Source organism: Gracilimonas tropica DSM 19535 (assembly GCF_000375425.1).
Classification (GTDB): Bacteria; Bacteroidota; Rhodothermia; order Balneolales; family Balneolaceae; genus Gracilimonas; species Gracilimonas tropica.
Genome location: NZ_AQXG01000003.1, coordinates 1 through 115343 on the forward strand (window position 1 = coordinate 1; position 115343 = coordinate 115343).

Genomic DNA, 115343 nt, shown 5'->3' on the forward strand with positions numbered 1-115343 from the left:
CAATTTTTATCCCGGAAACTGTCTCCGTCGGACAAAAGCACAAGGGTGCGCTGGGCATTTGAATTTTGATTATAGAGTAAAGCAAGATCATCTTTTGCTATACTAGTATTAAAGGATTCTATTCCTTCTAAGACCCTCCCAATATTAGAAAAACCATCATCCCATAAACCACGGGTTCCAAAATAATTATTATTTTCTTTATTAGGCCAAACGTATAAAAATATCCCATCAACATCGTCTTTTATCAATTCATCTCTTAACCGTGTGTACTCCACTTCTGAAAACCACGAGGAATAATCATTTTTAAAACCTTGTATTATAGGAATAATCTCTGGGATTGGTAATGAGTTTAATTCATATTCTCTTCTTATCTGCTGAATAATTATATGCCAGAATTGATGATTATGATTGTAAAAGTCAGGCATCAATACATCAACATTCGATCCAAAAATTGAGTATTTATTTGAACTTGAAATGCTATTGGTAGTACCGTTTTCATTATAAATGTCACCATCAAGTTTTCTTGTTGATGAATAATGATCATGTAAATCATTAGCATCGAATGCAATATATCTTTTTTGCTGATATTGGTTTGTATTTAGTTGACTTAATACAGCATTATTATTTCTGAAATTATTCTCCAAAGTTCTTATACGACTTCCCATTTGATTAATAACCTGAGTATCATGATTTCTTACAAGAGGCTCGTCATCTAAATACCAACCTCCCAATGGTCTATCATCTTTATTTCCTAATATTGAACGAATAAGATTTTCGTCACCATTGACGGCGGTGTGAACAATATCAAATTCTCTTTGAAGTATCTCATTTATAAAATTATCAAACAATGCCGTATTTAATGTTCGATTAGTACCTTTATCATTTCCAATTTGAGCTATTGAGGTTGCACTTGTATCAAATGGAGGATCAACAAATTGAGTATAAAGAGGTACCGAAATTGTTTGTAGAAATGCTAATCCATCATGTTGAGTTTCTTCATATATTTCTTCCATATAGTCACCAAACCATTCATTAAGATCAAAGTTTGGGTAAGTTCCTCTAATCCAAGTACGATATGGAATGACAATATTGGCAGCTTCATATTGGTTTGAGGTAACTCCTTCATGTGCATCCATTACTTGATTAATGATTCCTGAAATAGAGGAATTATTTCCATCCTGAAGCGCATATAATCCAACTCTAAATTTTTCTCCATCTTTTTGGTGTTGAATTGGTTGCGATAGAAGTAAAGAAGGATATATTAAACCGAAAATAAGTAAATATTTTTTTTTCATAAGAGGAGTAATATTTGAGGATTAAAAATGAACATAACATAATATTATACGAACAAGCATATTGTTAGCAGGAGACGAATAAAATCCGGAACCTTTCTTCAATACACATATTCGCTGCTTTTGAGATGTTATTCCTCATATCAGACGGATAACATTCTAAATAGAAGGGAAAGCGAACCAACCGTACCAATCATTTACTATACATTGTTCGCAACCCCGAAATATCATTACGATTAAGAATAAAACCTTTTCGCGCACAAAAATCCAAATTTTCAGTGAAATCTTGGATTTTTCTTCTTTTTGGATAGTGTTTTTTGGCTCTTTTTTCTTCTCCATTAAACTCCATATTACTCCATATTTCAGGAACACTTTTCCAAATGCTTCCAATGGGCTTTATATCCTTACGTAAGCTTCCAATGCCCTTTTTATCCCTGTGTTTTAAGCCATTTTACTCCATTTTTTTGCAGCTATTGTTCCCGTTTGAATGTCTCTTTAACCTGTAGATGCACGGTGGAGCAGTCCGGTAGCTCGCTGGGCTCATATCCGCCAATTGGCGGACGCAGGTTCAAATCCTGCCCGTGCCACTAACTTTTTACCGGTTTAAATGGATCATTCAGCAACAGCCCTTCTTAACGATATCGAAAACCCGCCTCTTAACGGTGAGCATCGGGTTATGAAAAAGGTGCAGGGAAGAGGTCGCCCGCCATTGGATGCCTATATGGAGCCTGAAGAAACGGAAGAGATCGCAGTAACGGCCCAACGCATTCAAGAGAATTACCCGTTTTTTGGAACCCTGCTGAAAGAAGAGAACGGCCTTTTCCGACGTAAAGAAGTGATCAGCCGTAAAAGCCCGCAAACTATTGAGCAAATTGAACAACGTTTTGGCGGGGGCAAATACCAGGTACGCTTAAAACTGGAAAGCGGTACCGAAGAACAGATTCATTTCTTTATTCCGGAAACCCGGCAGGAAGCGAGTCAACTCGTACAATCGCCGGAGGATCGGAATTTCATGGATAGTATTCGCAGGGAAGTACGGGAAGAAACACGGGAGGAGTTTCAGGAGATCATTGAAAGCATGGAACGCCGTCTGAAATCCAAAGACGGAGAATTGGATGATCTAACAGGCAAAGTTCGCCGGTTAACATTGGAAGCGGTTGAGGCCGAACGGAAATCTACGGCTACAGTCCGGGAGGAAACCGAACGGCTGCAAAACAAAATTGAAGACCTGAAAGAAGAGATCCAGGATCTGAAGTTTGAAAACTTTGAGCTGCAGCAGGAATTGAAATACGCCGATGTAGATACCGGCTTTGATTTTAAAGAGATCCTGAAAGACGCGGTCAAAAGCCCGGAACTCATGCAGATCATTGCTCCCTTTGCGGCCAAGTTTACACAGGCTGCCCAGGCAACCGGTGCAGCGCCTACGCTTTCAGCTCCCAGGGCCAATCCCCAATTCAACCAACATGAAGCGGGACTGAATGACACTTCCAGTGAACCGGAAAAGACCGCTGAAAACGAAGCTCAACCCGAAGCCCAGAACCAAACTGAACAAGAACGCATGCAATATTTGGTGAACCAATTTTCAAGTACCGTAATCCAAACCATTGCTTCGGCCATGGTGAACGATCAGCCCGGTCCCGACAAAGTGAAGCAAGTTATTAATGAAGGATTGCGAGGTCTTCAAAGTAATGGATTGCAGGCTCAACCCGGACTTTGGATCCAAATCTCCCGGTCCTTGATTGATGTAGCCTTGAATAATTCTGTTTCGGCCCAGAAAGCAGCCGAAACCATCATGCCGGTACTGGCTCAACTGGATGGTGCAGCCGACAAACTCAAATATTTCCCTGCCGATGCAGCCACCAACTTCCTGATCGATCATTTCAAGATCGAGGTCACTCCGGAGCAAAAACAGTTTCTAACCGAAGTGCTGAAAGCCTTCAAAAAGCAGATTAAATAGTCGGTGGATCTTCCTCAATTAACCATATCACGAATCCCCAACAGCCCGTATCCCTACGGCAAAGAAAAGGCGGGAGCTTCCTCTAACGGGGAACGCTCTCCCTTTTTTATTCGGACGAATTATCCCGGCCTTGACGGAGTAATCGACAAAATGCGGGAATTGGTTACCCAGGGGAAAGGAGATCCAACCGTACGCAAGAAAGCCGTCGAAATTACCGGGCGTATCAAAACCGATCCCCGAACCGGGCTACCCAACCGGCGGGATTTTACTGCAATTGCCGAGGCCGTTTATTCCTGGATGAAAAAGAATATTGCATACGTGCGAGATCCGGACGGAATAGAATGGCTGCAAACCGCCAAAAAGACACTGGAACTGAAATTCGGTGATTGTGATGATCAGTCGATCTTAGCGGGAGCATTACTTTCCTCTATTGGAGTACCGGTTCGGTTTAAAGTAGTTAAGGCCAATCCTCTTAGGCCGGAATCCTTCTCCCATGTGTATTTGCAGTTTCAGGATAAAGGGAAATGGAAAGGATTTGATCCAACGCTGCATAGTAAAGCAGGGGACGAATTGAGTGATTATCAGATTTTTGGCCAAAAAACAGTGGATTTATCCGGAGTACCTGTTCAGGATAACAAAAGCTTGATGTATGCCTTGGGGTTGAGTGTGGTTGTTGGGTTCAGCTGGATGGCATATCGCCATCGAAAAATAAACTCTTTAAAAAAATAGACTCATGGGAACGTACTTAGGAATCCAGTCGAACGAGAAAAACGAATTAGGTTGTTCAGAATGCGGCTTTAATGATGGACTTGGCGTAGATCCGGTTACCATCATAACTGCAGCAACCCCGATTGTGAAGCTCGGGCAAAAGCTCTTTGGCGGTAAGAAACAAAGCCAATCGTGTCAGCAACGCCAACAGGAGGTTGCTGATATATTCAGAACGGTTTTTTCTACTTCAGAACTGTATGAACTTTCAGCCAAACTGGACGAGATGGAAAGTTCGGATCATGGTTCAACTCCGGAAGGATTGGCCTATGAGTATATCGGTGGAAAGAACTGTAAGGTCGAGAATGACGGTAAACGCCGCTGGGTAGCGTATGTGAATCAGCGCATCCGGGAAAAGCAGCTTGAAATGCAATCGAACGGTTCTTCTCAGATCACCAATTCGATTCCTACCACACCAACGCAGAACCCCTCACAACCTCCCGTGGTCGCAAAGCCTGCTAAAGCCGGTTTTGCTGCCGGTCTGTCAAATCCCATGTGGATCGGTGGCGGCCTGGCCCTTGCATTGGCAGGAGGAACGGCCTGGTATTTCCTAAAGGACTGAACCGATGAAAACCGTCAACATGCATCTTTTGGATGATTCCGTTTGTGAGCAGATCCGGAAGGAGCAAGCAGAAAAGAATGAATCTCAGTCAAGCAAAAAGGACTACCTACCCTGGTTTTTGGCCGGTGGCCTTGCCTTGCTTTGGTTAGCTAAATAAGTATGACAAATACTCTGCCTACATACCAAGTTCAGACCTTAAGCGACGCTCCTAATCCAAGCCTGATTCAGAATGAAAACGGTTCGTTGCGAATCGTTAAAAGGTATCCGGCTAATGGAGTTCCTAAAAAGGGGATCCCCTTTGCCATTGATGTTGAGGTTACGATGGAGAAAACCTTTAACAATTCTGTCCTGGGAGTGGGTTGTACGGAAATGACGGTCATTGCCTATGATCCTCAGTACCGAACGATCTTAGGTTCAGCCAACATAGATCCATCGCTTTTCTCCTGCACAGGAACCGGAAAATTAATTTTCTCTGAAAAGTTTGTTCCGGACAAGAACCACCCGGTTATGTTTGATGTGGTATGGAATAACGATTTCCGAAAAGATATCTCCAGCCTAAACAAGACCTGGGATACAAACCCAATCATGCGGAGCGGGGTCTTAACATTGGATGTAGATGAAAAAGAGGGATTGGCCACCGGCCTGTATGCGAAGCCAACCGAGCCGTGGTACAATTTTGAGTACACCAAAACCAGTGCTCTGTTTGGTATAAATACGACTCTTAAAAGAGTAATTACTATCAGCGCCATAGGAGTGGGAGTTTATTTTGCTGCTCCATTCTTCCCAGTGATTAAAAACGGAATAAAAAACATTGCCGCGAAAAAATGAGCTTTAAAAATTCAAACATTCAGGACGCTTATATCATATCGGAAACCCTGCATGACGGTGAAAATGAAGTCATTGATTTCATTGCCCGTCAAGCTGAGAAGATCACAAAGAACCATCGTGGCAGTTGGGTGACCGAAGCTTTGGCCCTGGCAGATCTGGCCAAGGATAATGATGGGCTGCGGTCGGCCTATAACCAAAACAAAGAGGCTCTGGATCAATATTTCTCTCATGTAGATGTGGAGAAAACGGTAAGAATGGTCGGGCCTGATTTTAAAGAGCAGGTGAAACTTTCGCTAAGGGAACGAGCCAAGAATAATCTGCCCGGCTTTGCCATCGGATTTGTTACGGGAGCCTTCATCTTTGCACTCAAAAAAAGTAAGTAAATGATAAGCGCTGCAGATCTTGCTAAGAAAAAATTCACCGGGATTGATTTACCGGAGCCGTATTCAACGGTATTAGGTAAACTGCCTAAGAACTTTTCCCTGGCCATTTGGGGGCCGGCCGGTTCCGGAAAGAGTACCGTTGCCGTGGATCTGGCAAAAATTTTGGTAGAAAGCCTGGGTAAAGGAATCTACTGTTCCAGTGAGGAAGGGGCCGGACCAAGTATGCAGAATAAGATCAAGCGCCTCAAAGCCGATCACAAAGATTTGTTTGTGATGGATTTTGAAGGGATGGAAGATTTGAAGTCTGCCATCAAATACAGTGGAGCCAAATTCTGCATTTTCGACTCGGCAAGTATGAGCCATATCAAGGTTGCTGATATGGAGAACATTCATGATTTCTGTAAAGACAGCGAAGTTGCATTCCTGTATATCCTTCACGCAACAAAAGCCGGAGATTTTAAGGGTAATACCTATTTGATCCACATGCCCGATACCGTGCTGAAAGTTCAGGATGGAATAGCCAAAACCGAGAAAAACCGCTTTGCCGAAACTCCCCAGGAATTTGAAGTACGCTTTGAAGTAGATGAACGGGAAAATCCACTGAACCATGATTCAGATGAATCTTGGTATATTGAATATCTGGATTCTAAAAATAAATTCAGGCCAAGTATAAAAACATTCAGCGGCAAAGATAGTTATGAAAAAGCTGTAGAATGGGGTAAGAAAAACTTGCCGAACTTCAATATAGATATGGTTCGGCTTCACAGAGAAAATGGATATCGGCCTAATCCATTAGATTCTGAATTTTATGGCATTGATTTCATAGAGTCCGAATTCCAGGAAGATCTACGTGAAAATAAAGCCCCTTCCCCGGACGAACTTTACGAAACCATTACCGAGCAGATCTTGGAGCTCATGGAAAGCGGTAAAGAATTGCCGTGGCAAAAACCCTGGAACAGCAAACGCAATTTCCCGCATTCGTTGCCTACCAATTTTATTAGTAAAAAAGCCTACCGGGGCATAAACCGTCTGCTGTTGATGTTCACCCGCATTGTGAAAAACGATGAAGGTAAAAAGGTCCGTGTATTAGGCGGCTTTGATCATCCTTACTATTTAACAACGAAGCAAATTGATACCCTTGGAGGCCGGATCAAAGAAGGTGCCGTTGGTCAGTACGCTTTTTATTTCAATGTCCTGTATGCCTACGATCAGGAAGATCCCGAACTGGATTACAGCACAACCGACGAAAACAAGTTTATCAAATGGGCCGAACAAAACTGGAATCAAATTTCCATTGATGAAATTTCCGGTAGCACACCCAAAGAGTTTGCTGAAAAACACACGTACCCGCTGCTGAGGTATTACAATATTTTCAACGGTTCCGATATTGAAGGCATTGATTTTGGCGAGCTGCCAGCTCCAAAAGAGTTACCGGAATCAGAGCGTATAAAAACCGGTGAATTAATTGTAGAAAACTACCCGAACCCGCCGGAAATTGAATTCGGTGGAGATCAACCGGCGTACTATCCAAAGCAGGATAAAATCAAAATGACGGAGTTCAAGCAGTTCAAGGATGGACAAAAATATTATTCCGTCTTTTTCCATGAGCTTTCCCATTCAACCGGCCATTCCAGCCGCTTGGATCGTGGCAATGATACCCGCGTTCGTGATGGCAGTGATGAGGACAAAAAAGCGTACAAGTTTGAAGAGCTTGTAGCTGAAATGAGTGCAGCTTTCCTATGTGCGGAAGCGGGAATTCTATTCCATACCAGGGAAATGACCGCCGCCTATCTGAAAGGATATAAAAACGCCTTGGCCGAATACATGGAAGATGATGATCGATTCTTTTTCCGTGCTACCAGTCGCGCCCAGGCCGCAACCGATTATATTTTGGATCGGGATGAGAACGGTGTACCGGCTTACCGAAAGGATCTGAACATTGAAAAAGCTGAAACCGAGGCAGAAACCGAGTCTAAATCTGAAACAGATATTGAAGTCATTTCAGATAATAATGGAATTACGGTTCTTGCCAACAGTGAAGAAAACCGAGTACAGATACTATTTGACAGCAAACCAAGTGAAGAAATACGCGATCTGCTAAAAGCAAACAATTTCCGTTGGGCTCCTTCTAAGAAAGCTTGGCAAAGAAAGCTTACCGAGAATGCACGGATTGCAGCTGAGGCTATGTTGCCCGCTTTGCATAATCAGGATGGTAATTCAAAATCTGAGGGGCAAAGCCAGAAAGATAATTCTCTCACACAAGCCGAAAGAGAAGTTTATAACGAGCTGCTTCCATTCTATCAGAAAAAAGCCCTAAGTGATCAGGGTTTTAAGGCGTTGAAAAGTGCGCTGGAAAAAGTGTCCAAGCAATACCAGGAAGTTCCAGAATTGTACGCACAAGACGGCAAAGGAAAGGACGCAACCATTTATCTGCATGCCTTCAACGGGGCAAGTGATTGGTATATAACCGAACTGGATAAAGAAACTAAAGAAGCGTTCGGATTTACGGTATTGGATCAGGATTGGCCCAATGCCGAATTGGGCTACATGAGTTTGGACGAACTTTTCGGCCAGGAAGACTACAAACCCGGAAAAAGCCCGGAACTGGATCTGTATTGGGATACCAAAACGATCAATGAAGTAATTGGAGATCGCAAAGCCGGTGAAGCTGCAGATCAGTTAACAAAAGGCGGCTACCAAGTCGATATCTATTTCAAAACGGATAAGCCGGTTAAAGGGCAGTACGATATCATTGAGGCCAGGGATCTGATCCCAAGCCACAATAAAGACTGCAGCCAAAACAGCAAGCATCTGATCAGTAAAGCCCAACCGAGAGATCGTTCCGGTGCGGACTTGTGTAATCAGTCTAAGTTGATGGCTCAGAAGCTCAATCCGGATCTGATCACTGTTGGAAACAAAGCGTTTGACGGTGCCCCGGTAACCCTTTCCGATGGACAAGTGATCCAGGGCAACGGACGATCCATTGCATTGAAAATCGCCTATGATGAATTTGAAAAACAGGCCAATAAGTACCGAAACTATCTGCTGAAAAATGCTGAAAACTTTGGTTTATCCCGTGAGTATGTAGATAGATTTAGTCAGCCGGTGCTAATCCGAAAAGTCTTTGTATCAGAAGATGAAGCCATCAAGCTTGGAAACATTGTTGATACCAGCCAGGCAAAAATGAACCGCTTGGATCAAGCCAAAGCCTACATTCGTCAACTGGACGAGCAAAAGCGCCAAATCATAGGCCGTATCATCAATTCAAGTCGCGGTGAAACGTTAGGTGAGATCCTGGACGATAAAGGCTTAATGATTCTGGATCAACTCAAAGACCTGGACAGAACGGGCCTTGTAGAAAACAATGCGCTAACGGGTGATGGAAAAGACTTTCTGAAACAACTGTTCGCCGGATTGGTTTTTGACAGTGATAAGAATAAAGATGCCTTAAAGCATTTCGCGAAGCTGCTTCATAACACCAAAGCCGGGATTGAACGCTCTTACGGTTTTATCATTCCGTTTATTGGAACCGATCGGGATATTGCCCCGGTACTGCAAAAGTCCATTGAGATTGTTCAGGCTATTCAAAACAGTGATGCCATTGATACGATCCCGGATTTTCTGGCCCAGGGGGATGCCTTCACCGGAATTAACCGTGATCGTTTCAGCGAGAAGGAAGTACAGCTTGCGGAATTCTTACTTCCACAGAGTACCCAAATTGCAATCAAGCGAGCTTTTCAGGTGTACTACTTCAAAAGCATTGGCCGGAATGACTTGCTTAACCCGATTGAAAAAGTTTCTCCGGAGCAGGCGTTCAAAGATGCCTTTGTCGATCAAGTGCGAATTAACCCGCCATTTATCAGGATTACTGCAACCGGTTTAAGCAAAACCGACAAAGAAAAGCTTAAGGAACTGGGTGTCGGAATTCAGCAAAGTGGGCCGGGGTATTACCTGACCTTTGACAGCAAAATCAAAGACAAGGTGAACAAATACCTGGATAAGCAAGACCGGGTACGTACCAATCCGCCGGAAGAGTTGATCAAGCTTTACACTCCTGCTGATTTCAAGAAGGGTGATATCGTTCGAGACTATTATGACAACGAGAAGTACGAAATGACCAGCAAGCGGAAGGGCACGTACTACTTCAAAAATGTGAACACCGGGAAGCGGGAAAAATTCCGTAAATCGGACAAACGGTTCCTGCGCAACAGGGATGTTACACCCACGCTTTCTCTTTTCAGAGAAAATCCAGATCCGTTGGCCTTTATGGGAATCACGGAAAAAGTAACCATTTCTTCTGCAAATGGGATGAAGGAACTGGAAGGTAAATTCCCAACATTCCTGGCCGGCAACAAGCTTTATATCATGCCTAAGAGCCGCGTCAAAAAAGTGAAAAACATGGTGAATGACCGGAAAGCGGTTCAGGCTTTTGAAGAGTTCAATAACTATGCGGCCAGTGATGTCGATTACAAGATTGACTTTCCGGAGGATAAATCCGTTCCGGTTGGTACGGCCGCAAAAATTTGGTACGCCAGTGATAAAGTAATTCAGGAAGGCGACCGGAAAGGGAAGGTCAATCACTACGTACACGAATTTGATGCGGGGAAAAGGCCGGCTGTTGTGAAAGGGGATGTATTGATCATAGGGAATATTGAATGGGATGCAAGGGGGCTGTTGAACTGATGATGAACGTACGAACGAACCGGCCCGGCCCTACGGGCTATTACCCTAAACCCCAAAAAATTCGCTGATATGGCAACTGTTTATGCGAAAAATCCCGCTGAGTTGGTGATCCAAAATCCAGCGAAATCAAGTAAGAAGAAAAACTCAAAAACCACTAAAAAAATGGCGAAACAAAAACGTAAAAAGAACGGCCGGTTTACTTCCAAAAAGAGATCAAACCCGGCAGGAGACTTTGTTGATACAGGTAAAAACCTGTTCATGAAATTCGGTTTGGCTGCCTTAGCTGCTACCGGTGTTACCAAGATCATTTCGATTGGAGTGAGTAAAACACAGTTGCCCAAAGTGGCCAAAGACGCGGTCATTATTGCAGGCCCGGCAGTCGGTGGAATTATTACCAGCATGGTTGCCGGTAAAAACAATGCCATTGCCCAGGGTATTGCCGGCGGTATGGTATTGGCCAGTGTGAATACAGCTACGGATCGGTTTATGCCCAAGGAAGGGGATCTGTCCGATAGCGATATGATCGTAAAAGCCGATGGCTACGTCTATGATCAGAACGGAAACCCGATCGCACAGATCAATATGCCGGGAGCCGAAGAAACCAAAATGCTTCCTGAAAGCACTACGGCTTTTCAGGTAATTCCCGAACATGACAATATGTTGGGAGAGTTTGAAGGTTCGTTCGAGTCAGGCGAATCCTGGGCCGTTTAACCTTCTAAAAATTGCTTTGAAGGATTGGTTGTTGGGGAACAGCCAAAATATGGAATCAGGCCTGTTGGGGGCTAACTGAAACCATAAAGACTAATAGGAACTCCCATGTCTTTTAAAGCAAAAGTACAATTACCCCAGGGCGTTGAAGTACTACGCCGTTACGACCGTCGTGAAATTGACGGAAATACCCCGAAGTTGAGCCTTTTTACTCCTTCGCCTCAACCCAACGATCCCGATAACAACTACGTGAATAACCCGCTTCCGGGAGCCAAGAATCACGTTGTTTTGGGCCTGTCTTTGAACTGTACCATCCAGCATCTTGAAAGTGCGGCCAACATTGACCCCGTGAAGGTGGTGAACCTGCTCAAAGATGCGGTTGTGAAACTCGACACCAATGGTGGCCGGGAAGAGCGTATCCTTCACCCGATCAAGGATTACATGAACTTCTCCCAAAGTTCGATTGTAACCGCACAGTCGTATGACAGTGCCGCGCCCGCCACTGAAACCAAGATCATTGCTACGCTGCAGGCTACCGGCCCGCGTAACATTGATAACCTGTTCTATTTCGAGCCGAATGAAAGCTTCACGTTTGAAGTGCTCTTCAAGAACGGAGACTTCCCCGCTCAGGCAGACTGGACGCAGGGACGATTTGGCGTTGAAGCCGAACTGTACCTGGCGCAAATGAACGCAAAACAATTGGCGGAATACGACCGCCGGTTGCAAGCGGCTGCCGGGTAATCTCCCAGGCAAGTGAACTTAAAACCCGGCAGCCAAAAACTGCCGGGTATTTAAGCCCAATCTATCAACAGGTAAATCGAACGAAACGAATATGAATACCCAACTTGAAGAGCTTTTATCAAAAGCCAAATATTACACGCCTGCAAAAAAAGTAGAATTAGCTGCGGGGGAAACGAAAACCGTCCGGTTTCAGGGCCTTAATGCCAAACGCTATGGAGTGAACCGCCTGGCCATTGGTGGTACCGGTCTTGATTATGTGATGGCCACACTCGCATTTAACAATGGCAGAGATAAGAAAATTGATGAAACCAGTCTTTCTGCATTGAGAAAATTGTTCCTGGCCCGATCACTTCGAGGGGCTTTGATTGTGGAAAAGGCTACTGAACTTTTTGTAACGCTTACCAATACGGACAATACGGCGCACACGGTCAATGTTCAGCTGATCGGCTACGATGATGAACATTTGATGCATAAGATGGACTCTTACGAGGCCAATGGCATTGAATTTCCACAACCTGAATTTGTCTATATCACCAAAACCATTGCATCCGGTGTGGGACAGCAGCGGTTTTCTGTGAACCTGCCATCTCACAAATTGCGCCTGTACCGGATGGCGGTAAGTACAACCGGCACCGAAGATGAAATACAGCTAAGCATCCGGCAGGATCGAACTCGGATTAAACCGGAAGTCTTTCTCAGTCAGATCAATGACGAGTTCGAGGACAAGGACATTATTCTACCGGCTACGCTTCAGGCGCATACCCCGTTCGATCTGTTTGTAACCAACACTGGAGCGGGAGCCCATACGGTATCCTTTATTGCTGAATGTTACCGGGTATAAGGGGGCGCTATGGATGATGCAACGAGAATACTATGTGAAATTTCTGAAAAGCTGGACGGCTTACAAACCTTGGCTTCCAGGAGTATAGGAGGTGGAGAAGTAACGACACTCATTCTGCCGGTTACCATTGGCAATAATCAACCACAACGATTTTCCGATGCAAACCGGGGCAGGGTAGGGCTTGTGATCCAGAACCGATCCGGATCACAACTGTTCATTGCCTTAGCTGGTAACGAAGTGGAAGTAAGTGAGGATTATTACAGCTTCATTATTGAGCCGGACGATCATTTGATCCTGGACCAAAAATCCCTGCTTGAAACCTATAAAGGTGAAGTTTGGGGAGTTTGGGGCAACGGTGCCCCAGCAGATAGTCGGGCAATGGTCACCGAATTAAGTATAGAGGAGGCTGAATGAGCCGGTTCTATCCACCATCGGGAGGATCTAATTTACCTTTTGCCTTATACATTGTTTCAGGGATGGTAAAGGAAGGAACATTGATCGTGAGTTGGAGTACCGGCCAACCGGCCAGCCAACAAATGGACTATGGGGTTTCAGATAAATCCGTTCCTAATCAAACTCCGATTAAGATTGACGGGGAAGGAAATACCGTGTATTCCATTATGCACGAAATCGCCTTTCCGAATACTTTTATTGACACTATTCATTATTTCCGGGTTCGCAGTAAAAATCGGGCAGGTAAAGAATTGGTTTCTCCGATCTATGGAGTATATGTAACCAGTAATCTATCGCTTTCCGGTGCACGGGTTGGAGCTCAGCAAGTAGAAAGCGAAAAGATTACCCCGATTCTGTTCCAGGTTCCAGAAACCGGTGGGTTTACAACCAAAGGAAATACAGACTATCCCGAAATAGCTGTCGCTGACTCTGTAGCTGCCTTTAGTGGAGAAGAACTACTAACCGTAGAGGATACCCAAATTGCAAATGCGAAATCTACTGCCGGTGCGAATATCATATCGGCGGTCGTGATTAACTGATGATTTTTAACACACCAATTTAAAAGAGAACTATGAAAACGAATGTTTCCAATTCCCAACTCAAAGGCATGAAATCAACCAACATTCCCTTAAGAGTAGGTTCACACAAAGGAGGTCTTGATCTGTGGGTTCGTATGAAAATTGACGGTGAAACCGTTAGCGAATTCCCCGGCCATAGCTTTGTTTCTCAATTTGCTTATGATTTACATGCATTAATGCATGGTGGAGAGGCAGAACGACAAGTTGCGTTAATAGGGTATAATCTAAATAATAATTACAAAATAATTGATGCAGCCAGTAATGCTTCTCCAATAAGGATAGGGGTTCTCGTATTTTCACAAGCGCTAAACAATACTCAGAATGGTGACTTGGTTTGGGTATATGGTGTTCGGGGCAATACGGCTGCAAATGGATTACGTGTTGCCCAAAATGTTGGTGCGAATGGAGATTTTGATCTGTATGAATTAGACGGTGTTACTCCTGTGGTAGGTAACGGAGCATATAGTGGGGGTGGCGCTTTCAATGCGATAGGAAAAAGAAACTGGAGTTTCAATAGAGGGGGAAACCATTCAGCCCCAGTGAATCAAGCTGAATTTGGTTATTGGGAATTAGTTGTTGGTACAGACAATGATCCCGTGAGTATAAATGATTTTGGTTTACATAACAGGTGTGCTCCAGGTAATAATGAAGGAGAATTAACTCCATCAGGCAGGTCAATAACAGCCCAAACAACTGATAAACCAAGCAGTAAGTTTAGCATTCTAACTTCCTACACCAATAACTCCGGTGCTTCAATTGATGTAGCTGAAATTGGCTTAACAAGATGTGTTCGCAATGTGACTAATGAAGGCTACCAATCTTTGATTGCCAGAGATGTTCTTGATGTACCATTAAGTCTCCCGGTAGGTAAAACTCTTTCTGTAGAATACGAAGTGATAACAGAGTTACAGCCAGATACTCAAGACACAGATTTAGACGGCACCAATGGTGGTTTTACAGAGCGTTTCTTGAATAGAATGCGAATCATGGCTTCAAATTCACCTCAAGATGGTTACATGAACTTTCTGAATGTAGCTGGGCCTTCTGCAGAATTATCGAGTAATGAACGATCAAATCGTAAAGGTTGGGAATTAGGTATCAGGCTGGGAACAGATAATACATATGTGTCTACTACCAATACTGAATTAATCGCTCAAATCGACCATAGCAAAGACGGTTTATATTATTACGGCTCGAATGTTGAAGATGTAATTATTGATGAGGCTAATAACAAAGCCACTTTTGAAGTTAATCGAATATTTGAAAACAGAAGTGCTGCTCCTATTACAATAAAAGAAGTTGGCTTATTTGGGAATAATTCTGGTGAAGCGCAGTTCAACGGAGTTTATATGTATGCCCGAACCGCCTTGGCACCGGCTGATCAATTCACTATTCAACCCGGAGAATTCCGGATTGTTCGTTATACCCTGGAATTCATTGCTTAATGATTTCCCAGGTGAACATATCAGCGCAGCTGCGTAATGTAAATCGGCTTGGCCTTATGCCTGTTTTCAAGGGCGTAGCCAACAAGTATGGGCTTTCTTTGAGCCTGCTTTTGGCAATTGCTTCCCGCGAAACCGGTATGGGTACCGATACTTATGTGTTGGCCAACAACTGGACGGGGAGGGACGGCCATGGCAAAGGGATCATGCAAATTGATGATCGATACCATGCTATTGCCCAAATGATTCCTGCAGATGATCACCCTGCCAATATTGAATATGCAGCACGTTTTCTTTCCGATCTAAGAAAGGCATTGCCTTCAAAAAAAGCAGCGATTGCCGCTTATAATGCCGGGATAAACGGGGTTAAAAACGTCTTGGCGCAAGGACTTGATCCCGATGTTGCTACAACCGGAAATAACTATGCAGCCGATGTTTTGAGACGTCAAAAAATGATTCAAAAAGAAACCGGTTTTGAATTTCCTATCACGAAGGCCGGATTCATGCAAAGCATTCCAGCCCTTTTATTACTAAGCGGAGGGGGAGGTTTGTTGGTGGAACAATTAAAAACCCGAAAAAAACAGAAAAAAGGTACCTGACATGGGAGCTTTATTAGGACAACAAAATACAGGAACACAAGATCTTGGAAGTGTTTTTGAAGTACCGGACATGCAATTAACCCCGGAAATAAATGAACCGGATACAAACTTGGAGAGTGAAAACCCCCGAAACATTGGAAGGGCTAATTCAGATACTGTTCTCCAACGAAACAGAGAAATTGAACGCTTGAAAAATGAAGCACGAGAGAAAGCGAATCGCCGGATTAAAAAAACGTTCAAGCAGGGGCCAGCGGTTCAGGTTCCGGAACCAAAGATCATTAAAGAGCCGGTTAAGACAGATTCTGAAACCAATCAACAGGAAAGTTCAGCAGCATTAGTTATTCCGGGATCAGCCAATCAGGTCATTGGGATGCTCAAATCCATCCCAAAAAAGTACTACGCCATAGGGGGAGGCTTACTGCTTACAGGAATACTATTGAAGAGAGGAAGAAAATGAGGGTTTTGAAGCTTACAAATCCGATGATGAGTGGTGATGATGTAAGGCAGGTTCAAAACATTGTTGGGGCTAAAGTGGATGGTGTATTCGGTCCGGAAACCCGAACTAAAGTGATTGACTTTCAGGCTAAAATGGGCCTTACACGCGATGGCATTGTTGGCCCGAAAACCTGGAAAGCGATCACTGAGTATTCAGGGGAGGTGCCGGTAACAAACAAAAGTAAAGTCCCAACTTTAGCTGCTAACAGTTTTAACGACAGATTGCTAATTGCAGGAGGTTTGGCCCTGGTAGCCGGTATTGCCGCAACCGTTTGGAGGAGCCGGAAATGAAGGTAGCTAAGGATTTCGATATCAGGGAATTTGTACCGGAATCACTCTGGAAAGATAAAGGAAAAGCAGCAGCCTGGTACGTTAGCCCGACGGTTATTCATTTGGCTCAATTCTACAAAGATTTTTTCTCCAACTACTTTGAAGAGGAAGTAACGGTAACCATTAATAATTGGCTTTGGGGTGGTTCATTCCAGGAGCGAGGTTGGCGCTATCCGGATACCGAAACCGGTTCACCGTTAAGCTTTCACCGGGGCGGCCTTTGCACGGCCTTTGACTGCGAGATACACCGCAAAGAATCAGGCATTGAAATCAATCCGGCCAGAATTCATTCGATCATTTTAAAACATGAACGTGAGTTTATGGCCAAAGGATTAACCACACTGGAAAACAAGAAATATGCTCCAGGGTGGACGCATTCAGATCACCGGCCAACCGGCTTAGATCATATACTGGTAATAGGGGATGCCAGGAACTAATCTCACATACAATCATGAAAGCAGAAACTGTAAATATGTTACACCCCGATTTTTATAAAATGATCATGCAGTCTTTTTTAGAAAATCCGCTGCTTAAAGCGGTGATAGCTGCCGTCATTGCCTTGTTTACAGTTCCGATTGAATTTGTAGTGGCTCTCCCGATTTTTTGGATACTGGATTTTGTCAGCGGCCTGTATGCAGCCAAAAAGAAAGGAAGTTCATTCAGTGTCGATAAACTGAATAGCCAATACGTGAAAATTGGCATTCACATAGCTTTCTTGATTGGCATGGTAGTATTGGCCAACCTGTTCGCCGTTCAAAAATTCATTGTTTTTGGGTTTGGGTATATCATTTCCACTGAGTTTATATCTACGATCCGGAATCTGTTTGGCGACAAAAAATCCGTTCAAATCATCAGTCATTTCAAAGAACTGTTTGAAAAAACCATTGGTCTGGATCTTCCTGATCCGGATCCAAATGATTCAGAAAATGAGCATTGATCTAAAACATACCGCGGCTATTCTGCTTGTGATCATAGGACTGATCGCATTGAACGTATATCAATGGCAAAACCCGAGGGTGGTGGAAGTTCCGGGCGGTACGCAGCAAATAGATTCCACGGCCTGGGTACAGAGATCTGCTTATCTGGATAGGGGAAGTATTATTGATAGCCTTAAGAAACAAAACAAAGCCCTGGCCAATGAGATCCTGGAATATGGGGATGCCATAGCCAGTTACGCACGGTTAACCGGAAAGCTCCGACTGAAAGTAGATTCCCTGGAAACCCATAAAGAGGAGTGGCAGGATATTCCCAAAAATTCATTTATAAGTGAAAAAGATACACTAAGAGATGCGAATACAGCATTTCTAAGAAAAGCCCGGCTTGATCTGCTCGATATGAAAACCCTGGCTGATACCACGTTCATCTCTCAACGTCAATTTGGTGGCGGATTATTCCTGGTAACCGGAACCGTAGAATTTAAGCAGCGACAATTCCGGCAACGACTTTACTTAGAGCAGCTTCGGGATATCCGTTTGGATGTGGTGTCCACGGTTAGCCGGGATCAATCCCGAGTTCTAACCTTCGTTTCCAGTCCGGATTTTGAAAGCCTGGAATACAAAAGTTTTACTGAACTGAAACCCCAACGTAAACGATTGCCCTGGTTTTGGATTGGGTTAGCAACCGGTGTGGCCGGGGCAGCAGTTATCATCAATTAAGAGGCTACAATGTCAAAGAAAGCACTTAGAACAATCTACAAACCCAATGAAGGAACGGTCGCTGTTGATTATGTAGATGAAAGCAGCGGTGAGCAAGGATCTGAAACACTGAGTGTTACGGATTTTGAACAAGAGTATGGATTTAACCCTGCCAATGAAATGCTCAGGCAGTTTTCATTGCAGGAAGACCCTCAGCTTATAACGGAGCCGGATCAGCTTAGCAATAATATCAACTAAACTTAAAAGAGGAATAGTATGGATTGGCCAAGTTTTGGATGTAGTGAATGGTTGTTTTGTTACGAACTTGCCGGCGGTGTAGCTTGCCATCACTGGACAGGATGTCACCCGATCAATGAAGGTGATGAACCCATGCAACTCGAATCCACCTTTGATGCCGGAGGAAGTATCACTCCAGGAGACGAACCAAGCATTATAGGGGGAGTAAAAGGGTAATGGGAGGACTTTTTGGCGGATGGTCCAGGGTAATTTTTGGAGCATCCCGGCAAAATGAAGAGATGGCAGCCCGGCGAATTAAAATTTGCCGGGCCTGCCCATTTAATTCAAAGAATGGAAACTATTCCGGTTTCCGGAGAGACGAACACTGCACAAAATGCGGGTGCACCTTAGCAGCTAAAACAAAAAGCCCTTCAAGCAACTGCCCGGTGGGGAAGTGGTAAGGAACAATATTTGGGATTGTCTTTAAGTCCTGATTTTGTTAGGATAAGCGCCAACCAAATTGTTTATCTATGACCATTCAGGAATACGTTGATCAGCTAAATTTACGATACAAATCAGGCATTTCGCGGGAACATAGCTATCGGGGTGATTTACAGACTCTGCTTGGAGATGTTCTGCCGGATCTGCTTATCACCAATGAACCTTCCAGAACCGATGTTGGAGCCCCGGATTATATCCTCACCAAAGGCAAAATCCCAGTTGGATATATCGAAGCTAAAGACATAGGTGATCCGGATCTTGAGGGTAAGAAGAAAAACAAGGAGCAGTTTGAACGTTACAAGACTGGTCTTCCGAATCTGATCTTTACTGATTACCTCGATTTCCGTGTATATCGAGATGGAGAATTTCTGACTTCTGTCTCTATTGCTGAGATCAAGGATGGAAAAATCGTTGGAAAGTCTGAAAATTATGGTGAGTTCGAGAATATAATTAAGGATTTTGGAACACATGTTGGACAAACCATCCGCAGTGCCAATAAGCTGAGTAAGATGATGGCCGGTAAAGCTCGGATTTTAGCGGACGTGATTGAGAAAGCGTTAGATGCCGATGAGGAAAAGCAGAAGAAAAAAGTCAACGAATCGGCCAATAATACCCTGCGAGAACAACTGGCCGCTTTTCAAAATGTGCTGATTCATGATATTAAAGCGAAAGAGTTTGCGGACATCTATGCACAAACCATCGCCTATGGCATGTTTGCGGCCCGGCTGCATGATCCCACGCTCGACACGTTTGATCGCCATGAAGCCGCTTCGCTTATTCCTAAAACCAATCCATTCCTCAGAAAACTGTTCCAGTATATTGCGGGTTACGATTTGGATGACCGCATTGTGTGGGTGGTGGATGGACTCGCCGATATTTTCCGCGCCACCGATGTGAACGGACTCCTCAAAAACTTCGGGAAATCCACGCAGCAGCAAGATCCGATCATCCATTTTTACGAAACCTTTTTGGCGGAATACGATCCCAAGCTGCGCAAAAGCCGGGGCGTTTGGTACACCCCCGAGCCAGTGGTGAATTTTATTGTCCGTGCCGTAGATGATATCCTGAAAGATGAGTTTGGTTTGAAGGACGGCTTAGCAGATACTTCCAAAACCAAAGTGAAGGTAAAAGTGCCTACCCATGATAAGCGCCATAAAGGCGGAATGGTAGAAGAAGAACGCGAAGTTCATAAAGTACAGATTTTAGACCCCGCAGCAGGAACGGGAACTTTTTTGGCCGAAGTGATTAAGCAGATTCATTCCAAGTTTGAAGGACAGCAAGGCATCTGGGCTACCTATGTGGAAGAACACTTGATCCCCCGTCTGAATGGATTTGAGATCTTAATGGCCAGTTACGCAATGGCTCATCTCAAACTGGATTTATTACTTCGCGAAACCGGTGTAGAACCAAGCGGAAGCGAACGATTTCGGGTATATCTCACCAATTCTCTGGAGGAACACCATCCTGATACCGGAACCCTCTTTGCTGGTTGGCTTAGTGAAGAGGCTAATGAAGCCAATCACATTAAGCGTGATACTCCAGTGATGGTTGTATTGGGTAACCCGCCTTATTCAGTGAGTAGCTCTAATAAGTCCGAATGGATAATTAACCTGATTGATGATTATAAAAAAGAACTAAAAGAGAAAAGCTATAATTCTTTATCGGATGACTACATAAAATTTATTAGGTACGGTCAATATTTCATTGATAAAAATAAATATGGTGTGCTGGCCTTTATTACAAATAATAGTTTCTTAGACGGAAAAGTTTTTCGACGTATGAGAGAAAGCTTATTAGAAAGCTTTGATAAAATATATGTATTAAACCTGCATGGTAATTCTAAAAGAAGTATCGAATCAAGTAATCAAAAAGATGAGAATGTTTTCGATATAATGCAGGGAGTAAGCATTAATATTTTCATTAATTCTGGATCTAATAAAGATAAGCCTGGAAAGGTCTATTACTATGATTTAATAGGTAATAGAAAGAAGAAATATGACATTCTATCAAATAGTCAGTTAAACACTATAGAGTGGAGTTTGAGTGACTTAAGAGCCCCAAATTATTTTTTCACAAATAAAAACTATGACGGTCTAGAGGTATATCAGGCTGGTTTTACTTTAGAAGGTTTATTTTTGAATTATTCAAGTGGTTTAGTTACCGCCAGAGACTCACTCCTCATTTCTTTTAAAAAGGAAACCCTGAATCATGTGAAAAATGATTTTTTAATTCTCAGGGAAACAGAATTTAGAGCAAAGTATGATAATCTTAAGGATAGTCGCGACTGGAAATACGAAAACGCTAAATTTGTAATAGATTCTGGTAACTATACTATTGAGAAACTTTATTATAAGCCATTCGATTACCGTTATGTATTTTATTCAAAAGACTCAAAAGGGATCTTGTCCTACCCCAGACATGATACAATGAGTCATTTTATTGGAAATGAGAACATTGGTTTAGTTGTAAATAAACAACATGTAAACGCTGATTTTACTCATGTGACAGTAACTAAAAATATTAATGTTAAAGGAAGTCATTATTTGGGAAATAATGGTAATGACTATCTATGCCCATTATATCTTTACCCAGAAGAATCCACCCAACAAACCCTCGATGGCAAGCCCGAGCGCACGCCGAATTTAGATAAGAAGATCGTTCAGGAAATTTCGAAAAAGCTGGGACTCAAATTCACTCCGGAAAAAGAAGAAACCGAAGGTACCTTTGCCCCCATTGATCTGCTCGATTATATCTATGCCGTCCTTCACTCCCCAAGCTACCGGGAGAAGTACAAAGAGTTTCTAAAGATTGATTTTCCAATAGTGCCTTACCCAGACGATCCCGAACTCTTCTGGCAGCTGGTAGAATTGGGCGGCGAGCTGCGCCAAATACACCTGCTGGAGCATCCGGTGGTGGATGAGTTTATAACCACTTATCCTATTGCAGGCAGCAATGTCATTTCCAACCGACTAACGAAGACCGAGCCCGGGTTTATTCCGGAAGACGATGATGAAACAACCGGCAAAGTTTGGATTAACGAAGAACAGTATTTCGGCAACGTGCCAAAAAAAGCCTGGGAGTTCTACATCGGCGGCTACCAACCTGCCGAAAAATGGCTCAAAGACCGGCGGGACCGAGAATTATCTATAGATGAAATTCGCTACTACCAAAAAATAATTGCGGCCCTAATGGAGACTGACCGGTTGATGCAAGAGATTGATGTAGTTTTGGAAATATAAATAGAAAGATATGGATACAGGTAATTTAGGAGAATCTATTTTGGCAAAATGGTGCCATCAGGTAGATTTAATTCCAAATAGAGTTACTGTCGATAAAGATGGTTGGGATTTTTTAGTTGCATTACCCCTTACATATAATAATGATATTAAATCACTTGATAAAGATGACAGCCATGATCGTACTTTAATCCAAGTAAAAACGACTACCAAGGAGAGAGGGAATCGTAATATAAAGCTGTCAAACCTAAAGAAATTGGTCGATGCCCCAATTCCTGCTTTCTATTTATTAATTCAGGTAGATGAAGATGGAGAACCAGTAAAAGCGCATCTTTTTCATGTTTGGAAAGAAATAATCGCTAAAGTCCAAGAGAAAATTAGAATTATTCCAAAAGATAAATGGAATAGATTAAATAATTATAGGTTAGCACTCCCTTGGGAAATTGCTGAAGAATTAACCTCTCTTAATGGTTTAGCGTTAAAACGAATAATTCTGAATAACTTGACTAATACTAAAAAAAGCTATTCCGAAAAAAAATATTTGCTAAGAGAGAAAGTCGGTTACGAAGGAGAAACAGGTCAAATCCATTTCCAGGGTAAGTTACCTGATAAATATAATGATGATATTGAAGCTTTTATGGTTGATTTATACTTAGGTGAGGTTGATAAAGTTGAAGTGTATGACTGGGAGGTAACCGATAAAAGGTTCGGGCATGAAATTGTGGTTAATAAGCAAGAAGGAGGTCATTTCAGCCTTACAAATATTGAACCTGTGGGACCAGCTACAATAAAGTTTTTAACCGAGGATCATAGATCATCTGTTGAAATTAGTACCGAGTACTATATCCCAACAGGTATAGGTCAAATCGTTAAGAATGAAAAAAAATGGAAGGTTTTATATAAGGCACCATTTATTAAGTTTTCAATTTATCCGAAAGGAGGGAGGATTGATTTTCTTTTTGATGTCCCAGATTTCAGAATTGAAGCAAAGCTTTCTGAATTGGTTGACATAACAAATCTTATGCTGTTTTTTGATGAATTAAATAGTACAGAAAAAGTGATTTTTCATATATCCAACAATGGAGATCCTTTTATTGGTGGAAAAATTACATTTAAAAATTATAAAGAAAAGTTGCCTTTAGAGTACTTTAAGTCTATTAAATCAGCAAATACGATATTAAATTATTTAAATTTAAAAACAGATATAAGTATAAATCCTAATGAACTTAGATCTCAGGTTAACAGACTTAGTTTTTTAAATAATCTTCTATCACCAAATTTAACTAAAATACGATTTGAATTTTCTACTGATAATGAGTTGTCAAAATATTCTAAGACAATAATACTATATCCTCTTTCTCTTACAATTGGTGAATATTTGTTGCCCATTCAACTGCTGATTCAGGGCGTGCCCACGAAGACCGGTAAAATTGATGGTAATCAGCTTTTTTATAAGTTAGAAACTAATACTATTGGAATTGAGCAATATCGAATCTTATCAAAAATAAATGATGACCCTAAAATTGCACATGAAGATATGAGAGAAGCTTCAATGAAAAAGTATGATATAGACGGCGTGATGGTACTTTATAATGACGAAAAAATAAGGTGAAGTAATTTCTACCTTTAATAAGAGTCTTATATTTTTTTAGGACTATGATGGTGCATGCGCTTAACAGATTTAGATTGGTTTTTTCAACTTGTGCTAATTTATCTCTTAATTTGCTTGGTGTAAGATGAGTATACAATTCATCCGTCATACTAATAGATTTGTGGCCAAGCATATCTTTCACCTCCTTTAAGGTAAAACCATCTTCCAGCCATTTTGTGGCTCTTTTATGCCTGATTTCTTGGATGGTTTAGTCGAATGGTAGAATTATAAATATGGGTAAAATTCAATTTAATCGTCAGCCTCCAATCGTTTCATTTTTTCTATTAAAGGCTCGTAGGCAAGGTGAGTATAAACATTTGCTGTTACCTCAATAGAATTTCCCGCCATTTGAGCAGCTTCCGCAACAGAAAATCCATCTCGAATCCACTGAGTAATACGCGAATGCCTCATTCCATGCATGGTTTTAGTTTTATCAATATTTGCCTTGTCACAATATTCATTAAAAGCCTCTCGTGCAGCCTTGCCACGAACAGGCATTCCATCATAACGTCCGCCTTCATGTATAAATACATACTCATTCTGAGTGGGCCAGCCCCGGATCTGGAAGTAGTCTAATAGGAATGGTCGCAGCTTTTTAGAGATTGGGATATAACGCTCTTTTTCTCTTTTGGTCGGACCTAGGTAAAAAACAGAACAATCTTTCATAATGTTTAATCCTTTTAGTCCGGAGTAATCCAATTTTGGAGAGTATGCAGCTTCATGAAGCCTCATACCTGTATAAAAGTAAGTTGCTATCAACGGTTTAAACCAGTCCTGCCTATGATGTGTTCTATACCACTTTTCTTTAGAGATCTTTGCCTGATGTTCATCAAATGTCTTAAAAAGTTTATGAAACTCTTCTATCGTTAACATCTTTTTGTGATAGCTCACCTTTTTCTCAGGAAGATTAATTTTGTCCAGAGGGTTTCTGTCAATCCATCTTTTATCCATCATATAATTGAAAAAGCTTTTGAGTCCCCGAGCATTGGCATGAATAGAATCAGCAGATATCCCACCTCTGAAAAGAAAGTTTTCTACCTTTTCAGAACTTAATCTGCCAGGGTGAAGATTAGCTATATCCTGGTGACTGAAAAAGTGATCTATATTTCGGGTATAGAAGTCAATGCTGGCAGCCTTTAAATGTTGTTTGGTAGCTAAGAATTTTTCTTTCGCTTCCTGAAGGGTATAGGGGAAGTCTTCTTTATTATTTCCCAGGGCTTCATCAATGTCAAAATCCGGATGGAACGGGTTTATCGCATGTTGTTGCTTGAGTTTTTCAAGCTCTTCTAACTTCTTTTGGGCTATACTTTTGTAATTAGTGCCCAAACTGTATGTTTTTCGGATTCGTTTTCCATTTACCGTCTTTGAAAAGCGAATATAATACCTGCGGCCTCTTTTCTTAAGTGATGCCATTATTGTACCCCCATGTGTACCCCTTAAATCGGAATTGATTCATAAAAACACTCTTTTTTTGGTCCCTTACAGCAGTAAGTAAAAGTACAAAAGCCCGTTTTATTTTACAATAAAACGGGCTTAATATGGTGTACAACGTGTTTTTCATTAATCAGTACCAAAGGAGGGACTCGAACCCTCACTCCCGAAGGAACGCGATTTTGAGTCGCGCGCGTCTACCAATTCCGCCACTTTGGCTTATTTGAAACGGGCAACAAATATAAGGTTTTAATACCCACTTCTACAAAGTTGATTTTAGGTTTATTCGAAAACTTATTTATAGCCATTTGGATTGTGAGACTGCCAGCGCCAGGTGTCTTCGCACATTTCTTCGATGCCGCGTTTGGCAGTCCAACCGAGCTCATTTTCAGCCTTGGAAGGGTCGGCATAGCAGGCAGCAATATCTCCGGGGCGGCGTGGCGCAATTTTGTAAGGTACTTCTTTACCGGACGCTTTTTCGAAAGCCTTCACCATATCCAAAACACTGGAGCCTTTGCCGGTTCCTAAATTGTAAACCACCAGACCGGGATTGGATGCTAATTTCTCGAGCGCTTTAAGATGTCCAATGGCCAGATCTACGACATGGATATAATCGCGAACTCCGGTGCCATCGGGAGTGGGATAATCATCCCCAAAAACAGAAAGCTGCTTCAATTTTCCCACGGCAACCTGCGAAATGTATGGCATAAGGTTGTTGGGAATGTCGTTTGGATCTTCACCGATTAATCCACTTTTATGCGCTCCAACAGGATTAAAATATCTGAGTAAAGCAATATTCCATGAGTTATCTGCTACGTGAAGGTCTTTGAGAATGTATTCAATAAATAGCTTTGTTCTGCCGTAAGGATTGGTTGCAGAAAGCGGGAAATCTTCCGTAATGGGAACTTCATGTGGATCTCCATATACGGTTGCCGATGATGAAAAAACGATGTCTTTAACGCCGTGTTTTTTCATCAGCTCACAAAGAATAAGGGTACTTGTGATGTTATTCTCATAATATTTTAAGGGTTGTTCTACCGATTCCCCAACAGCTTTATACCCGGCAAAATGAATAACCGAATCAATTTTATGAGCCTCAAAAATTTGGTTGATGGCCTGTTTGTTGAGTAAATCTTCTTCATAAAAAACAGGAGGTTTTCCGGTAATTTTTTCAACCCTTCGTAGTGCTTCTTTGCTGCTGTTACTCAGGTTGTCGACCACAATCACGTTATGATTCTCGTTTAGCAGTTCTAACACCGTGTGGCTTCCAATGTAGCCGGCACCGCCAGTTACAAGTACATTCATATTAAATGGGGGGATTAAATTTCAGCTTCTAATTCTTTGATTACTGTAGAACAGATGTCCTGCATTTTATCTGCAGACTTTTTGAGATCTTCATCCGGTTTATCATCCCAGATCAGTGTTTTGGCATATTCATATTCCTCAACGATAAGGTCCAGGCCAAGCATTTGGGCAACGGGCTTTATCTTGTGACCGGCCTTCCGGAAATTGGTTTCGTCCCGGTTCAACAAAAATTTATAATAATGCTCCCTGAATTCAGAGAATGAGGTAATAGCGGCCTCTGAAAATTCTTTAATGAATTTCTCTTCGCCGTACAGCATCTCCTCGACGCCCGAAAAATCAATTAGTTTTTTGTTACTCAAACTTCACTTATTCGTTGGCTGGTTCTGTTATGTGATGGGGGGTAGGTTTCCCAAATTCATCAAGATGCACAAATACAATTTTATCTATACTGATAATGGTTTCCTTGGAAAACTTATTTCGTACTACACATTTTACCGTGATGGAGGTAGTGCCAAACTTTACCGTTTCCATGCCAATTTCAATAACTTCACCGAGTTTAGCAGAGTTCACAAAGTTGATTTCCGACATGTACTTGGTCACTATGTTGCCTTTTCCAAGCTGACAAAGCACGTAAATAGCAGCTTCTTCATCTACCCAGCTTAGCACCGAACCTCCAAAAAGGGTACCATGGGCATTCAGATCCTGGGGTTTGATAAGCTTTCTGCTAAAAAATCTCATATTTTACTTTAACCATTTGATTCCTGAAGAAGATAACAGATATCCCGCAAATGGAGTAGCATCTTTTTCTTGTAATTAGAAACTTCTATTAGATAAATTTCAGAACTAATATTATTGTAACAAAAAGGTTCACTTTCACTCTTTCTAAGTAAAAAAAGGAATATTCAGAGCTTAGATATATTATGAAAACAATTGCACTTACAAATCAAAAAGGCGGAGTTGGCAAAACTACAACCACTATTAACCTTGGGGCAGGGCTGGCAAAGCTTGGTAAAAAGGTATTATTGATCGACCTCGATCCTCAGGCTAATCTTACCTATTCGCTTCGCACGCACTCGCACAGATTGGAAAAAACGATCTATCACGCGCTCAGGGGTTCCGCCAAATTGGATGACATCATCATCTCGCACAATGGTTTTGACTTTATTCCTTCTTCGCTGGAATTATCCGGAGCTGAGCTTGAGTTAGCGAGCGAGCCTGCACGGGAGAGTCTGCTAAAGAATGTGATCAAAGATCTTGAAAAGCGGGATTATGATTATGTTTTGATCGATTGCCCACCAAACCTGGGACTTTTAACCTTAAATGCTTTTACGGCGGTGAAGGATATCTTTATTGTTTTGCAGTCAGAATATTTGGCTCTTCATGGACTTTCAAAGTTATTAGATCTGGTTAAAGTAGTACAGCAAAGGCTTAATAATCAGCTTAAAGTGGGAGGAATTATTTGTACGTTGTATGACAGCCGCAAAAACCTGAATAAGGAAGTTGTTGGGCACATTAAAGATTATTTTGGTCCTAAGGTTTTCAAAACAATAATTCGGGATAACGTTGCACTTGCTGAGGCACCCAGTCACCATAAAACAATTTTTGAGTATGATGGAAACAGTGCCGGAGCAGAAGATTACTTCGCGTTAGCCAAAGAAATAAAAAACGGCCACTAACATAATGGGTAAGAAAAAGAGTCTTGGACATAATCCGCTTGCATACAGCACGCGGAGCCATGCTTCTTTTGATTTCATTGCTCCTTCTAATGAGAAAGAGAAGGAAGAGAAAGAAGAGGGGCGGGTACACAAAGAAACGGCAAGTTATTATCTTGAAAGTCCGTTGGTCAATAAAATTAAAGCTATGGCGGACGAACAAGACACATCCTATTCTTCGATCGTGAATGACATCCTGAAACGTCATCTTCAGGAAACCTCCGGCTAAGGATATCACATCGTCTCAGCTTTTCTTATACTGTGCTCCAGCTAAAAGCACATTATGATTCAAATATTTCAATCTCATTCTCTACAGACTTTAGCCAATGCTTTTATCTCTCAGGATTTTGATACTGATGAGGAAAGTGTTTTCGAACCGATTTGGGTGATCGTTCAAAATAATGAGATCAAAGAGTGGCTGTCCTTACAATGGGCTCAGGAAAAAGGCATTTCCGGTAATCTTAAATTCATCTTCCCCTCTGAATTTTTGTGGATATTGTTCCGCTTGGTCAGAGATGATATTCCCAAAAACCTGCCATCCGATCTAAATGCCATGCAGTGGTGCTTGTATGATATTTTAAAAAATGAACCGCAGCTTTTGGATCATATGCCTTTTTCAAAAAAAGAGGAACAAACGGATTCTTATTTATTTCATCTGAGTTCACAAATTGCGGATATATTTGATCAGTACCAGGTTTATCGGCCCCAGATGATGAATAGCTGGATAGACCGTAAAATGGTCACCAAAAGTGCAGATGAAGGTTGGCAGTCGATACTTTGGCGTAAATTAAATGAATATTGGAGGGCTGATAATGATACCGGAACCATACCAACTCGCTCAGAAGCTTATGGACAACTTCTGAAATGGATAAAAGATGAAGATCAGAGCATATTGCAAAGCCTTCCCGATAGGGTGCATGTATTTGGATTGTCTCACGTAAGTGAACCCTTTCTGAATATTTTAGAAGCAATAGGCAGTAAAAAGGAAGTGACTTATTTCGCCCGTAAAATAGATACTGAGGAAGTAACGGGTGAGATGAATGAACTCATTGAGGATTGGAGCTCTGCTTTTAATGAGCAGCAAAAGCTTTTACTCTCACTTTGCGAGAAAGCAGGTACCGAGGTGAGTATAAATGAAATCAAGGAAGCCAAAACGGATTTGCCTCAGATCAGTATCAATTCGTGCCACAGTGCTCGCCGTGAAGTGGAGGTGCTGAAAGATTCTATTCTGCACTATTTGAAGGATCACCCGGAAGTGTCGCCTCACGAAATTCTTGTATTGGTTCCCGATCCTGAGGAGTATTTTTCTTTGATCAGATCGATATTTACTTCTACAGAGCCTGCTCTGCCAATTTCAAGGATCTATAACAATGATCGGGTGGAGGAGCACACCCTGGTTGAATTATTGGATCTCTTGAAGAGTTCATTTAAACCCGGCAAGGTCATCGAGCTGCTTAGTCTCAGGCCGGTTAGGAATACATTCTCTTTCTCGGATGATGAAGTAGATTTATTGGAAGAGTGGATCTCAAAAAACCATATCTATAGAGGAAAGGGAGATTCCTTTAACACCTTGCACAGCTGGAGGAAGGGCATAAATCAACTGATTGCAGGCTTAGCCATGAAGCCCGATCCTCTCTCCCTATACAACCGTTTGATTCCTTTTGAAGGAATTTATTCATCGGACGATATGCAGCTTTCTGCACGCTTTTCATTGTTCTTAAATGGACTTTTATCTGCTTCAGAAAAAGTTCAGGAATCCAAATCTCCACAGCAATGGATCAAGTTTTGCGAAGATCTTGTGAAGGTTTTTATTCAGGATGAATACGATCAGAACCACACGGCTTCCATTTTTCAAAAATTGAGCAGGCTAAAAGAACAGGTTGGCTACAGTATCGGAGTCAATGAGGTTTCTTACGAAATTATCAGCGGCTGGGTCAAAACTCAGTTCGAAAATGCCCAATCTGCTTCCGGCCGGTTTGGGCAGGGCATTACCATAAGCTCTTATGTGCCATACCGGTCGGTGCCTTTCCGGTGTATCGCCTTTTTGGGGATGAATGAAAGCGTTTTTCCAAGGAAGGCCGTACGTCCTGATTTCGATCTTATCTATGCCGATCCTCAACCCGGCGACCGAATTCAGAAAGATGACGATCGCTATCTGTTCCTGGAAACCTTATTTGCAGCAAAAGATCAGTTAGTGATAAGCTACCGGGGACAAGATCAAAAGAATGATTCTGAGCGACTGCCTTCATCTCTTGTTCAGGAATTAAGGGAAGCTTTGCCCGAATCAGCCATTCAGTTTTATAAACACAGTCTGCACGCTTTTAGTGAAATTTATTTTAAGGAGGATCTCCTGCCTGAATCATTCTCTAATGTAAATCTTCAGATAGCAAAAAATTTATATAAATCGGATCAAACCGCCAGGGAGTTTCTAAGTAAAACTTTTCTACAACCGGATCTGAAAGATATTGACAGAGTATCGGTTTATGACTTTATAAAGTTTTTTAGTGAACCTTCTAAATATATGGTGCAAAATTATTTACAGATATCAGATCGTTTATATTTGTCGGAAGTAGAAGATCGTGAACCTTTCGAGGTGGATGGCCTTAAATCATACAAATTAAGTGCCTTTTTGCTTCAGCATATGGATGAGGAAGTCTCCGGGGAGCAGATGCTTGATTACGCAAGATCTTCCGCATTGGTACCAGATAAATTAAAAGGTGAAAAGATATTTGAGGAGCATTATCAAATTGTCAAAGAATTGAAACAAGAGGTGGGCCGGCTAACAGAAGCAGATGAAGTGGAAGCGAATATCAGCTTGATGATTGACGACGTTGAGCTGTATGGAACATTACCGGGAGTGCATGGGAAATGCCTGGTTACATCGAGAATTGGAAAGCGAAAACCCGTTAATGAAATTGAATTATGGCTGAAGCATTTAATATTGGTTGAAGCCGGGCTGCCCATTTCGAAAAGTATATTTGTTTCCAGGGAAAAATCGGAGATCGAGATTTTTGAGATCCCAACTTCACCAAAAATGAAGGGTGTGTTGAAAACCTATATGCAATGGTTTTTAAGTGAAAAACCCATTATCGAAAAAGCGGCTTTCTTTCCCTCTACTTCAAAGAAATATGCAGAAACCTATCTGAAGGAAGGGGATGCTGAGGCGGCGGTTTTAAAAAGCAGAAGCGAATGGGAACCGGGATATAATCGATCTTTTGTTGAATCTTCTGATTATTACAATCAGTTGCTGTATAAAAGGTTAGATGTTTTAACTGAATCATATTTCAGAGAAAACGCATTGATGTTTTGGGAACCATTCATAGAAGTACTTGAGGAGGGAAGGAGTGAAAACTAAAACTCTGGACATATTTGAGGCTCCTCTGAAAGGCATAAGTTTGGTAGAAGCGAGTGCCGGAACAGGAAAGACCTACAACATCACTTCTTTGTATATCCGGGCTATTCTTGAGTTGGAATTAGAGCCTTCTCAAATATTGGTAATGACCTTTACTGAAGCGGCTACGGCCGAACTGAAATCCAGGATCAGATCCCGAATTAAAGAAGCTTTGGATGCCCTGGAGAATGGAGAAGCGAAAGAGGATGACTTTCTTACGGATTTGATCAAACAGGAATACACCGGTGCAAAACAAAAGCTTGATACTGCACTTAAGAATTTTGATGAGTCTGCCGTATTTACCATCCATGGTTTTTGTAACCGTGTTTTAAACGAATACAGCCTCATGTTTGATGTGCCGCCTCAGTTTGAACTGCTTCCCGATGCATCTGAATTGTTGCAGGACTGCGTGGATGACTTTTGGCGGGAATTTATGTATTCAACCGATGAGAATGAGTTGAATTGGTTCATTCTTGATTACTTAGGCGATACCGGTTTTGGGCCTGATGAACTTCGAAATATTATCGAAGAGACCTTTACGCACCCAAACTCCAGGATCGTCCCACAGATCTCAAAAAAGGATGACTTTGAAGCGCTGCTGGCAAAGCTGAAAGATCAATTTGAGCAATTAAAGCAGGCTTGGCAAAAAGAGGGAGATCAAATATCGGATATGTATCTGAATGGTAAACTAAGCGGGCAGGCTTTCAAAAAAGGGTCTAACAGCTGGAAAGAGGATTGGCAAAGTTTAATGGATCTTCTGTCTTCAGATCAACCAAAAATAGCGGTTACGGATCGGCTGGCACGTTTTGGATCTTATATGAAGGACAAAGGGAGTAAAAAGGCTTTCCAGGTACCTGATCTGAATTTCTTTAAGGAAATGGACGAGTACATAGCGCTAAGAGAGCAATTTTCGCTTATTAAACCCACCTTTATTTTAGATTCAACTAAGCAGATCAAAGAAGCTTTTGAGCAGAGAAAAAGAACTTCTAACGTTCTTACTTATAATGACCTGCTCGAAAGAACAGAGTTGGGTTTATCGAATGACCAATCCGGTATTTTGTCCAAGAAATTAAGCAGAAAATACCCACTGGCTTTGGTGGATGAATTTCAGGATACGGATCCGGTTCAATACCATATTTTAAAAAAAATATATCACGGTAGGGAGGAAACCGGCTTATTCATGATCGGTGATCCAAAACAAGCGATATATGGCTTCAGAGGCGCTGATATCTTTACCTACTTGTCGGCAAAGTCGGATACGCATCAGGGGCAATCATATCATCTTCTGCATAATTACAGATCCAACAGCCGGATGATAGAAGGGGTGAATGATCTGTTCTCACAAGCCGAAGATCCTTTTCTGCTTGACCGGGAAAAATTGTCATTTTTAGCAGCTTCTTATCCAGAGGAAAAAGAAGAAGAAACATACCTTACAAATTCAAATGGTGATGTGCCTAATCCTCTGCAATTCATAGCATTAAATGAAGAGTATTATTCCAATAAAGATGATCTTGGCTCAGATATTGTATCCGTAGTTTGTGATGAAATCACCGAGTTATTATCCGGCAATTATCAATTGGGTAAACAAAAGGTTCAGCAAAAAGACATTGCAATTTTAGTCCGGGAAGGAAAGGAAGGAGAAACCATCCAATCGGCATTGAGGGAACGGGGTATCAGTGCAGTATTGCGCTCAAGAAGTAGTGTTTTTAAGACTATGGAAGCTGAGGAACTGCTTAGGATCTTAAGTGCCGTTCAAAGAATGAGTTATGAGGGTGGTATTCGTGCCGCTTTGGCTACTTCGTTGATGGGGTATACAGCTTTAGATCTGTTGCATTTGGATGAGAATGAGCGAGAATGGTCAACATTGATGGCTGAATTTAATGAGATCAAAGAATCTTGGGAGCAATCGGGTATTGAGGTCGCTTTAGATGAGCTTTTGTATGGTTTTGAAATCGTTGAAAGAGTGGCAAATGCTTCTGCTGCCGAGCGACGTATTTCAAATTTGTATCACATCATTGAGCTTTTGTCGAAAGCAGCGCGAATGCAAAAACTGGATCCCAAGTCCCTGTTGAAATGGTTTTATGGAAAAGTTAACGAGGACACTCAAAAAGCAACTTCTGAAGATGAGGAGTTGAGGCTCGAAAGCGACAAGGATTTGATTCAGATATCAACCATGCATGCTTCAAAAGGTTTGGAATACCCGATCGTTATTTGTCCGTCTTTATGGAATTCAAGAGCCTCAACGGATAAAAATTCAGTGCTTAAATTTCATGATAATGATTCCATTCATATCGACATCAGTCGCAAGGTGGATCATCCTGAAAAGGAGCGTTATCGTTCGATCACGGAGCATCAAAACAGAGCGGAAGATGTCAGGCTGGCTTATGTTGCATTGACGCGTGCAAGTTCAGCTTGTTTTGTTTTGTTGCCGGATTATAAAAACCTTGCGGATTCACCAATAGCGTATATCCTAAACGGTCAGGATGGAAAGGGGAATTTTAAGGATTTTGAGACTATTTCAGGGCAATTGAAAGAAGCATCAAATATTGAAGTTCGGCAACCGGCAAAGGCTACAGGTGTGAAGATAGACGAAGGAAATGATCGTTCTGAAAGGTTACACGCCGCAAAATTTGATCGGACAGATGTTTTTCATTTCCCTAAAATGCTCAGTTATTCGTCATTAGCAGGACAAAAAGAGTCATCCGGGCTTGAAAGTGAATACGAGGAAATGGAGCTCTATAAGCCTGAGCCGGAAATCATAAATGAAGATATTTTTGGGTTTCCAAAAGGGGCTAATGCCGGAACGTGCCTTCACAAAATATTTGAAGACATAGAGTTCAATCAAACAGAGCAATTGCAAGAGGTTGTTTCCAATAACCTGGAGTATTTTGGTATTGCAGACCGTTGGGAGAAGGTGGTTACAAACTGGGTAAAAACTGTGCTGAATCATAATTTGAAAGGAGTAAAAGAGAGCTTATCCACGCTTAAGAGACAGGAAGTTCTGAAAGAAATGGAATTCTTCTTCCCGGTAAAAGATATAAATACGGCACATTTATGGGAACTGATAAGGCCGGATCAAAAGAAGTCAGATGTAGGGGATGAAAAAGTGTTTGGGTTTATGAAAGGGTTTATTGATCTGGTTTTTAAGAAAGGGGAAAAGTTTTTTATTCTGGATTATAAATCAAATTACCTCGGTCATTCTTTTGATGATTATCGGGAGGATAACTTAGATCAAGCCATGCAAGATGCCGGTTACGATCTGCAGTATCATATCTATACGCTTGCTTTACACCGTTATTTAAGATCTCGTCTGAAGGAATATAACTACCATTCAAATTTTGGAGGAGTACTATATCTGTATTTGCGTGGGGTAGATGCTGATCATCCAGGAAGTGGCGTATATTTTCACAAGCCTGAGCAAAAAGTTATCACTCGGCTGGATTCATATTTTGAGAGGGGTTCAGCATGAAAACAGCCTGGGCATTATTAACAAATTGGAGGAATGAAGGCTACATAACTGATCTTGAAAGGGAGTTTGTTCGGTTTCTAATGGAACTGGATGAAGAACTTGGTGATGAGGTTCTGTTAGCTGCGGCCGCATGTATTTATGCTCAACGAAATGGTAATTTGTGCTTAGACCTGAGTGGCTCTAACGAAAGAACCTTTTTATTTGATGAGCCGGAAACAGGGATAGAACTGACAGCTGAGCTAAGATCTGACTGGTTAAAAGCACTTAGCACATGCTCTTTGGTAAGTAACGGACATGAGCTACAGCCTTTGGTGCTGGAAGAGAGAAGATTGTACCTCCATCGCTTTTGGAAGTATGAAGAAGAATTTTGCCATTGGATACGAGAAAAAGCAAAAGTACATCATGCTCTTACTGATGAAGCGGAAAATCTTCTGAAGAAAATTTTACCTCCGGGAAAAGACCTTTTTGAAATAAACTGGCAAGAAGTGGCTTTAATACTGAGCTTCCTGAAAGATTTGGTGGTTATAACGGGAGGTCCCGGCACTGGAAAAACGCATACCGTGCTCTCAATCATTGCAGCCCATGCACAGCTTCATAAAGATGAAGTATTTCATATAGCACTGGCAGCACCCACCGGCAAAGCAGCACGCAGACTTATGGAGTCGATAGAGGAGGGCAGAAAGCGACTTCCCAAAAATTTATCAGCAAAGGTAACCATTCCTGAAACAGCTTTGACGGTACATAAGCTGCTTGGATCTGACTTTAGGGGAAGCTCATTTAAATACGATGAAAACAATCCTTTGCCATACGATCTTGTGATCATTGACGAAGCTTCCATGTTGGATATCAATCTTTGGGGAAGACTAACAAAAGCCATTGCTTCAGGAACAAAGTTGATTGTGTTAGGGGATAAAGATCAGTTAGCATCCGTTGAGGCCGGTTCAATTTTAGGCGACCTGTGCCAGGGACGAAATTCTTTTTCGAAAGAAACAGCGAAGGCTGTGGCTAAAGTAACCGGCGGATCTGTTGAAATAGAAGAGACTGCTCCATCCATTAATGACTGTATAGTATTTCTCACTAAAAGCTACAGATTCGAGGAAGGCAGTGGAATCCAAAAACTGGCTGAATCGATAAATAAAGGAGATTCCAAACAAGTTATTTCCCTTCTTGAAGAGAATAAATATCCGGATATAAAGTGGCTTCCCGGAACCCCGGAGAATATTTCGTACATAACTAAGGCATTTGGTGTACATCATTACCGAAAATATGCAGATGAAACACCCCAAAGAATGCAAACAACCGCTAATGAAAAGAAAATACTATGTGCTATTCGCAGATCATCCGTTGGAGTTGAGAGCATCAATAACCGGATTGAGTCTGAGATCAAAAGAGAAGCCGGGTTTTTACAAAATGAAGAATGGTATCATGGCAGGCCGATAATGGCTACAAAGAACGATCCGGCCACAAGAATTAAAAATGGAGAGATCGGGCTTTTTGATAGTAAAAATTCTACGATCCGCTTTGAGGGAGTACAAAATCCGGAAATTTCGCCTGCACGTATTCAGCATTATGAACCGGCATTTGCCATAACCGTGCATAAAAGCCAGGGTTCAGAGTTTGAGGATGTGGCCATTTTGCTTCCAAATGAAATGAATTCAATACTTTCTAAAGAAATTTTATATACATCTGTAACAAGAGCACGCCGAAATACTCTTGTGGTTGCAAATAAAGAGATTCTAAAAAAAACAGTAGAACATTCCGTTCACAGAAAAAGTGGCGTTAAACAAAAAATCTGGGGGTTTTGAAAAGAAGCTTTATTAACTTTTTCGTGTATATTGGAACATATTCAAATTAAAAAGCTACTATACGTTAAGCATAGTAGCTGAAAGATTTGTACCCCAAAAAGCCAACGTATCAGGGGGAGATGGTTGATAGCCAACTCCCCTTTTTCTTTTTCAAATATCCCATTAAATAAGATCATTTGTTTATAAATGTTCTTAATGCATGTTATAGCTTCCTAATAGTTATGCTTTCTGCACGAGCCTTCGCTTTTCTCTAGTGTGATCAATAAATGTTATAAATTTGGAACATACTGGCCTGCAGCACTTTATAAGTGAATGAACATTCATAAAATCAAAGAATCATGAAGATAATTAAACGAAATAATTTTTCAGTTTACCTGATTATTTGTTCATTTCTGATTGTAATGGGCTGTTCAACAAACAGTAATAAGGATACTGCTACGGTCAATGGCTCTTTAAGTGGAGAAACCTCTCAACAGAAAATTCAAACCAATAATGTTGAAGGAGCTGTGGTTACCGCAGCCCGCGTTACCTCTGAAGGTTCGTTCGAAACCATAGAAGGAACCAAAACCGAAACGGATGCTTCCGGTAACTTTACTTTAAATGTTGATGCAGAATCTTATCAACACATAGTGGTGGTTGCTGAGAAGGAGGGACAGCAATGGGCCGGTTTCTTAACTTCAAATGTTGAAAATGGGTCTTCTTATACGCTTAAGCCACTAAATGCGGAGTCAAGTGCAGAAACCGCTGTATTTACCGAGTTAGTGGCATCTGGGAGTGCTGATCTGGTAAGTAAAGCAGATATAGAGACCGCCATTGGCAGCGAAGCTGCCGCTGAAATTCGTTCCGGAAGTTCTGCAGCCTCAAGAATTGCATTTGGCTTGAAGACCGCTGCTCAGGCACGGGCTGAATATTATGCCGATGCACTGCAGAATGATGCTGAAACGGCTCTCAAATCTACTTTTGAAGCCATGGCCGAAGCTCAATTACGTTTTGAATCTGAGCTGGAGTCCGCTACTTCTGAAGAACAGCAAGAAGCTGCCTTAGAGATGTTTGCTGAGGCAGTAGTTGAAGCTCATACCAATGCCGGTTTAACGATCTCAGAAGCAGCTACATCTATAGAGATGTGGAGCCGAATAGCTGTTAAGGGCACATCTTCCGTTTCAGATGAAGTAAAAAACAATATCCGTAAAAACAGCTCCCTGATTGTTGCAGTTGCCATAGATAATGCTGTTCAGGCAGAAGCACAAGCAGCTGAAATGTCAGAAACTACCAAAGAAGCCATAGTGCAGGCCGGGGTGGATCTGAAAGCTGAACTTAGATCTTCTGCTGGAGTTGCTGCAGATGTAAAAGCCGCTTTTGAGTCGTACCATGATGAGGTTCAAGCTGCGATTGAAAATGACAGCAAATTTGAAGCTTCTGTAGTGGTAGCAGTAGATAGTGAGATCAATGCTTCAAGTGGATTTAAATCCGTATTCACTTCATCGTTGAGTGGAGTACTTAGTGCAAACATTGTAAATGAAGTGTATGCCACTTTTTATTCAAACATTGAGGGAGAAGTGCAAAGTGAAAGTTCAAAAGAGGAATCTGAAGTAGAACTTCTGGCTCGTATCATGTTCTTGATAAACCTCTGTAACTGATAATGTAAATTTCCTAAAAAGCAAAAAACCCCTTCACAATTAATGTGAAGGGGTTTTTTTAATGTTTAAAACCGGAATTAGTTTTGTGCCGGTTGCACTTCAAGTAATTCAACTTCAAAGATCAAGGTTTCATTAGGCCCAATAGGACTGCCTTGAGGAGCTCGTGTCCCGTAAGCCAGATCAGAAGGAATATAGAATTCGTATTTAGCGCCTTCCTTCATTAATTGAACACCTTCTGTCCAACCGGGAATAACCCTGTTTAAAGGAAATTGAGCGCCGTCATAAGGTTCTCTCTGTTGACTGTATAACCCATTCTCCTGAGCCACTTCTTTTATACTTGTGTCAAATATTGTTCCATCAATTAAACGTCCAGTGTAATGAACGCGTACTACGTCAGAGGCGGAAGGGGAAGCTCCGTCACCTTCTTCCAGTACTTTATATTGCAATCCGGATTCGGTTTCCTGAACTCCTTCCTTCGTCAGGTTTTCTTCAAGAAAAGCCTTTCCTTCTTCCATATTTTCCTGACTTCTTTTTTCCTGTAATTCCTGAAGATAGGAATTGGTAACAGCCATAACTTGTGATTGAGTTAAAGCTCCTTTGTCTGAGGACAACCCGGCTTGGATCCCGGCATTATAATCGTTCATGTTAATCTCAGTGATACCCTCCCGAGAAAGAAATGTACCGTTCTGAAACCCAAGGGCATAGCTTACACTGTCGAGCTTGGTATCTAAACTGGCTTTGGATGTTCCTACTTCACCTTGTTGATTACAAGCTGTGAACATGAATCCTGCAGCAAAAATTGCAAGAATCGTTAATCTATTCAATTTCATAATTTTAAGTTGATGATTGTATTTTATTAAATGAGTGTAATTTTCGGCTGTTAAAATAGGGTAAATCATGCCAAAGTGGAATAAATAATCAACTATCTGTGTATATTTAAGCATCATAAGAAATTTCATAACAGACGAATACATTGACATTTAACGACTTTGACTTAATTGACGAGCTTAAAGCAGGCTTGAGAGATATAAATTACACGCAGCCGACACCTATCCAGGAACAATCCATTCCAATAATTTTACAGAAGAAGGACCTGATTGGAGCTGCACAAACAGGAACGGGAAAAACGGGTGCGTTTGTAATACCCATATTGCAACAGATCTTAGAAAGTCCCTCCGAACATACTCAGGCTCTTATTTTATCTCCTACAAGGGAGTTGGCTCAACAAATAGACGAGCAAATTTTTGCTTTGGGATATCATACCGGTATTTCATCTGCAACCATAATTGGTGGGGAAGATTTTGCGCAGCAGGCTAAAGCTATCCGTTCGGGTGTTGATATTATTGTAGCCACTCCCGGACGCATCATAGATCAGACTAAAGTATTGGATATTGATTTTAGTCATGTAAAATTCTTGGTACTTGATGAAGCCGACAGAATGTTGGACATGGGTTTTCTTCCGGATGTTACCAAGATCATTGAAAGGTTGCCTAAAGAAAGGCAAACACTTTTATTTTCAGCAACAATGCCCCAGGAGATCAAAGAGCTGGCCAACCGGTTCATGAAAGATCCCGAAAAGGTGGAGATCGCGATTGAAAAGCCTTCCGGCAGTATCACTCAGAAAGCCTATTTCGTGGATCAAAAAGGTAAACTCAAGCTTGTGCAAGATATCCTGGATGATCTGGAATGGGAATCTTGTATTATTTTTTGTGCTACCAAGCGAGGTGTTGACGAACTGGAGCGTTTACTTCAAAAGAAAGGAATCAAAGCGGGAAGCATACACGGTGATCGGGATCAGGATGAGCGAAACAAAGCCTTGCATGCCTTTAAGAGTGGTCAGGTTCCCGTTATTGTAGCTACCGATGTGCTCGCACGTGGAATCGATATTGACAACATATCTCTGATCATCAATTACGATGTCCCGCGGGCTGTCGAAGATTATGTGCACCGTATTGGTCGTACGGGACGATACGATAAGACCGGGACAGCGATCACATTCGTGAATAAAAAAGATCGCCGACCATTTAGTGCCATTCAAGAAAAGGTAGGAGATCAGCTTGAGATCCTTAAAACCGAAAATAATAAAGCTGAAAAATCTGACCGAAGAAAAGCTCCGGATTCAACAAGCTCAAAGTCTTCGGATACTGCTAAACAAAAGAAGGATAAGCCAAAGCAAGACACTAAAAAAGATAGTTCTTCTCAGAAGTCTGGAAAGGACAAGAAGCTGACAAAGAAGGAGATCGCTGAAGCCAACAAAAAAGTTCAGAACCTGGACAGTGTGGAAGTGGTATTGAAAGGTGATCAACCTGTTTCTAAAAAACAAAGTTCGAAGCCTTCTAAAAAATCATCCCCTCAAAAGGAGAGTGAAAAACAGCAGAAGCCAAAAGAACCGGTAATACCGGCTGAACGTATTACCAAAGCTACCAAGAGAAATCAGAATGCTCCTAAACCGGCAAAAGGGTTATGGGGACTTATTAAGGCATTATTCTCATAATAAAACTTTTACATTCAGTTAAACCACAGCAAAGACAGAACCATTAGATTTTCAAGAAAATTACTGCCATGAAAAAACTGCTTCTACTGATAACTGTTACATTATTTGCATCCGCATGTCAAAACTCGGAGGAGGAAGCTAAGATCATTGAGTCTTTCAAGGTTGCCGACGATGCTCAGGAAACTCTTCAGCATTTACCGTTGGTGGATGACTCTGAGGTAAAGAACATTATTTTGTTGATTGGGGATGGTACAGGGCTCGCTCAAATAGCATCCGGACAGCTTGCCCTCGTAGGTCCAGATGGAATGCTTCATATTCAAACTATGCCGGTTACCGGTTTTGTTAACACCCATTCTTCTGATAACCTGATCACTGATTCAGCGGCCGGTGCCACTGCTTATTCCTGCGGTTTGAAAACATACAATGGAGCTATTGGGGTAAATCCTGATCAAACAGCTTGTAAAACTATTCTTGAATTGGCAGAAGAAATGGGATTAAGTACCGGATTGGTTTCAACATCCTCCATTACACATGCTACACCGGCCAGTTTTGCAGCTCATGTTCCTCAGCGCAGCATGGAAGAAGAAATAGCTTATGATTTTCTTGACTCAGGAGTTGAGGTATTTCTTGGCGGGGGATTGGAATACTTCGGTAAAGACTATCGTTCTGATTCACTTGACCTGTTGGCTGAATTTGAGAGTGCAGGATATCAGATTTTAAGGAATAAGGAAGATTTAACCGCCTCTGGGTCAGATAAATTATTAGGTCTATTTGCCGAAGATGGCATGGAAAGAGCAGAAGGAGAGCCTTCTTCGGCTGCTATGATATCCAAAGCTTTGGATATACTAAGTACGGATGAAGACGGCTTTTTCTTAATGGTTGAGGGAAGCCAAATTGATTGGGCCGGTCATGGTAATAACGTAGATTATTTGATTAACGAAGTTCGGGATTTTGATGAAGCCGTTAAGGTAGCTCTTGATTTTGCCCAAAAAGATGGTGAAACCCTTGTAGTGTTAACTGCCGATCACGAAACAGGAGGTATGACCATGCAGCGTCAAATAGCGGAAGGTGATTCTCTGGAGATCTACTGGACTACAGGATATCATACAGGAATTCCTGTGCCCCTGATGGCGTACGGTCCCCATGCTACCGAATTCATGGGGTGGAGAGATAATACCTATGTTGGCCAAAAACTATCAGAACTGCTTAGGGTGGGAGAACTGCCCCAGCTCATCGACTGAAATCCGGATAAGTAATTCTATTTTTATAAAAGGTGAGTCCTGTCCGGGATTCACCTTTTTTATTTAACCTGAGTTTGATATCAGATAATCATGGAATAAGTGAAGTGGTCATTTATCAGCAAATGTGCTCCTTTGCAGGTATGATCTAAAAATCTATTCTAATTTTGTGAAGCCTAATTCTTAGAAAAACTCACGGTAATCTAACTATGGCTTTTAGTTATAAATTCAGCTGCTAAAAGTTTAGTCCCGCGTTTCCAATTCCCTTTTTAGTTTCTTTTCGTTCAAATTGCAGATTAAATAAAGTTCCTTCCGATTGATTTTCATACCGTATTTGTCCCTGGAGTTGTTCACACAAAACATTGATTAAGTGAATACCTAAAGAGCCCGATTCTAAGATATTCTCTTTTCCAAAACCCTGGCCATTATCACTTATTTCAATATTTATAACACCGTCTGATTCGGTTAGATTGAATTTGATGATCCCTCTATCTTTTGGCCCAAAAGCATGTTTATACGCATTGGTAATTACTTCATTTACAATAAGTGAAGCAGGAATAGCTTGATTGATATTCAGTTTTATTGGATCACAGTTGATATTCAGTTCCACGTAATCGCCATGCTGCAAGGTACCTGATATGTTCTTAGCCAGGTTTTTCAGGGTATCAGAGAACTCGATCTGTGAAAAGCTGTTGGATTGATACAGCAACTCATGAACGGTAGCCATGGTTTTAATACGAACAACACTATCGTAAAGCTTATTTTGAAGTTCCTTATTATCTGACTCAAAAGCTTGCAGCTGCATCATTCCCGAAACTACAGCCAGGTTATTCTTTACGCGATGATGAATTTCGGCTAATAAAGTTTCTTTTTCGGCAAGAGAAGCTTTGATTTCCTTTTCGGTTTTTTTCTGCTCTGTGATATCCCTGCCAATGGCAACCCAATGGGTATATTCTCCATCGCTGTTTTGAACCGGCACCATAGAAGTATTGATCCAGAACTTCTCACCATTCTTTTTATAATTGATGAATTCAACTTCTACATCTTTACGATTATCCATTGCCGTACGGAGTTTTGCTCTAACCTGGGGATCGGTTTCAGGTCCGTTCAGGAAATGGAGTGTTTCTCCGATCACTTCTTCAGCGGTATATCCGGTAAGTTCTGTAAATGCATGGTTGGTAAATATAATTTCTCTTCCATGTTTTCCTTTTTCTGCATTTAAGATAATTACAGACTCAGAAGTATTTGTAACTACCGATTCGAGTAATTTTAATTGCTCCTGCTCCTCCCGTTCTTTTGTAACATCCTGCATAGCACCGATCATGCGATGGGGGTTACCTTGATCATCTTTGATGACAAAAGCCCGGTCAAGAATGTATTTATAGGTACCGTCTGCTGCCATGAATCGGTATTCCATTTGAAAACGCTCAGTTCCATTATTGAGCACTTTTTCCAGAGCGTTGTTAACGATATGTAAATCTTCAGGGTGAATTTTGTCTTTCCACCAACTTCCCGCATTTTTTACTTCTTGTTTATTGTATCCAAACATATTGTAAATATTGCTGTTATATAACATTATGTTAGATTCAATATCTAAATCCCAAATGGTGTCGCTGGTAGCTTTATTTACAATATCATAGCGTTCAAGGCTTTCCTGAAGTTCTTTCTCGCGCCTTATTTTTTCCGTCACATCCCGTTCAATGGCTATGAAATGAGTGCAGTTTCCCTTGTCATCAAAAATGGGATCGATACTCATATTCAACCAATAGGGTTTTCCTTTTTTATCATAATTAAGGATGGTGGTTTCTATGGATCTTTGCTGATTAAGTGCCTCAGAAATTTCTTGTACAGTTTCGGTATTAGTGTCAGCTCCTTGTAAAAAATCGCCGGGTTTTCTGCCTTTTACCTCATCCAATTGATAACCCGTAAGTTGTTCAAAGCCTTTATTTACCCAGGTAATTAACTTTTTATTATCACTGATAATTACCGCATCAGTGGTTTTAGCAGCTACCAAAGAAAGTTCTTTAAGCTTTTCTTCTCTTTCAATTTGCTTAGTTACATTTCTGGAATTTGCAACATAGCCTTCTACGGCAGGGTCTTCCAAAAGGTTGGTAAAGATAGTTTCAACCCAATGGTAAATTCCTTTATGATCACGTAGGCGATAGGCAGACACGCTTATACGCTTCTCATTGGGTAGTTGGTGAATTTTTTGTTTTACACGCTCAAAATCTTCAGGATGTACAAAATCTAGTGCCTTTTTTCCGAGGTATGAATCATAACTTCCCCCTACAGAAGGACTTATATATTTGAACTGCAGGTCTTCATCTAAAATACTGATCAGGTCGGAACCCTCCTGCACTAATGCTTTGAAGCGTTTTTCGCTAAGAGCCAATTGCTGTTCGGCCTGTTCCTTATCTTCACTGTCAAATAAAATTCTGAGTATATGTGCCGCTCTTTCTACCGTGTTATGTTCATATTTGGTAGGCTCGGAAGGCTTATCGTAATAGACGGAAAATGAAGCCCGAACTTCTCCTTTACTATCAAATATGGGCTGAGACCATGAAGCTTCAAAACCATATTTTTCTGCTAAATGAAGATAATCTTTCCAATAAGAGCTTTTATACACGTTCGGTATAATGATCTGTTTTTTATGGTAAACAGCCGCGCCACAAGAGCCCGCTTTTTCATCAACTTCAACACCGTCAACTTCTTCCGCAAAAGAAGGAGGGAAGCTGGGACTGCACAAGTTTCTGATCTTATTTTTTTCAACTAAACAAACGGAAGTTTTTATTCCTGAATGCAATTTCTCGATTCCGGATAAAAATTCTCTGGTTATCTCAGCAATATCATTTTTGTTAAGCGCATTTTTCTCGAGTACATCCCGTTCCAGTTTTTGGACTTCATTATAATATCGCTGTTCGGTTATGTCGGTAGAAGAAAATAATATTCCGTTGATATGCGGATCGTTCAGTAAATTTGTTCCGGCTGTTTTAAGCCAGTTATATTTTCCATTCTTATCCCGAAACCTGAAAGGGCGGATGTCAACATCCCGGCCTTCTTTCATGGCTAAAAAATCTTGAAGCCCCTGTTTTTTATCATCCGGGTGTACAAAGTCGAAAGCATTTTTTCCGATCATTTCTTCGGCTTTCCACCCCAGGATATTCTTTAGGTTGGGACTGACGAATTTGAAATTTCCCTTTTCATCAAGAATTTCAATGAGGTCGCCGCCTTCTTCCACCATGCTTTTAAACTTGTATTCGCTCACTTTAAGCTCTTCGGTTGTTTGGCGAAGTTTTATGGCACTTGATATATTTGAAGCCAGCGTTTGCAGGTATTGTATTTCTTCTTCATCCCATATTCTTTCTTTTTGACAGTCATCAAACCCTATAAATCCCTGAAAATGCCCATCTACAAAGATCGGGATATGCAGAATAGAGATAATATCTTGTCCTTCGAGAATAGACTTAAGCCTGTGATCAGAAATATCCTTTACTAACGCCTGGTATACTTTGTTTTTCTGAAGCTTGGGAAAGTGATCATTGTAGTCATTTATTTTTATGTCCTGAAGTTCGGGGTTATCTAATTGGGGTTCTACATCCTCTCTTGACCATTCAATGCGCTGGCTTATCAGTAATTCATTTGTGTTGGGATGTGTATGTGTTTCAAAGTAATATACGCGATCCACTTCAACCGCTTTTCCCACCGCATCAAACGTTTCCGCCAATGCTTCTATCCAATCCTCATTCTTTATGAGTGTACCTGTCACTTTAGCATTGGCTGCAAGTAAACTACTTTTTTGAGAGACATTTTTTTCTGCTTTTAATTTTTCAGTGACATCCTCTGCCATTGCCATACGCAAGCGTTTGTCATCTATTACTACTTCGCTTGTGCTTAGTTCTACATCAAAAACTTCCCCATTCTTTCTTTGGTGCTTAACAGTGGTATGATGGAACTTGGATTCTTTTTTTTCAATTTTCGTTATTTCATTCTCAAAATTAACGTGTTCCTCTATCGGTCTAATGTCTTTTAGATGCAGTCCAATAAATTCATCTTTGGAATATCCATAATTATTTACCGCTGCGACATTCACATCTTGAATAGTTCGGTTTTCTACATCAATTAGAAACATGGGCTGAGGGGAGAGATCGAAGATATCACGGTATTTTTTTTCTGATTTTTGAAGAGATTGTCTCACCCGATTACGTTCAATTCCATATGCAATCACTTTGCCCAGCATAAAAGGGGTGATCTCATCTTTTAGGACATAATCGGCCACTCCCATGCCCAAAGTTTTTAGGGCAAACTCCTGATTCTCATATCCGGTGAATACAATAACCGGAATATTACCCGAGAGGTCTACTATTTTTTCAACCAAAGATTCCCCGCTAACATCAGGCAAAGAAAGATCCAGTAAAATGGCATCGAACGTTGAGGTTGTTAGTTCTGCTTCTGCCTCAGAGTATGATTTAGCATGCTTTATGCCTATGGTTTCCACTATTTCTGCCAAATACTCCTGCAGGAGTACAAAATCTCCGGGATTATCTTCAACAACCAACAGATTTAAATTACGATCTAATACCGTCATAGAGGTTCTATTATCTGGTTTTTGGGGGTAGCTGAACTATGGATATCCAAAAATTTTCAATAGTGCTTATCACTTCAATAAAACGATTGATATCTACGGGCTTGGTGATATAACAGTTGGAATGGTTTTGATAGGATTTAAAGATATCGACATCATCAGAGGAGGTAGTTAGCATAATAACCGGGATGTGCTTCAGTTCGTCATGATTTTTGATATGCCTAAGCACCTTATGACCATTTATTTTTGGGAGGTTGATATCCAATAAAACCAGGTCCGGTTCAAGGGCTTTTTCATACCCTTCGTTTTTTTCAAGATATTGAATGGCTTCCCAACCATCGCGAACGACGGAAATAGAATTCTTGATTTTGCCTTCATCAAGGGCTTCTTTTGTTAAGACAATATCCCCTTCATTGTCTTCTACTAACAGAATGTGTATTTCTTTAGGTATCATCGTCCTTAATAATTAATATTCTGACTCACTTATGCTGATTTTTCTATAGTAAAATAAAATATACTTCCATGGTCGTTCTGGGATTCAACCCAGATTTTTCCACCATGTCTTTCTATGATCTTTTTTGAGATGGCAAGACCAATTCCAGTTCCAGGATAGTTTTCATTGGAGTGTAATCGACTGAATACGTTAAAAACTTCTTTACGCTTTTGTTCAGGGATTCCCATCCCATTGTCTTTCACTGAAAACAACCATCCGGATTTTTTTCTGACACAGGAAATGTGTATTTCCGGAGGTATGCCGGGTTTATGAAATTTAATGGCATTACTGATCAAATTTTGAAAAGCCCTTATTATTTCAAGTCTAAAAACAGAAACTTCCGGAAGTTTGGAATCTATATGTATTACCGCCTCATGTTGTGCAATTAATGCACTTAAATTTTTTTGAACTTCATTTAAAATGGTGCCAAAATCAACCTTTTCTTTTTGTGATTCGGACCGTCCAACCCGGGAATATTCTAACAAATCATCAATCAGAAGCTGCATACGCTTTGCCCCATCAACGGCATAGTGAATATAGGTGTCAGCTTTATTATCCAGACGTCCTTTATATTTTTTCTCAAGGAGGCCCAGAAAGTTCTTAACCATTCTTAACGGTTCTTTCAGGTCATGAGAAGCGATGTAACTAAATTGTTGTAACTCTTTATTTCGTTCTTCTAACTGTTCATTATACTCTGCAATTTTCCTTTGTGAACGAAAGAAGTATACAAACAGCGACAAAATTAAAAGAATAGCAATTAGGCCCACGGCAATGGTTATTTCCAAGTCCTTAAATAACATCCGAGCAAGTTCTGCCTTATTCTTATTATTCTTTTTGATCGTCAAGCCTGCCATTTCAGTACTTTTTTGACTGTATAAGTCCATTAAGTGCTTTCCAAGTCCGGCTTGAATGAGCTCTTTTGCAGCTGTTTCTCCCTGTTCATCATTAGTTCGGATCAACTTATTTAGGTAGTGTATCCTGGCTTGTCCTAGTGAATCCAATTCCCGGTAAAGATCTTTTCGGATTTCAAGAGCAGCGGTTAGTTTTCCTAATTGAGTTAAATTACTATGGAATGAGAATTGTGCATCCTCATAATTATCAAGGAATAAGGAGTCTTGGGTCATAATGTATCCCCGCTCAGCAGATTCAGCTTGCAGTAATTCCATATTTGCTTCAAAAATGGTCTTTAGTATGGATTCATTGCGTAGGATCTTATCTTGCAGATAACCAATTTCAGCCCGGATAAAGTAGGAATAGCTAAAACAAGCCAATAAAATAAACAGAGTAATGGCTAAAAGACCATAAGCACGTTGTTTATAAGTTCCTATTTTTCTAATCATTCTCATATTTTTGAATCGTAAAGTAAAAGGTGCTGCCTCTTCCTTCTTCAGATTCCAGCCATATTTCACCTCCATGGCGCTCAATAATTTTTTTAGTGATGGCCAATCCGATCCCGGTACCTGAATACTGGTCGTTTGTGTGCAGGCGCTGAAAGATCTGGAAAATGGTACTTTGAAATTCTTCTCTGATGCCTATTCCATTATCTTTGACGGTAAACTTCCAGTGAGTATCTGTTTCAGAACAGGAAATTTCTATAACAGGGGCATTTCCTGATGGCTGATATTTGAGAGCATTGTTGATCAGGTTTTGGAAGACTTGTTTTATGGGGCCCGGGTTGGCATATATCACGGGTAATGGATCGGCCTTGATTTGTGCATTCATTTCTTCAATATGACTACGCTCCAATACTTTGACATCTTCAATAACAGAATCCAGGTCAACTTCTCCGCGTTTACTTTTCTCTTGATTCAGGCGAGAGTAATTCAACAGATCCAAAATGATCTGGCGCATACGCTGAGCTCCATCTACTGCAAAGTCGATGTATTGATTAGCCTTTTCATCCAGTTGATCAGCGTATTTTTTATCGAGCTGGGTAAGGAAACTGGTAACCATTCGGAGCGGCTCCTGCAGATCATGGGAAGCTACATAGGCAAATTGTTCGAGTTCAGTGTTGGTCGCTGCCAACTCATCAGCTCTTATTTCTAATTCACGGTTTAGTTTTTCAAGCTGTTCACGGGCTTTTTTTCGTTCTGAAATATCCTTAAAGAAAACCGAAATGCCCCCGGCGGAAGGATAAGCGTTTACATCGAACCATTTGTCAATATTCTCATAGTAATCTTCAAATGAAACCTGCTTACGTTGGTGCATCACTCTGTGATAATTCGTGTAGGAGGGGAGGTCTACAGCATCTTCAAAAATATCCCAGAGATTTTGATTCAGTATTTTGTGTTTTGGAGTTTGCAAAAGTATTTCTGCAGCCCGGTTCCAATAGGTCACGTTCCAGTTTTTGTCTAAAGTGAAAAAACCGTCCCCAATACTTTCCAGAATATTTTCTTTTTCCTTGTAGGCTTTCTCAAGAGCTAATTCAGATTGTTTTTGGTCTGTTATATCCTGAACGGTTCCTTGAAAACTTATAGGATTCGCTTGCTCATCTAACATTAAATTACCCAATTCATGTACCCATTTTATTTGTCCGTCCGGTAGAATAATTCGGTGTTCAATATTTAAACTTTGCTCTCCTGCCAGTGCCTTTTGTTGCTGTTCATCAAATTTCTTGAGGTCTTCAGGATGAATTGTTTTTCTAAATTCCTCAAAATTATAAGGTTCATAATTTTTGTTACCCCAAATTTGGAAGACCTCTTCCGACCAAAACAGCTGATCTGATTCAAGATCCAACTCCCAGTAGCCCAGTTTGGCTATACTTTGGGCATTTTTAAGTTTTTTATTTGTTTGCTGTATCAACTCTTCTTGCTGCTTTCGCCGAATTTCAGCACCCAAAAAGCTTTGCAAGGATTCATAAGGATATATTTTATTCCGGATCAGCTTCTGGGTTTCACTGCTTCCTAATACTAATACTCCAACTACTTCCTCATTACTGTATAATGGGAGGGCAGAGGCTGACTTCAAACCTGATCTTTGAGCTGCCTTAGATCTTACGAAATCATTTTTGGCTGAAATATTTTTCCATGTTTGGATGGAGTTTTTTTTCCAGGATGTTCCCGGTAAGCCCTCGCCATAGCCAAATTTTCTTTGTCTTTTACTTTCCTCATAAAATGTTTTTCCCTGTTTATCCCTTGCAAAGGTGGATATAAGGGTAAGATGAGATTTTGAAGTGTCTACTAACCAAATTTCAGCAAGGTTGAATTTTTGAAACTCCGCGAGATATTCCAGCACGTTACTTAGAATGAAAGGCAACCGGTCTTCATTTTTAAAAAATTGAGCAACCTGATGCTGCAGCTTGGTTTGGATCTCGGTTTTCTTTTCTTCAGTTATATCTCTGACTGCACCAATCATCCTGATGGCTTTTCCATCCATATCCCGAATGATGTAACCGTTATCCACTACATAAGCATAGTCACCATTAGCTTTCCTAAATCTGTATTCAAATTGCCATTGATTGAAAGACTCGTCTTCCAGGGAAAATTCAAGATCCTTTCGTATCTCTTCTACATCATCCGGGTGAACCTGGGCCAACCAGTCATCAACGGAAAATTGATCCATATCTTTATTGTGGCCAAACAGAGATTCAAAACCATCCCCCCAATGATGATGATCATTAGCAATATCCCAGTCATAAATGGCATCTTTGGTGGCTTTACTGGCATAATCGTAGCGTTCTAAACTTTGCTGTAACTCCTGTTCGTAGTTCTTGCGGGCGGTAATATCGGTTAATGAACCCACTATTCCGGTAACTTTCTTCCCTTCGGTAAGCGGAGCTTCATGAACCTCAACCCAAATGATCCTGCCGTCGCCTGTTTTTAATTGTAATTCGTAAGGTGGCTGTATCTCACCTGTTTCGATGGCTTTTAACGTTAATGCTTCTCCTTTTTCATTCAATGGATGATCGGTAATAAATTCTGTCCATTTACGCATGGCTTCTTCCGGGGGATATCCCAAAAAGTCTTTGGATTGCGGGCTTACATAAGTTAGTACTCCTTCTGTATCATGTTGGTAGAACATATTGGTGCTGTGCTCAACAACATTCCGGTATTTTTGTTCAGCTCGTTGCTTTTCAAGTTGTGCTATTTTTGTTTCTGTAATGTTATGAGCAAAACATGCCACTCCTTCAATATTATTATTCTCAACGATCGGATTGAATGAAATTTCAAACCAAGTTGGGTTATCCTCCTTTGAGCCTTCCTCTTTATTCTCAATCCGAAACGATTCTCCTGTTAAAGCCCGGTTATAAAGTGCTTCCCATTTTTTTTGGTTTTCTTTATCACCTGAGAGGGCATTAAGTATGGACAAACCACGCGTAACATCTTCGCCGAACTGAATTTTAATAGATTTTTTAAATGCCTTGTTACCTGTAATAAGGTTTAGTTTACTATCCACACTCCAGATGAGGTCGTTCGTGTTGTTTATCAGGGCTTCTTTGTTGATTCGCTCAAGTTCACGGGCTTTTTGTGCAGCTTTGAGTTCAGTAGCATCTCTGGCTATACTGAAAGTGAGGTCATCCTTTTTGTTGTACCGAGCAGACCAAAAAAGAGTAACCTTATGGCCATCTTTGTGGTAGTATCGGTTCTCAAAATCAGTTACTTCATGTTCTTCAAGAATGTATTCTGAGACCTCTAAGGTTTCTTCAAGATCATCTTCAGCGATGAAATCGGAAAGAGGTCGTCCGACCATCTCTTGAGGTTTGTATCCCAGTATTTTTTCAGAGGCTGCACTAACTGATACAAACTTGAAATCCCGAACAGTACATATCATATCCAAAGACTGATCCATAATATTTTGGATATGCTTTTGATGCTGTTCAATTTCCTTTCTTTGATGAATCTGTTCAATTTTAAGAGAAAGTTGATCGGCTATAGCATGTAACAGATCTTTTTCTTCGTTTAGGAAAGGTGTTTCATCAAAAAGGTCTTCATTACCCGTGAACACAATATGTATTTCAAGATCATGTCCTTGAAGTCTCTTTTTTCGGTGCAATTTCCATTTGGATTCAGAGTAACCGGGAGTTCTTAGATTTAAATCCCTCCATTGGATCTTTACCTGGGTGTATTCCGGAAATTGCCAACCTTGTGGAATTAAAAGAATGGCTTTTTCAAGCAATTCTTTTACACTCAGCTCTTGTTCTTCAAGTTTAGATATTTCATAGAGGCATCGTTGCTCTTTGACGCGTTCGGCAAGTTGATTGAGTGTTTTATCACGAATTATTTCAGCATTTCTTCTCTCGGTAATTTCACGAAAGTTATCAACAATGCCGCCAATAGCAGGATCATGTAGCATATTGGTAATGGTTCCTTCAAACCAATGCCATTTCCCATCAACATCCTTAATGCGGGCAGGGGGGACTCTTAAAGGTTCACCGGGTTTATCAAGGCATCTTGCCAATTCTGACTTGATCATGGGCACATCGTCAGGATGAGCTTTTTCCAAAAAATTCAGGTCAACTACTTCCTCGGGATCATATCCAAGAATTTTCTTTACAGAAGGAGAGGCATAGGTGGGTTGTCCGTTTTCGTCGAGAATAAAAAGTATATCATTTCCATTTTCAACTAAAGCACGGAAATGAGCTTCATTTTGTTCTAATTCAAGTTTGGCTTTTTGCTCTGCAGTTCGTTCAAGTAAAGAAATAAATGAACCGACCAATTCATTATTGTTGTCGTAAGCCGGTTTATATTTAATTTCAAAAATGCGGGTATTTCCTTCTTTTGTTCTAAAGGGTAGCAGATCTTTTATGGTTTCACCTTTAAATACCCTTTTGTAGACCTGTTTCACGATCTCTCGTCGCTCGGGCTGTGCGAAATCGAGGATGGAGTGTCCTTTTATTACTTTCTTTCCAAAGATTTCTTCGTAATTATCGGCAAAGCTTTTGTTGAAATTCTTGATGATCAGATTTTTATCAATCAGAATAAAACTGTCTTCACTGTTATCGAGCATCATTTTATTGATGCGTTGACTCAGTACTTGTTCTGTGATTTGGGTTGCTGAATTCAAGATGAAAGCGACTTTCCCATCTTCGTCAAAAATGGGTGTATTAATAACCTTCCAAAACACTTCTTTATACTCTCCGCCATCAAGTACAATATCGTAACGGATATTTTTTAATTCGTCTTCTTTTTTTGTTTTTATCACTTTCCGAAATGAGGATATAAGCTTATCCGGTCCGGTTGGTTTGCTTTCATTAGGGTTTTCGGGAAAAGCATCAAACAAAGAGTTACCTATGAGTTCATTTTCTGTCCGCATGGTCATTTTGCAGTACGCGTCATTGACCATTACAAAAGTAAACTCAGGATCATTGGCCTGTATAACTGATGTAGGAGTGGGAGAAAGTTTAAATATGTTGCTGATTTTTAGCTTTTTCATCTGTATCACCGATATGCCAACTAAGCACTTATGATTTCGCCTAATTACGGATGGGAAATCAAATTTTCAAATATTAAAATAAATTAATGCTAATATGTCGAATATAAAAAGAGCCGCTAAAAAATTAGCAGCTCTTATACTTAGGTGATATGTACTGATCGGGTTTTAGAAATAATAGGAAACCGAGACTCTTGCCAAGGTACTCAGGTTGTCAGCTACATCCCCGAAAGAAGCATTGAGGTTGGCATCTCCACTAATGCTGAACGAAGGACCGAAAAAATATTCAGCTCCGTAGCCAATCCCCACATTTACTCCAAAGTTTGAGTTATTTGAATTGCTGAAAGAAGTATTCTGGAAGCCTAACTGACCGGTTGCGTAAGTTGAAAGGTCTTCATTGCCACCAAAGTAATATCTGGGGCTCAATCCAAAGCTCACGTTTGTGGTCGAATTTTCAGTAGCACTCAACCCAAAATAAGGAGCAATGGATAGGGATTCGTTAAACTGATAGGGAACTTCGATCGCATTTTGCCCAAATAAACTAGCTCGCAAACCAAAACTTCCTGTTTCCGGAGTTGTTGTTTGTGCTTGTACTGATAGAGTGATCAGTGCAAATAGTGACGTAAATCCAATGATTTTCGAGAAATTCATAATTAAGTCGTATTTATTAAGGTTTACTTTATGTTATAAAACTCTGCAACCTGATTATAGTTCCGATAATCAAGCCCTTTGGCTTTTACTATGATAGATGGGGGAATAGCTACTACTCTTAACTGATCACGATTAAAAAGATCGGCATTTGCCGCATTATTTCCACCGACTTCTCCTTCTAAAACTAAGCTGAAATTGTCTACATCAAAATAATAACGAAGGTTGACCAAGTCATTTTCGAAAGGAACGGAGAAGGGAAGGGCTTGCCAGGCGGTAGTTCCTTCGAACCGGATATAGCCTAATACCAAACCAAAGTCTACCATTTCCTCGTCCAGGTTGTCCCATCCATATTCAGCAACAGAAATAAAGTCATCCTCCGGTTCAAAATCATTACTTCGGATAGTAATTGTGCTGGTATATACGGTGTCGCCGGTGCCTTCCACATCGTTATCATAAATAGTGCAGGAAGTAAGCGAAAATAAACTGATGAGAATGATCAAAGATCTTAGGGTTTTCATATTAGCTCCGTGTGATGAATTATGGGTTAGCAGATAATATTGAAGGAGCTGATACGAGAGTATCGCATAAAAGGATTAGGCAAAAGATGCGATTTTTCGAAAAATAAAAAAGCCGAACTCAATTAGAGATCAGCTTTAAAAATTGAAAAGGTGAGTTGGGCTTAGAACCAATGAGTATAAGCATACATACCCAAAGCAATAAGCGCAAAGTTCAGAATGCTCAATGGAAGTAGTCGTCCCCATCCAAGCTTCATAACTTGATTGTACTTAAATCGTGGGATTGTCCAGCGTACCCAGATGAACACGAAGCACCAGAAGATTACTTTACCCATAAACACGGATACATCCAGAATGCCTTTTACCAAAGGACTCAATTCAGGCAGCCAGTATCCGGCAAATGGAAGGTGGTAGCTTCCAAAGAAGAAGGTAGTAATGAGCACACTTCCGATGAATACGTGCATGTATTCAGCCAGGAAGAACATTCCGAATTTCATTCCGGAATACTCTGTATGAAATCCACCAACCAATTCCTGTTCCGCCTCAACAAGGTCGAAAGGAGTTCTGTTGGCTTCTGCAAAGGCCGCAATAATAAAGATCACAGCTCCGATTGGATTGATAAATACATTCCATAAATATTCCTGTGAAGCTGCTATTTCAACAAGACTTAATGAGCCAGCCACTAAAACTACAGAAGCTACGGCCATTCCCATGGGAAGTTCATAGCTGATCATCTGTGCAGCAGCTCGGAGTCCTCCAAGAAGGGAATATTTACTGTTTGAAGACCAGCCGGCAAGGGTTACACCATAAACACCTAACGATGCAATTGCAAGAATGTAGAGCACGCCTCCGTTGATGTCCGTTACATATAAACCGTCTCCAAAAGGAATCAAGGCAACGGTCATGAGCGCGGTAATTACCGGGATCATGGGAGCTATAGTGTGCAATGTTTTGAAACCTTGGGTAGGAGTTACGTCCTCCTTAAGCAAAAGTTTTACCACATCGGCTACGGGCTGTAAAAGTCCAGCAGGACCTACCCGGTTTGGGCCTACGCGATTTTGAATCAACCCTGCAATTCGTCGCTCCGCATAAACTAACAAGGCTGCAGAGTTAAGATAGGTGAAAGCTCCTAACGCAAGAACGGCTACCCAGGTAGGAATAAAAAGTCCGAATAAATCAATTCCAGCTGTTTCCATTTATGCAGTAGCCTCTTGTTTGTTTGAAGGGTTAAGATTGATGCCCATTTCGTTATCCATACGCTCGTAACTTACGTTTTCAAATGCAGGGTTTGAACCGGCAATTTCTTCCATAATCTCGCGGCCTCTACCGAATGAAACATCGAGTCCCATACGATTAGCCAATTGATTCATGATTTCCCAGGCAGGAGCACAGTCTACTTTGTTTTCCTCAGTAACCCAATTATCAAAGTTGGTTCCAAAACGGTCTAAGCGCCCCTGATTCATTTCCAGGTCAAGACTTCGATTTGTGTATTTGGTTTCTTTAGCCGGGAAAGAGCGCTGAATTCGTCCTTCAACGTTAACATAACTTGCAGCATGTTCTGCGATACAAGTAACCGGGATTACAAGATCAGCTGTTTTTGCAGTGTCGCATTCATTGGTAGAAAGGAGAATGCTAAATTTCCCTTTCAAGTCATCTTTTGAAAGTACACCGCGATCGATCAGTTCATCTGAAAGCATGATGACGATTTTGGTATTTTTAACTTCAGAAGCCAAATCATTGCTTTCTTCATAACCCAAAAGCTTCACTCCGGAAGTATTTGGAGCCTGATCGTCTGTGATCAGGAATCCATCGCCGGTACCTTCTTCGATATGAGGTGCAAATTTGAAGTTATTGACGCCCCACAGGTTGAATACTTTCATTAAGGCGTAATTTTCTTCAACCGAAGCATGCGGGCTTCCTACCACTAAAACATCTTCCGGTCCATGAGACTCAAGAGTTTCTGCAAATGTTTCAATCGCATTATTCCAGGATGTTTTGGATTGATTGTCACCATCCAGCTTAATTGCAGGGCGGGAGAGTCTATTTTCATTAAACCGTTGATAAGCATCACGACCGGCATCAGGCATCCAGTGATCATTGACTTCTCCATTGAATCTCGGAGTAATTCGCATAACCAAATTATCTCGGGTCCAAAGATCGATATTTGTACCTTTCCCATTGGTAATATCGATGCTTGGGGTTTGATTCATCTCCCACACGCGGGCTTTGAATCGGAAATCGGTAGAAGTAAGGGCGCCAACAGGACAAATATCGACCGTATTCATTGAGTATGGATCATCAAACTCACGTCCGGGAGCAGCCATTGGATAATTTTTATCCCCACGGGCAACAATCGTCAATTGGTGGGATTCACTGATCTCATCAGTAAAGCGGACACATCGCGTACAATTTATACATCTTTCTGCATCAAGAGTAACTCTTGGGCCAAGCTGAATTCGTTTAGGCTTATGTTGCTTCTTAACTTCAAAACGACTGCCCTCCGGACCATATTTATAGGTCTGTATTTGAAGCGGACATTCACCGGCCTGATCACAAATGGGACAATCCAAGGGGTGATTGATGAGGATAAGCTCCATTGTATCTTTTTGAGCCCGTGCTACTTCTTCACTTGTTTCCTGAGTATGAACCACCATTCCATCCTGCATTTGTGTGGTACAGGAAGTTTGCATTTTAGGGAACCAGCGAATTTCACGTTCTCCGTTTTCATCCAGTTCATACTCTCCGGTTTCTCTGTTCTTGACCGGCGTTCCAACCTTTACATAACACTGACGGCAATTCGCCGGAGCGCTCATAGAAGGGTGGTAGCAAAAGAAAGGAACTTCTTTTCCATTGTCTAAAATGAACTGAAGCAGGCCTCTATCTTCGCCTTCTTCAAATTCGTATCGTTTTCCGTCTATAAATATTTCTGGCATATCGGATTGTTGATTTATGAATGATGATTGATGATTTGTTAGATATCATCAACCAGCGCTCACTTAAATTTTTAGATGATCAAATCATCAATAATAAATCGTCGATAATCAATTTAATCACGCAACGGCGTGAACTGATTTTTTACAGCGTGCTTCAAATTCGTCTCTGAAACGGTTAATGGTATGTCGAACCGGCCACGCAGCTGCATCCGCTAAGGCACAGATGGTTCGGCCTTCCATTTGTGTGGTAAGGTCGAGCAGCAGATCAAGATCTCTTATCTCTCCTTCACCGTTTTTGATCTTCAATAAAATCTTTTCAAGCCAACCGGTACCTTCACGGCACGGTGTACATTGACCGCAAGATTCATGATGATAAAAATGCGAGATTCTCCATAGCACATCTACCATGTCAGTGTCTTCATCCATGACCATCATTCCTGCAGTTCCCATCATGGAGCCTGCTTCACGAAGCGAATCAGCATCCATGGAAACTCCATCTAACTGGTCTGCCCTTAATACCGGAGTAGAAGAGCCGCCGGGGATAAGTGCTTTCAATTTTTTTCCACCGCGAACACCCTGTGCTACTTCATTGATCAAATCCATAACAGGCACACCAGAAGGAAGTTCATAAACTCCGGGGCGATTTACATGGCCTGAAATTCCATAAAGAACCGGACCAGGATGGTTTTCTGCACCAATATTTTTAAACCAATTTGCACCATTATTGATCACTCCGGGAACATTGGCAAGTGTCTCAATATTGTTGATGGTGGTAGGGCGTCCCCAAAGTCCTTTTTGAGCAGGAAATGGAGGCTTAACACGTGGATAGCCACGTTTACCTTCCAGGGACTCAAGCATTGAGGTCTCTTCTCCACAGATATAAGCACCTGCTCCTCCGGTAACTTCAAATTCTACACTGAAATCGGTTCCGAATAAATTCTTACCGATGAATCCTTTGTCGCGGGCATCCTGAAGGGCTTTTTCCATCATTTTGATCCAGGAATAATATTCCCCACGGATATATACATAGATAGTGGTGATCTGCATGGCATAGGCCGCAATCAAAGCACCTTCAATAAAAAGGTGGGGGTTATACTCAAAAATTTTGCGATCTTTGAATGTCCCGGGCTCAGACTCATCGCCATTGCAAGCAAGATAACGAGGCCCGCCATCTGGTTTGGGCATAAAAGACCACTTCAGGCCGGCATTGAAACCGGCTCCACCACGACCTCTGATGTTGGCTTCCTTAACCTCGTTAACAACTTTTTCAGGGGTCCAGCCATTTTCTTTTACAACTTTTTCAAGGGCTTTGTATCCGCCATTCTTGATGTAATTGTCAATTTTATCAAGATTGGGAATGTCTGGGATAAGTACCGGTTCAAAAGATTTCCAATCAGAAGCCATAATTACTTGTTGTTGATATTTTCGAGGAGGGGCATTCCTACTGATTCAAATTCAGGCATTTTACCATCTTTCAGGCTATCAATTACTTTGTCAAGTTTCTCTTCCGTGAGGTTATTGACGTACACATCGTTGGTGATCTGCATCATCGGTGCATAACCACAAGCTCCGAGACACTCTACTGACTGAATACTGAACAAACCGTCTTCGGTTGTTTCTCCAGCCTTGATACCCAATTTATCTTCCAGATAATGAAGCATCTTATATCCGCCGCAAAGCTGGCAACTGGTTGTGGTGCAAACATCAAGCACGTATTTGCCTTTACGCTCTTTATAGTATTGCGTATAGAATGTTGCCACACCGTGAACATGTGATTCCGGTAATCCTAAGGTCTCAGCAACCAACCGTTGAACGGGCGGCTCAACATGACCAAACCTGCGTTGAGCTACCCAAAGTGTAGGTAGGGTAGCCGGCATTACTTCCGGAAATTTAGCCTTTATGGCTTCAATTTCGTCTAAGTCTTCTTTTGTGAATTCGTAGGTTTCTTCCATTTATTTATCTGCTTCTCCCATTACTGGATCAACTCCTCCAATTATAACTACCGTGTCGGCTACCATTTCACCATCCAAAATATTTTCCAATACCTGAAGATTACGGAAGGATGGAGCATTTACTTTTAATCTCCATGGATGTCCGGTACCGTCACTTTGTATGAAATATCCTAATTCGCCTTTGGGTGATTCCACAGCATGATAAACTTCCTTTCCTGCCGGTGGACAAATTCCGGTGTCGGTCATCATGAAATCGTGGATCATGCCTTCCATTGAATAATATACTTCATCTTTGGAAGGGTAGGCGTGCTTTGCATTATTTGCCCGAATTGGGCCTTTAGGCATCTTATCAAAACACTGGTTAATGATCTTTAAACTTTCAGCCATTTCTTCCATACGCACGAAATAACGGGCCAGATTATCGCCCTCCATGCGGGTTGGTACTTCGAAATCTACTTTATCATATTGCAAATATGGCTTAATAATTCGCTGGTCAACCTGATAGCCTGAAGCTCTGAGAACAGGCCCGGTTGCACCAATATCTAATGCATTTTCAGTTTTAAGAATACCAACGTTGGCATTACGATCGATGAAAATCCGGTTGCGGTCGAGCAAGCCATGCCAGTCTTTTAGTTCTTGCTCAAATTTAGTTACAAACTCTTTGATCCTGCCTACCGCACGGTCAGTGAAATCGTTAGCAACCCCGCCAATTCTTGAATGTGAAACTGTAAATCGGTGGCCGGCTACTTCATCAAAAATATCGTAGATCTTTTCACGCTCGCGAAAAGTCCATATAAAGAATGAGATAGCTCCCGCATCCATAACCATGGTTCCAAGCCACAGAAGGTGAGATGAAATCCGAGCGAGCTCCATACAGATCATTCGGATGTACTGAGCTCGTTCCGGCACTTCTACTTCGGCGAGTTTCTCTACAGCCATACATAAAGCAACATTATTACTGTAGGGAGAAAGGTAATCCATGCGGTCGGTGTAGGGCATGAATTCCTGGTAGGTTTTATTTTCTGCTATTTTTTCTACACCACGGTGCAGATATCCAATATCTAATTTCGTTTTTTCGATAAGCTCACCCCGCAACTGAAGCACGAGACGAAGAACCCCGTGGGTGGCAGGGTGCTGTGGACCCATATTCAGGATCATTTTAGCATTCAGCGGATCTTCAGCATCGATTTCTTCAATAGTTGTATGCTTATCCTCGAGGCTTTTATATATACCCCGCTGATGCTTTTCGAAAAACTGTGGTTTTACTTTACTGTTAATTTCGTTCATAATGCCTTACTCCGTATCTGGGGTTGTGTTAGGCAGTTCAATGGATCCCGGAATCCCCAGCAGAGGGAATTCTTTTCTTAAGGGATAATATTCATAATCTTCCGGCATGTAGATTCTTCGAAGATCCGGATGGCCTTCAAACCGTACACCATACATATCATAGACTTCCCGCTCCATCCATCCGGCAGCCTTCCAGACAGAAGTTACAGAGTCAACGGCGGGGTCTTCTTCCTCAACACGGATCTTAACAAAGATTCGGTCTTGGGTGCGGAGATTCATAATGTTGTAAATCACTTCGAAGCGTTCATCTGAGGTATATCGATCCGTTCCGATGATATCACACAAAAAGATGAAGTGATGTTTACTCTTAAGGTAATTAAGGATTTCTTTGATGTTCTCAGCCTCGACCCGGATGTAGGTATGATCGCAGGAATTATAAACCTCGATCAAGTCTTCTGAAAAATCAGAAGAGAGTCCGTTAACAACACCTTGTACCGTTTCAGTTAGTTCTAAACTCATATCTTAGGTATCCAGTAAAACAGAATGCTCGGTTTTAATTTTATCTTGGATCTTCATGAGGGCATGAAGCAGGGCATCGGGCCGTGGCGGGCACCCGGAAATATAGGCATCAACCGGCAAGTAATTATCTACTCCTTGTACCACTCCATAGCAACGATGCATACCACCGGTAGAAGCACAAGCTCCCATGGCGATACACCACTTTGGGTCAGGCATTTGATCCCAGATCCTTCGTATGGCATGTGACATTTTATAGGTAGACCAACCGGCCACGATCATAACGTCACTTTGACGAGGAGAGAACCGCATTACCTCAGATCCAAACCGTGAGGCATCGTAACGGGGGCCGGCGAAGGCCATCATTTCGATAGCGCAACAGGCTAAACCCATCGGCATAGGCCAGGCTGCATTAGCCCGGGCCCAGTTAGTCAGAGCATCAATTTTTGTTGTGAAAAAACCTTCACCAAGTGCTGATTCAATTCCCATGGTAAATAATTATGCTTTAAAGTGATTTAAGTCCCAATCCAAAGTGCCTTTCTTCAAGGTATAGAAGAGACCTACAAATAATACTACGATAAATACCATCATGGCCATGAACGTTCCAAAACCAAGTTCTAAGTAACGTACTGCCCATGGATAGATGAAGACAACTTCCAGATCAAACACGATAAACTCCATAGCAACAAGATAAAAGCTAATGGAATAACGATCGCGTGCTTCACCAACCGGATCCATGCCACTTTCATAGGGCTTTAGTTTGGTTTGGTTCGGGCGAAAAGGACCGAGAATTTTGGAAAGGGATAACAACACAAAAGCCAAAACAACGGCCACAATGGCAAGAATTAAAATCGGAAAATAATTTTCGAGCATATTCTGTAATGTTCTCGGTTAATAGGCTGAAAAGTTAGCCTCAATGTTATGCAATGTCAACGAAAGTGGGCGAGAATATAGGCTTTATTTGAATTTTTATGGAAGAAAAAACCAAGAAATTTCAATAAACTTTTTTGAACCGTTAAAAGTTGGATTTATAAAGAGCTTGGTTTAACACTTAACTAAAAATCATTACCTTTTAAACAAACATATATAAGTTCATGGCAGGTGAAGATTTGAGTAAGATCAGAATGGAAATTTTGGGACTTTCAACAAGTCCCAGCAGTGGTGGGGCATACGCACTAATATTAACCGAAGCTGAAGGGAACCAACGATTGCCAATTATCATTGGTTCTTTTGAAGCGCAAGCTATCGCACTTGAGCTTGAAAACATAAAACCACCGAGGCCAATGACGCACGACTTGCTTAAGAATTTTGTTCTGAGTTTCGATACTGAAGTGAAGCAAGTGTATATCAATGATTTGTCAGAAGGTACTTTTTATGCGCAGATCATTTATGAACGTGAGAACCAATTGATCGAGTTAGATGCACGGCCAAGCGATGCTATTGCACTTGCAGTCCGATTCAAAGCTCCTATTTTTGTGAATGAAAAAGTTCTTCAAGAAGCAGGTATTAGCACAGAGCCTGAACACCAAACGCTGGAACAAGCCCTGAAGTCGGAAGAGGGGGCCGCTGGACAAAAAGAACTTAGTCAACTCGAAAAATTAGAAGAAGAGCTTAAAACAGCGATAGAAACTGAAAACTATGAGAAGGCGGCAAAAATCAGAGACCGCATTTCAAAAATGAAAGGATAAATTTTGGATATATCTGGTTGTTCATTTACTGAACTTTCTTACTCAAACCTGTTCAACACATACATAAATAATTTTAAAAAGCTTGATAATTTCTATCAATATGACCCTCTTGATGAGCATCAGGTTAAAGATAGAGCAAAGGGATTAAGATCATCGGCTTACCTTAAAGATCTTATTCCGGCACTAAAGGCTTATCACGAGGAACTTGGGATATTATCCGATCAATCAGAAGCCTTGAACAAATTGGGGGAAGATGGATCCTTGGTCGTAGTGACCGGGCAGCAATTAGGGATGTATGGCGGGCCGATTTATACGGTTTACAAAACTATGACCGCTGTGCTTTTAGCGCGAAAATATGAAAAGATATTGGGCCGCCCTGTAGTACCTGTTTTTTGGCTTGCTGACGAAGATCATGATTTCGAGGAAATAGCCTGGACCGGAATATTCGGGCGCAACGATTTTCATAAGCTCAGATATGAAGGAGAAAGTCATAACCTGCCTGTTTCACAGGAAATCATTTCTGAATACATAAGTACGTTTAGATCGAGTGTAAAGGAAGAACTTTTTGATACAGATTTTTCCGGGAAATTGTGGGAACAGCTGGATGAACATTATCAAAAAGGTAAAACGCACGTGCAGGCATTTGCCGGATTGATGAACGATTGGTTTGCTAAAGAGGGGGTACTGATCGCAGGAAGTAATTTCCCACAGATAAAAGCTTTGTTGAAAACTGATTTTCACCATTCCATTGCTGAATCAAAAGCTGTTTTTGATGCTATAGAATCAAAGAGTTCAGAAATAGAAAATGTGTTTCACCGTCAGGTAATGAATGGAGATTCCAATTTATTTTATCTGTCTGAAGAAGAGGGCAGAACCAAGATCCATAAAACGGAGTATGGATGGAAAGCAGGCGAAACCCAGTGGAAAGAGGAAGAACTGCTTGCCGAAATAAATGAATATCCATCTAAATTTTCTCCAAATGTATTCCTTCGTCCCATCATTCAGGATAAGCTGCTGCCAACATTGGGATATGTAGCAGGACCCGGAGAAATTGCTTATTACGGGCAAATGAAAAACTTGTATTCAGAGTTTAGCCTTGAAATGCCTCCGATCTTCCCGCGGTTCACAGCTACTTTGGTTGAATCCGGTATATCTCGCATTGTGGAAAAGCTCCCCTTTAAATTTTGTGAATATGACAAGCGTATTGAAGATTTAGAGTCTCAATATGTTGAACAAGCAGAGACCATAGATATCGAAGCTGTATTCTCTGAATGGAAGGAAAAGTTAGATGAGGTGGCTCAACAGCCGCAACAAATCATTAACGATATAGACCCGACATTGGAAGGCACCGTTGGAAAAACAGTTGCCGGTTTTTCAAATGACCTGGATCGTTTAAAAGGGAAAGTATACCGGTCGGTTAAACAGCAAGAAGAAACTCAGCTAAAACGTATTGAAAAGATCAAGATCAATCTTTTTCCTGATGGCGGGCTTCAGGAGCGTTCGGTTTCGCCAATTTATTTTATGAACAAATACGGGCTTGATATCTGGAGTAATTTATTAGCCGAAATTCAGGATAAGGGGTTAGATTTGACCCGTCATCATTTCATCGAATTATGAGTTCGCTCAAAGAACAAAAGCAAGAGTTAAGGGACGAGGTACTCACCAAAAGAGGAAAAATGCCGCAGAAAGAGTGGCTGTCAAAATCTTTACGGATCACAGAGGCTCTCACGGATTCCAAATTCTATGATTCCTCGAAAGTAGTGCATACTTACATTTCTATGAATCAGCGCAAAGAGGTAAGTACCGATGAACTGATCGAAGAGTTGTTTGAGAGTGATAAGAAAGTGGTTGTCCCCATCACAAATTTCTCGGATCATTCACTTACACATATAGAACTTCATTCTTTTGGGGAATTGATCACCAATAAATGGGGTGTGCGGGAGCCTGGCAAAAAACAGGATATCGTTGCTGTGGAGGCTTTGGATTTGATCGTGATTCCCATGGCGGCAGCAGACCGGAAGGGAAACAGGTTGGGATATGGGAAAGGTTTTTACGATCGGTTTCTTGAGCAAAGCAAAGCATTAAAAGCTGGGTTGGTATTTTCAGATTTTGTTTATGACGAAATACCTGTTGAAGATTTTGATGTAAAATTAGATGTAATAATTACTGAAGATGAACTCATTTTCCTGTAACATTCAAAAAAGAACTGCGTAGGGCATTGCGGAGGAAATTATGGCAGAACGAACTAAATCATCGGCACAAACGAAATCACAAACCGGCACGGCTACGCTGGAATTCAATGAATTTGAACTGAATTCTACCATGCAGGAGTTTCTTCAGGAAGAAGAGAAAGAAACGGGTAAAAGCATATGGAACATAGCAACTGTATCTGGAATGGTAATGATCTTCATGGCACTCTCATTTCTGGTACAATGGGTTGGATTGGATATAGGTGAATTTGGTAATTTTGTAAATGGAGCCATAGGTGGATTACCTATTATTGGGGGTGCTCTCATTACATTGATTGGTTTTGGATATCTTGTTGGTGATCGTAAAAAAGAACGAAAAGCTAAAAAGGCACGCAAGAAAAAAGAAGCATCTCAATCCGGCTACTCCGACATTCCGGGATCAGAAGAATTTTCTGCCACCTCCGGAAAATTAAACAACGCACTGGACTCTAAGTCAGGATCTGGGTCATCCGGTTATAAGACCTCCTCATCTATTGATTCATACGGTTATCGCACTTCCAAAAAATTAATGAAATCTCGAACAGACAAGAAGATATCCGGAGTTTGCGGCGGCTTAGCCAATTACTTCGGAATAAGCTCTACCGTTGTACGGTTCATATTTGTAGCGGCTTTCTTTATGGGATGGGGCGCCAGCCTTTTGATCTATCTTGGTCTTTCGATGGCTATGCCCAAAGAGCCTATCGAAATGATGGATGATTTCAGCTACTGAGATTGGTAATAAAAATCAGTCAATTCAATCTGTTAATTAATTAATTTCAATTAAATTTGTTTAGATTAGTCGCTTAAATACATTCATCGGCTTTAACTAATCAAATATGAAATTTCATTGGAGTTAAAAGACAGCTTAATTTTAATTGTTGATGACACTGAGGCAAATCTGCATTTACTCTCTCGTGTTTTAGGCAAAGAAGGTTTTCGACATATTGAGGCAAGAGACGGACAAGAAGCTCTCGATATGGCCAAAGAGTATAAACCCGACCTTATATTGTTGGATATCATGATGCCTGATATTGACGGCTATGGTGTTATTCAACAGATCAAAAACTCACCCGAACTAAGTGATATTCCCGTCATTTTTCTGAGCTCACTCACCGAAACTGACGATAAAGTTCAGGCATTTAAAGCCGGCGGCGTAGATTATATCACCAAACCCTTTCAAAAAGAAGAAGCCTTAGCGAGAATTAAGACGCATTTACAGATTCGGTTTCTTCAACAGCAGCTCAATGAACGTATAAAAATCTTAAGGGAAAGAGAAGTTGAACTCAGCCGCTTGAACCAAAAGAAAGATGAACTGGTTAGGACGGTGAGCCATGATATCAAAAATCCACTTACCGGTATCATTGGATTAGTGAAGTTAATGAAAGACTCTGATCAGGTGTCCGAAGATGAAAAGAAACAAATGCTTTCTGTCATTGAAGAAAGTGGAACCAATTTATTGAACCTGGTGCGGGAGGTTCTTGATCGTGAATCGCGTAAGGTACGATCCGAAGAACTGAACTATGAGGAAGTGGCTGTCTTTGAGATCATCGAACGTGTGATCTCTATGAACAAAGCTAAGTCTCTCGTGAAAAATATTGGCCTTGATTTCACCATTCAGCCCAAAAACATAATAGCTGAGGTTGATCAAAATAAAGTGGAAATAGCGGTGAATAACCTGGTTTCAAATGCTCTCAAGTTTACTCCATCGGGTGGAAAAGTTGCAGTACACGTTAGCTTAAAAGAGCAGGATGTTTTCATCGAAGTCAGGGACACAGGAATCGGAATACCTGAGAAAATGCTGCCGGATATTTTTACCAATAAAGATTATTCAACGACAGGCACAAGCGGAGAATTGGGAACCGGTCTTGGATTAGATATTGTCCTGCTTTATGTTGAGTTACACGGCGGAAAAATTTCAGTTCAATCGCAGCTTGATGAGGGAACTACTTTCGTTCTGCGTCTGCCTCAAAAAAGAAAAGATCACTAATTTAGAAAATGAAGTATAAAATTTTAGTTATCGACGATGATGAACCTATTCATCTGATGATCAAGAATCTTGTGAAAGATGAATTTACTGTAATATCTGCACAGGATGTTCAACAAGCCATTGATATTCTTTCTGAGCAAAATGTAAATCTGATACTTTCGGATATACATATGCCTGGTATATCAGGGCTTGAATTTTTGGAATCTATACGACTTGATGAGGAAAAGAAAAAGATCCCTGTACTCATCATGACTAACTTACCAACCGTAGAGAAGGAGCAGAAAGCTCTTGACCTTGGAGCGGCTGATTTTATTAAAAAAGAGCTTCTTAATAACGACAAAGAGAAAGTCCGGGAGATCATCCGGATGAAGCTTGTGACCGATGTTAGGGTTGAGAACCTGGACGAAAGTCAGTCAAAGAAAAAAGATCAGCTTGTCATGCAGTTAATGGAAACGGCTATTTCGGGCACATTCCATGATACTATTGAAACGCTATGCAATGGCGTAAGAGAATTGGTTAATCCTCAGTTTGCCGGTTTTTGGATGATTCAGGATGGTAAAACGAATTTACTGCATTCTACTTCAAAGCGTGATATTGATACTTCAGTATTCCAAAATTTAACAGCTGAAGATAGCTTTGATCATCTACAGGAACATAAAGAGTCGTACCTGAGCAACCATGTGTTTAACAAGGAGTTGGGGTTTTTTGTTGATTATTCTAAAGAACACGGTCTCGCAGCAGAAATAGGTGTCCCGCTCTTTGCTATCAGTGAGAGAGAGCTTTTGATGAACAACATGGAGGTCCCGGAAAACGCACCTATGTTTGGTTTGCTCATCATAAAAAGATCGGTATTGTTTTCATCAGAAGAATTTGAGCTGATCTCCAGGTTGATCAAACAATCCGGTTCAATTTTGTATCGTCTTTTTAAAAAATCGAACGCCTGATCTATTTTATATGCATGTGATGCTCATCATAGAAGGAACGTATCCGTGGTATAGAGGAGGTGTCAGTGAATGGGTTTATCAATATTTGAGTCATCTTTCGGATACTACATTCACTCTTATCCAGATTGCTACTGATGAATTTCAAGGACTGGATCCTAATGAAGCACTGTATCCTGTTACTCCCAATATTCAAGAATTTTTAAGGATTTCTCCACCTGAATTTTCGGAGGCTTCTTTTAACGGATTGGATAGCTGGTATGAAGAATTCATCCAAACGATGAGTATAGATTCAGCCTCTTATGATTTGATTCATGTGGCTAATACCGGTTTTGCCGGCTGGCTTGGTGCAAAGTTATCCGAAGTGTTAGAGATTCCAATGTTGCTTACAGAGCATGCCATTTATTGGAAGGAAGTTCAAATGGGAGCATCGGCTTTGGAATGTGGATATAAGATTCCCACAAATGAGATCAAAAAGCAAGAAACTGTAGGCTGGTTCAAAGAGCTTGCCAGATTTACTTATCAGCATGCCGATCAAGTTATTTCGGTATCGAAAGTGAATATTTCAGAGCAACTAAAACTTGGGGCTAAAAATGTAGCGTATATCCCCAACGGCATTCCTGTTTCTTTCTTGGTGAGTGAGAAGTCAAGGAGGAAAGTTCCCCATATTGGGTGGGTAGGACGTTGTGCTGAAATGAAAAACCCACTTTCTTTTTTTGATTATGTAAGTGCTTTTCGGGAATTAGACATCGATCCGATTTTTACCATGTTGCTTAGTGATGCCAATGAGAAGGATCTTAAGCATCGGGTGATAGAAACTGCAAAAGCATTTCCTGAAGTTACTTTAGTCTGGAATAAGTCTGCTCGCTCTTATTTCCCCGAGTTTGATTTTCTACTGATCACAAGCCACAATGAATCTCAGCCTTTGGTAATGCTTGAGGCTTTAGCTTCAAAAGCGTTGCCGGCAGGATACCAGGTAGGGGATTTTGATCAAAAGTTTGGCCTTAGTTTTTCTGAAAAAACAACCATCTCGTATCACGTCGATGAGATAACAAGGCTTTGGAACTCAACAAATGAATTCAAAAAAGCGATAGAGTCTAAATTTAATTTGGTCCGAGATAATCATACCTGGTCCAAGCTCTTTGATGAATATCAGGAACTGATGTCTTCTTTGGCAGCACATAAAAACACTGTTCGAAATTGAGCACCGATAAACCCCTCATATTATTCGAAACCGAAGGATCTTATCCTTACAGCGGAGGAGGTGTTTCTACCTGGGCGCATATATTATGTACGGAACTGAAGGAGAAGGTGGATTTTCACGTATTAGCCATCACCGGAAACCCTTATGTTGAAAGCCGTTACCGCTTGCCGGAAAACATCAAAAAAATCATTCATGTCCCTTTATGGGGCGTGGACGAACCTTCGGATTATTATGATAACGACCGTCCGTTTTCCCTTCAAATTCAAAGGAAATCTAAAGCAACAAAGCAGATAACCCAGACTTTATTCAAGCCAATTTTTGAAGATTTTATCGATTGTTTATTAAATCCGTATTCCGATGTTCAGCGAATAAGTGATGTGCTTTACGGCCTTTGGAAATACTTTCAGCATTTTGATTACAAACAAACGCTGCGCCAACCACTGTTATGGGTTGAGTTTAAAAGTGCAATCCTGAACTACTTTGAGGATGCCGATCTTCATGAAAGCGAAGAACCCAGAGTATTTGATCTCACTTTTGGAATGAGATGGCTGTATCATTTTTTGATGCCCATTGCTGTTGATGTCTCAGAGGATATTGATGTATGCCATGCAACGCTTGCCGGTTTTCCTGCACTCAGTTCCATCGCCGCTAAATACGAGTATGGAACTCCCGGAATAGTAACCGATCATGGGGTTTATATGCGAGAGCGCTTAATTAATGTGGGACAGGCAGATATGCCATTCTTTTCAAAGCGACTATTGGTGGATCTGTCAACCCTGGTTAGTCGCTCGGTATATTTTACTGCAGACCAAATATCTCCGGTTACAACAGCTAATAAAGCATGGGAAAAAAGATTTGAAGCTAACGAGGAGAACATCAAACCCATCTATAATGGGGTAAATACGGATGTGTTCAAGCCGACTCCCAAGCCTCGTCAAACACGTGATACCCCAACCGTTATTGCAGTGGCTCAGGTATTTCCGCTTAAGGATATTGAAACAATGATAAGGTCTGCTGACCTAGTTAGAAAAGAGATCCCCGGTGTAAAATTCAAGATTTATGGAAGCCTTGAAGTTGACAAACCATATGTGCAAAAATGCCGGAAGCTGGTTGAAGAATTGAATCTTGAGGATACTTTTGAATTCGGTGGATTTCATGATCAACCCAGCATGATATTCAATGAAGGCGATATATCTATTCTAACGTCCATTTCAGAGGGATTTCCTTATACGGTCATTGAATCCATGAGCTGCGGCCGGCCTGTTGTAGCTACCGATGTGGGAGGAATTCGGGATGCACTTGAAGGTTGCGGAATATTGTGCAAGCCTCGTTCACCTCAGGATATAGCAAATGGAGTGATCAAGCTGTTGAAAGATGATGACCTGCGTCTGGAATACGGAAGGAAAGCAAGAGAAAGAGTGCTTCTGACGTTTAAGACAGAGATTTCTGTGGATGCTTATTATGAATCCTATCTTGATCTGTGTAGCAAAAAAAGAACTCCATTGCGTGAAAAGGTACAGGTAGAGTCTGTTAAAAACCTGTTGGAACATCTTGAAAGTATGGAGCCTGCCTATGTTTGAGGATCCAAATATTCAAACTGATTCCATCTCATACGCAGAGGCGGTGAAAGAAATTACGGATCAGGTTCATGAGATGGTTGGCAATCCCCTTAGCAAATGGGCGGTGGCTGCAACCATAGAATCTTTAGGTATCAGGGACGTAGATGCCCGATCTGATTTCGGGTATGATACTGTATTTGATCTTGCCGATGAGGTTTTTAATCGCATTAAGGATCGAATCAACCAAAAACCTGCCGAAAAGCTGCGAGAGGAGGAAGACTTTGAGTTTGGAGGATTCTTTCGGTCATTAAAACTCTTTTTGAAATACTACTCGCAAGGCATGGTGTTCTCGTTGCCCATGTTGTCACAGATCATAGCCATCATCATTTTTGAGTATGCACTTTGGGCCTGGTTTGACTTCAACGAAGCGCAAGCAACCGTTGTAGCCTTGGGCACTATTATTTCGTTCATTGTTACCGGTGGCTTTATCCAAACTTTGGGCAGACTGGTTTCCAGGTATAAGGGAGAAGGGAACTATTATCTTGCCTCAAAAGCTACCTCGTCTGTAATGAAGCTCGCGGTTCCGGTAGTCTTGCTTGCTGCATTGGCGATCTTTACGCTGAACCTGATTCTGCCTTTCTACCCACAGCAGCTAATGATACTTTCCATGGTTTACATGGTTCTCATTTCATTCTTATTACTTTCAGCGGCCATACTATTTGCCACTGAACAACGAACCATGATATTGGTGGGTATTTTGACAGGTACCGCCGTTGTTATTTTTGGGATGGATTTTGCCGAATTTGGAATCTATGTATCTCAATGGCTTGGAATTATTACCGGAACAGTCATTATGACACTTTATGCAGTTGTTTATTACCGGATAAAGATCCATGCTTTGCGGCAGGAATTGTTCAAACAATCGCTGCCGGAAGCAGAGGTGAATTACTACAACACCTATCGCTATTTCATCTATGGATTCTGCTACTTCACTTTTTTATTTATGGACCGATTGCTGGCCTGGTCAGCGGGGCCACCGCCTCCGGAATATATTATTTGGTTCAATACGCCATATGAGCTGGGAATGGACTGGGCGCTTTTAACCCTTGTAATCACAATTGCGATGCTTGAATACAGTATCCATTCTTTTTCGTTGAATTTGATACCGGTCCAAAAATCAGCCTTCATTTCAAAGATTAAATCCTTTAATTCTTTTTTTAGAAGATTTTATGTGAAACAGGTTTTATTACTTTTGTTTATTAGCGGGGTATCAATTTTAGTGACATATTTTGGAGTTCTGAGCCTAAGGGCATTTGAAGATCAAGTCCCGGAAATTTCAGATTTTTTTGCTAATCCCATGACCTTTAAAGTGTTTTGGATGGCGAGTATTGGCTATGTCTTTTTAGTTTATGGTTTATTGAACAGCTTATTCTTTTTTACTCTCAATCGCCCTGAACTGGTGATATATGCTATGGCCGGGGCTTTATTCGTAAATTTTATAACCGGGTTTTTATGCAGCCGAATATTCGGACTGGAATATGCGGTGATCGGACTAATAGCCGGATCAGCTGTCTTTGCAATTACGACAGGTATCTTGGCAAAAAGATTTTTTAAACATTTGGATTACTTTTATTACTCTGCATTTTAGGGGTTCATTATGATCAAAGACGTAAAAAGCTATATAAATACAGTCGGAAACCGGCTAAGCAAAGCCTTTTCGATGGAGGCCTTTGGTACCGAAGAACAGCTTGAATTTTGGGAACTTTCAGCCGAACATTTTTCAAGAAAAGAGGTGCCCGCTTTTAGTGAAATAGTGAACTGGATGGATCACTTGTATAAAGCTCCGGTGCACTTTGTATACAAATTAAAGGATGAAAAGCTGATCTTGGATCGCAGGCACGTGATCACAAAGAACATCCTGCAAAAGAAGGAGAACGATAGGGAACCGCATGAAGAAAATCCTCAAGAAAAAGAATATGTAAAGAATTTTGAGCATCAGCTTCAAAACCTGGAAAAGAAAATGGGCATGGATGATGTGTTTCTGGAACAAGGCATCACTTCTCATGCTATCGGCCAATGTGAGCACATTCCATTATTCAATAAAGATGGGGAGTTCTGGGGAATTTATTGTGCCGGTCCTTATACCAAAAGCCCCGATCAGATCACCCCTAAATTATCAATTGTAGGGAGAATACTGTCCACATGGCTCATACAGCTCGAGGAACTCGAAAGTAATCCCCAAAAAGATTACAGGGAAAAGGTAAAACCTGTCATCTCAGATCTTGGCAGCGGACGATTGAATACGCCCGGATTGGCTCAAGTTATGCTTCGGTACATGGTGCATTACCAAAAAGTAACATTTGGGGCAGTTGTTGAGCTTACCGATAAAGCTCATTCTGTTATTGCATCCTTTGGGGTGGATGAGGAAATAACAAAAGTGTTTAACCAAACCGGTGCAGAGCTTTTCATCAAAACTTCGGAAAATGAGGTGATATTATCCGAAAAAGGGAGGTCTCTATCTGAACGTTTTCCTAATAAATTTGAAATGGTTCCTTTTGAAGAAAATGGTCATCGGGGAGTCCTGCTTTTAGAAAAACCTGCTGACGGCCAAACAAATAAAACCATTGAGTTGAAAAGTTGGGCACGGGTTTTTAGTCGTTTATTGAAATATCAGCAGCAAAACCAATCTTTTTCGGACGACTTGTTGAACTCCTATTACCAAATGATCCGTTTACTTGAAAAGCGAAGGGAAAAAACCCGGTTTCATACTCCGCGGATGATCTCTTTTGTTCAGAGGTTTGGAATGTTCTTTGGGCTTGAAGATGATGAGATGGAGATCATTAAACAAACAGCTAAACTGCATGATATCGGATATGTTGGAGCTCTTAGTGTTGATCCCGGAAAAACGATCGGAACTGAGATTGATCATCCAATTATTGGGGCCGACTTGATCGAACACCTTTCGGTTCATGATGATGTGATAGAAGGCATCAGAACTCATCATGAGTGGGTGAATGGAAGCGGATCCCCCATGGGATTGAGCTCTGAAGAGATTCCATGGACCGGAAAGATCGTAGGCATGTTTGAGTATGTGGTTGATTTCATAGAATCAAATGAAGGGGATGAATCTAAAACGGGAGAAGAATGGATTAAACAACTATCAAATGGCCTTATGAAACGAGCAGATGTAGAATTTGATATGGTGCTTATTCCAACTGCCATACAGCTTATTCAATCGTTAGGATGGGAAGCTTGCATTGCTTTAGGAACACAAGAGAATCAATGAGGTATTTTTTTTTACTTCTTTTTGTCATGAATCTGATCTTCGGTTGTTCTCAAATTAAGCCCGAAAAGCCTGAGCTGACCTCACTAACTCCCTTTGGTGTTTGTTACTCTAAGCTTTCTCCCAAAGAAGTTTCCCCCTATAAAATGGTTATTGTTGAACCGGATTTCTATAACAGCCAAGAGATCAAATCCTTAAAAGAAACAGGCACCCGGATCTTTGGATATGTTACTTTAGGGGAAGTTGATCCAAACCGCTGGTATTTCAACAAAATGGAAGAGCTCGGTTTTCGGGGTGAGAATAAAATTTGGCAAAGTTCTTATCTGGATTTAAAAAACCCGGCTGTACGTTCTTTATTACTCGATCAGGTTATACCGGCCGTTGTTGATAAAGGTATGGATGGGCTGTTTTTGGATACCATTGATGCCGTTTCTCCAGAAACTGAAAGGGCAGATCTGCAGCCATACATGGCAGAGCTGATCCGTTCGCTTCGCCTTAAATATCCTAACCTATTCATCATTCAGAATGCAGGATTGTTTCTTTTGGACAGAACGGGCCCTTATATCGATGCTTTCCTTACGGAATCACTGGCCTCGGATTATGATTTTGAGAACCGTGAGTATTTAATTCGTACGGATAGTGTTTTCAACCAAAGACTGGGGTATTTGAATGAATACATCCGGAATACGGAAATTCCTTTTTTGATTCTGGACTATGCCGGGAATCCTATCCAAGTGCAACAAATACGATCGAGGTTAGATACCCTTGGGCGGCCTTATTTTATAAGTAACATCGCTCTCTCAAAGCTCCCTGAAAAGGTGGATTCTGTAGCCAATAGGTTAACACACGGGAGATGATGAATTACGAGTTACAAGCCATATTTTCTCTGTTAAGGCTCCTGATTGGATTTTTGTTTGTATTTGGGGTGATCACACCGCTTTTCTTCAGGTTTATCAGTAAAAAAAGAGGCATTGACCGGTTGGTCTTCTCTTGGATTAGTCTTGGAGGCCTGTTAGTGGTGGGAAGTTTTTTGCTGGTTTCCCTGAACATATATGATTTCATCAGTATCCTTTTTTTCCTGTTAATGCTGCCTCTGTTGGTGAAATTCTTCAAAAGAACCTGGGAGGGGGAAAATATACCTGATATTTTCACTGCCGCTGAGCATGCATTGGTAGCCGGTCATATCCGGCTGATCGAGCAACTTAAAGAGCTTGGGCTTTCTGATATCCGTGATAAAATTAAAAGTAGTTTTACGTTTAGTGTATCCAATCCATATTCCATTGCTGCTATCCTGATTGCTTTAGCAGGGGCCGGTTTACGGATCATTCCTGCAATTCAAAATTCTGCTCCCTTTAGCCGTATCTGGTATTTTGAATTGGATGCAGTGAAGAATCTGAGTTTGCAACAATATTTTCAGGGATTTCCGGCCCCAAAGGGAATGCATTCACTTATTAATTTCTTCAGCACCATTACGCAAGTAAGTCCTGAGATGATCCTGCACTTAGCCGGCGGACTGATCAGTTTCTTTTTGGCGGTCATTATTTATTGGATGATTCGGGATATCACTGGCCAAAAATATCCTGCTGCAGCGCTGTTTGGCACAATGCTTTACGCTGTGTTTCCTTCACTATTTTTACCGATTTCCATGGAGCTGGAATCCGGCTCGTCTTCCCTTGCCGTTGCCCTTAGTTTTGCACTTCCAACTATGCTTATGTTCTTGAGGAATATCAGATCAGGTGGAAGCACACCTTGGTTCTTTATCTTTATGGGGATCATTACAACGGGTTTGACAGATATTTTCGTTTTACTGATGGTTCTTGTTCCCTTTCTAATAATCGGTTTCATATCAATACCCGGCAGAAACTTCTGGAAAAATTTTGGGCGTATTATGGCTTACCTGATGGGAACCGTAATGCTGACTCTCAGCCCGTTCATCCTGTATTGCTGGATAAATAGTATATCGGCTAAAACCTTTTTTCAGGATCAACTATTCAATACCCAGGTTTTTAGTTTTACACCAAACCTGATTATCCCGCTGCAAGACCTAAGTATATATTATTTGATTTGGGGGATTGTACTTTTATTAGTGTTTGCTTTACGGCACATCATTCAAAAACAAAAAAGAGTGAGTGATCTGATCGTCTTTATTTCATTCTTTACCGTGCTCTCGTATGTGTACACGCCTTATTTTGGGTATCAATACATTTGGGTTGATCCGGATCAGTTAAATATGGTGTATGGGATATTTATCAGTATAGTGGCTGGAATCAGTTTATACTCATTATTTTTGTTTCTTGAGTGGCTTCATTCCTCATTCAAAAAAATTGTTCCTTACCTCTCGCCGGTGATAATGGTTGCAGCCGCTGCCGGCCTTTTGATATTTCAAGGAGGATTTGATCGTAACAGAATGTTCCCTCAAACACTGCCCAACGGTTTTTTTGAAGCCTATTATGAAATCATCAATGAAAGAGTGCCCTATACGTATGCAACGGTAGGACCTGAATTGGATAGAGAACTTTCCTTAAACCGCCACTATTTTATGAATTATCAATATTTTCTAAATAATTATGGAGCTATTGATTCCTTGTATCAGCAATATTTAACTGTACCGGCAGAACAGCGAACAGAAGTACAGGAAGTTCCACCGGCCAGCATTTTTATATTTGTGGAGAAACCGCCTTATGGATCAATCCAACAAGGTATTTTATACGATGCTCAAAGTACGATGAGAGATATTGAACAATGGCTCGAATCATTCAGAGAACTGGAAGGGAGAAAACTTCAAGTATACCACGAGACCGATCAGGCTATTGTCTACGAGATTGTGAATCGGGAGGAAGAGTCTACTATAGACGGAGTATTAAAAAATATATATCCGGAGGATCAGGGACGTGCTGCACGCCTGCTTAAAAAATAGAGATTTTACATTCAGCTCTGGCTTATTGATCACTTTGCTTTTGTTGATCATAACGATGAGTTTTTTATCGTGTAAAAACAGGGATGAGAGTCAATCCAAAATGCTTGAACTTCAATCAGAACCTATGGTTTTGATCCTGAAAAATCAGAATGAGGAATTAAGTAAAGGAACTTCTGACCAGGTAACAAAAGCGCTGGATTACGCCAAGATACCTTTTCTTACAACTGATCTTGGGATCATTTCAAGAACGTTCAATATTCCGTCGAGTATCAGGACATTGGTTATTACAACTCCAAGTGTTGAGAATTTTGATGAGCAAGAGGTGCAAAACATATTAAAGTTTGTGGCAAAGGGAGGCTCATTGGTATTTACCAATCCGGTTTTGGATCAAAAGTATAGCTTTTTACAAGGACTGAAACCGAATGCCGATTTTGTATTAGACTCGGTTAATTCAGGTTTTCATCTTTATGAAGAAGCGTTTCCCGGTATGAAAGGACAAACGTTTGAGCAGCCCGGCCTACAAACACATTATGGTTTGATTGCCGGAGACTTTTCAAATGAAACAATGGTGCTGGCCGGAACCGCGACTAATACCGGCCAACCGTTCATAGTTTCCAATAAAATAGGGCTTGGGGAAGTTTTGACGATTAACAGTTTTATTATGAATGGTAAAGTCTATAGGGGAATCCTTTTTTCAACTATTCTACGAACGCTTCCTGGCATTCCGTATCAGGTTGCCAATGTGAGTACAATTTTTTTGGATGATTTCCCGGCTCCTCTCTACAACGAAAAATTACCTCCAATTGATAAGGAATATGACGTTACCCATGCTGAATTTGTAAGTAAGATTTGGTGGCCTGATATGAAAGCTTTAGCAGACTCTTTTGGGATAGACTATTCTGCCATGGTAGCTTTTAATTATAATGCCAATGTAGTGCCTCCTTTTGATTTTCAGGAGTGGCGGCAGGGTTCTATAGTCTTCAATCAAAACATTATTCAGGGGAGTATCTTTTTGGCAAAAGATATCAGGGATACCCGTCACGAATTGGCCTTTCACGGTTATAATCATTTTTCGCTGTGGGATAATGACTGGGATAATATCAATTTTATGATCTCAGCTCTTCAGGCAGCAAGGAAACGCTGGCAGGTAGATGATCTCGGAACATTACCGACCAACTACGTTCCCCCAACAAATGAGATCGACTCATTGGGACTTGAAGCCATTATTCGTGGAATGCCAAGCATCAATTATATGAGTTCTCTCTATTTCGGAGAAATAGAAGATGGAGGAGGTCGGGAGTTTGACCCTGATCCGTATGTGCCGGCTCATATTTTTAATTACCCAAGGATCAGCAGTGGGTTTACGATGAGTACAAATACCTTATTCAACCAACAGGGTTTACAGCTTTTGACAGGTATCTGGACACATTTTGTTCACCCGGATGATGTATTTCAGGTTATTCAGCGCTCCGAGGACGAGTACTCAAGCCGAAATCCATTGGGGCTGGGATGGAAATCGAGTGAAGAACACAGTTATGGACTATATGATCTTTTAAGCAGAAGGATCAAATACACACTTCGCTACTACCCCCTAAATGATTTTCTTTCTGCAACAGAAGGTGCAAAATATACTGAGGATTGGAGGAGGAGCCTTTCCGGGTACACCCTTGAAGGAAACTCAATGAAAGTAAGGGCAACATTTAGGGACAATTATGAACCCAAAGTAGCTGACAGTACCCGTAGTTGGTTTATGTATGTTCCTGAAGATCGTGTGACGAAAGTTGAACAAGCCCTTGCCTCCGATAGCGTTTTGGCTGTCAGTACTGGATTTTGGGATGGGTTTTTGTTTCAATTCAAAACAGATAAAACATCTTTTACACTTCCTAATCCAGATATTTCACTCAGTTATGATCCTCAGTTTATAGCCTCTTTAACAAAACAGGTACAAACTGAATATCAGCAATTCAGACAGGCCGCAACAGTGCTTGAGGAATCAGAAGAAAAATGGAGGGATACCCGGCTGGAAGATGCACTAAGGGCACTCAGAAAAAATCCTGATAACAGAAATATTCAAGAGCAGGTCATAAATTTAAGCATTGAGTTTGGCCAGGTTCAGCAAGCCATCAGTATTCTGGAAGACAGGCTGCTCGATTCTCAAGTATGGATAGAAGAAGATATTACACGCTTGCTTACATACTATGGTTGGGAAGGGCTTCAGGGCCGGGCAGAGAACTTTTTGGAACAGCTTTGGAGTACCTATCAGAATAAAAAAGTAATTGATCTCAAAAATACGGCCGTTGAAAAACTTGGTTTATATGGCGAAAAATTCGAGCAAAGATGGCGGCAAAGAGAGCTGCGCTTGTCTCCGGATGACTATCAACTTAAGCTTAATTATACCAAATCGATAGAATCTCAGGAGAACTGGCCAGAAATGAAACGAAATCTTCTTGAATTGCTTGAGATAAAACCCGATACCGACTCCCTGTATGCCTTCACTCTCCAACGGTCGATCTATTACGAGTCTCAGGATAGCACTCTGGCACTTATCGAAGAATTTCCTCCTTCAGCATACAGTCAGTTAACTCCCTTTGCCTCTAACTTGGCTTTGATGTACGGGTTTACTGCCAATGATTACGAAAAAGCTCTTTTTTGGGCAAATAACGCTCCGGATTTTGACGAAAGAATAAAACTCTATTGGCTATCCCAACTTGATCTTGACCAACTGTACAAAGCGAAAGCTTTGGAGTTATTGGAAAGGAATCCGGATGACTCTGAGCTTAGATCTTTTGTGGGGACCAATCTCTTTTATGAGGGATTCACTAAAGAATCTTATCAAGTTCTATATCCACTTTTCGAAAGGGAGCAAGAACAAGGTTTTACTGCCGACACACTTTTACGCAATGAAATAGGATATATGGGATATGAAAAGAAAAAAGATTTCTATGAGCGATATCCTCTTTTCTTTGATGATGATCAAAGGGAAGGTCTTCAGCGGCAATACAGGCTAAATGAGGGAATCAGGGGACAGGTGTTTGGCGAATACCGGGACGATAACTTTAACAATACTTTTGCGCGGGGTGGGATTTCTGCTCAATTTGGAAATCGAACAAAAAACACTCATTTACTTAAAACAGAATACCTCATTTTTGCAGATGACAATCCTCAAACAAATGAAATTCTACAATATCAGGGATTGGGTTATGAATTTGCATCCCGTTCGAATAACCAACAAATAGAATTCCGGGTTGCCCCAACTGTATTATTTGGAGAAAGTGACTTCATCCCGCAAGCATTGATATCACTGGGAGTCAGTAAAGATTCAGCATACACTTCTTTGCAATTAACTGGTGGTTCAGAACTGACATCCACTTCACTACAGAATGATTACTATCAAGCACAACTTCAGTTTTACCGGCAGGATTTTTGGTTCAGAGGAGCACTGATGACTTCATTATCCGGCAGCGGAAAATATTATACCAACGATGTTTTCAGCTATGGAGGTCAGACACGTTTATATCTCGACCTTATGGAGGCAAAATGGAGACTACGCCCTGTTGTAGAAATAGGCTATGCTGATGCCACCGTTAGTTACATCAGCGGAATACCTTATTATACGCCAGATAATTATTTTTCGCAGGGATTGGGTGTTGACCTTCAGTTTAGAAACCCCGATAGTTTTGAATATCGCACTCAGCTAACCGGCGAGATTATGGGAAAACATGAAAGCAGGGAAGGATTTTTTGCATCAGGCCGTATTCAGCTTGAACATAAATTTCAGAATTTTTGGGAAATTAGTATTGGTTCAGAATTCTCTACAAGCAGTATTTACCGATCAAACCGCATTTTCTTTACCATTTCGCACTACTTTCCAAGATCAATCAACAAGTTAAAACGGTAACTTTAATTCAGTTTGAACGTAGCCTTTTTCATGAAAGCATTTCGAAAACATATAGAGTGGATGGTTTTTCTAACAGGTTTAGTTCTGCTTGCTTTTATGAATCCGGAAAGCTCCGGCACTTCATTTTGTGTATTTGATCTTCTCGGATTCGATTTTTGTCCCGGTGAAGGCTTGGGACATTCGATCGCTTACAGTTTCAGAGGGAATTTTGATGCTGCTATTCAAGCTCATATTGCCGGTCCCGCTGCAATCCTTATACTGTCAGGTCGAATTCTTTCTATTTGGCGTACCCTTTATTACTCATCAACCTTAACAAAAGAAACAGAGAACAATGGCTAACGTAATTGATCACCTCCCTGAAATTGAAGGCGATGAAATGATTTATATCAATAAACTTCTTGAAGGATTAAATGAAGAAGAAGCAGGGAAATTTACCAACGTTTACAGAGCAAGGCGAAAAGACCCTCAGCTGATATTGATCACTTGTCTTTTGGGATTTTTGGGATTTGCCGGAATCCACCGACTTATAATTAATCAGCTTGGGATGGGTATTCTCTATTTATTTACCGGTGGTTTATGTGTAATTGGAACCGTGGTAGATCTTGTCAATTATAAAGATCTTGCTTTTCAGTATAACCGTCAGGTTGCTAAAGAAGTACTTTCATACATTAAATAACGATTACTTTGTAAGCGTCATTTTTTGTGATTCAAGGAAAAAGGATCGGTTTCCTGAGGTGATCTTCACACGGTAAATATAAATACCAGATGGGAGGTCGTTCATGTTTACCTGTACTTGTGTTTTGGGATTATTGGTTACTCCCGAAAATTCTCTGATTAACACGCCCGTTGCGTTATATACATTCAGATTGTAAGCAGATGTAACAGGCGATGTAAAAGATATAATGGTTTGAGGGTTGAATGGGTTTGGGTAATTGTCAATCATTTCAAATCCTTCGGGTACTTCTGAAATCATTTCATTGGATACTGCGACCTCGTTGGCTCCTTCTGCAATCCAGTTTCTAATTAGGTCAATCTCATCGTTGGATAAAAAAGGTCCGCCTTGAGGCATTCTTGATCCTATTTCAGGGGAAGGCTCTATTTTATCTACCAAAGGACTTTGGTTTGGGTTCCCGGGAACTACGATTTCTGTTCCATATTGATCACCAACGCTGTTCATGACGGCATCATAATTAGCCAAATTCACTCCGCTTGTGGAACCATGACACGAAACACAACTTGCGTCAAATATTGGCTGGATGTCTTTTTCGTAGTCTACCTGGGCAAATGTGTCAGCTCCAAAAAAGGAAAAATACAGAAGAACGGTAAGAGGGGTAAGTGTTTTCATAATATGGGAGTTTAGTTAGAGTCCAAAAAATCGGTTGATGTTGAATCCGAATCGTAAATCAAGATCCAGAAAATCCCGGTCTGTTCGTGCCATTAAATGCTGTTCAGTAAACCATCTTCCAGACATGAAAAACAGCTGAAATACGTGACCTCCGGTGTCAATCTCATAAGAAATGGCAGCGTGGTTTTTAGTGCCGGTATTTCTGTTTCCAAAAACGGGAAGAAACTCAAAAGCTAATGCATTGCGCTCATTCAATTTATACCTTCCAGCTATTCCTATTCCAAAGAGAGTATGGTAAAGTTTTTGGTCTTGTTGTTCTTTTACCACCGTGTTGTGATGAGAAACCACCGGTGCTAATTGAAGACTAATCCGGTCAGTAAATTTTTTTGCGATCATTATAGTACCGAAGTAGTTAAGCCGTTCAGTGAAGCTATAGCTGAATCTTCTTTCACGTTGGGTTGAGATCCCAATATCTCCTTTAAAAGTTATTTGAATAGGAATTTTATTCGATTTTAATTGCTGCAGTAATACATATTTAGCTCGAATGTCAACCACATTTTCCAGGCTTGTACGGCCAATGCCGATGTCCAATCGGTCTGTGATGCCATAGTCTATCCCAAGCCGAACCGCTGCTCCTGCATCGAGTCCAAAGAATTGATCAATTCCTCCTGAAAGTAACCCAAAATTATGCATGACCATTGTGTTCATATTTCCCTTGGGCAGAGCATTAGCAGTGCTTAACCCTGCAATACTGCCTGCGAGAAATATATCTTCAACAGGACCATCTTTAGCTGCTTTTCTACGCTCCATTTGTCCGAATACCGTGGCTGAGGTCAAGATGAATATCAGTATTAAGGAAGTGAGATTTTTCATCATTAATTGTCTTCTAAAGGTTTTAGCATTGCATTGATCTCAATCTTTTGCTCCTGATCAACTTTTACAAATAAAAGGCTTGGAGGTACGATATCGTAGTCTTTTAGTAAAAGAACCCAGGAAGCTTCCAATAATAAACCGTCATCGGTCATGGTTAACGTACCTTTATACGTAGTGTCTTTGGATACACCATGAATTTTAAATGCACCTTGAACAGTTACATCCTGTGGGGTTTGTAAATTCGGGTCAAAAGGGGAGATCATCTTCCCATAAAACTCAGCGAAAGGAAATTGATCGGTTTCAAGCGTTTCTCTCATGTCGCGATCTCTTTTAGCAATACCCGTATCTAAAGTGGTGAGATCAAGGTAGAAGTCAACAATCTTGGTATCCAGGTCAATTTTACCCGTCAAATAGTTTGAGGTGCCCGAGAAAGTGTGCAAAGGTACTTCAGAATGAAAAATAGCAGTTCCACTTTCTGTGTAGTAAGCCTGGGAGTAAGCATTTACTGAAGCTGCAAGGCTAAACAATATTATAGATAAGATCCGCATTTAATTATCCTCCGCTCCGCCTTCTATCCATGCCTTTATTTTACCAACCTCATCATTGGTCAAATATGGACCACCAAGCGGCATCCTGCTGCCAAATCTTGGGTTCGGTTCAATTTTATCTACCAATGGGCTGATCTCAGGGTTTCCGGGTGTGACGATATTTTCTCCATAAGATGAACCGACACTATTTATTACAGAATTGTAGGAAGATAGATTTACCCCATTGACAGCACTTCCAACATGACATCCGCTGCCTCCGCAGCTTTCATTGAAGATCGGTTGTATGTCTGCTGAGTAACTTATTTCTGAAGGATTGTAATCTGAAGTTTCAGAAATATCTTCTACATTATTGATACAACCTTGTAAAGCAAGAATAATAATTGGAATAAATATGTGAGGCTGATATTTCATAGTTTAGCTTCGGTTAAAAAATACTTTAGTTGTACTAATACATTACTTCAATGTTAAATGAAAATGTTTCACATATGCAAACTTTAATTTTTATCTATGAATTCTTCTGAAAGAGAAAAATCAATTCACTTGTTAAATACATACATCAAAAATGAAAGTTTACTCAATCACAGCCATATGGTAGCAACCGCTATGGAGGAATATGCTCGTCATCTTCAAAAGACTAATACGGAAATTGAAGAGTGGTGGATTGCCGGTTTGTTACATGACCTGGATTGGGAAATGTTTCCAGAAGAACATCCAAATAAAGCGGTGAATGAAATACTGCCTGAGCAAGGCTATCCGGAGAAGATATTGGAAGCGATAAAAGCTCATGCTCCGGAGAGGACTGGAAAACATCCTGAAACTGAAATAGAGCGATATCTTTTTGCTTGTGACGAGCTCTCGGGTTTTATGAATGCGGTGTCGTTAATGCGTCCAAACGGGTTTGAGGACATGAAGGTGAAATCGGTTACTAAAAAGCTAAAGGATGCTAAATTTGCCGCCAATGTTCCAAGAGAAGACATTAAGAAAGGCGCAGAATTGATAGGAAAAGAATTGAATGAACACATCCGGTTTATGATCGATGTGTTCCGTAGATAGGGTGAAATTTCTATTTTTAATATAATTGAATTACATTCTTGGAAGTGGTACATAATAAATAATAAAATAGAGAACTTATGAGAGCAATAATTAGCACTTCCGTACTTGTACTAAGCCTATCGCTTAGCGTTGCAGCACAGCATCAGAATTCGCGTATTTCTCTGAATGTAAACTTATACGAAGGAGTAGATCAGTCCTTTTACTCTAAAAGCACTTTTGGAACAAAAAATCCTGTTTATGGGGCTTTTCCGGTAACTTCCATGCTTCGTCATAACCGAGTTGACGGACTTTTTCTCGGATATCAGGAGGATAAAATGGGATGGAGTCGTTCCGATTTTTTAGGAATTGAAAGCATTGATATTCATGGCATGGCCGGCTATTCAGTGGCTCAGCAGAATTTTCAATACTCAATCGGAGCAGAAAAGAGTATAGGAAACCGCCATAAATGGTTGCTTATAGGCGGGCAAATGCACAGTACTACCACAACAGAAGATTATTGGAGAACGGGATTATATGAAAACAGCATTAGTTCCTTTGCGGCGGGATTTGATTACCATGATTACTACAAAGCAGATGGTTATGGTTTTTATGCACTCATTCGGCCTTTTCAGATGTTGGAGATAGGTACTTCTTTTAATTCTGATCAATACAGTTCTTTAGAACTGAATACCGATTTTGCGTTGATCTCCAGATATTCAACAGTAAGACTAAATCCTGCTATCGATCCTAACTTTGATCAAATTGATCAGCAGAGTGTGACTGTTGGTGCAACAATAAATCCATTCATGCTAACCAAATCGTTTATAAGCACTACGATATCTGCCAAAGCTGAATTGGCAGGTATTGGGGGATTTGAGAACGATTTCTCATATAACAAGTGGCAACTGGAATCTAAATCCTCATTACGTTTGGATAATAGTACCGTTGTTAAGTGGAGGTTTATGGCAGGTGTTATCACAGGTCAAGCTCCTATGTTTAAAGAATTTGCACTGGGCGGTATAGGCAGTATGCGGGCTTTTGGATACAAGTCCATGCAAGGAAACCAAATGCTCATGAGTAACTTTGAAATGCAGTTCGGCAAAAGTTCTCATTACCAAAATGGCTGGCCTGATCTGAAATCTACCTACCTCACGCTGTTCCTTGATTCCGGAACATCTTCATTTAACCATGCATTGACCTCTTCCGGTAACCCCATCTCAGATTTTGATATCTCGTTTTCTGAGTTTTCCCATAATGTCGGAGTAGGATTAGGCCTTGGAGCCGTTCGATTTGAGGTAGCACAACCTATTTATGGATCGGGAGGGATGACCACTTTTTGGATTAGATTAAATCCGAGCTTTTAAAACTATTCATCAAAAAGAAACCCGGACCGATCAGGATCCGGGTTTTTTTCTTTAGGGCATTTGGTGCTTTGCAGCATCCAAAGCTCTTTGTTGCTCTTCAATGGACGATTACGGCCTTCATTACGTATTGTTACATTGAACTTCAAAAAAACAGGGCAATAGCATTATTCTATTTTTAAACGTATTTGTATCTTCAAGTATGAATCTACAGCAAAAAATTGCCCTTACTAAATCGGAGCTGGTTTCTACGATCTTGGTTTTTGTAGTGATCCTGTTCCTTGTAATGAGTTCCCGGCTGTCGAGGCTGACCTCTGACTCTTCCTTGATATTTCAAGAGCAAACTGAAATGGTTTTGACGGATCAAACCGATCTGGAAGAATTGATTTTATTGCTCAACAATGGTGGTATAGATGTTGATAAAGAGGAGTTCCGTTGGGCCGCGAAAATTTTAGGTTGGCGAACTTTTTTAAGAGGCCGATATGTATTTGAAGGGGACTATTCTTACAATGGAATGCTGTCAAAAATGGCAAGGGGAATTCAGGATCCTGCCAGCATTGTTATTTTGCCTGGTTCAACCCCTGAACGAGTCGCTGAGACGGTATCTGATAAGCTACATTTCGATACCGAAGATTTCCTTTCCATGTTGCAAGATAGTGTCTTTAGGGCTGAGCAAGGTTTGAAGGAAGGGCAGCTTTTTGCCAGAATGTTGCCTGAGACCTATCTGGCGTATTGGACTAATTCTCCAAAAGATTTTATCACAAAGGTGCTCAGAGAGTTTGACCGGGCTATCCCTGAATCCTTTCATTCTCGTGCAGAATCAATGGGGTATTCAATGGATGAGATACTTACGCTTGCTTCAATTGTAGAATGGGAGGCGAAGCTTGAAGAAGAAAAAGCTATGATCAGTGGCTTGTATTGGAATCGTTTAAATCGAGGAATGCGTCTTCAGGCCGATCCTACCATTAATTTTGCTTTAGGAGAACGACGACGATTACTTTTTGAGGATTATCAGATTGACCATCCTTACAACACTTATTTAAAGAGGGGATTGCCTCCGGGACCTATCACTAATCCAAGCTATTCTACGATCGAGGCCACTTTGTTTCCGGAGGATCATAATTATCTGTATATGGTAGCCAATCCCGAAGGGGGCCACACCTTCACCAGAACATTCCAGGAGCATCAGGCGGAAAGTGAAAAATGGCGTATCTGGTTGAGGGAACAATACCGAATAAAACGACAAAGGGAAGCTCAGGAAGCCGAGCAAGCAGCCAGTTGAAATACTTTACGCGCTTATTCAACCCTTTTTAGCTTTTTTAGCTGTTTTACCTTCACATTTTGGTTGATGTGAGTACCATCAAAATTAACATTCATGATCAACCCTTTGTAGTCCTTCAATTGTTTGAAACCTTCCTTTAAGTATGCGGGATTTTGAATCTTTTTAAGTGTTTCTAATACTACATTAGCTGCATCGTATCCTATATAGGCAAAACGATTTGGAGTAACATCAAACCGTAAGCGAAAAGCACTTTCAAAATCAGAAATGGATGTGTTACCGGTGTTTCTTTCAAAAGTTTTTGTAAAGTAGATATTGCTTTCCGGTAATCTTCTGGAATTCAGATCCTCAGTTTCCCACTCTTCCGATCCTAATACCGTCATATTACTCTCCATAGCTTCGAGACTGGTAAGTAAATTGTTGATCAAGGTTTCGGCAATATTTCCGGTAAAGGGGGCATAGACTGCATCAATATTGTAATTGAAAACAGTATCTACTTCCGGATCAAAGTATTGTACGTATTCCGTGATGTCGTATCCCTGCGAGGCTAATTCTTCAACATAGTACCGAACCACTTGTGCGTCCAGTTTTCGGGCTTCATCCAAAAAGGCATGAGCTGAAGGTTCTCCAAGAGAACCTTTTTCTGCGATCACAGCCAAGGTATCAAAGCCCAGATTTTGGATAGCATAACGAGCTATTTTTCGACCCTGAACGGCGAAAGTGGGGTTAAGCTGGAAGGTGTAATTCAGATCCAGATTAATTTGGTCAGAATTAGCCAAGGGAGTGAGCATGGGTATTTCATACCTTTCAGCCAAAGTGGACATTTCCTGAGCCATTTCCGAGAAAAGGGGGCCAATAACAACATCTGCACCATGATTCCAAACCAAGTCGTTCATGATTTCGGCGGCCTTAGAGGGATCCATTTTTGTATCCCGGTAAGAGATGAAAGCTTTGTAATCGGTATTTTCACTGTTGAAGTTTTCGACTGCAAGCTGAATACCAAAATACAGATGCTGTGATATTTCATATTGTGGAGCATCCACCTCAAAGGAAGGGAGGGCTACTCCAATATTATAAGCAATTCCCTTGGGAGCTTTAGCATAACGACCGGGCATGTAGCGTTGAGCGTAGGCTACTGAATCTTTCAGCAATGTACTAAGTGAACGGTAAGCGGAAGTATCGACATCTACGACCGAATTTTTATATTTATTGAACAGTACATTCGCTGAAGCCCAATCTATTTTCCCCATAGCTGCTTCTATAAGGTCGAATCGTACCTCATTATATTTAGTGGCATTGAAAGCATTGTGACGCTGTTCAAGTGTCAGGTAATCAATCAAGGAATTATAGAAGCTATAGGCTTCTCTTGAAACGGTGGCGGAAGGAGAAGACTCATTTAACTGATATAACGCATCAAGGGCTGCTGAAAAGTTCTTTAATTGAAAATCAGCTAAAGCGGCAGTGTAGTTTGCTTCATCCAGGATCAGTTTGTCGGATGATTCCCTAATCCTACTAAGATATTGTTTAGCCTTCAGGAAGTTATTGAGTGCATAATGGCTTTTCCCTGCAAATAAAATGGCTTCTGGATCATCTATTTCTTCGAAGACCCGAAGCGCCCTCTCGTAATTACCTTCCTCATAAAACCTGATTCCGGTCTCCAGCGACTGGCCGAATACGAGTGTTAAATTTGCGGTGCAAAGTACAATTGAAAGTACGATTAGTTTTTTCATGAATTTGTTTGGATAAAACCTTGAAAATAATGCAGGGGTGAAACTAAAAAGTTCTGCAATGGAATGCTTCCTCATTACTGAATTATATCAAAAAAGGGATCAGAGGTTTCCTAATATTTCTGATCCCTTTAGAATTAAGGTGCAGGGTATACATAGTTTGATTCAAAGCTAAGCGGAATACCGATCCACCAATATAGTAGAAGGAATATGGTCCAAACTACCATGAAAATGACAGAATATGGAAGCATCATAGAGATCAAGGTTCCAATGCCGGTTTTCTTAACATATCGCTGACAGAACACTACTACAAGCGGGAAATAAGGCAACAAGGGAGTAATGATGTTTGATACCGAATCGCCTACACGGTAAGCAGCCTGTGTGAGGTCAGGGGAGATACCAAGCTGCATGAGCATGGGAACAAAAATTGGGGCGATCAACGCCCATTTAGCTGAGGCAGAGCCTACCAATAGGTTTACAATGGCGCTTAAAATAATAATTCCTACAATAGTGATTTCTCCCGGCATGGCTAAAGACTGAAGAAAATTAGCCCCTTTGAGAGCTACCAATAAACCAATATTTGAATTCCCAAAGGCATCAATGAACAGAGCGCAGAAAAAGGCCATAACAATATAGTATCCCATACTCTCCATAGATTTTTTCATGTTGTCGATCATATCCTTTGAGCTTTCATATTTTCCTGAGGCCCAACCGTAAACAACTCCGGGAATGAGGAGTAGAATAAAAATAAGGGGAACTATGGCTCGCATAAGCGGGGCCTGAAAAGAGAACAAAGAACTCACATCCGGGTTATTCCAATTTGGATCCCGAAGTGCAGAGTTTTCCGGCCATGCCCATAGAAAAAGTCCGATAAGCCCGAGAACCATCGCTCCAAAACCCAACCAGAACGCACGGCTCTCTTTGCCTGATACTTTTTCCATTTGCGGCATTTCATCTTCATCGCCATCTACTTCAACATTAGAAAGCCGGGGTTCAACGATCTTGTCCGTAATATACCAGCCAACGAGTGTTATGATAACGCTCGAAGCAGCAGTGAAGTAATAATTGTTAAGTGGGTTGAGAGCGATATCAGGGTCTAAAATTCTGGCGGCTTCCAGGGTAAAGCTCATGATAAGCGGATCTATGGCAGCCGGGACAAAGTTGGCAGAAAAGCCCCCGCTTACTCCTGCAAAAGCAGCAGCGATACCCGCAAGGGGATGTCTGCCCGCTGCATAAAAAATTACACCTCCCAAGGGAATCACCAATACATAGCCGGCATCGGCGGCAGTATGGGAGACGATCGCTATAAGTATAAGCATAGGGGTTAAAAATGCTTTTGGGGTGAAATTAAGCAGTTTCTTAAGCCCTGCATCTATCCAACCGGAGTGCTCGGCAACTCCTACTCCAAGCATAGCTACCAATACAATACCCAGGGGAGCAAAAAGAACAAAGGTGTTGATCATATTTGCTAAAAAGGAAGCCATTTGAGCTCCGGTAAGGAGGTTATTTACGGATAATTCCTCACCGGTTAATGGGTGGACTTCCCCAAAATCAATTGGAGAAAGTATGGCAGACAAGATCCAAACCAAGACTAACAGTAGGAAGAATAACATTGCAGGATCAGGTAATTTATTTCCTGATTTCTCAATGAAATTCAAAAAGGTGTCAAAGAACGAATTTTTCTTTTTTTCAGGTTTTTTGGGGGTCTTTTCTTCTTTTTTCACTATGATTACATTTGTTCCCGTTTATTTTATAAGCCAAGAAAATAACATATTCGGACATCTATGCAATAGATAAATGCGCCTTGCTTAATAATTAAGGGATCACTTAATTGCAATCGGTTATTACACAACGGGCAACAACATGTTCAAGAAATTTTTCAGAAAAATAGCTCACAATCATCATCAAACTCTTCAAAGTCGACTTGAGGAATTTGATGATCCTATTGCAAAGCGTATAGATTGGTCACCTCTAAAAGGCGGAGGCACAAATTTCAAAACTCATACTTTGGTAAAAGATATCTACCGTATGAGTTACAAAGCGAGTAAAGGAGCCCTTCTTTTTGGAGCTGTGTTTGCAGTATTTGGAGCAGGAATTCCCGGCTGGATCTTATATGAGAACTTTATTCAGGGTTATAGTATTTCTCATACTGAAAATCTTATTATAGGTGGCTTTGGTGTCTTATTTTTAGGTGTGGGAATATTCATGCTGAAGCGATTTACAAATCCGGTTACTTTTGATAAACATATTGGCTTTTTTGGGAAGGGAAAGAAGGAACCTGAATTGTACGGGCGTGATAATCCAAAAGAGGCTTTGCGAATTTCCGATATTCATGCACTGCAGTTAGTTACGGAAAGGGTAAAAGGGGATAAAAGCTCTTATTTCAGCTACGAGATCAATATTGTAACTAAGGATGGCAAGAGAATGAATGTTATTGACCACGGGGATCATCAATCCATTTATGAAGATATCCAAACGCTTTCAACATTTTTGGATGTTCCTATATGGCACCTTAATGCAAAAACTAACCGTGCCTGATCATTCCCACTCGATAGTGGCCGGAGGCTTTGAGCTGACATCATAAACCACTCTGTTGATCCCTTTGATCTCATTAATTATGCGGTTGGAGACATGAGCTAAAAATTCATAGGGAAGGTGAGCCCAGTCAGCCGTCATTCCATCCACACTGGTTACAGCACGTAGGGCTACCGTAAATTCATAGGTTCGCTCATCGCCCATTACACCTACACTTTGAACGGGCAGCAGAACTGCAAGAGCCTGCCAAACTTCATCGTAGAGATTCTGCTTTTCAAGTTCTTCAATGAAGATGTGGTCAGCTTCGCGAAGCAAGTCAAGTCGTTCCTTGCTCAGATCTCCCAATACCCTTATACCTAGCCCCGGGCCAGGAAAAGGATGTCTGCCAATGAAATGTTCAGGAATTCCCAATTCTTTACCTACTTCGCGGACTTCATCCTTAAATAATTCCCGTACCGGCTCAATAAGATCCAGCTTCATTTTTTCAGGAAGTCCTCCCACATTGTGATGAGACTTAATAGTTGCAGACGGACCTTTGAAAGAAACGCTCTCGATCACATCTGGATAAAGGGTACCTTGAGCCAGATATTTAAAGTCAGAGTCGTGATCAATTTCTTTCTCAAATACATCAATGAACGTATTGCCGATGATCTTCCGTTTTTCTTCGGGATCAGAGATACCATGCAAGCGTTCAAGGAACAGATCTGATGCATCTACACCTCGAACAGGAAGGTGGAGGTCGCGGGTATAAAGATGCATTACATTTTCAAACTCATTTCTGCGGAGTAGTCCGTTATCCACGAACATACACTGCAATTGATCTCCCAGAGCTTTATGTAGCAATGTGGCCACTACGGTTGAATCAACACCTCCTGAAAGAGCGCAAAGCACTTTATCGGTACCGACTTTTTCACGGATAGCTCGCACTTGCTCATCAATAAATGATTTAGAGGTCCAGTCTCCCTTTAAACCGCATATATCGTAAGCAAAGTTTTGAAGCAGTTGTTTTCCGTGGTCGGTATGGGCTACTTCAGGATGAAACTGGACGCCATATATATGATTTTCTTTGTGGCGAACGGCAGCCACTTTAGCGTTCGCTGTGTGGCCTATGATCTCATACGATTCCGGTAATTCATGGATATGATCTCCATGACTCATCCAAACCACACTTTTATTCGGAATGTCTTTCAGCAGATCTTCGCTGTTATCGATCAATAAGTTAGCGCGACCGTATTCTCTTTTTTCAGCTTTCTCCACGCTTCCGGGAATTTCCGTGTGCGCAAGCAGTTGTAGTCCGTAGCAGACACCCAAAACCGGAACATCCCAGTCAAAAATCTCTTTCTGAAGATGCGGAGCTTCGTCGTCATTTACACTCATTGGGCCGCCTGATAAAATGACGCCACCGGGAGTGGGTTGCGACACTTCAGTGAGATCTACATTAAACGGGTGGATCTCACAATAAATATGAAGTTCCCGAAGGCGGCGGGCGATGAGCTGAGTAAATTGAGATCCGTAATCGAGGATGAGGATCCATTCCGAATGTCGGCTGTGCATTTGTATGAGATATGTAATTGTTAAAGGGTAAATACAAATTAAAAAACCTGTCAGGGTTTAAATGAGATGCACCGAAGAATCCGATACATTCTAAAACCTGACAGGTTTGATCAAGCCTGAAAGTGATCAGGCGATAACGTCTTCGTATTCTTCAGCTGAAAGCAAGTCATCTAACTGAGACTCATCGGAGATTTTGAATTTAACCATCCAACCGTCTCCGTAAGGATCGTCGTTAACCAGCTCTGGCTCGTCTTCGAGCTGATCATTGATCTCAAGGATCTCACCGTCAACAGGAGCATAAAGGTCAGAAACGGTTTTTACAGCCTCAACGGTTCCGAAAGTGTCATCCTGATCAACCTCAGTTCCTTCCGGTTCCAGTTCTACAAAAACAATATCACCAAGTTCACCTTGCGCAAAGTCGGTGATACCAACAGTTACCGTTCCGTCGCCATTGTCTTTCACCCATTCGTGTTCACGGGTATATTTTAGATCTGCTGGGATACTCATTAATCTTTCTCCGGTTTAAATTTAAATTCTCTTTCCAAATATTTGGTATCAAAAGTACCTTTGATGAAGTTCTCGTCATCCATAAGCTGGATGTGATAGGGTATAGTGGTTTTAATACCTTCTACCACAAACTCACCCAGTGCACGTTTCATCTTTTTGATGGCATCCAATCTTGTCGGGGCACTAACAATGAGCTTAGCGATCATAGAATCATAGTGTGGAGGAATACGGTAGCCGGAGTAAGCATGGGTGTCTAATCTTACGCCATGGCCTCCGGGTGGGTGAAACACGGTAATCTCTCCGGCAGATGGCCGAAAGTTATACTCCGGGTCTTCGGCGTTGATACGACATTCGATAGCGTGATTATTGAATTCCAACTCAAAGGGTTCAATTTCTTGCCCGGCTGCTACTTTGATCTGTTGCTCAATAAGATCAATTCCGGTTACTTCTTCTGTCACCGGATGTTCTACCTGAATTCGGGTATTCATCTCCATGAAGTAGAAGTTATGGTCATCATCTACAAGAAACTCTACGGTTCCGGCACCTTCATAGTCGACTGCCTTGGCAGCATTTGTTGCTGCTGTTCCCATTCTTTCCCGTAGTTCTTCAGTCATAAGGGGAGAAGGGGATTCTTCCAATACTTTCTGATGACGACGCTGCAACGAACAATCCCGTTCACCCAAATGGATATGGTTTCCATGCTGATCAGACAGGACCTGTATCTCAACGTGGTGGGGATTGGTTACGAACCGTTCAATGTATACGGCAGGATTATTAAAAGCAGTCTCTGCTTCCTGGCGACACATTTTATAGTTCTTTTCAAGATCTTCGGCTTCCATAACAAGACGCATTCCACGGCCGCCACCACCGGCAGATGCTTTAATAATTACAGGAAAACCGATCTCGTCACATACTTTTTTTGCGTCCTCGTAAGATTCAACGACTCCGTCACTTCCGGGTACAACCGGAACATTATTTGCAATCATAGTAGCTTTAGCTACAGCTTTATCGCCCATTTTGCTAATAGCTTCCGGTGAAGGGCCAATGAACTTGAGGTCATGTTCCCGGCAGATTCGAGAAAACTCAGCATTCTCAGAAAGGAAACCATAGCCGGGGTGGATAGCCTCCGCATTTGTGATCTCTGCCGCTGCCAGAATACTTGGGATTTTTAAATAACTGTCTTTACCTGCCGGCGGACCAATACAAACAGCTTCATCCGCAAACTTAACGTGCAAGCTGTCAGCATCAGCGGTTGAGTAAACAGCCACTGTTTTGATGCCCATTTCCTGGCACGTGCGGATAATTCGCAGTGCAATTTCTCCTCGGTTGGCAATCAGAATTTTATTAAACATGAAGCCGTTTTAATCTTTTTTGATGATGAATAGCGGTTGGTCAAATTCTACGGGAGTTCCATCACTTACTAATATTTTCTGAATGGTTCCTCCGAATTCAGCTTCAATCTCATTCATGATCTTCATGGCTTCAACAATACAAAGAGTATCTCCTTTTGAAACGGTGTCGCCAACTTTTACAAAAGCATCAGAATCAGGGGATGGAGCTTCATAAAAAGTACCAACAATAGGAGATTTTAAAACATCTCCCTCGGGTTGATCATCGCCACCGGATTGTTCACCTTCGGAGGCATTTTGATGTTGAGGCTGTGCAGAAGAGGCGGGTTGAGCCGGAGCCTGTGGGGCTGCAGCAGCGGGTTGAGTATATGCAACCTGTTGCACCTCACCTTGCTTTTTAACCTTAATTTTGAAGTCACCTTCTTCCAGTGATACTTCGTTTACATCGCTTTCCGCGATCATCTCTAAAATGTTTTTGATCAGTTTTAAATCCATGGTAAGTGTTATTTTGCTCGTTCTATATATTCTCCGGTTCGGGTATCAACACGAATCTTTTCTCCTTCGTTGATAAAAAGTGGCACATTCACTGTTGCCCCGGATTCAAGAGTTGCCGGTTTACTGCCACCCTGGGCAGTATCTCCACGAACTCCCGGATCGGTTTTTTCAACAACAACATCAATGTGATCTTTTGGCTCTACATAAAGTACACTCTCTTCATCAGCGTTGATGACAACGGTGCAATTCTGTCCGTCCACAAAGTAACCTTTTCGTTCAACTTGAGAGGCATTGACGGGCACTTGCTCATAAGTATCGGTATGCATGAGATAGTAGATCTCTCCGTCGTTATAAAGATATTGGTATTCGCGTGTTTCAACCCGAACTGCTTCGGCATTTTCACCTGATCGCCAGGTTTTATCTATATTTTTGCCGTTAACAATTCCTTTTAATTTGGTGCGGACAAAAGCAGGTCCCTTGCCCGGTTTTACGTGTTGAAATTCGGTTATGGAGTAAAGTTCTCCGTCCATATCAAGAACCATACCGTTCCTGAAATCCGATGTAGATACTTTAGACATTTAGTTTTGTTTCCTCAGATTAAATTCGCCCAAAAATACCACCTGCCGGTTTGGATAACAAACCGGTTTAGATGAAATTCGTGATCAGGTTATAAAGGATGGCTGCAGGACAAATATACTTGATGAAAACAGGCCAAACTTTTACAAAAAGTGTTTGTTTGATGCCGGCAAAACCATATTCCATCTCATTGATAGCATTCTCCGTTTTCCAGAAATATCCCACAAAAAGACAGATCAGAAATCCACCTAAAGGCAATCCGATACTGCTGAATAAGTAATCAAACCATCCAATCATTACAGGGAAGAAGGCAACGAGTGCAGAGATCACGAAGATACCGCCGCCAACCGACCAAGCGGCTTTTTTACGTTTAACTCCAAATTCGTCGATCACATATGAAACTGGAACTTCAAGAAGGGAAATCGTTGATGTAAGTGCTGCAATACTTAACAAGAGGAAGAAGGTTACACCGAGCAGCATTCCTACGCCACCGCCAATGGTATGGAACAGGGCGGGGAGGATCTGAAAAACCAGATCTGTGCTCGAAGCAAGTGAACCACCCGCAGAAATATTTATTCCCTGGCTTTGAGCCAAATACATAGCTGGAACAATCAATAAACCGGCAAGAAATGCAATTCCTACGTCAGCTAAAGTAACAAAAGCAGCAGCTTGAGGGATATTCTCTTTTTTATTGAGGTAGGAACCATAGGTAATCAAAGCACCCATTCCCAGTGAAAGGGAAAAGAAGGCCTGACCCATTGCAGAAAAAATAAGTCCGGCATTGATCTTACTGAAATCAGGTAACAGATACGCGCGTACTCCCTCTGAACTTCCCGGTTGCATTAGCACATAAACGATCATGATCACGATGATTCCGATCAATAAAGGCATCATAGCTTTAGTTGCCCGTTCAATTCCGTCACTTACACCACCTGTTATAATCTTAATGGTACCGAACATAAAAACAGCCGCGATAATCGCATTCTTGAGCCCATTGCCGGTATCGGTTAGCCAATCTGCTGCTGCCGACCAGCCAAAAAAGTAGAAGATCTCTTCGAAAGCAAAACCAAATGCCCATCCAGCGATCACCGTGTAAAAGGAGAGGATCATAACACCGCAAACAACGCCCCATAATCCTACTAAAGGGAAAAATTTATTATCGCTGATAGCTCGGAAAGCACCCACCGGGTTTTTTCCGGAACGTCGGCCTATAGTTATCTCTGCTGCCATTACCGGAAATCCGATAGCAAATGTACATAAGAGGTAAATGAGAAGATATGCCGCACCGCCTTCAGTGGCTACTTTTGTAGGGAATGCCCAGATGTTACCAAGACCTACAGCAGAACCTGCCGCTGCAAGGATAAATCCAAGTTTTGAGTTCCATGAACCGCGATCAGTTGTAGTTACAGCCAAGTGTTTTCCTCCTTAGGATATGATTTAATTAGAGACTTAAAATATTTTAAGCATTGCTCACACGCAACTTTCTTAAAACTACCCCTGAGCTTGGGGCAACCGTATATTTATTTTGTACGCTTTTGATGGTATCAGAGCCTGCCATTTTATGGTCTACTACAAGTTCCCAATACTTACCGGGAAGAGTTATTTCATGGCCCTTCTCCGTATTGGCGTTCAATGATACAAAGTAATCGTACATATCTCCCGAACTTTTTCCATCAATTGAAAAAGTAATATGCAGGGGGTCATCATAGACTTTAAAATTAATCTCTTCAGGCTCTGCTTTTCTAATAGCAGGAGATTGTAACCTTAAGTCTATCAAACCTTTATAGTATTCAAATAAATTATTATTAAGTTGTATTTCGTTGAAATTCAGCCAATTAGTTTCATCATCTTTATTGTAACTATCATGATCGATCCGGCCTTTTTTTGGATCAATATTGAGCGGATCACTTATGATTTTTGAGCGTGCCCATTCCTGTCCGGCGTGCACCATTATCATGCCCTGAGATATGAACAGACATAATGCAGCAAACATCGAAATTTGCAGCTCTTTCTTATTTAATGATGTAGCCTGAAAGGGGTCTTCAAAAACCTTGTCCGCTTTTTCAGGCTGGAGGACAATTCTTATGTAATCTCCAAGCGTGTACCCGTCGTGGCTTTCGAGATAATTTACCGAGTGCCCGGAATGATTGAATAAACCTTGTTCGCCGGATTTCAATGTACCACGAATAAGATTCTCAATTCCATATCTGGTTTTATTGGAGTCCCAAACCCCGAAAATAAGTCCTTTATTTTCTTTAGGATGATACCCTTTGAAGGTATTTCGGATACGGTCGTTCCAGGCTGCCCACCCGTGATCGGAATATCTGTCAGGCACATAATGTTGCCCCCAGGGCTCAGCGATCAGGATCACGTTGGGATTTATATCTTGTACTTCTTGCTTGATAAGATCTACCGTTTCCCAATCTATCAAACCTGCAAGATCAAACCGAAACCCATCGATATGGAATTCTTCCATCCAATACTTTACGGATTCGATAATTAGGCTGCGTGCATACTCGGCTTGTGTATTAATATCATTACCCGTCCAACTGTCATTTAGGAAATTACCCTTGTTATCTAACCTGAAATAGTGATCCTTAGCTGTGTATTTAAGTGGATTTAGATCATAATGGGAAGCATGATTATATACCACATCCATGATTACAGCAATTCCTTGTTTATGCAACTCATTCACCAGTTGCTTAAGCTCCAACTCCGCATTTTGGGTTGAACCGATGACCGCATTGGCCTCCAGTGAAGCCTCAGAGCTATATAAGGTCTCCGGAGCAAAATGAAAGGAGGTCATATATCCCCAATAGTTACGCGCATATGGATTCCAGGTATTCTTGACACCTTCAGGAGTTGCTTTTTCGAAGGGAGGTTCGAAATAGGCAAATTTCTGCAATGGTAGAAATTCAACTGCATTAATTCCTAATCGTTTTAAATGGGAGATACCTCCAACCTCTGCTTCTCTGAAATCATTATAAATACCATGAACATAGGTTTTGGCAGACGGGTGAGCCACCATATCTTTTATATGAGTCTCGTAGATAACAAGATCCCGGGTGTCCATGGGAGGACTGAAGTCCTCATCTTCCCATTTGAAGCCTGATTTGTTTGCGATCTTTGTTTTTGCAAATTGCAGATAATGGTTTTTCGTAGTCACTTGCTTGCTTAGGGGATCAGCAATAGGATAGGAGGTATTTTTAAAATAAGGATCATCCTCGGGACCGTCGATCAGATAAGCATACCATTTTCCTTCAAAAGAGCTTTGTATAAGAGTCTCCCAAACTCCTTTGGAATTCTTCTCTAAGGGGAATTCAAGTCCGTCTTCATCTTCATAGCGTTCATAGATGACCACTGTAACTGATTCCGCTTTTGGAGAAAATAGCCTGAAAACCGTTTCAGAATTAGAAAAAGTGCAACCCATCGGATAGGAATCCAATCCTTTGATGGTACAAGTATCAATATCTTTGGAAGGTGTGCTCAAATAATTTGACCTAACTTAAATTACTATCGTACTGAATATCAGATTGAAAAAATGAACGTTTCGATCTTAAATAAAAGATCCCAAGTCCATTTATGTGATAGGACTTCCGGGTTCAGCGTCTGTCTCAACAAATTTCAATTCTCCATTCGGGGTTTCAGCCATTAGGATCATGCCCTGACTTTCAACGCCCATTAGTTTTTTAGGAGCAAGATTGGCAACCACACTCACTTTTTGTCCGGGAAGATCTTCAGGTTTGAAATGCTTGGAAATTCCAGAAACAATGGTGCGTTTTTCCAGCCCGATATCAACGGTGAGTTTAAGGAGTTTATCGGCTTTTTCGATCTTTTCTGCTTTAAGGATTTCACCGGCACGCAGATCCAGCTTCATGAAATCTCCAAAGTCAATGTTATCCTTCAGTTCTGGAACATCAGGGGCAGGATCTGCAGCTGCTGCTTTATCATGTAGTTTTTGAATTTGTTCTTCGATAGTTTCGTCCTCAATTTTTTCAAATAAGATATCACCCTGCGATACAGTTTGGCCAACTTCCAGCATATTTGGGGTGATGTCATCCCAACTGAAATCATCGGAAAGACCAAGCTGCGCCCTCAATTCTTTCATTTTTGCCGGAAGAATCGGATCAAACAAACAAGATAACGCAGCACTGATCTGTAAGCTTACATGCAATGTGTTCCCTGCTTTTATTGGTTCGGTCTTGCGTGTTTTCCAGGGCTCGGTTTCGGTGAAATACCGGTTCCCGATGCGAGCCAGATTCATCGTTTCAGCGATGGCTTCCTTAAACCGGAAATTCTCGTACGCTTGGGTGATCTTATCTTTCTGATCTTCTATGGCCTGAAGAGCTTCTTGGTCCACATCCGAAGGCTCGATCAGTTCGGGAACTTTGCCATCCGCATAATTTACGGTAAAGGACAACGAGCGGTTCGTGAAATTCCCCAGCACATCCGCTAATTCGGTGTTGATGTGCATCTGGAAATCTTTCCAGGAAAAATCAGAATCTTTGGATTCGGGAAGCGTGGTTCCCAATGCGTATCGAAGCAGATCCGGCTCAAAATCTTCTAAATATTCATATAGCCAAACCGCCCAGCCTCGGGAAGTGGATAATTTCTTACCCTCTAGATTCAAAAACTCATTGGCAGGTACGTTTTTAGGAAGTACATAATCACCGTGTTCCATCAGTACCACCGGAAACATGATACAGTGAAAAACGATGTTGTCTTTGCCGATAAAGTGATACAGTTCGGTGTCTTCATTTTGCCAATAATCTTTCCACAACTCCGGATTTCCTTGTTCCTGTGCCCATTCTTTAGTGGCCGAAACATAACCGATAGGCGCATCAAACCAAACGTAAAGTACTTTTCCTTTGGCTTCTTCAAGTGGAACAGGAACGCCCCAGCTTAAATCACGAGTGGCGGCCCGATCTGCAAGTCCGTCGTTAAGCCAGCTTTTGACCTGACCCATGACATTGGGTTTCCAGTTTTCCCGGGTTTCCAGCCATTTCTCGAGCTTGGGCTGAACATCGCCAAGCGGCATGTACCAATGTTCGGTTTTCTTTAGCTCGGGCCTCTCTCCGGAAAGTGCACTCACAGGGTTGATCAATTCAGTTGGAGAGAGGGAGGTTCCGCATTTCTCACACTGATCGCCATAGGCTTCTTCATACCCACAATTCGGACAGGTTCCTTTTACATATCGGTCAGGTAAAAACATTTCTGACTTTGGATCATACAACTGCTCTTCGGTCTTCTTTTTGAAGAAGCCTTTTTCATAAAGAGTAGTGAAGAATTCCTGGGAAGTCTGATGATGCACTTTGGAACTGGTGCGACCGTAATAATCAAAGGAGATTCCAAAATCCTCAAATACCTTTTTATTCATTCCGTGGTAGCGATCCACAATATCCTGAGGGGTAACGCCTTCTTTTTCTGCTGCAATGGTTATGGGAACTCCATGTTCATCCGAGCCGCAGATAAACGCGACATCGGCATCGGTTCTTCTTTTATAGCGAACATAAAAATCGGGAGTGAGATAAGCTCCGGCAAGGTGGCCAAGGTGAATGGGTCCGTTGGCATAAGGCAGGGCCGAAGTAACAAGAATTCGTTTTTTATCGGGCATTGAGTGCGTTTGATGATCTTTTTTCTATTTCAAGCCGAAGATAAGAAATGGTGGCTTTAATGTTTAAGGTGCAGGAAGAATAATTTTTAACCACCAAGGGAATGGTCTTCTCGTTGCGGCGCTCTGCTCCGCAATGCTTCTCCTATAGGTTCCGCAGCAGAGCAACGGAACCAGGAATAAAAATGACTTCCAGTAATAATTTATCTAAACCTCATTTCTCCGTAACTTTGCCCCATGCTAATAACATTTGAAGGAATAGACGGTAGTGGGAAGTCCACACAGATTTCCCTGTTAAAAGAAGAACTTAACAAAAAGGGGCACAGGGTAGAGGTATTTCGTGAACCGGGAGGGACGGATGTGTCGGAAATGATTCGCGGCATGTTGCTCAATCCAGAGATCGACATTGACCCAATTACGGAGCTATTGCTGTTTTCTTCAGCAAGATCACAACTCGTAGCAGAAAAAGTACTTCCTTTACTTAAAGAAAATGTAGTAGTAATTCTCGATCGTTTTTATGATTCTACGACGGCTTATCAGGGCTATGGTAGAAGAAGTATTCCCATCGATCAAATAGACCAGATCAACGCAACAGCTACGCACGGACTCAAGCCTGATATTACATTTTATTTACGACTCACTCCCGAAACGGCTGCTGAAAGAACCAAGAATTTTGAGAAAGATCGTATGGAACAGTCCGGTGATTCATTCTTTAAACGCGTATATGATGGTTTTGAGAGTCTGTCCAAGTCTGAACCCCGCTTCAAAACGATTGATGCTGAACAGGATATTGAAGCTATTCACGCACAGATTTTGAAAGCAACACTTTCAAAGCTAAAATGAATCTTTCCGGGAAGATTTGAGTGTTCACAGGATTACAATTTATAGATAAGATTCTAAAAAACTTTATGAAATCCGATTTTTATAGGGGAAGAACATTGAGGCTTAATCATATTATCCGTAAATTTGGAACAATCTGGATGAGTCCTGCCTATTTCCATGACAACCAGTTCATCAAAAGAATACAATTCTAACGATCATAACTACCAAGTAATTAATTATGGCGCACGAAAGAATCGAAATTGATTTACCTCTTGCCAAAGTTTACGAACTTCTAAGTAATCCGGTTGAATTCCCTAAGTTCTTGGAGCGCATCGACAGAGTAGAACGCATTAATTCTCAAACGTTCGAATATCACACTGAAATCGGTGGCGAAGAGTACAAATGGACAACTAACATCATTGATAATCTGAGAAACACTCGTTTTGCCTGGATTACCATCAATGGTAACTTAAACCAAACCGGCACGATCCGTTTTACTCCATTAGATAATGGCGAACGCACACGTGTTGAGTTTTCTTTGGATTACCGAACATTCTTTGGCGATCCTGAAGACGAATTAGCTTCTTTCATTGAAGATTCTCCTGCTCAGCTTGCTAAAGACCTTGCCAAATTCAAGGAATTAGCTGAAGGCGGAACCTTCAAAGAAATGTCATTAGAACCAAAAGATAATGACAAGGAAGAAACTGAAGAAGAAGTGACCGCATAAGGTATTTCAACTATATTTTATACATTACTTGATGCGCATCCTCACCGATGCGCATTTTTTTTGTCAAGATATTCCACCTATGGACTTTAGTAAATTTCTACAATCTGCATCGAGCCAAAAGCCACATTATTTATTGATTGGCAGCCCCATAAGCCACAGCGTTTCTCCGCTGATGCACAACACAGCACTTCAGCATCATGGACTTAAAGCTGAATATCATGCCGTGGCGGTTCGTCAAAGCGAGATGTCAACTTTGATCGCGCACTTTAATCGCCTTGAATTTTTGGGAGCAAACATAACGATTCCATATAAGGAGACATTATTTGATGCAATGGACACACTTGGTATGGAAGCTGCTCAAATTGAAGCCATCAATACGATCGTAAAAAGGGATGGCAAGATCATTGGCGAAAACACAGATGAATATGGTTTTCGGGTTCCTATTGAAGAATATGAAGATGAACTGGCCGGAGAACGAGCCATTATTTTTGGAACAGGTGGTGCTACCAAAGCCATTTGTTATGCACTTCGCGAAATGGGGATTGAAGAAATTGTGATGGTTTCACGTCGGCCCGGACAGTATGATGTAGTTTCGGATATCATCATGTGTAATTACGAAAACTGGAGCGCATACGGTGAAGAGGCGGCTATCATTATAAATGCTACGCCACTTGGCATGACGCCAAACACGGAGGCCTCTCCGGTGGATGATGATTTGGTAGAAATTCTGAGCGGTAAAATCTGCTACGATGCAGTTTACAATCCCAGGGAAACAAAATTTCTGAAACAGGCAAAATCTGTGGATGGCATTCCCGTTGGAGGATTGGATATGTTAATTCACCAGGGAGCCAAATCCTTCAAGCTTTGGACGGGACAAGAATTTCCTTTAGGACTCATAAAAATGAAACTCGATGATGTCTTCCCAAATTGATTTTATAAGGCCTAAATTGCTTAATGACGAGCATGTTTCAAGCTGGTTCAGTCTGCGGAATCGGGAATCGGTTCACCCCGAAAGAACTATTCCTGGCTTAAACTTGGGGTTGAATACAGAGGAGGAAGAAGACGTAATTCTCAACAATCGGGAGCAGTTATTGGCTAAAATTGGCTTGGATGCTCATCAGATTGCATACGCTGTTCAGGTTCACAAAACACATGTTGAAGAAGTAAATCATGGCGGCACTTATCCCAATACGGATGCTTTTGTGACCACCAAGCCAAACCTCGCTTTGGCCATTCAGGTTGCCGATTGTGCAGCTTTATTATTTGCAGATCCGGTTAATCATGTGATTGGCGCTGCTCATGCGGGATGGCGAGGTGCAGCCGGAAATATCGTCCCAAAAACCATCAATAAAATGAAGGAGTTGGGAGCGGAAGTTGAACAAATTAAGGTATTTGTAAGTCCGTGTATCTCCCTGAAAAATTTTGAAGTGGGGGAGGAAGTCGCTGAGCAATTTCCGGATGAATTCGTGGACCGAACGAATTACGAAAAGTCGCACGTTGACCTGAAGGAATTTTTACGATGGCAGTTGCTGGAGGAGGGAATGATGGAATCTAAAATTGAATTGGATACACAGTGTACCATCTCAGATTCGCAATTTTATTCCTACCGCAGACAAAAGGAAAAAAGCGGACGTATGATGGCCATCATAAAACTAAACCAAGCTTCTGATTCTTGAGAGTAAGTTACAGTCCCGGCTACGTAGCAGATATCCCCGATAGTCACGTCTTCCCAATGAAGAAGTTCAGCGGATTACACGCATATCTAACTCAAAATGGTATCGTGAGTGAGTCAGAAGTCGTAGAACCTTCCATGGTGGATATTTCCAATCTAATCACAGCGCACACGAGCCGTTATGCGAATGCGGTATGGACGGGAGCGCTCGACCGAAAGGAAATACGAAGAATGGGGTTGCCGTGGAGCAAATCGTTGGCTATACGCTCAAGATTGGCGGTACAAGGAACGATAAATGCAGCATTGATGGCACTGCAGGAGGGTTTGGCCGGGAATTTAGCTGGAGGTACACACCACTCTATGCCGGATCACGGTGAAGGGTTTTGCGTGTATAATGACGTGGCTGTGGCTATCAAAGTTTTGAAGCAGTCGATGTGGGTGAACAAGGTTTTAGTGATCGATTGCGATGTACATCAGGGAAACGGAACAGCTTATATTTTTCGGAATGACCCGGATGTGTTCACATTTTCCATTCACGGGGAAAAGAATTATCCATTCAAGAAACCTCCTTCGGATTTGGATATTGGACTTCCTGATAAAACCGGCGATTCAGAATATCATCAAACTCTTATTGATGCCTTAGATCATATATTTGACCAATTTACTCCTGATCTGGTGTTCTATTTGGGAGGAATAGATCCGTTGGAAACCGATCATTTTGGAAGGCTTGCCTTAACCCTAAAAGGACTTCGGGAAAGAGATCGAATTGTAATCGAAACCGTTACCAGGCGTGATCTTCCTTTGACTTTATTATTGTCAGGCGGATATGCTCCCAGCGTGGAAGAAACAGTAATTGCCCACGCCCAGATGTATGAAGTGGCAAAAGAGATGGGTTTCTGAACTTCAATGCTTATTTTGAACTGAATTTAAAGCAACATAGATTTTGAAAAAACAAAGACTGGCTATTCTTGGATCAACAGGATCCATTGGTACGCAATCACTTGAGATCATCAGGCAACATCCTGATAAGTTTGATGTCGTTTATTTGACGGGAAACTCAAACTGGAAATTACTCGCCGAGCAAATTCAGGAATTCACCCCTCAAAAAGCTCTCATTGCAACCGAAGATCATCTCGATGATTTAAAAGCCGTGGCGGGTAATACTGAAATTGTAACCGGAGCAGATTATTTACCTGAACTCGCCTCATCCGATGATGTTGACACTGTTCTAAATGCGCTGGTTGGTTTTGCGGGATTTGACTCAACACTAGCAGCCATCAAAGCCGGGAAAAAAGTAGCCCTGGCAAATAAAGAGTCGCTGGTTGTTGGGGGTGAGATCATCACAGAAGCCCTTAAAAAATCATCAGCGGAACTTATTCCCGTTGATTCTGAGCACAGTGCAATGTTACAATGTTTAGTTGGTGAAAATTATGATGAGATAGAGAAGATCATCATTACCGCCAGTGGTGGGCCGTTTCGGGAGTTCACAAAACAGCAAATGCAGAATGTAACGGTGCAGCAAGCTTTGAAGCATCCCAACTGGAGCATGGGCGCCAAGATTACCGTTGATTCTTCTACGATGATGAACAAAGGGCTGGAAATCATCGAAGCACATTGGCTGTTTGATATACCGGTCGAGAAAATTGAGCCTGTGATTCATCCGCAAAGCATTATTCATTCGATGATCACGTTTATTGACGGTTCAAGCAAAGCACAGTTGGGACTTCCTGATATGAAAGTTCCGATTATTTATGCTCTTAGTCATCCCGAGCGTTTTCCCCTGGAAACGCCCCGCATGAACTGGCAGAAAGCACAAAAATTGACCTTTGAGCCGGTAGATTATGAGAAATTTCCCTGCGTAAAACTGGCAATGGAAAGCATAGAGGCAGGGGGATATGCTTCAGTAGTTTTAAACGCTGCAAACGAAGTAGCCGTAGAGCGATTTTTGAAGGAAGAAATTGGTTATATTCAAATCCCTGAAATCGTAGAAAAAAGTTTGGCTAACATTCAATGGAATGATAGTTTGGACCCCGAGACTTTAAAAGAAATAGACAAAGAGACGCGCACGTTCGCACAATCATTAAAATAATATATGGACTGGTTTTTAAGCTTATTGAATACTCTGCTCATTTTTGGCGGAGCACTTATGATTCTCGTTTTTGTACACGAGCTCGGCCACTTTTTAGCGGCCAAGTTCTTCGGAATGCGAGTAGAGCGATTTTCGATCGGATTTCCACCTCGGATATGGGGTTTTCAGAAAGGAGATACTGATTATTGCATCGGAGCAACGCCTCTTGGTGGCTATGTGAAAATATCCGGGATGATCGATGAAAGCATGGATACCGAGCATCTCGATAAGGAGCCGGAAGAGTGGGAATACCGAAGTAAACCTGTTTGGCAGCGAATTATCACCATCACGGCAGGAGTCATTTTCAATATGATCCTCGCGTTTGTGATCTATTTTGGGATGACCTATACGAATGGCAAATCAGTGTTACCGATTCAAGAAACGGCTGGCATATATGTGCCAGAAACGTCTATCCTTCATGAGATTGGTTTTGAAACCGGTGATAAGATTGTTGGGGTGAATGGACAACAAGTAACCTACTTTAACGAATTGGTTTCCGCTTCCGAACTCACCGCTGATAACCTGAGTTATACCGTTATTCGAAATGGACAGGAAATGAATGTTCCTGTAGCCTCAAATTATTTGGATAGTCTTCAAACTCGTGGCTTTTTAGATGTGGCATACATGTATCCAAGTAAAATATCTTCCGTACCCGCGGGTCGACCTGCAGCTGAAGCAGGCCTTCAGGCAGGTGATCAGATCGTCTCTGCAAACGGCGATTCCGTTTTATACTGGATACAGTTAGTAGAGATCATCCAAAATGCAGATAGTGCCATCAATTTTGGGGTAATGCGGGGAGATTCGCTTTTCTATGCATCCATTACGCCAGATCCCGAAACAAAAACCATTGGAATTGCATCTCCAAGCCTCCAGACTTTGGGAATTGAAACCATTGATTACGGCTTTTTTGAATCCATTGGGGAAGGATATAATCAAACGATCGAACAGACGGTAGGTATTCTTCAGGGTTTTGCCCGTATGATCACCGGCGATATTTCTGTAACTCAAAATTTAGGTGGCCCGATCGCCATTGCAAGTATCACTCGCGAGGCCACCGATCAGGCTGGCTGGATCGGTTTCTGGAATATTACGGCACTGCTAAGTATTACCCTGGCTATCATCAATATTCTACCAATCCCTGCTTTAGATGGCGGACACCTTGTCTTTCTGCTATATGAAGGAATAACACGGCGTGAACCTTCAGAAAAGGTTCGAATGGTCGCCCAACAGATCGGTTTCTTCCTTATGATCGGCCTCTTTATTTTTGTAATGTTTAACGACGCATTTAGATATTTCGGATTATAACATGATTTCTCGAGAAGGCTTTGCCACCATATTTGTTGTTGGTTTAGTTTCCATCCTAATCTCTGTTTTTGCGGGATATTTTTTACCGGAATGGGTGGCCATTATAATTTATATCATCTTTGGCGGATTGACACTTCTTACCATTTTCTTTTTTCGTGATCCAGACCGGGAATCTCCGGAAGGACAAAACCTCATCATTTCTCCAGCGGATGGAAAAGTCGTATTTGTGAAAGAAGTGGAAGAAGATGTTTACCTAAAGGACAAAGCAACCCAAATCAGTATTTTTCTTTCTCCATTGAATGTACATGTCAACCGAAACCCGGTTTCCGGTTTGCTGGAATATGTGAAATATCATCCCGGAGAGTATTTAATGGCCTGGACAGAACACGCCTCAGAACTCAATGAAAGAGCCGATTTCGGAGTCCTCCATCCATCCAAAACCAAGATTTTCTTTCGTCAGATCACCGGATTTTTAGCTCGTAGAATTGTCTATAATATATCAGAAGGCGATCAGCTAAAAGCAGGTGAACGTTTTGGAATCATGAAATTTGGATCACGAATGGATGTGGTTGTTCCAGGAAATGTAGAAGTAAAAGTAAAGCCGGGAGATACCACACGAGCGGGTGAATCAATTCTCGGGGTTATTAAATCATGAAATATCCGATCCAAAAAAAATATCATTCCTTTAAAGAACGCCGAAAACGCCGTAAGAATAACAAGCCGCCCGTAAATAAGAAAATTGCTGTTCCCAGTTTTTTTACGCTGATGAATCTTTTTAGCGGTTTCCTGGCCATTATTTCAGTTTCTCAGGGCGACTTTGTCCGCGCAGCCTGGTTGATCGCATTAGCCGGTTTGTTTGATGTTTTTGACGGCTTGATGGCCCGCCTTGCCAATGCCACCAGCGATTTTGGTATTGAGCTTGATTCCATCAGCGATATGGTTTCATTCGGGGTTGCTCCGGGATTCCTGATCTATTCCTGGTCACTTTATGAGCTTGGTTTTGTAGGTATCATCGTCAGTGCTTTACCACCGTTGTGTGGAGCTGTTCGGCTTGCACGATTTAACGTGAATGCCAGATTACAACCAACCAAAGATCATTTTATCGGATTACCCATTCCGGCTCAAGCCATCATTTTAGGGGCCTTTTTTCTGACCTTCCGGAATTCCTTAGAATTCTTTTCTTTTCTAGAAAATGGAGTGAATTCTGCTTTGATTCCCATCATTGTAATCATCTCATTCCTGATGGTCAGCACCTTACCATTCGATAAAATTCCCCGTTTTGACCGGGATACTATCCGAAAGAAAAAAGGCAAATTCATATTATTCCTGATATACCTGATACTGATTCTCATGTTCAGAGAATATGGCCTCATGCTGGTTTTCACCATCTTTGTGTTGAAGGGAATTACAGTGGGTGCCATCCAGTTTTATACCGACGATTACGGCCCGGAAGGGGTAGACGAGTTCCAGGATTACAGCTGATTCAGGATAACATCCCGGATTTTCAATGCTGCCTTACCATTTCCAAAAATTGATGTAGCAGATGGATTGAATTGCTCCTTATGCTCAAGATGCCACATAGTTCGTTTGATAATTTTTGAGGAATCGGTTCCCACTAATTCTCCCAAGCCCGACTTTATCAGTTCTTGTCTTTCAGTTTCATTCCGTAAAACCAATACCGACTTTCCAAGAGCGGAGGCTTCTTCCTGGATACCGCCTGAATCCGTTAAGATCAAATTTGCCCGATCTAAAATGTGTAGAAAGGAAAGATAATCGAAAGGCGTGGTTTGAATGAAGCGATCATTAGATATACCTGTACTATCGATAGCTTTTTGCACAGCTGGATTCGGATGAGCGGGAAAAATCACCTTCAGATCTTTGTGGGCATCTAAAATTTTTAATACGGCCGTAAATATTTGTTCGAGCGGCTTTCCATGATTTTCTCTTCGATGAGCCGTTAGCACAACCAAAGGGTCTTCTTTCCCAATTTGTTGTAAAATCTCAGGTTGCGAATTTCCATATTGATCAGAATCTTGAATGTAATGAAGTGCATCTATTACCGTATTTCCGGTTACGGTGATAATTGATTCTGAAATTCCTTCCCGCAATAGATTTTTCTTATTCAACTCCGTTGGTGCAAAATGATGTGCGGCCAAATGTGTGATTTGCGTACGGTTCATCTCTTCCGGAAATGGGTAGTAAGGATCGTGGCTGCGAAGTCCTGCTTCTACATGGAGCACCGGGATTTTTTGATAAAAAGCAGCCAAAGCAGTGAGGTAAGAAGTGGAAGTATCTCCCTGAACCATCACGAAATCCGGCTTACTTTTCTGTAATTCATCCCGAAGTTTAGGAAGTAAGTTCTGGGTGAGGTCAAAAAGATCCTGTCCCGGCTGCATGATGCCAAGGTTTACATCCGGATCAAATCCAAACAGTTTAAACATTGGTTCTGTAAGCTCCTTGTGCTGTCCCGAGTGAAGCAAAGTTAGGGTGCAGTTTTCTTTCAGTGCTTTAATAACCGGTGCCAATTTGATGACTTCCGGCCGTGTTCCGAATGCAATGAGAACGTGCTTCATCTTACTTTAATAATCGTTGGTACTGCGTTGCGGTTTTTTGGGCAACTTTATCCCAGGTGAATTTATATAAAATCATTTCTTTCAAGTCAGAAGCAGGCTTTGAGAGTGCATTTTGAATACCTTTTAAAAGAGATTCTGATGATTCCGGGTTGATGTATTCGGCATAATCATCAAAATAATCTTTTGTTCCGCCACGCTCTGTGATCACAATTTGGGAACCGGTTAAAGCTGCTTCAAGAGCTGCGATCCCGGGAGTTTCGTATTGGGAGGGAAGTACGAATACTTTGCTTGCGGCATAGGCGGAGGCCAGCATTTCGGCATGGTGGTCTAAAGTGGGAATCAATGTGACGTTTGTTGCTTTTTTAGCCAGCGAAAGACATTCTTTACTATAAGCATCTTTACCAAAGCTTCCGATAATTACTACAGGAACATCCAAATCGGGAGCTACCCTCAAAAGCTGTATCACATTTTTTCGTGGAGCTGATGCTTGTCCGGTAAATAGCACAAAATCTTCGATCCCGTATTCTTTTACGAAAGCATCCTTTGTTGCTTCACTAAAACGTTTTTCTACGCCATTTGGAACGATCTCTATTTTCGGTTTTGGAACTTCAAATCCTTCCATGATCAGGTTGGCTTCTTCGGAAGTATTGGGCAATAGCAGATTTACCCGGTTGCACAACGATGCTTTGATACTGAAATCGGAACGAATACCGCTTCCAAACCTGAATAGGAATTTTTCCAAGTGAATGAAATTTCGAATCGTAGAAGCTTTGCGGTTGGAATAGAATACCGGAGAGAGAACAACAGGAATATTCAGGTCCTGAATCTTTGGGATGATCTCTGAATTCTCAACTGATGCACCAAAAACGTGAACAAGATCCAGTGAAACAGGCTTAATTTCTTCCCAGGGAGAAAGCAAAACCGGTTCAACCCCAAATTCTTTGATGTGTTGAATTGTGAAAGACGCCTGAGTTCTGACACCCCCGTTAACGGTGGCTACACTCATCGGTACCACATAGCCAACCTTCATAGCCGGTTCCTGTTTTTCCAATCCATAAGTGATGTTTTAATAAACTTGAAATCCATTTTATGAAGCCATTCTACCGTTTTTCTATCAGGAAGATAGGAGTTGGAATATTGAAATTCGTGGTTTTTTTGAAGATCGACCTTTGTTCCACCCTCAACCAGCATAAAACCTTGAGAGGAATTTGATACCTGGTATTTAACGGAAGAAGGTTCGGCTTCTATATAGACATTCCCTCGGTTTACAAAAGCCTCAAATTTTTGGTGCTTGCGATCCATCCAGAATTCAGCAAATTCATTGAAAGTCATTTTGTGAAGCCCTTCCTCATTCACCTTTTCAAAAATATGCTCCCAAACCTTAAGCCCCGGTTGCAGCGGGTGGTGATAAAAGAAAACCGGTTCATACCTTCCCAGTTTATGTTTCAAAGTTTGAGCAAAATATGCAGCCATAGAGGCCTCATCGTATCTTTTTCGGCTTAAACTACCCGTACAGATAGGATGGATGGGGATTTGAAGAGGAAGCCCTTCAATCATCTGCAGTGGAAGGCCATCATAAAGCCATGAAAATTCGGAGGAATACTGGAAATCAAATTCCTTCAAAGCATAAGCGAGCGCCTTATTCCAAATTCCATAGGGAGCACAAAAACCTTTTGGAGAAATGGTGTGATCAGATAACACCTTTAAACCCGTACGAATATTCTGCTTTGTCTTGGATAAACTTCCCGAAACTCCATGCTCATATCCATGAAGCGCCAATTCCTGTTCTTTCATTCCGGTGAATTCTGAAAGCCAGTCTTCATGAGCTTTCACATGCAAAAACCAGGTTCCTTTGATTTCATTTTTGTGAAGTGTCCTATACAGGGCCTTTATGGATGCTTGGTCCCCGTAATCTGTATCAATGCGGAACCCAAAAACGGGTTTTATAGTGGGAGAAGACCACTTTTGAATGAATGGCAATGATCGCCGGAAATGAAGTTGTTTTAATAAAACGGTAAAAGCTTGTATAAGTTCTTGCTTTGATACTTTACTTACGATCTCATCAGGATGGAGGCCTGCATCACTGTAGAAACGTTTCCTTCGATAGCCTGAACGAGCTATAAGTTGTGAAATATCGGCTCCGAAAAAACTAATTATGCCACGCTTCCAAACCTGGAAGTGAATCATTCCACCAAATAAATCTGAATCATCGTGGACCTCAATTTCTTCATAAATATCTAATCCGGAGATGTGCCTGAAATCAGGATTTGAGCTTTTATTTATTAAATAAGTGGTTTCTTTCCGGGAAAAAAGCCGCCTGTTCAAAAAGGGATGAATACCTTTTGTTTCAATTAAAGCCCCTCCATCTTGTAAATACGAGTGAAGAGCGGATATGGAGTCAGAATCAGGCCGTTTGTTCAGTATGATAACACTATAGTTTTCTATCAGGTCACGACTGTAATCAACTTCTTCATAGCATACTCCAATTTGGTCCAGTATAATCGACCAGGGTTGGGTTAACTCTTGAAGACCTATGCAAATGCGGTGCTTCATTCAACTAATTTTTGTTTTGCCCAGGCATAATGTTCCTTGTCAATGATATTCGTCCACCAAATTATGGCAGTAAAAATTGATCCGGCCAGGATCATATTTAAAAAACCGTTGAAGGGGAGCCAGGCGCATAAAAAGAACAAGGCCAAAGCAGTTGAATAACTGATCAAAATCGGGCGTAGAAAATTGAGGGGTACAGCTTTTCGAAACCAGAAAAAAGTAAATGAAGTGATGATGACCTCAGAAACAGATACAGCCGCTGCTGCCATCAATACATTTCCTAAAGCCGCAAAACTAAAAATAACGATGGCTGAAATTGTCCCTCCAAAACAAGTTGCTAAAAAGTATTCCCTGTCTTTATTGGTAGCGATCAAGCCAAATGAAAAAAGGCTGTTAATAAAAGTAACAGCTATCATAACTGAAAGTAACTGTAGCAAGGGAACGCTGTTTTGGTATTCATTCCCATATAATAAACCGATGATCTCTTCCGCACCAACTGCAGTTAGCAAGGCAATAAAAGCACCTCCGGCTGCTGTAAACCGAAATACGATAGCGATCTTTTGCATGGCCGTATTTCGGTCAATGCTCCAAATGGAAGCCAGATTTGGCAATAAGAGGTTCACGAAAACACGGTCTATCATCATGGCAACAATCACAATTCGAAATGCAGCTCCGTATAAACCGGCATCTTTTAAAGATAAAACAGCCCCTATAAGAATGGGGGGAAGCAGATGTACGATCTGTGCAAAAAACTGCCCCATCCCCAAAATGGAACTGGATTTTAACAGATCCGGATAGATCTGAAGTCCCCTAGATGGCAACGCAAATGGTTTTTCTTGAATCGCAAAGGTTCCAAGAGTTAAAGCCGCTACAGAAACACCCACAGTGTATAAAACGGGCACCAAGGTGACATCTTCCATGTTATCAACCAGGAAGAATACCAACAGAAAGTAAAATAATCCGTTTAAAACTTTTGATAGAGCGATCTTGCCAAACTGCTGTTTACCGGAATAGAACCAATCCAAAAGTGCCATATAAGGTATGATGGAATACAAATATCCCAAAACGACCTGCTTTTCAATTTCTCCCATATCAATCATGGAAACGACCAAAGTAGAGCCGATCAAGACAAGGGTTCCCAAAAAGAGTTTGGTCCTGAAGATCTCAAGTACCCGGAAAATTCGTTTTGAGGGTTCTTTAGCTGTCTCTCTGGTTCCGATGTTATTCAATCCAAGGTCTGAAATCCAGGTAGCGTAACCCAGGATGGAAATAGCGACTGTGATCAATCCGTAGAATTCCGATCCCAGGGTACGGGCGAGATAAATGGAGGTAACGAATGATAGTCCTCTGCCTGCTATATCACCTACGGCGAT

General features: G+C 41.4%; 98 protein-coding genes and 2 tRNA genes (1 of these 100 running past the window's edge). 60 read left to right on the forward strand and 40 right to left on the reverse strand.

Going from position 1 to position 115343, the window contains the following annotated elements:
• A partial coding sequence (locus B151_RS18125) for a hypothetical protein (RefSeq protein WP_040516715.1) occupies nt 1–1295 on the reverse strand: 1295 nt, incomplete at its 3' end.
• Between the two features lie 504 nt (nt 1296–1799).
• Here B151_RS18125 and B151_RS0106445 point away from each other — a divergent pair.
• The 24 genes from B151_RS0106445 to B151_RS0106570 all read left to right on the forward strand — a co-directional run bounded on the left by B151_RS0106445 (nt 1800) and on the right by B151_RS0106570 (nt 23877).
• Nucleotides 1800–1879 (forward strand) — tRNA-Met (locus B151_RS0106445).
• Between the two features lie 20 nt (nt 1880–1899).
• Nucleotides 1900–3249 (forward strand): hypothetical protein, encoded by a 1350-nt coding sequence (locus tag B151_RS0106450; protein WP_026166528.1) that lies wholly within the window; start codon nt 1900–1902, stop codon nt 3247–3249.
• Between the two features lie 3 nt (nt 3250–3252).
• On the forward strand, nt 3253–3978 hold the full coding sequence (locus B151_RS0106455; protein ID WP_020402794.1) for a transglutaminase-like domain-containing protein: 726 nt from the start codon (nt 3253–3255) through the stop codon (nt 3976–3978).
• A 4-nt stretch (nt 3979–3982) separates the two neighbouring features.
• A complete protein-coding gene (locus B151_RS0106460; protein WP_020402795.1) occupies nt 3983–4576 on the forward strand; it encodes a hypothetical protein in 594 nt (197 codons plus the stop codon).
• 4 nt (nt 4577–4580) lie between these two features.
• The gene (locus B151_RS20085) at nt 4581–4733 is read left to right on the forward strand and encodes a hypothetical protein (protein ID WP_157470739.1); all 153 of its coding nucleotides are present in this window, start codon (nt 4581–4583) and stop codon (nt 4731–4733) included.
• Between the two features lie 2 nt (nt 4734–4735).
• Nucleotides 4736–5404, forward strand: coding sequence for a hypothetical protein (locus tag B151_RS0106470; RefSeq protein ID WP_020402797.1), 669 nt, complete (start codon nt 4736–4738; stop codon nt 5402–5404).
• Nucleotides 5401–5787, forward strand: coding sequence for a hypothetical protein (locus B151_RS0106475; protein WP_020402798.1), 387 nt, complete (start codon nt 5401–5403; stop codon nt 5785–5787). The genes B151_RS0106470 and B151_RS0106475 overlap by 4 nt, the downstream gene beginning before the upstream one ends.
• Nucleotides 5788–10470 (forward strand): zincin-like metallopeptidase domain-containing protein, encoded by a 4683-nt coding sequence (locus B151_RS0106480; protein WP_020402799.1) that lies wholly within the window; start codon nt 5788–5790, stop codon nt 10468–10470.
• Between the two features lie 69 nt (nt 10471–10539).
• Nucleotides 10540–11181 (forward strand): hypothetical protein, encoded by a 642-nt coding sequence (locus tag B151_RS0106485; RefSeq protein ID WP_020402800.1) that lies wholly within the window; start codon nt 10540–10542, stop codon nt 11179–11181.
• A gap of 105 nt (nt 11182–11286) precedes the next feature.
• Nucleotides 11287–11919, forward strand: coding sequence for a hypothetical protein (locus tag B151_RS0106490; protein ID WP_020402801.1), 633 nt, complete (start codon nt 11287–11289; stop codon nt 11917–11919).
• Between the two features lie 91 nt (nt 11920–12010).
• Nucleotides 12011–12760, forward strand: coding sequence for a hypothetical protein (locus tag B151_RS19435; RefSeq protein WP_020402802.1), 750 nt, complete (start codon nt 12011–12013; stop codon nt 12758–12760).
• A gap of 9 nt (nt 12761–12769) precedes the next feature.
• A complete protein-coding gene (locus tag B151_RS0106505; RefSeq protein WP_020402803.1) occupies nt 12770–13174 on the forward strand; it encodes a hypothetical protein in 405 nt (134 codons plus the stop codon).
• The gene (locus B151_RS0106510; RefSeq protein ID WP_020402804.1) at nt 13171–13752 is read left to right on the forward strand and encodes a hypothetical protein; all 582 of its coding nucleotides are present in this window, start codon (nt 13171–13173) and stop codon (nt 13750–13752) included. Before B151_RS0106505 ends, B151_RS0106510 begins: the two co-directional genes overlap by 4 nt.
• 32 nt (nt 13753–13784) lie before the next feature.
• Nucleotides 13785–15236: a hypothetical protein gene (locus B151_RS0106515; RefSeq protein WP_020402805.1), complete on the forward strand. Its 1452-nt coding sequence runs from the start codon at nt 13785–13787 to the stop codon at nt 15234–15236.
• A gap of 56 nt (nt 15237–15292) precedes the next feature.
• Nucleotides 15293–15832: a transglycosylase SLT domain-containing protein gene (locus B151_RS0106520; protein WP_211207831.1), complete on the forward strand. Its 540-nt coding sequence runs from the start codon at nt 15293–15295 to the stop codon at nt 15830–15832.
• Nucleotide 15833: 1 nt separating this feature from the next.
• Entirely contained in the window at nt 15834–16289 is a 456-nt protein-coding gene (locus B151_RS0106525) for a hypothetical protein (protein ID WP_020402807.1), read from the forward strand.
• A gap of 5 nt (nt 16290–16294) precedes the next feature.
• Entirely contained in the window at nt 16295–16618 is a 324-nt protein-coding gene (locus B151_RS19440) for a peptidoglycan-binding domain-containing protein (RefSeq protein ID WP_211207832.1), read from the forward strand.
• Nucleotides 16615–17094: a hypothetical protein gene (locus B151_RS0106535; RefSeq protein WP_020402809.1), complete on the forward strand. Its 480-nt coding sequence runs from the start codon at nt 16615–16617 to the stop codon at nt 17092–17094. Before B151_RS19440 ends, B151_RS0106535 begins: the two co-directional genes overlap by 4 nt.
• Nucleotides 17095–17108: 14 nt before the next feature.
• Nucleotides 17109–17594, forward strand: coding sequence for a hypothetical protein (locus B151_RS0106540; protein ID WP_020402810.1), 486 nt, complete (start codon nt 17109–17111; stop codon nt 17592–17594).
• Complete coding sequence (locus tag B151_RS0106545) at nt 17584–18312, forward strand: hypothetical protein (protein ID WP_040516722.1); 729 nt, start codon at nt 17584–17586, stop codon at nt 18310–18312. Before B151_RS0106540 ends, B151_RS0106545 begins: the two co-directional genes overlap by 11 nt.
• A gap of 9 nt (nt 18313–18321) precedes the next feature.
• Complete coding sequence (locus B151_RS0106550; protein WP_020402812.1) at nt 18322–18549, forward strand: hypothetical protein; 228 nt, start codon at nt 18322–18324, stop codon at nt 18547–18549.
• 18 nt (nt 18550–18567) lie between these two features.
• Complete coding sequence (locus B151_RS0106555) at nt 18568–18765, forward strand: hypothetical protein (protein ID WP_020402813.1); 198 nt, start codon at nt 18568–18570, stop codon at nt 18763–18765.
• 293 nt (nt 18766–19058) lie between these two features.
• Complete coding sequence (locus B151_RS0106565; RefSeq protein ID WP_020402815.1) at nt 19059–22268, forward strand: type ISP restriction/modification enzyme; 3210 nt, start codon at nt 19059–19061, stop codon at nt 22266–22268.
• 10 nt (nt 22269–22278) lie between these two features.
• Nucleotides 22279–23877 carry a hypothetical protein gene (locus tag B151_RS0106570; protein WP_020402816.1) on the forward strand — a complete coding sequence of 533 codons (1599 nt, stop codon included), beginning with the start codon at nt 22279–22281 and terminating at the stop codon, nt 23875–23877.
• Here the strand turns inward: B151_RS0106570 and B151_RS20495 are convergent.
• The 6 genes from B151_RS20495 to B151_RS0106595 form a co-directional block, all read right to left on the reverse strand.
• Entirely contained in the window at nt 23783–24121 is a 339-nt protein-coding gene (locus B151_RS20495) for a tyrosine-type recombinase/integrase (protein WP_083909876.1), read from the reverse strand. The genes B151_RS0106570 and B151_RS20495 overlap by 95 nt on opposite strands.
• Nucleotides 24122–24165: 44 nt before the next feature.
• Complete coding sequence (locus tag B151_RS0106575; RefSeq protein ID WP_169332194.1) at nt 24166–25242, reverse strand: tyrosine-type recombinase/integrase; 1077 nt, start codon at nt 25240–25242, stop codon at nt 24166–24168.
• A 242-nt stretch (nt 25243–25484) separates the two neighbouring features.
• Nucleotides 25485–25566: transfer RNA gene (locus tag B151_RS0106580), tRNA-Leu, on the reverse strand.
• 75 nt (nt 25567–25641) lie between these two features.
• A complete protein-coding gene (galE, locus tag B151_RS0106585; protein WP_020402818.1) occupies nt 25642–26652 on the reverse strand; it encodes a UDP-glucose 4-epimerase GalE in 1011 nt (336 codons plus the stop codon).
• Between the two features lie 14 nt (nt 26653–26666).
• Complete coding sequence (locus tag B151_RS0106590) at nt 26667–27011, reverse strand: taurine dioxygenase (protein ID WP_245550366.1); 345 nt, start codon at nt 27009–27011, stop codon at nt 26667–26669.
• 7 nt (nt 27012–27018) lie between these two features.
• The gene (locus tag B151_RS0106595; protein ID WP_020402820.1) at nt 27019–27390 is read right to left on the reverse strand and encodes an acyl-CoA thioesterase; all 372 of its coding nucleotides are present in this window, start codon (nt 27388–27390) and stop codon (nt 27019–27021) included.
• A 182-nt stretch (nt 27391–27572) separates the two neighbouring features.
• Here B151_RS0106595 and B151_RS0106600 point away from each other — a divergent pair, with 182 nt between their 5' ends.
• The 6 genes from B151_RS0106600 (at nt 27573) to B151_RS0106625 (ending at nt 38666) form a co-directional block, all read left to right on the forward strand.
• Nucleotides 27573–28328, forward strand: coding sequence for a ParA family protein (locus B151_RS0106600; RefSeq protein WP_020402821.1), 756 nt, complete (start codon nt 27573–27575; stop codon nt 28326–28328).
• 4 nt (nt 28329–28332) lie between these two features.
• Nucleotides 28333–28593 carry a hypothetical protein gene (locus B151_RS0106605; protein ID WP_020402822.1) on the forward strand — a complete coding sequence of 87 codons (261 nt, stop codon included), beginning with the start codon at nt 28333–28335 and terminating at the stop codon, nt 28591–28593.
• Nucleotides 28594–28647: 54 nt separating this feature from the next.
• Nucleotides 28648–31719, forward strand: coding sequence for an exodeoxyribonuclease V subunit gamma (locus B151_RS0106610; RefSeq protein WP_020402823.1), 3072 nt, complete (start codon nt 28648–28650; stop codon nt 31717–31719).
• Entirely contained in the window at nt 31709–35224 is a 3516-nt protein-coding gene (gene recB, locus B151_RS0106615; RefSeq protein WP_020402824.1) for an exodeoxyribonuclease V subunit beta, read from the forward strand. The genes B151_RS0106610 and recB overlap by 11 nt, the downstream gene beginning before the upstream one ends.
• Nucleotides 35221–37029: an exodeoxyribonuclease V subunit alpha gene (gene recD / locus B151_RS0106620; RefSeq protein WP_020402825.1), complete on the forward strand. Its 1809-nt coding sequence runs from the start codon at nt 35221–35223 to the stop codon at nt 37027–37029. The genes recB and recD overlap by 4 nt, the downstream gene beginning before the upstream one ends.
• A gap of 338 nt (nt 37030–37367) precedes the next feature.
• Entirely contained in the window at nt 37368–38666 is a 1299-nt protein-coding gene (locus B151_RS0106625; RefSeq protein WP_020402826.1) for a hypothetical protein, read from the forward strand.
• Between the two features lie 77 nt (nt 38667–38743).
• Here B151_RS0106625 and bamJ read toward each other — a convergent pair whose 3' ends face one another.
• Nucleotides 38744–39496 carry a BamJ family beta-barrel-assembly machinery protein gene (gene bamJ / locus B151_RS0106630; RefSeq protein WP_040516738.1) on the reverse strand — a complete coding sequence of 251 codons (753 nt, stop codon included), beginning with the start codon at nt 39494–39496 and terminating at the stop codon, nt 38744–38746.
• Nucleotides 39497–39639: 143 nt separating this feature from the next.
• On the opposite strand from bamJ, the gene B151_RS0106635 reads away from it, so the two are divergent.
• The gene (locus tag B151_RS0106635) at nt 39640–41160 is read left to right on the forward strand and encodes a DEAD/DEAH box helicase (protein WP_020402828.1); all 1521 of its coding nucleotides are present in this window, start codon (nt 39640–39642) and stop codon (nt 41158–41160) included.
• 68 nt (nt 41161–41228) lie between these two features.
• Complete coding sequence (locus B151_RS0106640; protein ID WP_020402829.1) at nt 41229–42401, forward strand: alkaline phosphatase; 1173 nt, start codon at nt 41229–41231, stop codon at nt 42399–42401.
• A gap of 232 nt (nt 42402–42633) precedes the next feature.
• On the opposite strand, the gene B151_RS0106645 is transcribed toward B151_RS0106640, so the two are convergent.
• From B151_RS0106645 to B151_RS0106710, 14 genes are all read right to left on the reverse strand, one after another.
• Nucleotides 42634–46983 (reverse strand): PAS domain S-box protein, encoded by a 4350-nt coding sequence (locus B151_RS0106645; protein ID WP_020402830.1) that lies wholly within the window; start codon nt 46981–46983, stop codon nt 42634–42636.
• Nucleotides 46984–46993: 10 nt separating this feature from the next.
• Nucleotides 46994–47434: a response regulator gene (locus B151_RS0106650; protein ID WP_020402831.1), complete on the reverse strand. Its 441-nt coding sequence runs from the start codon at nt 47432–47434 to the stop codon at nt 46994–46996.
• Nucleotides 47435–47463: 29 nt separating this feature from the next.
• Nucleotides 47464–48888: an ATP-binding protein gene (locus B151_RS19445; RefSeq protein ID WP_020402832.1), complete on the reverse strand. Its 1425-nt coding sequence runs from the start codon at nt 48886–48888 to the stop codon at nt 47464–47466.
• Nucleotides 48806–53845: a PAS domain S-box protein gene (locus tag B151_RS19450; RefSeq protein WP_020402833.1), complete on the reverse strand. Its 5040-nt coding sequence runs from the start codon at nt 53843–53845 to the stop codon at nt 48806–48808. Before B151_RS19450 ends, B151_RS19445 begins: the two co-directional genes overlap by 83 nt.
• A 165-nt stretch (nt 53846–54010) precedes the next feature.
• Nucleotides 54011–54493: an outer membrane beta-barrel protein gene (locus B151_RS0106665; protein WP_020402834.1), complete on the reverse strand. Its 483-nt coding sequence runs from the start codon at nt 54491–54493 to the stop codon at nt 54011–54013.
• Nucleotides 54494–54516: 23 nt separating this feature from the next.
• Nucleotides 54517–55011, reverse strand: coding sequence for a hypothetical protein (locus B151_RS0106670; protein ID WP_020402835.1), 495 nt, complete (start codon nt 55009–55011; stop codon nt 54517–54519).
• Between the two features lie 161 nt (nt 55012–55172).
• Entirely contained in the window at nt 55173–56204 is a 1032-nt protein-coding gene (gene nuoH / locus B151_RS0106675; protein ID WP_020402836.1) for an NADH-quinone oxidoreductase subunit NuoH, read from the reverse strand.
• Entirely contained in the window at nt 56205–57941 is a 1737-nt protein-coding gene (locus B151_RS0106680) for an NADH-quinone oxidoreductase subunit G (protein WP_020402837.1), read from the reverse strand.
• 117 nt (nt 57942–58058) lie between these two features.
• Nucleotides 58059–59345: an NADH-quinone oxidoreductase subunit NuoF gene (nuoF, locus tag B151_RS0106685; RefSeq protein WP_020402838.1), complete on the reverse strand. Its 1287-nt coding sequence runs from the start codon at nt 59343–59345 to the stop codon at nt 58059–58061.
• A 2-nt stretch (nt 59346–59347) separates the two neighbouring features.
• Nucleotides 59348–59893: an NADH-quinone oxidoreductase subunit NuoE family protein gene (locus B151_RS0106690; protein WP_020402839.1), complete on the reverse strand. Its 546-nt coding sequence runs from the start codon at nt 59891–59893 to the stop codon at nt 59348–59350.
• Nucleotides 59894–61180 (reverse strand): NADH dehydrogenase (quinone) subunit D, encoded by a 1287-nt coding sequence (gene nuoD / locus B151_RS0106695; protein WP_020402840.1) that lies wholly within the window; start codon nt 61178–61180, stop codon nt 59894–59896. It abuts the gene before it with no gap.
• A 6-nt stretch (nt 61181–61186) separates the two neighbouring features.
• Complete coding sequence (locus B151_RS0106700) at nt 61187–61699, reverse strand: NADH-quinone oxidoreductase subunit C (protein ID WP_020402841.1); 513 nt, start codon at nt 61697–61699, stop codon at nt 61187–61189.
• Nucleotides 61700–61702: 3 nt separating this feature from the next.
• Entirely contained in the window at nt 61703–62185 is a 483-nt protein-coding gene (locus tag B151_RS0106705; protein ID WP_020402842.1) for an NADH-quinone oxidoreductase subunit B, read from the reverse strand.
• A gap of 9 nt (nt 62186–62194) precedes the next feature.
• Complete coding sequence (locus B151_RS0106710; RefSeq protein WP_020402843.1) at nt 62195–62569, reverse strand: NADH-quinone oxidoreductase subunit A; 375 nt, start codon at nt 62567–62569, stop codon at nt 62195–62197.
• Between the two features lie 251 nt (nt 62570–62820).
• On the opposite strand from B151_RS0106710, the gene B151_RS0106715 reads away from it, so the two are divergent.
• The 15 genes from B151_RS0106715 to B151_RS0106785 all read left to right on the forward strand — a co-directional run bounded on the left by B151_RS0106715 (nt 62821) and on the right by B151_RS0106785 (nt 82077).
• Entirely contained in the window at nt 62821–63384 is a 564-nt protein-coding gene (locus B151_RS0106715; RefSeq protein WP_157470748.1) for a bifunctional nuclease family protein, read from the forward strand.
• 3 nt (nt 63385–63387) lie between these two features.
• Nucleotides 63388–65001, forward strand: a complete 1614-nt coding sequence (gene bshC / locus B151_RS0106720; RefSeq protein ID WP_020402845.1) for a bacillithiol biosynthesis cysteine-adding enzyme BshC — start codon at nt 63388–63390, stop codon at nt 64999–65001.
• Nucleotides 64998–65576, forward strand: coding sequence for a 5-formyltetrahydrofolate cyclo-ligase (locus tag B151_RS0106725; RefSeq protein ID WP_020402846.1), 579 nt, complete (start codon nt 64998–65000; stop codon nt 65574–65576). Before bshC ends, B151_RS0106725 begins: the two co-directional genes overlap by 4 nt.
• Before the next feature lie 40 nt (nt 65577–65616).
• Nucleotides 65617–66342, forward strand: a complete 726-nt coding sequence (locus B151_RS20390) for a PspC domain-containing protein (RefSeq protein ID WP_020402847.1) — start codon at nt 65617–65619, stop codon at nt 66340–66342.
• A gap of 117 nt (nt 66343–66459) precedes the next feature.
• Nucleotides 66460–67599, forward strand: coding sequence for a hybrid sensor histidine kinase/response regulator (locus tag B151_RS0106735; RefSeq protein ID WP_020402848.1), 1140 nt, complete (start codon nt 66460–66462; stop codon nt 67597–67599).
• A gap of 8 nt (nt 67600–67607) precedes the next feature.
• Nucleotides 67608–68543 (forward strand): response regulator, encoded by a 936-nt coding sequence (locus tag B151_RS0106740; protein ID WP_020402849.1) that lies wholly within the window; start codon nt 67608–67610, stop codon nt 68541–68543.
• Nucleotides 68544–68562: 19 nt separating this feature from the next.
• Nucleotides 68563–69744, forward strand: a complete 1182-nt coding sequence (locus B151_RS0106745; RefSeq protein ID WP_169332195.1) for a glycosyltransferase — start codon at nt 68563–68565, stop codon at nt 69742–69744.
• Entirely contained in the window at nt 69741–71324 is a 1584-nt protein-coding gene (pelF, locus tag B151_RS0106750) for a GT4 family glycosyltransferase PelF (RefSeq protein ID WP_020402851.1), read from the forward strand. The genes B151_RS0106745 and pelF overlap by 4 nt, the downstream gene beginning before the upstream one ends.
• Nucleotides 71296–72951, forward strand: a complete 1656-nt coding sequence (locus B151_RS0106755) for an MATE family efflux transporter (RefSeq protein WP_245550368.1) — start codon at nt 71296–71298, stop codon at nt 72949–72951. Before pelF ends, B151_RS0106755 begins: the two co-directional genes overlap by 29 nt.
• A gap of 9 nt (nt 72952–72960) precedes the next feature.
• A complete protein-coding gene (locus tag B151_RS0106760) occupies nt 72961–74589 on the forward strand; it encodes an HD-GYP domain-containing protein (RefSeq protein ID WP_040516724.1) in 1629 nt (542 codons plus the stop codon).
• The gene (locus tag B151_RS0106765) at nt 74586–75443 is read left to right on the forward strand and encodes a glycoside hydrolase family 191 protein (RefSeq protein WP_020402854.1); all 858 of its coding nucleotides are present in this window, start codon (nt 74586–74588) and stop codon (nt 75441–75443) included. Before B151_RS0106760 ends, B151_RS0106765 begins: the two co-directional genes overlap by 4 nt.
• Nucleotides 75440–77503: a hypothetical protein gene (locus B151_RS0106770; RefSeq protein ID WP_020402855.1), complete on the forward strand. Its 2064-nt coding sequence runs from the start codon at nt 75440–75442 to the stop codon at nt 77501–77503. The genes B151_RS0106765 and B151_RS0106770 overlap by 4 nt, the downstream gene beginning before the upstream one ends.
• 100 nt (nt 77504–77603) lie before the next feature.
• Nucleotides 77604–81401 carry a DUF2194 domain-containing protein gene (locus B151_RS0106775; protein WP_020402856.1) on the forward strand — a complete coding sequence of 1266 codons (3798 nt, stop codon included), beginning with the start codon at nt 77604–77606 and terminating at the stop codon, nt 81399–81401.
• A 30-nt stretch (nt 81402–81431) separates the two neighbouring features.
• Complete coding sequence (locus tag B151_RS0106780; RefSeq protein WP_051069726.1) at nt 81432–81740, forward strand: DUF2752 domain-containing protein; 309 nt, start codon at nt 81432–81434, stop codon at nt 81738–81740.
• Nucleotides 81733–82077 (forward strand): TM2 domain-containing protein, encoded by a 345-nt coding sequence (locus B151_RS0106785; protein WP_020402858.1) that lies wholly within the window; start codon nt 81733–81735, stop codon nt 82075–82077. Before B151_RS0106780 ends, B151_RS0106785 begins: the two co-directional genes overlap by 8 nt.
• A gap of 3 nt (nt 82078–82080) precedes the next feature.
• Here the strand turns inward: B151_RS0106785 and B151_RS19455 are convergent, their stop codons facing one another.
• From B151_RS19455 to B151_RS0106805, 4 genes are read right to left on the reverse strand one after another with little or no spacing between them, the layout of a single operon-like run.
• Complete coding sequence (locus B151_RS19455; protein WP_020402859.1) at nt 82081–82746, reverse strand: T9SS type A sorting domain-containing protein; 666 nt, start codon at nt 82744–82746, stop codon at nt 82081–82083.
• Between the two features lie 15 nt (nt 82747–82761).
• Nucleotides 82762–83622, reverse strand: a complete 861-nt coding sequence (locus B151_RS0106795) for a DUF5777 family beta-barrel protein (RefSeq protein WP_020402860.1) — start codon at nt 83620–83622, stop codon at nt 82762–82764.
• Complete coding sequence (locus B151_RS0106800) at nt 83622–84167, reverse strand: YceI family protein (RefSeq protein ID WP_020402861.1); 546 nt, start codon at nt 84165–84167, stop codon at nt 83622–83624. Before B151_RS0106800 ends, B151_RS0106795 begins: the two co-directional genes overlap by 1 nt.
• Entirely contained in the window at nt 84168–84578 is a 411-nt protein-coding gene (locus tag B151_RS0106805; RefSeq protein ID WP_020402862.1) for a hypothetical protein, read from the reverse strand.
• Nucleotides 84579–84674: 96 nt separating this feature from the next.
• On the opposite strand from B151_RS0106805, the gene B151_RS0106810 reads away from it, so the two are divergent.
• The 3 genes from B151_RS0106810 to mltG all read left to right on the forward strand — a co-directional run bounded on the left by B151_RS0106810 (nt 84675) and on the right by mltG (nt 87842).
• The gene (locus B151_RS0106810) at nt 84675–85220 is read left to right on the forward strand and encodes an HD domain-containing protein (RefSeq protein WP_020402863.1); all 546 of its coding nucleotides are present in this window, start codon (nt 84675–84677) and stop codon (nt 85218–85220) included.
• A 77-nt stretch (nt 85221–85297) separates the two neighbouring features.
• On the forward strand, nt 85298–86563 hold the full coding sequence (locus B151_RS0106815; protein WP_020402864.1) for a BamA/TamA family outer membrane protein: 1266 nt from the start codon (nt 85298–85300) through the stop codon (nt 86561–86563).
• Nucleotides 86564–86762: 199 nt separating this feature from the next.
• Nucleotides 86763–87842, forward strand: coding sequence for an endolytic transglycosylase MltG (mltG, locus tag B151_RS0106825; protein ID WP_020402866.1), 1080 nt, complete (start codon nt 86763–86765; stop codon nt 87840–87842).
• Between the two features lie 14 nt (nt 87843–87856).
• Here the strand turns inward: mltG and B151_RS0106830 are convergent, their stop codons facing one another.
• The gene (locus tag B151_RS0106830) at nt 87857–89569 is read right to left on the reverse strand and encodes an ABC transporter substrate-binding protein (protein ID WP_169332196.1); all 1713 of its coding nucleotides are present in this window, start codon (nt 89567–89569) and stop codon (nt 87857–87859) included.
• A 134-nt stretch (nt 89570–89703) separates the two neighbouring features.
• Complete coding sequence (locus tag B151_RS0106835) at nt 89704–91290, reverse strand: AbgT family transporter (RefSeq protein ID WP_020402868.1); 1587 nt, start codon at nt 91288–91290, stop codon at nt 89704–89706.
• A gap of 139 nt (nt 91291–91429) precedes the next feature.
• Between B151_RS0106835 and B151_RS18165 the strand changes: the two genes are divergently transcribed.
• The gene (locus B151_RS18165; protein ID WP_020402869.1) at nt 91430–92104 is read left to right on the forward strand and encodes a hypothetical protein; all 675 of its coding nucleotides are present in this window, start codon (nt 91430–91432) and stop codon (nt 92102–92104) included.
• Here B151_RS18165 and guaA read toward each other — a convergent pair whose 3' ends face one another.
• The 8 genes from guaA to metG all read right to left on the reverse strand — a co-directional run bounded on the left by guaA (nt 92105) and on the right by metG (nt 102196).
• Nucleotides 92105–93655 (reverse strand): glutamine-hydrolyzing GMP synthase, encoded by a 1551-nt coding sequence (guaA, locus tag B151_RS0106845; RefSeq protein WP_020402870.1) that lies wholly within the window; start codon nt 93653–93655, stop codon nt 92105–92107.
• A 126-nt stretch (nt 93656–93781) separates the two neighbouring features.
• Nucleotides 93782–94162, reverse strand: coding sequence for a glycine cleavage system protein GcvH (gene gcvH / locus B151_RS0106850; RefSeq protein ID WP_020402871.1), 381 nt, complete (start codon nt 94160–94162; stop codon nt 93782–93784).
• On the reverse strand, nt 94162–95514 hold the full coding sequence (accC, locus tag B151_RS0106855; RefSeq protein WP_020402872.1) for an acetyl-CoA carboxylase biotin carboxylase subunit: 1353 nt from the start codon (nt 95512–95514) through the stop codon (nt 94162–94164). The genes gcvH and accC overlap by 1 nt, the downstream gene beginning before the upstream one ends.
• Before the next feature lie 9 nt (nt 95515–95523).
• Nucleotides 95524–96006, reverse strand: a complete 483-nt coding sequence (gene accB, locus B151_RS0106860; protein ID WP_020402873.1) for an acetyl-CoA carboxylase biotin carboxyl carrier protein — start codon at nt 96004–96006, stop codon at nt 95524–95526.
• A gap of 8 nt (nt 96007–96014) precedes the next feature.
• Nucleotides 96015–96584, reverse strand: coding sequence for an elongation factor P (gene efp, locus B151_RS0106865; RefSeq protein WP_020402874.1), 570 nt, complete (start codon nt 96582–96584; stop codon nt 96015–96017).
• Between the two features lie 67 nt (nt 96585–96651).
• Entirely contained in the window at nt 96652–97995 is a 1344-nt protein-coding gene (locus B151_RS0106870; protein ID WP_020402875.1) for a sodium-dependent transporter, read from the reverse strand.
• A gap of 46 nt (nt 97996–98041) precedes the next feature.
• Nucleotides 98042–100072, reverse strand: a complete 2031-nt coding sequence (locus tag B151_RS18170) for an alpha-amylase family glycosyl hydrolase (RefSeq protein ID WP_020402876.1) — start codon at nt 100070–100072, stop codon at nt 98042–98044.
• A gap of 90 nt (nt 100073–100162) precedes the next feature.
• Nucleotides 100163–102196, reverse strand: a complete 2034-nt coding sequence (gene metG, locus B151_RS0106880; protein WP_020402877.1) for a methionine--tRNA ligase — start codon at nt 102194–102196, stop codon at nt 100163–100165.
• 234 nt (nt 102197–102430) lie between these two features.
• Between metG and tmk the strand changes: the two genes are divergently transcribed.
• From tmk to pssA, 9 genes are all read left to right on the forward strand, one after another.
• Complete coding sequence (tmk, locus tag B151_RS0106885; protein WP_020402878.1) at nt 102431–103036, forward strand: dTMP kinase; 606 nt, start codon at nt 102431–102433, stop codon at nt 103034–103036.
• A 217-nt stretch (nt 103037–103253) separates the two neighbouring features.
• A complete protein-coding gene (locus B151_RS0106890) occupies nt 103254–103742 on the forward strand; it encodes an SRPBCC family protein (RefSeq protein ID WP_020402879.1) in 489 nt (162 codons plus the stop codon).
• Between the two features lie 79 nt (nt 103743–103821).
• The gene (gene aroE, locus B151_RS0106895; protein WP_157470754.1) at nt 103822–104673 is read left to right on the forward strand and encodes a shikimate dehydrogenase; all 852 of its coding nucleotides are present in this window, start codon (nt 103822–103824) and stop codon (nt 104671–104673) included.
• Nucleotides 104654–105418 carry a peptidoglycan editing factor PgeF gene (pgeF, locus tag B151_RS18175; protein ID WP_083909880.1) on the forward strand — a complete coding sequence of 255 codons (765 nt, stop codon included), beginning with the start codon at nt 104654–104656 and terminating at the stop codon, nt 105416–105418. Before aroE ends, pgeF begins: the two co-directional genes overlap by 20 nt.
• Complete coding sequence (locus B151_RS0106905) at nt 105415–106314, forward strand: histone deacetylase family protein (protein WP_026166536.1); 900 nt, start codon at nt 105415–105417, stop codon at nt 106312–106314. The genes pgeF and B151_RS0106905 overlap by 4 nt, the downstream gene beginning before the upstream one ends.
• Nucleotides 106315–106357: 43 nt before the next feature.
• On the forward strand, nt 106358–107503 hold the full coding sequence (locus B151_RS0106910; RefSeq protein WP_020402883.1) for a 1-deoxy-D-xylulose-5-phosphate reductoisomerase: 1146 nt from the start codon (nt 106358–106360) through the stop codon (nt 107501–107503).
• A 3-nt stretch (nt 107504–107506) separates the two neighbouring features.
• Nucleotides 107507–108847: an RIP metalloprotease RseP gene (gene rseP / locus B151_RS0106915; protein ID WP_020402884.1), complete on the forward strand. Its 1341-nt coding sequence runs from the start codon at nt 107507–107509 to the stop codon at nt 108845–108847.
• 1 nt (nt 108848) lies between these two features.
• Nucleotides 108849–109502: a phosphatidylserine decarboxylase family protein gene (locus B151_RS0106920; protein WP_020402885.1), complete on the forward strand. Its 654-nt coding sequence runs from the start codon at nt 108849–108851 to the stop codon at nt 109500–109502.
• The gene (gene pssA / locus B151_RS0106925; RefSeq protein WP_020402886.1) at nt 109499–110329 is read left to right on the forward strand and encodes a CDP-diacylglycerol--serine O-phosphatidyltransferase; all 831 of its coding nucleotides are present in this window, start codon (nt 109499–109501) and stop codon (nt 110327–110329) included. Before B151_RS0106920 ends, pssA begins: the two co-directional genes overlap by 4 nt.
• Here the strand turns inward: pssA and wecB are convergent.
• The 4 genes in view from wecB to B151_RS0106945 are tightly spaced (at most 1 nt apart) and all read right to left on the reverse strand, a layout consistent with a single transcriptional unit that may run on beyond the window.
• Nucleotides 110320–111420: a non-hydrolyzing UDP-N-acetylglucosamine 2-epimerase gene (wecB, locus tag B151_RS0106930; RefSeq protein ID WP_020402887.1), complete on the reverse strand. Its 1101-nt coding sequence runs from the start codon at nt 111418–111420 to the stop codon at nt 110320–110322. The genes pssA and wecB overlap by 10 nt on opposite strands.
• A 1-nt stretch (nt 111421) precedes the next feature.
• Nucleotides 111422–112471, reverse strand: coding sequence for a glycosyltransferase family 4 protein (locus B151_RS0106935; RefSeq protein ID WP_211207833.1), 1050 nt, complete (start codon nt 112469–112471; stop codon nt 111422–111424).
• The gene (locus B151_RS0106940; RefSeq protein ID WP_020402889.1) at nt 112447–113973 is read right to left on the reverse strand and encodes a polysaccharide deacetylase family protein; all 1527 of its coding nucleotides are present in this window, start codon (nt 113971–113973) and stop codon (nt 112447–112449) included. Before B151_RS0106940 ends, B151_RS0106935 begins: the two co-directional genes overlap by 25 nt.
• A protein-coding gene (locus B151_RS0106945) for an oligosaccharide flippase family protein (protein WP_020402890.1) crosses the window boundary here: on the reverse strand, nt 113970–115343 show its 3' portion. The gene runs 33 nt beyond the window's last position; 1374 of the gene's 1407 nt are visible here — the last part of the coding sequence; its start codon lies beyond the right edge, outside the window — the gene reads right to left on this strand; its stop codon occupies nt 113970–113972. Before B151_RS0106945 ends, B151_RS0106940 begins: the two co-directional genes overlap by 4 nt.

Coding starts and splice junctions, on each gene's coding strand:
- bamJ (WP_040516738.1), bottom strand. CDS start 39,496: ATGAAATTGAATAGATTAACGATTCTTGCAATTTTTGCTGCAGGATTC.
- B151_RS0106830 (WP_169332196.1), bottom strand. CDS start 89,569: ATGAAAAAACTAATCGTACTTTCAATTGTACTTTGCACCGCAAATTTA.
- B151_RS0106565 (WP_020402815.1), top strand. CDS start 19,059: ATGACCATTCAGGAATACGTTGATCAGCTAAATTTACGATACAAATCA.
- galE (WP_020402818.1), bottom strand. CDS start 26,652: ATGAATGTACTTGTAACTGGCGGTGCCGGCTACATTGGAAGCCACACG.
- B151_RS0106485 (WP_020402800.1), top strand. CDS start 10,540: ATGGCAACTGTTTATGCGAAAAATCCCGCTGAGTTGGTGATCCAAAAT.
- nuoH (WP_020402836.1), bottom strand. CDS start 56,204: ATGGAAACAGCTGGAATTGATTTATTCGGACTTTTTATTCCTACCTGG.
- B151_RS19455 (WP_020402859.1), bottom strand. CDS start 82,746: ATGAAAACACTTACCCCTCTTACCGTTCTTCTGTATTTTTCCTTTTTT.
- B151_RS0106540 (WP_020402810.1), top strand. CDS start 17,109: ATGAAAGCAGAAACTGTAAATATGTTACACCCCGATTTTTATAAAATG.
- B151_RS0106460 (WP_020402795.1), top strand. CDS start 3,983: ATGGGAACGTACTTAGGAATCCAGTCGAACGAGAAAAACGAATTAGGT.
- B151_RS0106715 (WP_157470748.1), top strand. CDS start 62,821: ATGGAAATTTTGGGACTTTCAACAAGTCCCAGCAGTGGTGGGGCATAC.
- recD (WP_020402825.1), top strand. CDS start 35,221: ATGAAAACAGCCTGGGCATTATTAACAAATTGGAGGAATGAAGGCTAC.
- B151_RS0106725 (WP_020402846.1), top strand. CDS start 64,998: ATGAGTTCGCTCAAAGAACAAAAGCAAGAGTTAAGGGACGAGGTACTC.
- B151_RS0106505 (WP_020402803.1), top strand. CDS start 12,770: ATGGATGATGCAACGAGAATACTATGTGAAATTTCTGAAAAGCTGGAC.
- B151_RS0106605 (WP_020402822.1), top strand. CDS start 28,333: ATGGGTAAGAAAAAGAGTCTTGGACATAATCCGCTTGCATACAGCACG.
- B151_RS0106600 (WP_020402821.1), top strand. CDS start 27,573: ATGAAAACAATTGCACTTACAAATCAAAAAGGCGGAGTTGGCAAAACT.
- B151_RS0106535 (WP_020402809.1), top strand. CDS start 16,615: ATGAAGGTAGCTAAGGATTTCGATATCAGGGAATTTGTACCGGAATCA.
- B151_RS0106700 (WP_020402841.1), bottom strand. CDS start 61,699: ATGAGTTTAGAACTAACTGAAACGGTACAAGGTGTTGTTAACGGACTC.
- B151_RS0106555 (WP_020402813.1), top strand. CDS start 18,568: ATGGATTGGCCAAGTTTTGGATGTAGTGAATGGTTGTTTTGTTACGAA.
- B151_RS20085 (WP_157470739.1), top strand. CDS start 4,581: ATGAAAACCGTCAACATGCATCTTTTGGATGATTCCGTTTGTGAGCAG.
- B151_RS0106810 (WP_020402863.1), top strand. CDS start 84,675: ATGAATTCTTCTGAAAGAGAAAAATCAATTCACTTGTTAAATACATAC.
- aroE (WP_157470754.1), top strand. CDS start 103,822: ATGGACTTTAGTAAATTTCTACAATCTGCATCGAGCCAAAAGCCACAT.
- B151_RS0106640 (WP_020402829.1), top strand. CDS start 41,229: ATGAAAAAACTGCTTCTACTGATAACTGTTACATTATTTGCATCCGCA.
- B151_RS0106920 (WP_020402885.1), top strand. CDS start 108,849: ATGATTTCTCGAGAAGGCTTTGCCACCATATTTGTTGTTGGTTTAGTT.
- B151_RS0106800 (WP_020402861.1), bottom strand. CDS start 84,167: ATGCGGATCTTATCTATAATATTGTTTAGCCTTGCAGCTTCAGTAAAT.
- B151_RS20390 (WP_020402847.1), top strand. CDS start 65,617: ATGGCAGAACGAACTAAATCATCGGCACAAACGAAATCACAAACCGGC.
- B151_RS0106645 (WP_020402830.1), bottom strand. CDS start 46,983: ATGACGGTATTAGATCGTAATTTAAATCTGTTGGTTGTTGAAGATAAT.
- B151_RS0106705 (WP_020402842.1), bottom strand. CDS start 62,185: ATGGGAATTGAATCAGCACTTGGTGAAGGTTTTTTCACAACAAAAATT.
- pgeF (WP_083909880.1), top strand. CDS start 104,654: ATGATGTCTTCCCAAATTGATTTTATAAGGCCTAAATTGCTTAATGAC.
- B151_RS0106515 (WP_020402805.1), top strand. CDS start 13,785: ATGAAAACGAATGTTTCCAATTCCCAACTCAAAGGCATGAAATCAACC.
- B151_RS0106525 (WP_020402807.1), top strand. CDS start 15,834: ATGGGAGCTTTATTAGGACAACAAAATACAGGAACACAAGATCTTGGA.
- mltG (WP_020402866.1), top strand. CDS start 86,763: ATGAATCTACAGCAAAAAATTGCCCTTACTAAATCGGAGCTGGTTTCT.
- B151_RS0106625 (WP_020402826.1), top strand. CDS start 37,368: ATGAAGATAATTAAACGAAATAATTTTTCAGTTTACCTGATTATTTGT.
- nuoD (WP_020402840.1), bottom strand. CDS start 61,180: ATGAACGAAATTAACAGTAAAGTAAAACCACAGTTTTTCGAAAAGCAT.
- nuoF (WP_020402838.1), bottom strand. CDS start 59,345: ATGGCTTCTGATTGGAAATCTTTTGAACCGGTACTTATCCCAGACATT.
- B151_RS0106890 (WP_020402879.1), top strand. CDS start 103,254: ATGGCGCACGAAAGAATCGAAATTGATTTACCTCTTGCCAAAGTTTAC.
- metG (WP_020402877.1), bottom strand. CDS start 102,196: ATGCCCGATAAAAAACGAATTCTTGTTACTTCGGCCCTGCCTTATGCC.
- pssA (WP_020402886.1), top strand. CDS start 109,499: ATGAAATATCCGATCCAAAAAAAATATCATTCCTTTAAAGAACGCCGA.
- B151_RS0106815 (WP_020402864.1), top strand. CDS start 85,298: ATGAGAGCAATAATTAGCACTTCCGTACTTGTACTAAGCCTATCGCTT.
- B151_RS0106665 (WP_020402834.1), bottom strand. CDS start 54,493: ATGAATTTCTCGAAAATCATTGGATTTACGTCACTATTTGCACTGATC.
- B151_RS0106740 (WP_020402849.1), top strand. CDS start 67,608: ATGAAGTATAAAATTTTAGTTATCGACGATGATGAACCTATTCATCTG.
- B151_RS0106545 (WP_040516722.1), top strand. CDS start 17,584: ATGAGCATTGATCTAAAACATACCGCGGCTATTCTGCTTGTGATCATA.
- B151_RS0106805 (WP_020402862.1), bottom strand. CDS start 84,578: ATGAAATATCAGCCTCACATATTTATTCCAATTATTATTCTTGCTTTA.
- accB (WP_020402873.1), bottom strand. CDS start 96,006: ATGGATTTAAAACTGATCAAAAACATTTTAGAGATGATCGCGGAAAGC.
- B151_RS0106940 (WP_020402889.1), bottom strand. CDS start 113,973: ATGAAGCACCGCATTTGCATAGGTCTTCAAGAGTTAACCCAACCCTGG.
- B151_RS0106710 (WP_020402843.1), bottom strand. CDS start 62,569: ATGCTCGAAAATTATTTTCCGATTTTAATTCTTGCCATTGTGGCCGTT.
- B151_RS0106670 (WP_020402835.1), bottom strand. CDS start 55,011: ATGAAAACCCTAAGATCTTTGATCATTCTCATCAGTTTATTTTCGCTT.
- B151_RS0106680 (WP_020402837.1), bottom strand. CDS start 57,941: ATGCCAGAAATATTTATAGACGGAAAACGATACGAATTTGAAGAAGGC.
- B151_RS0106760 (WP_040516724.1), top strand. CDS start 72,961: ATGATCAAAGACGTAAAAAGCTATATAAATACAGTCGGAAACCGGCTA.
- B151_RS0106520 (WP_211207831.1), top strand. CDS start 15,293: ATGCCTGTTTTCAAGGGCGTAGCCAACAAGTATGGGCTTTCTTTGAGC.
- accC (WP_020402872.1), bottom strand. CDS start 95,514: ATGTTTAATAAAATTCTGATTGCCAACCGAGGAGAAATTGCACTGCGA.
- wecB (WP_020402887.1), bottom strand. CDS start 111,420: ATGAAGCACGTTCTCATTGCATTCGGAACACGGCCGGAAGTCATCAAA.
- B151_RS0106480 (WP_020402799.1), top strand. CDS start 5,788: ATGATAAGCGCTGCAGATCTTGCTAAGAAAAAATTCACCGGGATTGAT.
- B151_RS0106570 (WP_020402816.1), top strand. CDS start 22,279: ATGGATACAGGTAATTTAGGAGAATCTATTTTGGCAAAATGGTGCCAT.
- B151_RS0106770 (WP_020402855.1), top strand. CDS start 75,440: ATGATGAATTACGAGTTACAAGCCATATTTTCTCTGTTAAGGCTCCTG.
- B151_RS19435 (WP_020402802.1), top strand. CDS start 12,011: ATGAATACCCAACTTGAAGAGCTTTTATCAAAAGCCAAATATTACACG.
- B151_RS19450 (WP_020402833.1), bottom strand. CDS start 53,845: ATGAAAAAGCTAAAAATCAGCAACATATTTAAACTTTCTCCCACTCCT.
- B151_RS0106510 (WP_020402804.1), top strand. CDS start 13,171: ATGAGCCGGTTCTATCCACCATCGGGAGGATCTAATTTACCTTTTGCC.
- B151_RS0106795 (WP_020402860.1), bottom strand. CDS start 83,622: ATGATGAAAAATCTCACTTCCTTAATACTGATATTCATCTTGACCTCA.
- tmk (WP_020402878.1), top strand. CDS start 102,431: ATGCTAATAACATTTGAAGGAATAGACGGTAGTGGGAAGTCCACACAG.
- B151_RS0106595 (WP_020402820.1), bottom strand. CDS start 27,390: ATGAGATTTTTTAGCAGAAAGCTTATCAAACCCCAGGATCTGAATGCC.
- B151_RS0106610 (WP_020402823.1), top strand. CDS start 28,648: ATGATTCAAATATTTCAATCTCATTCTCTACAGACTTTAGCCAATGCT.
- B151_RS0106765 (WP_020402854.1), top strand. CDS start 74,586: ATGAGGTATTTTTTTTTACTTCTTTTTGTCATGAATCTGATCTTCGGT.
- efp (WP_020402874.1), bottom strand. CDS start 96,584: ATGTCTAAAGTATCTACATCGGATTTCAGGAACGGTATGGTTCTTGAT.
- B151_RS0106775 (WP_020402856.1), top strand. CDS start 77,604: ATGCTTGAACTTCAATCAGAACCTATGGTTTTGATCCTGAAAAATCAG.
- rseP (WP_020402884.1), top strand. CDS start 107,507: ATGGACTGGTTTTTAAGCTTATTGAATACTCTGCTCATTTTTGGCGGA.
- B151_RS0106650 (WP_020402831.1), bottom strand. CDS start 47,434: ATGATACCTAAAGAAATACACATTCTGTTAGTAGAAGACAATGAAGGG.
- B151_RS0106780 (WP_051069726.1), top strand. CDS start 81,432: ATGAAAGCATTTCGAAAACATATAGAGTGGATGGTTTTTCTAACAGGT.
- B151_RS0106450 (WP_026166528.1), top strand. CDS start 1,900: ATGGATCATTCAGCAACAGCCCTTCTTAACGATATCGAAAACCCGCCT.
- B151_RS19445 (WP_020402832.1), bottom strand. CDS start 48,888: ATGGAGGTGAAATATGGCTGGAATCTGAAGAAGGAAGAGGCAGCACCT.
- B151_RS0106690 (WP_020402839.1), bottom strand. CDS start 59,893: ATGGAAGAAACCTACGAATTCACAAAAGAAGACTTAGACGAAATTGAA.
- B151_RS0106475 (WP_020402798.1), top strand. CDS start 5,401: ATGAGCTTTAAAAATTCAAACATTCAGGACGCTTATATCATATCGGAA.
- B151_RS0106745 (WP_169332195.1), top strand. CDS start 68,563: ATGCTCATCATAGAAGGAACGTATCCGTGGTATAGAGGAGGTGTCAGT.
- B151_RS0106550 (WP_020402812.1), top strand. CDS start 18,322: ATGTCAAAGAAAGCACTTAGAACAATCTACAAACCCAATGAAGGAACG.
- B151_RS0106470 (WP_020402797.1), top strand. CDS start 4,736: ATGACAAATACTCTGCCTACATACCAAGTTCAGACCTTAAGCGACGCT.
- B151_RS0106490 (WP_020402801.1), top strand. CDS start 11,287: ATGTCTTTTAAAGCAAAAGTACAATTACCCCAGGGCGTTGAAGTACTA.
- gcvH (WP_020402871.1), bottom strand. CDS start 94,162: ATGAGTATCCCAGCAGATCTAAAATATACCCGTGAACACGAATGGGTG.
- guaA (WP_020402870.1), bottom strand. CDS start 93,655: ATGCACAGCCGACATTCGGAATGGATCCTCATCCTCGATTACGGATCT.
- B151_RS0106785 (WP_020402858.1), top strand. CDS start 81,733: ATGGCTAACGTAATTGATCACCTCCCTGAAATTGAAGGCGATGAAATG.
- B151_RS18165 (WP_020402869.1), top strand. CDS start 91,430: ATGTTCAAGAAATTTTTCAGAAAAATAGCTCACAATCATCATCAAACT.